This is a genomic window from Puia sp. (genome assembly GCF_036500295.1).
Taxonomy (GTDB): domain Bacteria; phylum Bacteroidota; class Bacteroidia; order Chitinophagales; family Chitinophagaceae; genus Puia.
In genome coordinates, this window is the sequence record NZ_DASYCH010000003.1 from 346,029 (window position 1) to 455,233 (window position 109,205).

Sequence of the window (109,205 nt, forward strand, 5' to 3'; positions counted from 1 at the left end):
AAAGTTTCGACAACCGCAGGGTATCGTTCAGACCTTGTTCCAATGCCAGGAAACGGCTGCTGAGCATCTGGTCACCGGGCCGGTTGACATAGTTGAAATTATAGATCGGGTTTTGGTTGCCGGTTGCCGTTGCAAACGGAACATCGAAATCCAGGGCATTGGAGTTGATGTAGTTGTTCCCGTTGAGTACGCTGGTGATCACACTCTTGGCCATTGCGGGATTCTTATTCGTGAGCATGATGGCGAATTTCAACAGCAGGGTATTGCCCACCCGGCTCCATTTGGCAAGATCGCCGCCATAGATGATATCATCCGCCTTCGGTTTCAGCACGCTGGGTTTGGCAAGATCGGCCAGGCCGCTCTGTACAAGATCGAAAAGACTCTGGATACCCTGTGCGGCATTACCCTGGTAGATATCTTCCACCTTGTCGAAGCGCGGATAGGTATACTTGTCCCCCTGTCCAGCCTGGGAATAAGGGATCTCGCCCCAGATATCCGTGAGCATGGAAAAGGCATAGGCCATTTCCAGCTTGGCGATGCCGGAATAAGCCGGGCTGGTGGCGGAGTCCATGTTGATCAGGGCGACGCAGTTGTTGATGCTGCCGCCATAAAGTTCACCGTTCCACTGATTGTCGAAGGCGCCGCTGAAGTTGTAGACATCATAGCCGAGTGTTTGGTTGGCTACGCCGGCGATCTGCTGCATCATGGCAGAAGTGGCCCGGTCGAGATCATTGCCATTGGCAAAGGCAATACCTATCTCCGTAGTAGGCAGCAGCGTCGTAGGAGGCACCTTTGTCGGTGAGTTGGGTGAAGTATTGACATCCAGATATTTTTTGCAGGAACTAAATGCTATTGCAGATGATAAAAGTATAAAGATCAATTGTCGCATGTTCGTGATTTTAAACGTTAAAAGGAAACTTTCAGACTCGCGCCCATGGTCCTTGCATTGGGGGTACCCTGCAGGTCCAGTCCGCGGATGTTGCCGGCGCCCTGGGTGTTAAGTTCCGGGTCGAAGAAAGTATTCGGCGAGATGTGGAACACGTTGTTGGCAAAGACGGAGAGCCGGACATAATTCAGCTTCAGGTTCTTGGTGATGCTGTTCGGCAGGTCGTAGCCAAGGGTAATGTCCTGTAAACGGAGAACGGTCGCGTCATAGACGTTGAATTCGCTTTGCAGGCCGCCAAGCGTTTGCCAATAGGTCTGCGCCGGGATCTGGATATTGTTCTGAACATATTTCCCGTTTGAGAGGATCTCGCCGGGCAGGATCCAGGGTTTTTCGCGGTCTTTGCCCGTTTCGACCCAGGCTCCCCTGGATTTATAGGAGGCTGCCGTGAACGACAATAGCTGTCCGCCCTTGATGAAGTTGAAGGTAAACCCAAGGGACAGCGTCTTATACTTGACTGTATTCGTAATGCCGAGAATGTAATTAGGATTCGGATTGGCGAGTATCTGGTTGGCGATGGTGGTCGCATATACGCCTGTTCCCGGATTGATCAGCCGGGCGCCTGTGGTGGAATCCCGGGGGATCAGACCGCCGACGATCACGCCATAGGGCTGGCCCACCTTGATCGAGGGGATCGAGCCGATAAAAGCACTCCCAGGGATGGAGAAACTGGTGATGCCGGGGAAGATACTGACCACCTTGTTGGTGTTCTTGGTGAAATTGCCGATGATATCCCAACGAACGTTCTTGGTGGAGATGGGTTCTATCGAAAGAGTAAGTTCTATTCCCTTATTCGTCATTTTGCCTGCATTCACGGTCTTTGTGGTAAACCCGGTGGAAGGAGGAATGCCGACCGAAAAGATCTGGCTGGTGCTGATCGTATTGTAGACTGTGGCATCCAACGTGGCGCGGTTGTTCCAGAAACCCAGGTTAGCCCCGACTTCGTAGTTGGTCACGAACTCCGGTGCCAGCGTGGCAGGGGCGATGGTCGAGCTGAGGGTGAAGCCTGCGATAGAACCATACGGGAAGCTGAAGTTGGCTACGTTATTACCATACCCACCTTTCACAAACGTATTATTCAGCAGATAAGGTGGCGCATCCGTACCGACCTTCGAGACGTTCGCCCGGATCTTTCCATAGGTGAGGATCGGATTGTTGATATGGAAGGCGTCCGTGAAAACGAAAGTGGCATTCACGGAAGGGTAGAAGAAGGTATTCTTACTCTTGGTCAATGTTGACGACTGATCGGCACGGGCCGTTGCCTCGAGGAATAGGAAGTTCTTCCAGCCGAGGGACAACTGACCATAGTAACCCAGCAGACGCTGTAAGGTAGTGCTCTCACCGGAGCCGATGGCGAAATTGCTACCGTTGTTTGCGTTATAAAATCCGGGAACGGCAAGGGCATCCGCCTGGACGGTCACCACCTGGAAACGCCGTTGGTTGATGTTCTGGCCGAGAACGCCGCTGATGGTGAAATCCTTGACCAGGAAGTCGTTCTTATGTGCGGTGATGATCAGGTCGCCGTTCAGCTCGCTGCGATAGATCGTACTTTCCAGATCCTGACCGGCGGGGACGCGGGCGCTGCTGATAGCGAAGATCTGCTTTCTGCGGTCGGTATAGGCATCGATACCCAGCCGGTAGCTGACGCTCAGCCAGGAATTGATATCGATTCCTGCGTTAACATTACCGATGATGCGATAAAGATTGCTCTTGAGTGGATTTTTATATGCATCGTAATAGGGATTGTCCTGACCGGTGATGGGCCAGTTGTTGGTCCCGTCGATATTTTGATAGGTGCCCAGTTTCCTGGTGGAAGTAAGGTCGATACTCCGGGACAGGCCTTCGACGACGGCCAGGGAACTTGCCCCGTTGCCATCCAGGATACCGGTCTGCAGCGTGTTGAAAAAAGTGGCGGAACCGCCCACTTTGATCTTGTTCCGGAAAACGGTATTGCCGGCGAATTTGACATTCGTCCGTCTTAAGGAAGTATTGGGCAGGATACCATTCTGGGTCACATAACCGCCTGATAAGATAAAATTCTGTTTGGCATCGCCCCCATTGATGCTAAGACTGTTGTCGGATATCGTCCCGGTCTGGAAGAAATCGTTGATGTTGTTGGGGTAGGCCCGGTAAGTAACTGGCGCACCGTTGACAAGAAGTCCGTTGGCTACGCTTGGGGTGGCGCCGAATTTAGGACCCCAGGAGTTCCCGGAAGCGGGGTTGTAGATGCCGGTGGAGCCCTGGCCGTAGAGGTTTTGCACCTTTGGCAGGCCTTCCGCATTTTGACGGCTATAGGCGGAGCTGGCTGTTATTTCGCTTCTTCCGTTTGCGGAGCCCTTCTTCGTAACGATGATGATCGCACCTGCGGCTGCCCTTGAACCATAAAGAACGGAGGCGGAGGGTCCTTTCAGGATGTTGATGGACTCGATGCTGTTCACGTCGATATCGAGTGCGCGGTTGGCGGGCTGCTGGTCACCCAGGGTACCGTTGGGACCGCCATTGGTCCTGTCCACATCATTGCTGATGGGAACGCCGTCAACCACGAACAGCGGCTGGTTGTTGCGGGTAAAAGAGGTAATGCCCCGGATATTGATGTTCACGGACGCGCCGGCGCCGCCGCTGGCTCCCGTGATGTTGACGCCGGCTACCTTGCCTTCCATGGCGCTGATCACGTTGACCTGTCCTTTGTCTGCGAGCTGGTCGGCTTTCAATTGCTGGGTGGCATAGCCAAGAGATCGCTTGTCGCGGGTGATGCCCAGGGAGGTCACCACCACTTCCGACAACGTGTTCTGTGCGGGATGCAGGCTGATGGTGATGGATGTCTGGTCACCGATCTCGACTTCCTTGCTGATCCAGCCTATTGCCGAGATCGTCAGCGTCTTTGATTTTGGCGGAACGGAAATGGTGAAAGAACCGTCGGGGCCCGAGCTGGTACCGGCACGGCTGCCTTTGATGGTAATACTGGCGCTGGGCACCGGTTTCCCGGTTTCGTCAGTGATCTTCCCGGTGAGCGTTTTGTTTTGAGCGATCGCATGCCCAAGCAGCAGCAGACAACTGCTCATGAGCAGGAGTAGGTTCCTCATGTTGTAAGTAGTTTTGGTTAAAAGATGAGAACCTAATATAGGGAAGAATTACATGAATAAATTCACATATATATTCAATACAAAATATCTTTATTTGATAATATCTGGCGGATGAGGGTATTTAATAAACGTTTTGGGGTATGCCGGCTTGTTTTATTGACAATTAACAATGTATTAACCAGATTAAAATAAAATTAAAAATCTACCAATATGGTCTACTAAAAAAAAGATTAGTGGTTTAGCAAATGAAGAGGCCCCCTGGTTACAGGGGGCCTCTATTGAAAAGGGTGATTTAGCTTATTTTAGCTTCTTCTGAAGGTTCTGATCGATCGCATCGAGGAACTCTTCGGTATAGAGGAAGTGTTTGCCATGTTCCACTTTATTGCCATGGACGCAGATGGCGAGATCCTTGGTCATGTGACCGCTTTCCACCGTTTCGACACAGACTGCTTCGAGTGCGTCGGCAAAATCGATCAGTTCCTTATTGTTGTCGAGTTTGCCGCGGAAAGCGAGGCCGCGGGTCCAGGCGAAGATGGAGGCGATGGGGTTGGTGGAGGTAGGCTTGCCGGCCTGGTGGTCCCGGTAGTGGCGGGTTACGGTGCCATGAGCCGCTTCGGCTTCCATGATCTTGCCGTCGGGGGTGACCAGTACGGAGGTCATCAGCCCCAGCGAGCCGAAGCCCTGGGCGATGGAGTCGCTTTGTACGTCGCCGTCGTAGTTTTTGCAGGCCCATACGAAATTGCCGTTCCATTTCAATGCGCTGGCTACCATGTCATCGATGAGGCGGTGTTCGTAGACGATGCCCGCATCCTGGAAGGCCTGTTTGAACTCCTGCTGATAGATATCTTCGAAGATATCCTTGAAGCGGCCGTCGTATTTTTTGAGGATCGTGTTCTTTGTGGACAGATATAAGGGCCATTTCTTGCTAAGCGCCATATTGAAACAGCTGCGCGCAAAGCCCTTGATGGACTCGTCGGTGTTGTACATGGACAGGGCCACGCCACCCCCTTTAAAATTGTACACCTCGAAGGTCTGAGGTGCGCTGCCGTCTTCGGGGGTAAAGGTCATGGTCAGTTTGCCCTTTCCTTTGATAACCGTATCGGTAGCCCGGTACTGGTCGCCAAAGGCATGACGGCCGACGATGATGGGGGCCGTCCAGTTGGTGACCAGCCGCGGAACGTTCTTCATTACGATCGGTTCGCGGAACACGGTCCCGTCCAGGATATTGCGGATGGTCCCGTTGGGGCTCTTCCACATTTGCTTCAGGCTGAATTCTTTTACCCGCGCTTCGTCGGGGGTGATGGTGGCGCATTTGATGCCCACCCCATATTGTTTGATGGCGTTGGCGGCATCGATCGTCACCTGATCGTCCGTCTTATCGCGGTATTCGACTCCCAGGTCATAGTATTTGATATCGATATCCAAATAAGGCAGGATCAGTTTGTCTTTGATGAATTTCCAGATGATCCGGGTCATTTCGTCCCCATCCAGCTCAACCACGGGGTTGGCGACTTTGATTTTTTTGGGCATATTTCTGCTATTTTTATCTCTAAAAGGAGAGCAAACCTACAGCAAAATGCCCAAATTATGCTCGAAACGTTAAGGAAATATGTGTCCGGCTACGTCGCGTTGACGGCCGCGGAGTTCAACCTTCTGGGCGAAAAGATCATCGTCCGCAGCTTTGACCGGCGGGAGCAACTGCTAGGGGTAGGGGAGACCGAGCGATACATGAACTTCGTGGTAAAGGGATTGGTCCGGATGTATTTTAGCAAGGGCAAGACGGAGCTGATCACCAATATTGCAAAGGAAGGAGAGCTGGTCAGCAGCAGCGCCTCTTTTTTATCGGCTACGCCTTCCCATTATGCCATCGAGACCCTGGAACCCACCACGCTGCTGTCGATCACCCGGGAAGACCTGGATGCGATCTATCAGCAGAGTGTGCGGATCGAGCGGCTGGGAAGACTGCTCACCACGCAATTCGTCATGCAAAAGGAAGAGTGGGAGCACGAATGCATGCGTCTCGACACGCGGGAACGTTTTACGCGTTTTGTGGAGCGGAACCCCGATCTGATCCGGCGTGTCCCACAAAAATATCTGGCCTCTTATCTGAACATGAAACCGGAAACCTTCAGCCGTCTGAAGAACATGCCGAGAAAGCGAAACTAACCAGCAAATGAGCAACTCCGCATCATCATATAAGGCAGCCCTCGAGGACCTGTACCGTTATTTCGCCCGCTTCACGCCGTTGTCGAAGCAGGAGTTCAACCAATTCCTGCCTTATATCGAGATCCGGGAGTTCGAGAAAAAGGCCATTGTGATCAATACGGGCGAGGTTGAACGCTATCTGAATGTTATCGCCTGGGGGCTGGCGCGAAAATACCTGCCGGTGCGTAACCGGGAGATCACCGTGCAACTGGCCTCGGAAGGTCATATCGTGCATGCCGATCTTTCTTTTCATTATCGTATTCCTTCGTCCTGCGTCATCGAGACGATCGAGCCGACGGTCTTCTTCTCCATCACCTATGAGAACCTGCAGGAGGCGTATGATCTCTTCCCCAAGGCCGAGCGGCTGGGGCGGCTGCTGCTCTCCGATCTTTTTGTCAAGAAGGACAGCCGCTATTTCGACCAGCTGCGGAAGAATACCCGGGAGCGGTTTCTCGACTATGTCCGCACGCATCCGCAAATGCTGCAACGGGTGCCGCAGAAATATATCGCCTCTTATCTCAATATCAAACCGGAGACCTTCAGCCGGCTGAAACACTTGATGCGGTCAGGAAGAAAAGCGCTATAGGTTGACCACCAGCACCGGTATCTTTAACTCGTGCCGCACCGCGTTTACCGTTTCGCCAAAGACGAGATCTTTCAGGCCCCGGTGTCCGTGGGAGCCGATCACCAGCATATCTGCCTGCTGTTCGCGGGCGATGCGGGCGATCTCGCGGCTGCGATGCCGGAACCCGAGGGCGGTGTGCGCCTGCAATCCTTTCTCCTGCAGGATCGCGCGATACTGATCAAGCCGTTCCTGATCCTTGCGGGTCTCATAGTCGTCGCTTTCTTTTCCGAGCAGGTGGGCCGAAACGCTTTCCACTACATGGATCAGCAGATAGCGCGCGGCGGCGCCGCCCTGGCCTGCCGCATAGGCCAGCAACTTCTCATCGTGTTCGCTAAAATCCAGGGCGATGGCGATATGCCGGAAGGCCGGAGGGGTCCAGTCCTGTAACGCGTCGGGCTGCGGATGAAGCTGGGGTGCTTTCCGGCGGACCTGCCGGGCGATCCATGGGTGCAGCCCGATATAACAAAGCAGCGCGCAGGCGCCCAGGCTGCCCAGGACGATCAGCACTTTCCAAAGCGTATGACCGGGGGCCGCCATAAAGGGTGTCGCCTCTTCCACCACCAGTTTGACATTGAGCCAGACCAGCAGTGAGGCGGCAGCCCATGCCAGCAGCTTGATAACGGGCTTGATGCTGAACTCGCCCATCGTTTTCCTGTCGCTGACGAAATGGATCAGCGGGATAACGGCAAAGCCCAGTTGCACACTGAGGAATACCTGGCTTAACACGAGCAGGTTGTCCACTTCTTTCTCACCGAACAGCACGATCACCACCACCGCGGGAATGATCGCCAGCATCCGGGTCAGCAGCCTCCGGACCCAAGGGTTGATCCGCAACTGGAGATAGCCTTCCATTACGATCTGGCCGGCAAGGGTTCCCGTGAGCGTAGAGCTCTGGCCGGAGGCGATCAGGGCGATGGCGAACAGCTTTGGCGCCAGTGAGGTGCCCAGCATGGGGAGAAGCCGGTAGGCCTCCTTGATGGAGGCTACATCCGTCCGGCCCGTACGGAAAAAAACGGTCGCGGCCAGGATCAGGATGGCGGCATTGACCAGAAAAGCGAGGTTCAGCGCTACGGCGCTATCTAAAAAATTGATCTTTAGTGCCCTTCGGACATGCTTCGCACCGGGCAGGATCTTTCTCGTCTGGACGAGCGCCGAGTGCAGATAGAGATTGTGCGGCATCACTGTCGCCCCGATGATACCGATGGCGATATACAGTGCTTCCTTGCCCTGCAGCCGGGGAACGAACCCGCTCAGGATATCGGCCGGCGCGGGGTGGGCCAGAAGGATCTCCACGAGGAACGAGCCGCCGACCACTGCGATCAGCCCGATGACAAAAGCTTCCATCCGCCGCATCCCCATCCGTTGAAGAAACAGCAGCAGGAAGGTATCGAGCACGGTGATAAATACGCCGTACACGAGGGGAAGACCTGTCAGCAGTTCGAGCCCGATGGCCATCCCCAGTACCTCGGCCAGGTCGCAGGCGGCGATGGCGATCTCCGCCAGTACATAGAGGGGGATGTTGATATAGGCCGGGTAGACTTCGCGGTTGGCCTGTGCCAGGTCCCGGCCGCGGACGATCCCCAGCCTCGCAGCCAGGTTCTGCAGGAGGATGGCCATCAGGTTGCTCATCAGCAGCACCCAGAGCAGTGAATAGCCGAAGCGGCTGCCGCCGGCCAGATCGGTGGCCCAGTTGCCTGGATCCATATATCCTACGCTGACCAGATAGGCCGGACCGAAGAAGACAAAAAGTTGCCGCCACCAGGGGCCTTTCCTGGTGGTCGTGTCGATACTGCCATGCACTTCGCTAAGACTGACGTCTTTCTGTTGGTGGTTGATCATCGGTTACCAAAACGTTTTTTGCCACCCTGGCGCTGAGCGTAACGGGGGAGCGGTTGCTCACCTTTACTTCCAGGGAGTCATCAAAAGGAAATTTTTTTCTTATCTCGAGCCGGGTGCCCAGCCGGATGTGATTATGCTGCAGGACCTCCAGCATCTCGGTGGTCTGACTGGCGATACCCGACACCTGCACCACTTTGTTGAGGGGCAGATCGGCGAGCGAGATCTGCCGGCGGACCTGCATGCGACCCTGGCTGTCCGGGATCGGGTCGCCATGGGGATCTGTCTCGGGGTGACCCAGGAAGGCATCCAGCCGGTCGATCAGCGCCCGGCTGCTGATATGTTCCAGTTCTTCGGCGATCTCATGTACCTCATCCCAGCCGAACTGCAATTTCTTCACGAGGAAATACTCCCAGAGCCGGTGCTTGCGGATCACCTGGACAGCGGTCTTGCGGCCTTCATTGTTCAGCTTGAAACCCCTGTACCGTTCGTAGAGCAGCAGCTTTTGTTCCTTTAGCTTCTTTAGCATGTCGGTGACGGATGCAGGCTTTGTGCCAAGGGCCGCTGCCAGGGCGTTGGTCGTGACGAGGCCCTGTTCCTGTTGCAGATGGAAGATGGCCTTGAGATAATTTTCTCTGCTGGCGGAATGCTTCATATTTGATTCGACTAAAATTAAATTTAGACAAATCTAAAATTAAAATTCGGAATTGCAAGGGATAATTTGGTTATTTTTACCGCGTAAACCTGGTTCGTGTATGTTCAAATACCTGTTGCTGATCGCATTATCAATGGTGATGATTTCGTGTAAGAGCAAGAAGGTTTCGCTGGCGACCAACGATGAAGAGGTGAGTATCGCTGATTTTCTGGAGTTCTTTCAGCCCATGAAACTGCCCTATCAGGTAGGGGACACGATCCTGAAGCGGAAGGAGCCGGAGTCTTCGGTGATCAATGCCAGGCTTTTTGCAAGATTCGTTCCGGACTCCATCATTACCCGCCTCTTTGGCAAGGAACAGCATCCCCATCTTTATGCCATCGGAAAGATCAGCGTCCCGGACGCGGAGAAATATGTTTTTGTAAAAGCAACGACGAGCCAGCGCAGGGCTTTGTACATCCTTTGCTTTGACAAGAAAGACCATTTTGCTGCCGCCCGGCCCGTTCTTTATTCGGACAATGAATCCGGGGTCAGCGGGCTGGCAACGCTGGATAATAAGTACACCCTTACGATCCTGCATCAGCGAAAGGGCTCCGATGGCCAGATCGTCTACCACAAGGATGCCTATATTTTCAACGGTGATGCGGGTCTCATGCTGATCCTCACCGAATCGAACGAGCAAAAAACAAAGGCGCCCCCCGTTTATAATCCCATCGACACCTTGCCGCGCAAACATAAGTTCTCGGGTGATTACGCGCAGGACAAGCGCAACATCGTCACCATCCGGGATGGGAAGGACGCTTCGCGTTTCCTGTTTTTCATCCATTTCGAGAAGAACGACGGCTCCTGCAAGGGGGAATTAAAAGGTGAGGCAAAATTCGTGGCCCCCGGCGTCGCACGGTATCGGGCATATTCCGACCCCTGTGCGATCGAATTCACCTTCATTCCCGAAGGTGTTTCCCTCAAGGAACAGGGTGGTTGCGGCGTGCACCGGGATATCAGATGCTTCTTCGAAGGGTATTTCGGGAAGCGAAAGACAAAAGAAAAACCCACCGACCATAAGCCGCATCGCAATTGATATCCTATTAATCCGTTATATTGCGTACATTTTACATATAGGAATGATTAACTGGTTTTGCTTATGAACTTTAAGAACTATGCGGTGCCATACACTGTCGATGAGCAGTATTCGAAAAAAGTAGCTTATTTCTCGATGGAGTTTGCTGTGCACCAGCCGTTGAAGATCTATAGCGGTGGCTTGGGATTTTTGGCGGGCTCGCATTTGCGTAGTGCGTATGAACTGCGGCAGAATATGATCAATATCGGTATCCTTTGGAAATATGGTTATTATGATCAGGCCCGCAATCTCGACCAGACCCTGCAGGTGACCTGGATGGAGAAACTATACAGCTTTCTGGAGGACACGGGCATCCGTTACCAGGTGACTATTCATGACCATCCCGTCTGGGTAAAGGTCTGGTATCTCAATCCGGAGACTTTCAAGAGCGCGCCGTTGTTTTTGTTGAGTACGGATGTGCCGGAGAACGACTATGTCTCGCAGACGATCACGCATCGATTATATGATGCAAATGTTGCAACCAAGGTAGCGCAGTTTATCTTACTGGGAGTAGGCGGGGCGAAACTTGTGGACGAACTCGGCTTCAACCCCGATCTCTACCATTTCAACGAGGCGCATGCCATCAGTGCCAGTTTCTATCTCTATCAGAAATACGACCGCAATATCGACGAGGTGCGCAAAAGGCTTGTCTTTACGACGCACACGCCGGAAGAGGCGGGCAACGAGAAACACGATATCTATCTCTGTCATAAGATGAGTTATTTCTGCGGCTTGTCCGTGGAGGAGGTAAAGAAACTGACGGGGCTGGATGACGACGCGTTCAATCATTCGCTTGTCGCGCTGCGGTTCGCGCATTTGGCCAATGGGGTCTCTCAATTGCATGGCACGGTTTCCCGCGCCATGTGGGGGAAGTACAAGGATGTTTGCCCCATCATCGCCATCACCAATGCCCAGAACTGGCGCTATTGGGCCGACAAAGAGCTTTATCGCAAGATGGAGGAGGGGAACGATTATTGGTGGGACGACCGCAAGAAATACATGAAGAAGCGGGCTTTTGAGCTGGTTGCCGACCAGACCGGGAAGGTCTTCGATCCAAACGTCTTTACCATCGTCTGGGCCCGGCGATTCGCGGGTTACAAGCGGGCCGGGCTTTTGGCGAGGGACATGGACCGGTTCAACAAGCTGATCAGTGATATCCGGCATCCCGTCCAGATCATCTGGGCCGGCAAGCCCTATCCCATGGACTATCCGGCGATCAACGAGTTCAACCACCTGGTCCATCTCAGCAAGAATTATAAGAATGTCGCCGTGCTTGTCGGGTATGAGCTGGCGTTGTCCAAGCGGATGAAACAGGCGGCAGACTGCTGGCTGAACAATCCGCGGGTTCCGCGCGAAGCGTCCGGCACCAGCGGGATGACGGCAGCGATGAACGGCGCCGTCAACTTTTCCACGGATGACGGCTGGATACCCGAATTCGTCAACCACGGCAACAATGGATTTGTGGTCCCCAAGGCGGACTATGGCAATATGCATGTGGAGGCGGTGGACGATTACGATCTGAACAAGCTGTACGAGATCCTCCTGAACGAGATCCTGCCTACCTATTACGACAACTATGACACCTGGAGGCAGATCGCGAAAAACGGCATGCGGGATGTCCGGTACCAGTTTGATGCCGGCCGGATGGCGCATGAATACTATGATCAGCTGTATAAATAACCGGTTTATGTAATTTTACGCGTGGTCGCATCCTGAGGGAGTACTATTCATCAAAACTCTTTCATATGCGACCACAGCCTTTTTTAGCCCTTTTATTTACCCTCTCCCTGTTCACCGCAAGAGCAGGCGAAGGAAAGCATGTCGTTTCTTCCACTCTCCGGTCGGTGACCGTCTACCGCAGCGGCGCGGAGCTGGTGCATACCGCCACTGTCCGCCTCGAACGCGGCGCCAACGAGCTGGTGGTCGGCGACCTCAGCAATGCGATCGATATCTCCAGCATCCGCATCGGCTGCACTTCCGGCGTATCGATCCTGTCGGTGACCTTTTCCACCGATCACCTCCAGCCGGAGACCGTCAGCCCCTTCATAAAAAAACTGCAGGACTCTATCGCCGGTATCAAAAAAGAACTCACGCGATTGGACGTGCTGACAAAATCCGCCAACGAGCTGCTTCAGCTGCTTGACGGCAACAAGAGCATCGGGAGTGCCGGCACGGGGGTCACCGTGGCCGAACTGTCGAAGATGATGGACTACTACAAGCAGAAAGAGGTGGAACTTCGAACCGAGCTCAGCGGTTATGCTGAGCGCTCACAGCAATTGAAGCAACTGGCCGACCGGCTCGACAGCCAGATAAAGGAGGACGAAAGGAAGAACACGGCTACGGCCGGCAGCCTGGTCCTGCAGGTGATGAGCCCGATGGCCGGCGCCTGCGATCTGACGGTCTCTTACCTTACGACGGCCGCTCACTGGGAACCTTCCTACGATCTCAAGGTGGATAACGACAAGGACCCGCTGCATATCTTCTACAAGGCCCGGGTTGTGCAGACTTCGGGCATCGACTGGAAGCAGGTAAAACTCAGCCTTTCCACCTCGCTGCCCTCACAGGGGGGCAATGCGCCGGTGCTGAAGACCCGCTTCCTGCAGTTTGTCGAGGCGATGGCCGGCAGTGCGGGATATCTTGCCGCGCCTTCGCCGGCGAACAATGCTTTTGAGAACAGGCTGGACTACAGGCTCAGCGGAGCGCAAATCCAGATTAGAGGACTTAATTCATTCAATAAGGCAGCCGATCCCCTGTATATCGTCAACGGCCGGGAGGTTACGAGTTCCGAGATCGCCAATCTTGATCCCAAAACGATCCAGAAGATCGACGTCCTGAAGGGCGCGGACGCCACTGCGGTCTATGGTTCGCGCGCGGCCGGAGGTGTGATCCTCATCACCCTGAAGGACGAACTGGGCGATTATGTATCGGTCAGCGATCGGACGATGGACGCCGTCTTCGACATCGATCTTCCTTACGACATACCCGGCAATGGAATGGAGCAGGGTGTCGTTTTAAAGGAATATCGCCTGCCCTGCGTGTACCAGTATTACGCCGCGCCGGGGGTTGACCGCGACACTTATCTCCTTGGGAAATTGACGGGCTGGGAAAAGCTGAACCTGTTGCCCGGGGAAGCCAGCATCATGGTGGAAGGAACGTATATCGGCAAATCGCGCATCGATCCGGGTTCGATCCAGGATACCCTCAACCTCACCCTGGGCCGGGATAAGCGGATCGTCGTCAGGAAAGAGAAAGTCGCGGATTTCAGCAGCGTAAAATTCCTGGGCTCAGACAAAAAGCAGGTGTTTACCTACGAGATCACTGTCCGCAACAACAAAAAAGAGAAAGCGCGGATGTTGCTGAAGGATCAGTACCCGATCTCATCGAACAAGGACATCGAGACGGCATTGCTGGAGAACGGCGGCGCATCGGTGAATAAGGACACCGGGATCCTCACGTGGGACCTCGAACTGGCACCGGGCGAAAGCCGTTCCTACCGCATTAGCTACAGTGTGAAATATCCAAAGGACAAGGATTTGAATATTAGATGAATATAAAAGAATACAAGGGTCTACTGGGACCCTTGTTTCCGTTAGTACACCCGTCAGTTTTACCGTTTATCCGATTTCCGTTGGGGCTGTGGGGCAGCTGTGCAAACTTTGCTGATTCAAACCCTCAAACAAAATGGACAACTCAACCTTGATCAGATGGGGTCTTGCCATCGGCATTCCCTTATTGTTTATCCTGCTTTACCGCATCATCCTCCGGGTCTTTTTCGGCCTGGTTATCGTGCCGGAAGACCGTATCGGCCTTGTGACCAAAAAGTTCGTGCTCTGGGGCAAACAGTCGCTGCCCGAGGGCAGGATCATCGCCACTGGCGGCGAAGCCGGCTTCCAGGCACAGACCCTGGCTCCCGGGGTCTACTTTGGAAAATGGTTCTGGCAATATGCGATCAATTTCCAACCGTTTACCATCATTCCGACGGGGAAGATCGGGCTGGTGCTGGCCCGCGACGGTGCCGAACTGGAGACGGGCGCTATCCTTGCGCGGAAGGTTCCCTGCGACGCCTTCCAGGATGCCGCTGCATTTCTGCAGAACGGCGGCCGGAAAGGGCGGCAGACCGCGATCATTACACCCGGTTCCTATCGTATCAACACTTTTCTTTTTGATGTGGAGATCACCGATATGGTGAGTGTACCCGACAATGCCGTGGGTATCGCGACGACGATGGAAGGTCAATCGCTGGGCGAAGGGCAGATCGCGGGCCGGCTCATCGGCGAACACAACAAGTTCCAGGACGCCGATCTTTTCCTTGCGAATGGCGGCTTTAAGGGCTTGCAGGAACAGGTCATCCTCGCCGGTTCGTATTTTCTGAACCCGTGGTTTGTAAAAGTGGATATGGTCAAGATGACCGAGATCCCGATCGGTTACGTAGGTGTCGTCATCTCCTTCGTGGGGGAAGAGGGGGCGGACCTCAGCGGCGTGGACTTCAAGCATGGGAATATCGTGTCCCGCGGTCACAAAGGTGTGTGGGCCGAACCGCTTGGGCCGGGTAAGTATCCGATCAACCCGTATATCCAGAAAACGGAACTGGTGCCCACCACCAACCTGGTGCTCAACTGGGCCAGTGCACGCAGTGAAGCGCATCAGCTGGATAAGAACCTATCGACGATCACGGTCCGAAGCAAGGACGGTTTCCCGTTTAACCTCGACGTGGCGCAGATCATCCATATCCCGACCACCGAGGCGCCGAAGGTGATCGCGCGTTTTGGGAATATGGTCAACCTGGTGAGCCAAGTGCTGGAGCCGACGATCGGTAACTATTTCCGCAACTCCGCACAGGACAGTGATGTCATTGCGTTCCTGGGTACCCGTAAGGAACGGCAGGAGTCGGCCAGGCTGCATATCGGCCGTGTCTTAGAGCAATACAATGTCATCGGCGTCGACACGCTGATCGGGGATATCGTTCCGCCGGACAGCCTGATGAAGACGTTGACCGACCGCAAGATCGCCGAAGAGCAAAAGGTAACCTATGAAACGCAGATGAAGGCGCAGGAGACGAGGCAGAGCCTCGAAAAGGAAACGGCTATTGCCGAGATCCAGAAGGAGATCGTAAAAGCCGATCAGGGGGTGCTTATCGCCGAACGCATTGCCGATGCTTCGGTGAAGAAGGCGACAGGTGACGCTAACAGCGTCCGCCTGCAGGCCACTGCGGAGGCCGACAGGCTCAAACTGCTGGCCGGCGGTGAGGCGGAGAAGACCCGTCTCCTGGCGAGGGCCGACGCGGAAAAGATCGAATGGCTGGCCAAAGCCGATGCGGAGAAGATCTCCCTTACCGGTAATGCGGAAGCCGAGAAGATCCTGGCTATCGGCAAGTCCTCTGCCGAATCGTATAAGCTGGCGGTGGAAGCGATGGGGGGCAATAATTTCACGCAGCTGAAAGTGATGGAGGCGATCGGCCAGCAACATATCCGTATCATGCCCGAGATACTGATCGGGGGCGGTGGCGAAGGCGGGAATGGTGCCATCCAGGGACTACTCGGTCTTCAGTTGCTGGAGCAGGTAAGAAAGAAGACGGATGAGAAGGACAATTAGGCACGGCGTGTTCCGGGCTAGCGCATGAAATAGCGGCGAAGCCAGCTCTGGGCTTCTTTCTCATCCAGCGCACAGATAGAACAGCTACTTGTAGAGTCGCCGGACGGATTCCCATCTTCCCAGTAAAAGGTTTTTGTGGAATTTGTCCGGCGATCTGTTACCCGGATGCCGGCGCTGTCGGGAGCGATCACCCAGCAGCAGCCGCCTGACTGCGGGATGCTGACGCGAAATGCTTTCCGGCCGGTGGATGCATCAGGGCCCAGCCATTGGAGTTCGGTATCCTGCTCGCTGCGGCCATGCGCATAACGGACATAGGCACGGTGATTCTCTTTTACCCAAAAGGAAAGGCTTTCATAAGTCTCGGTATCCGGTTTTCCAACAGACCAGGTAGCTACTTTGACATCCTGATCCAGCCTGCAAAGAAGGAGAACGGACACGAGCAGGAAGGGTTTGATCATGTCCCAAAATACGATATATTCGCCCATGTCCTGCTTTCGCACAATCGCTTTTTTGGGATGTTTTTTTGGGTTGATCCTCATCGGCTATGGTCAGTCGGGCGCTGTTCTTCCTCTGTCCGGTGTTCCTCATGATCTCGCGCGTCAGCGGGCTTCGATGGTGAAGGACATCCGCTATGATCTCATTTTTCAAGTATCCGCGGATAAGGAAAAACCTGTATCCGGCAACGAGACGCTTCACTTTACGCTGACGAGTCAGCCTGCATCCGCCCTTGCACTTGATTTCAAGGCTTCGCCGGATGCGGTGCAGTTGCTCCGCGTGAATGGCGAAGTCAAGCCGGTCCGGTTGGAGAATGAGCACCTGCTGATCCCTGCCGCATCGCTTCATGTGGGAAGCAATACGATCGAAGCGGCGTTTATTGCCGGCAATTCCGCGCTTAACCGAAACAGTGGGTTTCTCTATACCTTGCTGGTGCCGGACAAGGCCAGAACCCTCTTTCCCTGTTTTGACCAGCCTGATCTGAAGGCCGTCTATCAGCTGACGCTCGATGTTCCGGCGGACTGGACGGCGATCAGCAACGCGCCCCTGGCGGATCAGGTGCCCGGAGAGGCTTCCAGCCGGTTTCGGTTCAAGCCCTCCGACCGCCTCAGCACCTATCTGTTCTCCTTCGCGGCAGGTGAGTTCTCCAGCGTCACCCGAAATGTCGATGGGCGGCCCATGCGTTTTCTCTACCGGGAGACGGACAGCACGAAGATCCGGCTCAGCATCGACTCGATCTTTCGCATCGAAGGACAGGCGCTGCGGTTTCTGCAGGACTATACCGGAATCGAGTATCCTTTTCAGAAATTCGATTTCGTCGCCATCCCCGATTTTCAATTCGGCGGGATGGAACATGCCGGTGCGATCCAGTACAAGGCCAGCTCGCTTTTCCTGGATTCGGGTGCTACGCGTGAACAGCGTATCGGCAGAAGCAATCTCCTGTCTCACGAGACCGCGCATATGTGGTTTGGCGATCTGGTCACCATGTCCTGGTTCAACGATGTCTGGATGAAGGAGGTGTTTGCCAATTTTATGGCTGATAAGGTCAGTAGTGTTACCCTGCCCGACGGGAATTATGATCTCAAATTCCTGACCGATCACTATAGTGCGGCCTACAGCATCGACCGGACGGCAGGTGCACATCCGATCCGTCAGCAACTGGACAACCTCAACGAAGCGGGTTCCCTCTATGGCAATATCATCTATCATAAGGCGCCGATCGTCATGCGGCAGCTGGAGCGGGTGATGGGAGCGGATGCTTTTCGCGCGGGGCTGCGCGATTATCTGAAGGCCTATGCGGGCGGCAATGCGTCGTGGCCCGACCTCATCCGGATGCTGCAGCGTCATACCCGACTCGACCTGAAGGCCTGGAACGCCGTATGGGTCAATGGGGCCGGGCGTCCGCGAATCTCGTATACGTTGGACACCGCCAAGGGCCGGATCAGGGACCTTGTTCTCCGGCAAGCGGGGGAGGATGGCAGCGCCCGCGTCTGGCCGCAGGTGTTCGAGCTGGCGTTGGTCTACAGGGACCGGATCGAAAAGGTGACGGTAAATATGAAGCAACGCGAGGTCCATCTTACCGCTGAGTTAGGACAAAGGGCGGCGCCGGATTACATTTTGTTCAATTCGGATGGGGCGGGCTATGGTTTGTTTCCATTCGACACCCGGGGGCTTCGCTGGCTGGCCGGGGAGAAAAGCGGTCCCACGGCTCCTACGCCGCTGATGCGGGCAGCAGCCTATATCAATATGTATGAGATCCTGCTTACGGGCCACGAGATCTCGCTTCAGCAGTTTCTGCGGTTCGAGCCGATGGCGATCGCCCATGAGCCCGAGGAGCTGGATCTGAATATTCTGCTCGACCAGATGAATTCCATCTTTTGGCGTTTCACGCCGGCGGCGGCGCGGGATTCCGTTGCTCCGTGGCTGGAAGAGACGTGTTGGAGTGTGCTGCAAAATGCAAGCTCGGATAACATAAAGAAATTGCTTTTTCGCGCGTATGCCAATATTGCGCTAAGCCGGGAAGGGCAGCAACGGCTGTACGACATCTGGAAGCACCAGCAGCCGCCTCCGGGTGTAAAGCTCTCGGAAGACGACTATACCAGCCTTGCGGCGGGTTTGGCCCTGCGTGACTATCCCGGCTACCCGGCGATCCTCGAAGAACAGGGCAGCCGGATCCGGAATGGGGACCGGAAGTTGCGGTGGCGGTATCTGCAGCCGGCGCTTTCGAACGATACGGCGGTCCGGGACCGTTTTTTTTACAGCCTGAAAGCAGACACAGCCCGGCGAAAAGAGGCCTGGGTGCTCAGCGCCCTGGGTTATCTGCACCATCCCTTGCGTGTTGCTTATAGTGAGAAATACCTTGGCGCCACCCTCGACTGGCTTGAGGATATCCAGCGGACGAGTGATGTCTTCTTTCCGCAAAGCTGGTTACAGACGAGTTTCAGCTATTATCAAACCCCGACGGCCGCGGCGCTTGTGCGGCATTTCCTGCAAACCCATCCGGGGTATAATCCCAAATTGAAGGCAAAGATCCTCCAGGCTACCGACAACCTCTACCGTGCGGCCAGATTGGCGCGGTAGGCTCAAATCACGGAAGTGGGACGACTTTTTGGAAAAAAATCACGAAAGTGGGCTGACTTTTTGTAAATTTGATGCAAAAGTGGGATGACTTTTTGTCAAGTAGTTGATAATGAGGAGAAATCAATTTTCAGAATTGGAACGGTGGAAACAGTCGAGTCCCCGCAAGCCGCTGATCATTTGGGGGGCGAGGCAGGTGGGCAAGACCTGGTTGATGAAGGAGTTTGGCCGGACTCATTACCGGAAATGTGCGTATGTCAATCTCGAAAGTAATGCCGTTTTGCGCAGCCTGTTCACCACCGATTTTGACATCAGGCGGATACTCGCCGCCGTGCAGATAGAGACCGGTGTCCCGATCGACGCCGCGGACACCCTTGTTCTTTTTGATGAGATCCAGGAGGCGCCCGGAGCACTCACCTGTCTGAAATATTTTTATGAGAATGCGCCCGAATATCATGTCATCGCCGCCGGTTCTTTATTGGGCGTGGCGCTGATGGGCGGGACCTCCTTTCCCGTTGGCAAGGTTGCCTTTCTCGATCTCCGGCCGCTGGACTTCCCGGAATTCATCGAAGCGGTAGAGGGGGAGCCCCTGGCCGGGCTGCTGAGGGGCGGAGACTGGCCGTTGATCACGGGATTCAAAACCCGGTTCATCGATCTGTTGAAGCAGTATTACTTTGTCGGCGGGATGCCCGAGGCGGTGTATTCGTATGCGGAGCAGAGGGACTTTGGGGTCGTAAGGGAGATCCAGAAACGGATACTTGCCGGGTACGAACAGGATTTTGCGAAGCATCCCCCGAAGGAGATCGTGCCCCGGATCAGAATGCTCTGGCAATCGGTGCCGGCGCAACTCGCAAAGGAGAACAGAAAGTTCATCTATGGGCTGGTGAAGGAGGGGGCGAGAGCCCGGGAATATGAGCTTGCCCTGAATTGGCTGATCGACTGCGGTCTTCTTTATAAAGTGAATAATATCACAAAACCCGGGATACCGTTGAAGGCATACGAAGAGATGAACGCCTTCAAACTGTTCCTGGTGGATATCGGGTTGCTGGGGGCCATGGCCGATCTCGATGTCAAGACCCTGCTCGACGGCAACCTGCTGTTCGAAGAATTCAAGGGTGCGTTGACCGAGCAATTCGTCCTGCAGCAATTGATGGCGAAGAAGGATGCCGGCATCTTTTACTGGTCACCCGAAGGGGCGCGATCGTCGGTCGACTTTGTCGTACAGTATTGGGGAAAGGTGGTTCCCATCGAAGTAAAGGCCGCTGAGAACCTGCAGGCCAAGAGCCTGAAGGTTTATTATCAGAAATACAAGCCGACCCATTGCATCCGTACGTCGATGTCCGACTATCGCAAGGAAGAATGGATGACCAACCTGCCGCTTTATGCCATTGCGGGGTTGTTCGGCGAGATAAAATAATTTTTTACTGAGGCTTTATTGTGCTGTCGGCCGCGGCGCCTGCGGGCTTGACGATATCCAGCAACTCCACATCGAAGATGAGAGTCGAGCCCGGACCGATCATCGGTCCCGCCTGCTGATCGCCATAGGCGAGGTTGGACGGGATGAAAAGCTTCCACTTGCTGCCGACGGGCATGAGTTGCAGGGCTTCGGTCCAGCCGGGGATCACCCCATTGACGGCCAGTTCGATCGGTTGTCCTCTTTCGATGCTGCTGTCAAACACCCGGCCGTCGATCAGCGTACCATGATAATGCACCCGTACCTGGTCGGTGATGGCGGGCTTGGGGCCGGAGCCTTCTTTGATGACCGAATATTGCAAACCGCTGGGCAGGCTTACGACACCTGGTTTGTTCTTGTTTGCCGCGAGGAAGTCCAGGCCCAGTTTTTTGTTACCGGCGGACTTCTCGGACTTTGCCTTTTGCACGGAGCTCATGAGGCAGCTATTGGCCTGCTGTTCATCGAGCAGCGGCTTCGCGCCCTTGTTGACGTCATTTATGGCGCGGACGACGAGTGCCGTATTGATATTGGAAATGTTCTGCTGTTTGTAGAAGTTGGCCACGCTGACACCGATGGCGTAGCTAAGGGAATCCTGTGTCGTCCGGAGGGCAGCGTTGCTGACCATCTTTTTCTGCGCTTCGGTTTTCTGCGTCGCAGTTTTATGCGCAGCGGGGGCGGGCTTTGCGTTTTGTGCAAGACCCGCAACACCGGCAGAAAGACAGAGAGCCGAAGCAAAGATCGCTCTATACAATACCATATCGATTTTATTAAATATGAGAGGCAAAAATAGGGTTTATTGACCATATGCGGAGGGGCAATAAATCCCGGCGGACCGCGTTCCTTAACATTACTTTATAACAATTAGAGCCTACTTTTAAATCTGAAAAAAATATCCAATGATCAGAAAGCTTACTTCCCTCTTTGCCCTCGTTGTATTTTCTATTTCCATCGTAAATGCGCAAGGCCTGCTCGACAAGGCCAAAAATGCCCTCAAGGGTGGCGGAAAAGGCCTTAGCTCCGATGATATCGTGGCCGGCTTAAAGGACGCGCTAAACCATGGGACCCAGAAAAGCACGGACAAGCTATCGGCCGTCGACGGCTTCTTCAGAGATGCCGCCGTCAAGATCCTTCTGCCGCCGGAGGCGGCAAAGGTGGAAAAGACCTTACGCAGCGCCGGTTTTGGAAAGCAGGTGGATGAGGCGATCCTCAGCATCAACCGGGCCGCCGAAGACGCTGCCAAGTCCGCGGCGCCGATCTTTCTCAGTGCGATCAAGAACATGACCGTCTCCGATGGAGTAAGCATTCTGAAGGGGCCCGACACCGCCGCCACCAACTATTTACGGAAGACTACCTCGGCTCAGCTGACCGCCAAATTCCACCCCGTGATCGACAGCTCGCTGCAAAAGACGGGGGCTACCAAATATTGGAAACAGTTGTTCGACACCTATAACAAGATGCCGCTGGTGAGCAAGGTAAACAGCGATCTGCCCGCCTATGCAACGGCAAAGGCGCTGGACGGTGTATTCTACTATGTCGCCGTGGAAGAGAAGAATATCCGGACAAACCCGGCCGCACAGGTGGACGATCTGCTGAAGAAGGTATTTGGCAAATAGTAAAAAACTCTTTTATGCCAGGCCTGCCCATCGGGCGGGCTTTTTTTATATTTGTGGTTCATGCTAACGCTTTATCGGGACGCCTACAGCGGCCTTTCAAAAAATACCTGGCTTCTCTCGCTCGTGATGCTGGTCAATCGCAGCGGAACAATGGTGATCCCGTTTATGACCATTTACCTGACCCGGCCTTCCATGGGCTTTAGTATCGCGCAGGCGGGGGCCGTCATCGGCGTCGCCGGTTTGGGGTCGGTATGCGGCGGCTTCCTGGGCGGGCGGATGACCGATCGGTTCGGGTTCCATCGGGTACAAGTGGTGACGCTTGCCGGCGGCGGCATCCTGTTCCTCGTGTTGGGACAGATGCGCAGCTATCCGCTGATCTGCGGCTGTGTCTTCCTGTTAAACGTCGTGAATGACTCCTTCCGCCCCGCCAACTCGACGGCTATCGCCGCTTACAGCAAGGAGGAGAACCGGACCAGGAGCTATTCGCTCAACCGTCTGGCCATCAACCTGGGTTGGGCCCTCGGAGGCGCCGTCGGCGGGATACTGGCTTCGATCAACTATCACCTGCTGTTCTGGGTAGACGGCTGTACCAACCTGTTCGCCGCCGTCCTCATCAGCCGCTTCCTGGGAAGGGCGTCCGTTACCCCTCCTGCGGAGCAACAACGGGCCGCCACGGAACAGACCGCCTATCGGGACAAGGTCTATCTTTGGTTTATCGGCTGTACCATCCTGTTTGCATCCTCTTTTTTTCAACTGTTCTCCGTGTTGCCGGTGTATTATAAACGTACCCTGCACATGCCTGAATACATGATCGGGCTGCTGATGACGCTGAACGGACTCATCATCGCCGTCTTCGAGATGATCCTCGTCTTCCGGCTGGAGGGCCGGCGCGAGAACCTGCACTATATTTTTTATGGGGCCATGGTGGTGGGAGTCGCTTACCTGATGCTCAATATCCTGCCGCTGTCGGTGGCCGCGGCCTTCTTCTGCATGATCCTTATGACGCTGGGAGAGATCCTGGCCATGCCCTTTATGAACTCTTTCTGGGTATCCCGGACGACCCACGCGACGCGCGGACAATATGCGGGACTCTACACCATCGCCTGGTCCACCGCACAGGTGGTCGGACCTTCGGGTGGCGCGGAAATCGCGGATCATGTCGGGTTCCGCCCGCTCTGGTGGGTCGTGGGCGGCGTTTGCTTCCTGTCGGCGATCGGCTTCAGATGGCTGAAACAAAGCGGACCACAGGTCCGCTGGCCGAAGGCCAATCATTAGACGCGCAACCGGGATGGCCTAATTTCGGCGAAAGGCCACGCCCGGGGCACAAACCAATATGCGATGAGTGAGGAAAAATTACAGATGTTTCGCAACCGGCTGACAAAGGACATCCGTCATGTCGGCAAGCTGGCGCGCCGTCAGGAGGTCAGCTGCTACCGCATTTATGATCATGATCTGCCGGAATTTCCCTTCTGTATCGAACGCTACGAGGACATGCTCTATCTCGCCGAATATCAGCGACGGCATGGGATGACCGAAGACGAACACAACAGCTGGCTGGAGTCCTGTATCCCCACGATCAGCGAGATCCTGGAGGTGCCTGACGAACGCATCTATTACCGGGAGCGAAGGCGCAAGGGCGGGAGGCAGGATCAGTATGAGAAACTGGCCAGCGAACAGGAATTCTTTATCGCAAAAGAGGCCGGACTTTCTTTTCGCATCAATCTCACCGATTACCTGGACACCGGACTGTTCCTGGATCACCGGATCACGCGGGGGATGGTCCGCGACGAGGTAAAGGACAAACGGGTGCTGAACCTCTTCTGTTATACCGGCTCCTTTTCCGTTTATGCGGCGGCGGGCGGCGCATCGCAGGTGGATTCGGTCGATCTTTCCAAGACCTATCTTGCCTGGGCCGAGGCCAATATGCAGCTCAACTTCCCCGGTACGGCAGCCCACCGGTTCATCCATGCCGACGTCAAGCAATGGTTGGATGAAGCGCCGGCCGGTTACTATGATCTTGTCGTCATGGACCCGCCTACTTTCAGCAACAGTAAACGGATGAAGGATTTCCTGGATATCCAGAAAGATCATGCGGAACTGATCAATAAGACGCTGAGGGCGATGAAAGAAGGCGGGATCCTTTATTTCAGCACCAATTACCGGCGATTTCAATTAGAGCAGGAAAAAATAATGGCGGCGTCGGTAAAAGATATTACCAACGCCACCACTCCATTCGATTTCCAGGGAAAGCTGTTCCGCTGGTGTTATAAGATCGTTAAGTAAGCCTACCGGCTCATCGTGGGCAATGCGATATCCCGCTTTATCATTTCATTGCGGTCGGCCATTTCCCAGGCGGTGAAGAATACCAGACGCGCCCGCTTTTCCATGATGTCATAGTTGATCTTGTCGGGCGTATCGGTCGGTTGATGATAGTCCTTATGGATGCCGTCGAAATAAAAGATGATGGGCACGCCTTTCCGGGCAAAGTTGAAATGGTCGCTGCGATAGTAGATCATTTCCGGATCGGTAGGATCGTCGAATTTATAATCCAGCTCCAGCTTCGAGTATTTTTTATTGTTGCCTTCGCTGATGGGCTTCAGTTCGGTGGAAAGCTTGTCGCTGCCCACTACATAGACATAGTTTGTGGAATCGCCGATCTTCCGGTTGGGGTCGATGCGGCCGATCATATCAATGTTCAGGTCGGCCGTTGTCTTTTCAAGCGGGTAGATGGGATGTTCGGAATAGTATTGAGAGCCGAACAGACCTTTTTCTTCGCCGGAGTTGGCCAGGAACAGGATGCTGCGGCGGGGTCCTTTACCGGCTGCTTTTGCCTTTGCAAAGGCTTCTGCCAGTTCGAGGACGCTGACCGTGCCCGAGCCGTCATCGTCGGCGCCGTACCAGATCACGTTGCCGCGCTTGCCGAGGTGGTCATAGTGGGCGGAGATAACGAGGACCTGATCTTTCAGATCGGTGCCTTCGAGAAAACCAAGGACATCGCTGCTTTGAAGATGCAACGTGGTTTTTTTGACGCCCAGGTGGATGTTGGCCGGGTAGCTCTTCCCCCGGCTGCTGCCGTTTTGTACGGCCGCGAAGTCATTCTGTGCAATGGCTTTTGCCACGGTCTCCGTGATATAAAAGCTGTTCGGAAAGATGGCCCGTGGGAATTCCGTCATCGACATATTGCCTTTTGGCTCGCGGACATTGCGGGGGGCGTTGGCTTGCAGGATCAGGATGGCGACGGCGCCGTTCTTCTGCGCGGCTTCCTGCTTGGCGAAGGCAAATCTCCGTGCGGCTCTGCCGGAAGGCATTTGCATACCCTGGGGCAGGCCACCCAGCACCATAACGATCTTGCCTCTTACGTTGAGGTCCTTGTAGTCGTCGCGGGAGGAGTCGCTGATCCCGTATCCGGCGAATACCACATCTGCTGCGCCCATCTCGGCGGTATAGTCGCCGGTGACGGGTACAAAGAAATCGGTGTTAAAGGTAAAGGACTTGCCATTGACGGACAGCGCGGCAGATTCGAGTGAATCCTGGAAGACGGGATACTGCAGCTGGTAGTTGTCACCGTTACCCGGCTTGAGGCCGAGGTTGCGAAAATCGTTCTCTATATATGCGGCGGCTTTTCGCTGGCCTTCCGTCGCCGTTTCGCGGCCTTCAAAATCGGCGCTGGCAACGATGAAGAGATGTTTTTTCAGGTCATCCGCGGTGATGGTTTTGGCAAAAGGCCGGGGATCGGGGATCTTTTGGGCCTGGGCGGCGCCCGCAGCGCACACCGACAGCAATAGTAGAAGTTTTTTCATGGGGCCAAATATATGCGCTGCGCCCGTTACTTGCGCGCCTGCCGCCAATAAATGGATGAACGGTTGAATGAGCCTCCCCGTTACATCTCGCTCAGCTCCAGCCAGCGGAGTTCCTTGTCATCAAGCAACTGCCCGATCTCCCCGATCCGAATAGATAATTTTTGCAATTCGTCAAAAGAAGCGTCGCCGCCGTTCAGTTTTGCGGTGATCTCTTCTTTTTCCTTCGTCAAATGGGCTATTTCCTGCTCTAAAGTGTCAAATTCTCTTTTTTCTTTATAAGAGAGCTGGCGCTTTGCTGTCGCCGTTGCCGACGGAGTGGGGGCCGGTATTGCTTTGGGAGCGGGTTGTTCGTTGGGAAAGGCCGCATCCGGTGTGTTGTCCTTCTGCCAGTCGCGGTATTGGGAATAGTTGCCCGGGAAATCCCGGATGAGGCCATCGCCTTCGAGTACCAGCAGGTGGTCCACGAGGCGATCCATAAAATACCGGTCATGGGAGACGATCATCAGACAGCCCTGGTATTCGCTGAGAAAATTCTCAAGGATCGCCAGGGTAGGGAGGTCGAGGTCGTTGGTCGGTTCGTCCAGGATCAGGAAGTTGGGATTCCGGAAGAGGATGGACAGCAGGTGCAGCCGGCGTTTTTCGCCGCCGCTGAGTTTGGAGAGATAGGTGTATTGCTGTTCGGGCGGAAAGAGAAACAGGTTGAGGAATTGGGCGGCGCTGAGGGAGCCGCCGGCGGCCAGCGGGAAATGTTCGGCGATATTCTTGACGAATTCGATCACGCGCATGTCTTCTTTTACGACCAGCCCCTGCTGGGAATAGTTGCCGAAGATGACGGTTTCGCCGATATTGACCTTTCCGCTGTCGGGTGTATCGAGCCCCTGCAGGATATTGATGAACGTGGATTTGCCCACACCGTTGCGGCCGATGACGCCTACGCGCTCGCCGCGTTTGAAGGTATAGTCAAATCCTTTCAGGATCACTTTTTCGCCATAGCTTTTATACAGCTTTTTTAGTTCGGCCACTTTTCCGCCGAGACGGTTCATCTTCATCTGCAGCTCGACCTGGTTATCCTCGATCCGTTGTTTGGCCCTGGCTTCGACCACGTAAAAATTGTCCTGGCGGCTTTTGCTCTTGGTGGTACGGGCCTTTGGCTGTTTGCGCATCCATTCCAGCTCTTTGCGATAGGTATTGCGGGCTTTATCAATGCTGGCTGCGTCGTTTTCCAGCCGGGCAGCTTTTTTCTCGAGATAGTTCTCGTAGTCTCCCGTATAGACATGAAGACTGCTGCCATCCATTTCCCAGATCTCTTCGGTCACATTGTCGAGGAAATAGCGGTCGTGGGTGACGAGCAGCAGGGTGACTTTTTCCTGGTTGAGATAGTGTTCGAGCCATTCGACCATCTCCACGTCGAGATGGTTGGTGGGTTCGTCCATGATCAGCAGGACATGCTTGTGCTCGAAGCCGATATCGATCAGGGTCTTGGCGAGGGCCACCCTTTTGCGTTGACCGCCGGAGAGGGTGCCTGCGGGTTGCTGGAGGTGATGGATATTCAGCTTACCCAGTATCTGTTTGACCTTGGTGTCGAAGTCCCAGGCGTTGAGCTCGTCGAGCTGGACGATGGCGTCGGTGATGCGGTCGGCATCTTCGGCGTCGCTGGCCGCCTCATAGGCCTTGATGGCGCTGATGACGGGATGGTTGTGGTGGAAGATATTGTCGAGGATGGATTTGTCTTCGATAAAGACCGGCTCCTGCTCAAAAAGCGCCACGGTGACATCCTTATGGATCCAGACCGTGCCGTTTTCCGGGGTGTCTTTACCCGACAGGATGCGAAGGAGGGTGGATTTCCCGCTGCCGTTGCGGGCGACCAGGGCGATCTTGTCGCCTTCTTCGATATGGAATGTGATCTGCTGGAAAAGGGGTTTGACCCCATATGATTTGCTCAACCCTTCAACGGAAACATAATGCATCCGCAAATATACAACGAAAATAGACCGTCTCCAGCCAAAAGTAGACGGCCTATTTTCCTATAATGTCCGGTAAGGAAAGCTTACCGTGTGGGGGCCGAAAGGCCCCCTTTTGCCGCATAATGCGTATTAAGCTTTTACAAATTCCAGGTTGACATGAACCCGTACATCATCGCTGACGATCAGGCTGCCGGCTTCGGTGAGGCCATGCCAGGAGAGACCGAAATCCTTGCGGTTGATCTTGCCATTGACACTGATGCCCGCGCGGGTGTTGCCCCAGGGGTCCTTGATGACACCGCCGAATTCGGCATCGAGTTTGACGTTTTTGGTCACCCCGTGGATGGTCAGGTCGCCCCATAGTTCATAGGAACCGTCGTTATCCACATTCTCGTATTTGGTAGCGACGAATTTCAATTGGGCGAATTTCTCCGCGTCGAAGAAATCGGGACCTTTCAGATGCCCATCCCGTCCTTCATTTCCCGTGTTGACAGAGCCGATCTCCGCGGTGAAGCTCACCTTTGCCGTCATGAAGTCTTCGCCTTCCGTCTCAACGGCTGCGTCGAATTTTGTGAATTTTCCGCTGATGTTGGAGATCATCATATGTTTCACTTTGAATTCCACTTCCGAATGGGAGGGATCGAGTGTCCATTTAGTAGCCATAATATCTGATTTTTGAAGTTTTTAATAAACACAAAATTATGCTCAAAGGTTGTGTCTACCATTAACCTATATTAAGACTTCATGAAAAATGGTGCGCCGGTCACCAGCCGAAATAAAGCGTGACGTTGCCTACATCATGACAATAAAGGCCCTTTAAAGTTGCGGAACTGACGTTTTGCGTAAAGGCGATGCTAAAGCCGCCATGCGAGAGTACGCCGCCATAGGCAATGGAACCGACCCAATGGTTCAGCGTGGGGATGACGGGAGGCATGGGGTTGTACGCCGATTGTTGTTGTGGTGGCGGGCCGGACTGCGCCTGGGGAGAAGGGGAGGAGGAGGACTGTGGCGCGGGCAGCGGCTTGCCGGCTGCCTGTGTGTTGGGGTTGGTGGTGAAGATGCCGCCTTCGAGTAAGGCGTTGGTCAGATAGTATTGCAGTTGCGGTTTTGCAAAGGCGTAGATCTGCCAGCGTTTTCTCCCGTTGGCGTCACTGCCGGCGGCATATTGGCTGAAGAGTCCGTTGAAGTAAGGATTCATCTTCCCGATGAGGATCAGCGGATAAATGGCTGCACCGTTTTGCATCGTGCCGCCATAGACTTGTGCGCCGCCGATGATCCTGAGAACGGAACCGGCTTCGACCAGTTGTTTTTCACCGGTGATATTCAAATTCAGCAGAATAGCGTTGCCGAATTGCGTAGTCCAGCCCATGGGTTGCAGAAACCCGGTAAGATGGTGGACGAGGGACTGGGTCTGATGTGCCAGGGACAGCGGGCCCAACGCGCCCATCACGAGTTCTGTCTGCCAATCATATTTCTTCGTGGGGTTATAGGAGTACCGGGTATGTGTGGCGACGATGGCCCCGGAATAGGGATAGTCGTCAGGTTGGTAGTCGTTTTGGCTGATGTCGAGAGGCGTGTACATCAGCTGCATGATCCCCCAGCCATAAATGTCGATACTGCTGTCGCCGGCGCGGGGCGCCAGTTTGCCAAGCAGCCCATGCGGCCGGTGTGCGGGGATATAAAAAAGATCGAGCCGGGTGCCGTTTGTATAGGCATCATCCGTTGACCGGCCAAAAATGTTGATCCCGTCATTGTCTTCATATACCCGGAAGATGCGGGTAATACTATCTTTCCGGGCCGGTGCCGGAGACTGAGCCAGGGTCCGGGCCGACGGCAATATCGCCAGGCCCGCGAGGAATAGGGGAAATAGTAAAGATCGTTTCATGTCCCGTCGGTTTTGCCATTTTCGATACGATCGATGCGTTTTCCATACTATTGAATTTACTATACAAACAATTCGCCGAATGGTTGAGCTATTGGCTTACCCTGAACCGGTAATTCCCCGATCCAAGCTTTACCATTAGATAGCCTTTTTCGATGCCTTCGATCCGGACATCCTTTACGGTCGAAAGGTTATGTCCGCCTTCGGTGATCAACCCGCCTTCGGGCGCGGGGATGTAGACGGTCGATGTGGTATTGGCCGGGACCACGATGTCGACATGCAGGGTATCCTCTTCCAGCTGCCAATGACTGCTGAGTTTGCCATAACCGGTCTCGAGGTCGGCGGCGGCGGAACGGAGGCGACCGCCGGGATGCGGCCAGATCCGGCTATGGTGATAGCCGGGGTCGTCTTCATACGTGTCGATGCCTGCCACCACCCGGTACATCCAGTCGCCGATGGCGCCGTAGGCATAGTGGTTAAAGGAGTTCATTCCCGGGGTTTCGAAGGTACTGTCGGGCCGGATGCCGTCCCAGCGTTCCCAGATGGTGGTGGCCCCCATCTTGACCGGATAGAGCCAGGAAGGATAACTGTCCTGCAGCAGCAGGCGGTAAGCTACATCGGTTTGTTTAAACCGGCTGAGCACATGACAGAGATATGGCGTACCTAAAAAGCCCGTGGTCAGGTGGTAATTGTAATCCTGGATGTTCTTCACCAGCCGTTCGGCAGCCTGCTTACGCAGCGGTTCGGGCAGCATATCGAATTGAAGGGCCAGCACGTAGGCGGTTTGTGTTCCCGAGACGAGGCGTCCGGTGGGGGTCATGTATTCCCGCAGAAAGGCATCCTTGATCCGTTTGAGGAGCGCCGTGTATGTATCCACATCTTCACTCTTGCCCAGTACGCCCGCCGCGTTGATGAGCAGCTGCGTGGAGTTGGCATAAAAACACTGCGCGATAAGGTATTTGTCCGTTACGGCCGAACGGCCGTCGTTGTCATCAAAGGGCCGATAGAACAGCCAGTCCCCGAAATGAAACCCGGTGTTCCAGAGATCGTTGGGAGATTGTGCATGCATATATTCCACCCAGGCCTTCATGCTGGCGTACTGGTTTTCCAGCACCCGTTTGTCGCCATAGGCCAGGTAGAGATTCCAGGGAATGATAGTGGCCACATCGGCCCAGCCGGCGCTTGCCCCATCGCCGAGGACGTTGGGGATGACAAAGGGCACTGCTCCATTGGGGCGCTGATCAGCCGCGACATCCTTCAGCCATTTGGTGAAGAAATTATCCACCCCGCGATTGAAGGTGGCCGTGCGGGAGAAAACCTGTGCATCGCCCGTCCAGCCCAGTCGTTCGTCGCGTTGCGGACAATCGGTGGGTACGTCCAGGAAATTGCCCTGTTGCCCCCATTGGATATTGTGCTGCAGCTGATCGATCAGGGTATTCGAACAGGTGAACTCGCCCGTCTTCGGCATATCCGAATAGAGAACTACGGCGGTAAAGTCCGCGGGATCCACCGGGCCTGTCGATCCTTCCACCCGGATATAACGGAAACCATGAAACGTAAAGCGGGGTTCGAAGACCTCTTCTTCGCCGCCCTTCAGGATAAAGACGTCCTGGGCCTTCGCCCGGCGCAGGTTATCCGTATAGAAATTGCCTTCTTTATCCAGGACCTCGGCATGCGAGAGCCGGATGCTGTCGCCGGTGCGGCCTTTTATTTTTACGGTCACCCAGCCGGTGAGGTTCTGCCCGAAATCGATCACTTTCTCGCCTTTTGGCGTAGTCAGCAGCTTCGAACCGCGAATGGTCTCGTGCTTCGTCACCGGCTGATTGATGGTCGCGATGAGATTATCCTTTGGCGAGGCGGCTGTCTCGACGCCGCCCCAACTGCCGTCATTAAAGTCAGGCAGGCTCCAGTCTTTTTGTTCCTTGCGGTGATCGACGATCTCGCCGTCATAAAGTTCGGAATGCAGCACTTCGCCGAGGGAGGACTTCCAGCGGCCATCCGAGACAACGGTATCGGTGTGACCGTTCTTATACCGGATGACGAGCTGAAACAACAGGGACAGATCGCTGCCGTAGAAATTGTGTTGCTGCTCAAAGCCGATATAGCCGCGGTACCAGCCGCTGCCGAGCATGGCGCCGACGGCGTTCTTACCCGGATGGATCAGGCCGGTGACATCATAGGCCTGGTATTGGAGGCGCTTTTGATAAGAGGTCCAGCCGGGAGTAAGATAGGCGTCACCTACCCGGTGGCCGTTGAGTTGCGCTTCATACAATCCATGGGCGGTGATATAAGCTGTGGCGGAAGCGATTCCGTTGTTGGCGGTAAAAGCCGTTCGCAACAGCGGGCTTGGCTGGGAAGGTTCCTCTTTCCCTGCCGCCTGGATCCATTGGGCCTTCCAATCGGCGGGTGTGAGCAGGCCCATCTGCCAGGATGCCATCTTGCTCCATTCCGAGCTTCGGCCTTTATTGTCCCAGACTCTTACGCGCCAGAAATATTTCTTCCCGGCCTCCGGGGCGGGGCCGCCATAGTCGATGAACAGGGAATGATCGGAAGCCACTTTTCCCGAGTTCCAAACCGAGCCGCCGCCCGAGGGGCGATCGCTGACCTGGATCTCATAGGCTGTTTGCAATTCGTTGCGGTCGGGTGAGGACAATTGCCAGCTCAGACGGGGCAGTTTGCTGTCCACGCTGATGGGGTCCGGCAGATTCTCGGTCAGGAGATGCGATACGCTGACCTGCGACGAAGCGGAAAGGGCTGCAAGCAATAGGGTAGGCAATGCGAATATGATCTTCATGTCAAATGAAAATTGAACGACAAATAATTTTTATGATCACAGGATGGTCAGATTCTTGGCGCGATAGGACTGGAGCTCGGGGCTGTCGGGTGACAATTCGGTGATAAGATAATCTATTTCGTCGATGTCTGCAATCTTCATCGACATCGATGAGTTTAGTTTTTCCGAAATGGCGATAATGGCGACCTTTTCCGCCGCTTTTATCATGGCCTTTTTCACCTGTATCGTCTCCCAGTCGGAATCGGTGAGTCCGGCGCTGCTATCGATCGCATTGGTTCCCATCAGACAAAGATCGGCCCGGATGCCGGCGAGGTATTCAAACACTTCTCCGCTGACCGTCATTTGGCTATAGGTAGAGAGCTGTCCGCCGATCATGATCGTCTTGATCATCGGCTTGTCGAGGAGTTCGACCGCGGACAGGACATTTACGGTGATAAAGGTCGCCCGCAGGGTGTTGGGTATCTTCTTGATCCATTCGCGGACTGTCGTTCCGCCGCCGATCAGTACGATGATATCGTCCCTGAGCAGGGTCAGTGCTTTCTCGGCGATGATCAGCTTGCTGGATTGCGCATAGGTCTTCGCGTCATGTCCATAGTGATAGGCCGCCGACATGGCGCCTCCTTTGATGCGGATCAGCTGTCCTTCTTCGGCCAGTTCATTCACATCCCGCCGGATCGTATCCTCTGATACGTCGATCAGGTTCACCAGATCGTTATACATCAATCGCGTGTGAATATTCACTTGCTTCAGGATCAGACTTTTCCGATCTTTTTTTTGCAAGGCTACAGGCATGGAACTCGTGGGTTTTGGTTTGAACATGTCAGCTGGTGCCGCTTTCTTGGATGGATAAAGATAGAACATTGGCGGAGTTGTGTAGGGATAAATTGCAATTATTTGCAATTTTTGCACTGATTTGGCTACTATAGTCAAAGACCGACTTGATTAATACCCATTTCTGCAAATATTTTGCAATTATTTTTTTCATGACGCAAATTTTGCGGTATATTCGGTTCGTGGATTTGCAAAAATTGCAGATTCGGTTACCAAAACATAAAACAACTGCTCATGACAAAATTCCAACTGACCCTCCGGGGCAGCCTGCTGGGCTTCTGCTGGCTGCTTGTCTTCTACAGTCAGGCTCAGTCCTCCGATCGCCAGATCAGGGGTATCGTAAAAGGACCCGATGGCACGGGACTCGCCGGCGCCACTGTTGCACTTGCTTCCAATAAAAAAACTGCCACTGCCACCGACGCGATCGGTGCATTCACACTGAAGCTCCCTGCTTCATTGTCCGGCGTCCTGGAACTCGAGGTCAGTTCGATTGGATTCGAGACCCGCCGGGTGACGGTTCAGCGGGGACAGGCGGATATCGCGGTGGTGTTGGATAATAACAAATCGTCGCTGAACGAAGTGGTGGTAACGGCACTGGGGATCAACCGCGAGAAAAAATCGCTGGGTTATGCCGTGACGACGGTGAAAGGGGATGAATTCACCCAGGCCCGGGAAAATAATATTGCCAATGCGCTTTCGGGAAAGGTTGCCGGTGTCAATGCCGCGGGTCTTTCTACAGGTCCGGGCGGCTCCAGCCGCGTGACCATCCGTGGTAATGGCACGCTCGGTCCCGACAACCAGCCCTTGTATGTGGTCAACGGGATGCCGATCGACAACTCGGTTCCGGGCGGTGCGCCGACTGTCAATGGGACCACCAACAATATCGACCGTGGTGATGGGATCGCCGGGATCAACCCCGACGATATCGAGTCCATCAGTGTATTGAAAGGGGGGACGGCCGCCGCGCTTTATGGCAGCCGGGCCAGTAACGGGGTCATCCTCATCACGACCAAGAAGGGCCGTGCCCAGCGCGGGGTCGGCGTCGAATACAATTCCACCGCGACGCTGGAGAACGTGGCCGTCATTCCCGATTTTCAGTATACCTACGGCCAGGGATTGGATGGGGTCGAATCCACCGATCTCAGCAGTGCCCAGGCTTCGGGTCGTAAATCCTGGGGGGCGTTGATCGACGGCAACACCAACTACGTGGCCGTTGATGGACAGAAACACCCGTATACCGCCAAGAAGAACAACCTCCAGAACTTCTATCAGACGGGTTCCACCTTTACCAACAGCATCGCCTTCTCGGGCGGCAATGAGCAGACGGTCTACCGGTTCTCTGCAGCCGATCTCACCAGTAACGGCATCCTGCCGAAGACGAGCTATGACCGCAAGACCCTCAATCTTTCGCTGACCAGCAAACTGACCGACAGACTCTCCATCGATGCATTGGCGCAGTACAATCTGGAGACCGGCCACAACAGAACCGGCGCCGGCGACGCACTCGGGAATCCGAACTGGACACCGCTGGAGATCGCCAATACGGCCGATGTCCGCTGGCTGAAGCCCGGTTATGATGCAAGCGGTAACGAACAGATCTGGAATGATGCCTCCATCGCCTCCAACGGATATTTTGTCATCAATAAGTACCAGGAGAAGGATACCAAGAACCGCTTCATCGGCCAGGCTTCGGTTTCCTACGAGCTGCTCAAGAATCTCGTGATCAAGGGGACTGCCAGCGAGGACTTCTATAATTACAACTACTATAATATTCTGCCGACGGGTACGCTCTATGAGCCCAATGGGCAGTACGCGGGCATCAAGACCGATCTGTCCGAGTTCAACGGCCTTGTCACCGCGTCGTATAAAGGGAACCTGACAAAGGATATCGGGATCTCGGCCGTCGCGGGCGCCAATAGCCGTAAGAACCAGGAGAACCGGCTGACTCTGAGCGGACTTAACTTCACGATCCCCTATTTCTACAGCTTTATCAACCTCAGCTCACAGTCTACCATACCCTATTCTCCCCGGATCGGGACCAATTCCCTCTTTGGATCGGTAGACCTCGACTTCAAAGGCCTTTTCTTTCTCAACCTGGGTGGCAGGGAGGACTGGTTCTCCACGCTTAGCCTGAAGAACAATCATATTTTCTATCCCAGCGTCGGCGGCAGCTTTATCCTTTCGGATGCCGTCAAACTGCCGGATTTTGTCAACTACGCCAAGCTGCGTGGTTCCTGGGCCCAGGTGGGTGGGGGCGCCCCCGATCCGTATTCGATCAATCTTACGTATAGCAACGTGACCAGCACCGGGGCCACTTTGCAGAACGTGACACCCGACGTCAACGGCAACAACGTCATCACCAATCCCAATCTCAAGCCCTATACTTCCACGACCTATGAAGGCGGCCTTGAAATGCAAATGCTGAACAGCCGTCTGGGTATCGACTTCACCTACTACAACCGTCAGACGACGAACGATATCGTCAACACCGCCATCTCCACCACTTCCGGTTACAGCAATGTGATCCTCAACATCGGCGAACTGCGGAACAGCGGGATCGAATTACTCCTTACCGGCAAACCCGTCAAGACCACCAATTTCGGCTGGAATGTCAGCTATAATGTCGCTTACAACTCCAACAAAGTGGTACAACTGGCGCCGGGTCTTCCGCTGATCCAGATGGCCGCCAGCGTCAATTCCTGGGCGACGCTCGATCAGGTGGTCGGCAGGCCGTTCGGCACCATCCTCGGGACAAAGATGCAGCGGGATGCCAAGAGCGGGCAGATCATATACGACCGGACCACACATGTCCCCGTATCGACAACGGCTACCCAGGTGCTCGGCAACAGTGTCGCGCCCTATACGATGGGCCTGACCAATGAGTTCCGCTACAAGCGATTTAACCTGAGCATCCTGCTCGACGGAAAATTCGGGAATAAGATCTTTTCCATCTTCGAGCTGTATGCCACGCGTATGGGCAAGCTGAAGAGCACGCTGCCCGGTCGCGCCAGCGGGCTTGAGCTGAAAGGGGTCGACAAAGCGGGTGCGCCCTACGACACGGTCATCACCCAGGCCAACGGAGTATTGCGCAACTACTACGACAATAACAAGAGCTATTCCGAGTTGTTCCTGCATGACGGCAGCTTTATCAAGCTCCGTCAGGTGATCTTCTCCTATCAGTTGCCGATAAAAAATATCTCGACGTTGAAGATACAGTCGGCCAATATCTCTTTTGTCGCGCGCAACCTGTTCATCCTCTATCGCAAGACCCACAACTTCGATCCTGAGCAAAGCTTTACCAACAGCAACAACCAGGGCTTCGAATCCATCGGGCTTCCCCGCACCAGAACCTATGGGCTGAACCTTGCGGTGAAGTTCTAATAAAACCAAACATAATGAAAATGCAAAATATCAATAAAGGGATCCTTTTGGCAATGACGGCCGCAATTGTGTTGTCGTCCTGCGACAAAGGTTACAAGCAGCTGAACACGAACCCGGATGCGGTAAGCGCGCCGACTCCGCAATATGTCTTCACCCTGGCCGAATATTACGGCGCCGGCGCCGGTGGTCACTATGGCGCCAGCTCTTCCGATCTGCTGCTGGGGACCATGCAGTATACCACCAGCTATAACGACGTAGCCGGTTTTGGGTCCAAATACATTCAAAGCCAGGTGCAGGCGACGGCTTCTTCGTTCAGCGCCGCTTATCCGGACGAGATCAACCAGCTGAACATCGTCATGAAGGCGGTGAGATCGGATGCCTCCAGGATCAACCTGCTGTCCATCGCGAGGATCTGGCGGGCCTATTGCTATATGCGCCTGACCGATCTGTATGGGGACATCCCTTACTCCGATGCCGGTCTTGGATATGACTCCGCGGTTTATAAGCCTTCCTATGACCAGCAGTCGGCCATCTATCCGAGTCTGCTTGCCGAGCTGGATGCTGCTGCGCAAGGCCTCGACGCCACCAAGAGTTCGTATGGATCGGCCGATCTCCTCTATGGCGGCAACCCGGTCCAGTGGAAGAAGTTTGCGTATTCGCTGATGTTGCGGATGGGGATGCGGCTGACGAAGGTGGATATTGCCGCGGCACAGAGCTGGGTGACAAAGGCACTCGCGGGTGGTGTCATCACCCAGGATGCAGATATTGCCAAGATGAGCTATATCCCGACGGGACAGGACATCAACAAGAACCCGCAGATCCTGAATCTTTGGAACAGCGACTATATCGCACAGGATGGGCAGAAGAATACTGAGGGCGGGAAATACCAGGCCTCCTGGATCAGTTATCTGCAATCCACCAACGATCCCCGGCTGCCGATCATCTCCGTGGTCTGGGTCAACGGAAAGCCGGATACGACGGCTTCCAAGCAAAAGGGGATGGCGTCCAACATTCCCAACAAGCTGCCGGCCGATTTCGTCACCTACAGCGAACCCAATCCCGCGACTGTGCTTGGGCTGGGCTCGCCGAAACTTCTTTTCACGGCGGCAGAATCCTATTTCCTCATGACCGAAGCGGCCTTGCGCGGCTGGTATAGCGGCGCCACCGCGGCATCCCTTTACACCCTGGGTATCCAGGCGGCCATGCGGCACTGGTCCATTATTGCCGGCAGTGCGGGGACCATCGATCCGGCCGCGATCAATGCCTATATCGCCAACAACGTGCTGGTGCCGGGAACGCTCGATCAGCAGTTGAAGCAGATCTACACCCAATTCTGGGTGAGCATCTTCCCGAATGCGGATGAGGTATACAACAACTGGCGACGCACGGGATACCCGGCCCTGGTGCCTAACAACTACCCGACGAATGCTACGGGCGGACAGATATTCAGAAGATTTGAATATCCTATTTCCGAACAGAATCTGAATACGGACAACTACAATGCCGCTGTCAGCCGGCAGGGACCGGATAATCTCATGACGAGGATCTGGTGGGACAAACAATAATCGGATCCCATGGAAAACAAAACCACAGCAGAACAGATAAGCCGGCTGGGGCTGAGCCTGCCGCCGGCGCCCGCTCCCGTGGGGGTGTACAAGCCCTACCTTATCGAAGGCAAAACCCTCTATCTCTCCGGTCATGGACCTGTTCAAAGCGACCGCAGTCTGATCATCGGCCGTATCGGCCGCGAACTGGATATGGAACAGGGAAAACTTGCGGCCCGTCAGGTTGGGCTCACGATGCTTTCCACGATCGTCACGCATCTCGGGAGTCTGGACAGGATAAGGCGGGTGTTGAAGGTCTTTGGAATGGTCAACTGTACGCCGGAGTTCGAGCGGCATCCCTATGTGATCAATGGGTGCAGCGAGTTGTTTGCTTCGGTGTGGGGGAAGGATCATGGGATCGGAGTGCGCAGCGCCGTAGGGTTCGGATCGTTGCCCGACAATATCCCGGTGGAGATAGAGGCGGTGTTCATGTTACATTGACATTTTTTGTGGGGCGACCAAAAATTATTGTGTAGGTTTGAGTAGTGAAAAACAAGATCGAACTCGTTGCCTTTGGCGAACTGATGTTGCGGCTTCATGCCCGCCAGGACAGGCGATTCGCGCAAACCGACGGCTATGATGCCTATTATGCGGGGGCCGAGGCCAACGCCTGTGTACTGTTATCCCGTCTGGGGGTAGGGGTGGATTATGTCACCATCCTTCCGGACAATGATATTGCCAGGACGGGGGTGCGGCAGCTGCAGGGACAGGGGGTGGCGACGGATCACATCGTCTACCGGGGAGAGAAGCTCGGCGTTTATTTCACCGAGCAGGGCAACGGCATCCGGCCCACCCGGGTCATCTATGACCGGGACGGTTCTTCCTATGCCAGGACAGGGCCCGGGGTTGTCAACTGGGATGTCTGTCTCGACGGGGCATCCTGGTTCCATTGGAGCGGGATCGCCGCGGCGGTGTCCCAATCCGCGGCCGATGCCACTGCCGAGGCGCTGACCATCGCACGGAAGAAGGGGTTGCGCATCTCTGCCGATTTCAACTACCGGACCACCCTCTGGAAATACGGTAAGCATCCCCGTGAGGTCATGCCCGGGCTTTTACAGCACAGCAGCGTGGCGGTAGCCGATCTTGATTCGGCGGCTGTCTATTTTGGAATAGAGACGGACCCGGCGGCCTCCTTCGAGGACCGGTTCGGGGTATGCAGCGCGGCGCTACGGGAAAAGATCCCGGGGCTGGAGGTGCTGGGGATGAGCTTTCGCACGCCTCACGGCATCCAGCATGGCTATTTCGGCGCGCTTTTATACAAAGGCGAGTGTTATTTCTCCACCCGTCATGAACTGCCGTTTATCACCGATCAGATCGGCAGCGGCGATGCCTTCACGGCGGGAATGTTATATGGACTGATGCGCGGGCTTTCCCCGCAGCTGATCATCGAGCATGCCGCGGCCTGTGGGGCCCTGAAGCAAAGCATCGAAGGGGACTGGGCGCTTATCACACCCACGGAGGTGGAGCAATTTATCTTACACGGTTCGACGGGCCGTATCATCCGTTGATATTCGGAATCCCATTTTATGTTTATTATCGACGCACATTTGGACCTCAGCATGAATGCGATGGAGTGGAACCGCGATCTGCGGCTGCCGGTAACCGATATTCGCCGGCGGGAGGCAGGGCTTACCGACAAGCCCGACCGGGGGAAGGGAACGGTTTCACTACCCGAGCTTCGCAGGGGCGGCATCGGCCTGGTCGTTGCCACGCAGATTGCCCGTTTTGTCGGGCCCGGCAACTCGCTCTCCGGATGGCATTCACCCTGGCAGGCCTGGGCCCAGACCCAGGGACAGCTCGCCTGGTACAAGGCGATGGAAGCTGCCGGTGAAATGGTGATGGTCAAAGACCGTGCGTCGCTCGAAAAGCAGGCAGCGGCGTGGATGGAAGAGCGTGAGCCGCAAGGCGGGGAAGACCGCCGGCCTGTCGGCTATATCCTGAGTCTCGAGGGCGCCGATTCGATCGTCACGCCCGACTATCTGCAGCGGGCCTATGAATATGGGCTCAGGGCGGTAGGGCCGGCGCACTATGGTCCAGGCAGGTATGCCAACGGCACGGACAGCACCGGCGGTCTTAACGCGGAGGGGAAGATACTGCTGCGGGAGATGGAACGATTGGGGATCATCCTCGATGCCACGCATCTGTGCGACGATGCGTTCTGGGATGCGATGGACCTGTTTAACGGGAATATCTGGGCAAGCCATAACAACTGCCGCGCGCTGGTGGATCACAACCGGCAATTCAGTGATGAGATGATCCGGACGCTGATCGCCAAAGGTGCGGTCATCGGCGGCGCGCTCGATGCGTGGATGATGGTCCCCGGTTGGGTGAGGGGGACTTCTACGCCTGAGGGCACGGGCTGCAATCTGGAGAAGCTGATCGATCATGTCGATCGTATCTGCCAGTTGGCAGGGAACACCTGGCATGTCGGCATCGGAACCGATCTCGACGGCGCGTTTGGGAAGGAGCAGTGTCCCTATGACCTGGAAACTATTGCCGATCTGCAAAAACTACCCGATCTCTTCATCAGAAGGGGATACAGCCGGGAAGATATTGAGAACATCCTCCATGGCAACTGGCTTCGCTTCCTGCGCAATGCCTGGAAATAAACAGCCCTACTGTACCGGAGTCATCTTCAGACAAACCGGGGCGGGGATCTCGAGCTGCTTACCGGTGGGTGACAGCATGCCGGTCGTTGGATCGATCTTAAAGATGACCACATTCTTACCGGCCTGGTTGGCCGCCAGCAGCCAGTGACCCGTGGGGTCGATCATGAAATTGCGGGGCCATTTTCCCATCGTGGATTGAAATCCTTTTACGGTCAGCTTCCCCGTCGCGGGATCGATAGCATAGATAACGATGCTGTTGGCATCGCCACGATTGGAAGCATAAAGGAATTTTCCGTTGGGGGATATGTGGATGTCGGCGCTGCCGATATCACCCTTGAATCCATCAGGGAGGGAGGAGATATGCTGAATGGGAGTGAGCTTGCCGTTGCTGTAATGAAAGGCATCCACCGTCCCTGTCAACTCTTCGATGACATACGCATAGGGTTTGGTGGGATGGAAGGCGGTATGCCGGGGACCAACGCCGGGTCGAAGGCTGACGACGGAGTCGGTGGCGGGGTTAAGCGGTTGCCTGGCGGAGGCGGCGTTGAAGCGCAGTACGGAGAGCTTGTCGGTTCCGAGGTCGCAAACGACGAGATATTTTTCATCGGGCGAGAGGATGGTGGAATGGACATGGGCTTTCTCCTGCCGGCCTTTGTTAGCGCCGCTGCCGGTGTGTTGAAAGGTCTGGGCCGCGGGCTCGAGAGATCCGTTGGCTGTGATGGGCAGCGCGGAGAAATTCCCGCCGCTATAGTTGGCAACCACCGCCCATTTGCGGGAAGCATCGACGGAAACATAGCAGGGATCGGCGCCGCCGCTTGACTGTTTGTCGATAAAGGCCAGCTTTCCGGTCTTCTTATCAAAAGAAAAAGCGCTTACGCTGCCCGGTGTTGCTCCATGGGTCTCGCCGACGGCATAGACGAATTTTCCGCCGGGCGCGACAGCCAGGTAAGAAGGGTTGGTCGTGGCCATGGTGCTGACCGGTTTGGCCTCGCCTGTGGCTGCATTGAAGGTATAGACGTAGATCCCTTTGCTACCGGCGGCCGCGGGGCCTTCGGTGTAGGTGCCGACAAAAAGATAGTATTGCTGCGAAAAACCTGCGAAGGACAGCAGCAGGAGGGTGGTTGTGATAAGGAAACGCATCCGGTAGCTATTGATTTTGTTAGCGAAATGTTTCAACCGAAGATAAGCCAGATTGCGTACTTTTAATGATAAAACTATTTACATCATGCGCAAGATTCATTTTCTTCCCGCTGCGTTGCTCATCGGAATGGTTGCCTGCAACAATGCGGACAACAAGGCAGCGGCGGGTACGGACACGGCCAAATCAGCTACTGACACCGGGATGGTGATGGCCCACACCGATTCGACCCAGGCCGTCCCACCCTTACCCGCAGTTCCTGCAGGAGCAAAGGTTTTCTTCAAGAACCTCAAGAACGGTCAGACAGTTGCCTCGCCTCTAAAGATCGAGATGGGGATCGAAGGGCTGAAACTGGATACGGCCGGAGCGATCGTTTCCGGCAGCGGTCATCATCATCTGTTGATCGATGCGGGTGACTCGATTCCCGCCGGCCAGGTCGTGCCGAAGGACGCCACACATCTGCATTTTGGCAATGCTCAATCCGCCACCGAAGTGAAACTGGCTCCCGGAAAGCATGTGCTGACCCTGCAATTTGCCGACGGCATCCACCGGAGCTATGGCGGCAAGCTGGCAACGACGATAAACGTCACTGTAAAGTAAGATAAAGTCCCTCCGGGCATCTGAGCCCCCCGGCAGCGCCGGGGGGCTCCCTTTTTCCCCAACAGACAACCCGCGCAACGAAAAAGCCGTAAGTGTTGTCATGGAGGAGAAATCTCCTTATAGCTTGAGTCACAGCCTCAAAAAAATGAAATCAATGAGAAAGAGTTTGAAAATTCCGGGTTGTTCTATCCTTTGTTTAGCTGTTTTAGCATTTGCCTGGACCGGGTGTTCGAAAGCCGGTTCCTCGACGACCGTGAGTGCGGTTACGTACCTTTCGCTGATCCATGCCGCCCCCTACGCCGGGGCATCCACCGTTTACCTTAATGACACCCTGATCACCCAATCCACCGGAATCAGTACTGGGGCCTTTTCACCTAAATACGGCACTATCCGTCCAGGGTCCTATGCGGTAAAATTCAAAAAGGCAGGGGTTGACAGCCTGTTCGACCAACTGGGGGCTTCCAGCTATGATACGCTTAATTTCTATACGCTGCTGCTTTATAATGACGCGAATAAGGCTGCGCATGCGATGAAGATCTTCGACGACTACAGCGGCGTCGCCAACAGTGGTAGTTCCTACTACCGGTTCTTCCATCTGGCGCCGGATCTTCCGGCCGTAAATGTCTATTTTAATGGAACGAAGATGGAATTCAACCGGACCTCGGCCGACAATGCCATTTCCAGCGGACTGAATGCCTTTCAGCCGATCCAGCCGGGCTCTTATGTCGTTGCCGTGAAGGACGCCAGGACCGATAGCCTGATCGTGCAATCCCCCGGGATCAATATGATGTCCGGGAATCCCTTCACCATCTGGGTGACGGGTACAAAGGCACAGAACAATCTATCCATCAATGTTTTCCAGGCCCAGTATTAATTTAAGGTAGAGGATGAGGCCCCGCGGATTATTTCAATGATCCGGGGAGTATCTTATGTATTTTCTTGAACATGCTGATAAAGGCGCTGACCTTTTCGTAGCCCAGCCGGTAGGCTGTTTCCGTGACGGTGATCTTTTTCTCCAGGAGTAGCCGCTTGGCCAGTTCCATTTTCTTTTCCAGGTAGTACTCGTACATGGTCTTGCCATAGACGGCTTTGAAATGCCGTTTGAGGGTGGATTCGCTGAGGGCGAACTCCCGCGCCAATTGTTTTTGTGAGGGAAGCATGTCTTCAAGACTTTGGAGGAGGCGTTCTTCTACCTGGCGGATGGTTTGGACGTGCCAGGTTTTCAGCATCGCCGGGCGGTGGGGGTCGGCGGTTGGCCACCGGTTGATGGTGCCGGAAAGCAGGAGCAGCATTCGGGCGCGTAGCGAGAGCAGGTTTATCCGGGGTTCGTCCAGGCAGGCGACAATCTCCTTCAGCAGCCGTTCGTCAGCGGAGCGGAGTTTATCGGTGATCACGGAATGCGGGGAATCTATCAGAAACTGCTCAATGGCATGTATGCGTTCTTCCATTCCGGCGAGATTTTCCTGTAACCATTCCTGGGTCATCAGCAGCATAATGGAATGGGTGAGCGTGTCCTTTGGGAGGCGGACGGAGAACCTCGCGTTGTTGGAGGAAAGGTAGAGGCTATTGGCTTCGAGGGAAAGAACGGATTGCTGATCGGGCAGCGTGAGCTTCAGCGTTTCGGGCAGCAGGAGGAAGCCGAGAGAAATGATGGTCTCGCTATCCGGTTGACGGGGAAGCCGGATGATCTCCAGATCGTCATGGTAGGAAAAATGGGCATAGCGGACAAAAAGTCCTTCCTCCAGGGAAAGTCCCCGGATGACGCCTTCGCCCTCCTGCCGGGGCAATTGAAGCGTATGTTGGATCACCGGAACAGGCAGCTGTTTGGATAGGGCGATAAAGCCCGATTCGAGGTGGTCGTCCCTGACGATCAAATTTCGCATAGATAAGCACGGAACTAATAATTCCCACTTAGGTACGAGAAAATCCGGGATGCGGATTTTCTGCAGGACAGAATCACAGTTATTTGGTTACCAGCCGGAAGGCATGCCGCGCATCCCCATTCCTGGCCGGGGGCCACCTCCGCCGCCCCCGCCCCCTGCTCCGGGTGTAGCGTCGATGAATACTCCAACGCTGAAATTCTTTTTACCGGCTTTGGAGGCCCAGTCGGGACCCAGGATATTCTTTAGCGGGATGATCTCTTTTCGCCTTTGGGATCGAAATAGAGGGTCATGCCCGACCGCAGCATACGCAACTGCGCGGCTTCGTCGCCGGAAGAGACACAGACATAGAGATCCTTGTCATCATTGGTGACGTTGTATTGCATCGTGAATCCGCTATTGAGCCACCCTTTCCCGGTTGGAGAAGCAGCGAACATGGGAGGAATTTTACCCCTCAAATTAGCGCATAAATAAAGAGGGCCGGCGTCTGCCGGCCCTCTTTATTGTTATTAATTTGCTATTGCTTCTTCCGCGTAAGAGCTCACCGGTTCGCAGGTGCAGATCAGGTTGCGGTCACCGTGCGTGTTGTTCACGCGGGCGACGCTGGGCCAGAACTTGTTCTCGCGGACATACGGCAGCGGGAAGGCGGCCTGGTTCCGGGTGTAGGCATGTTTCCATTCCTCGGCGATGATGACCTGTTGTGTATGCGGGGCATTCTTCAGTGCGTTGTCGGTCTTGTCGGACTTTCCTTCTTCGATGGCGCGAATCTCTTCATAGATGCCGATCAGGGCGTCGCAGAAGCGATCGAGCTCGGCCTTGTCCTCGCTTTCCGTCGGTTCGATCATGATCGTACCGGGGACGGGGAAGCTGAGGGTAGGGGCGTGGAAGCCGTAGTCCATCAGGCGTTTGGCCACATCTTCGGCTTCGACGCCGGCGCTGGCCTTGAAGGGACGCAGGTCGACGATGAACTCATGGGCGCAGGTTCCGTTGGCTCCGCTGTAGAGGATCTTGTAATATTTTTCGAGCCTTGCCTTCATATAGTTGGCGTTGAGGATGGCGTATCGTGTGGCATTGGTGACGCCTTCCGCTCCGAGCATCTTGATATAGGCATAGCTGATCAGCAGGATGCTGGCGCTTCCAAAAGGTGCGGCCGATACGGCATGGCCCGAGGCGCCGGTTACTGCCTGGCCGTTGCCCGCTGCGCGGCGTTCAGCGTCGGTGCCGTGCACATGCGCCGGGAGATAGGGTTTCAGTTTTGCGGTGACGCAGATGGGACCCATGCCCGGGCCGCCGCCGCCATGAGGAATGGCAAAGGTCTTATGCAGGTTGAGGTGACAAACATCGGCGCCGATGTGTCCGGGGCTGGTGAGGCCGACCTGGGCGTTCATGTTGGCGCCGTCCATATAGACGAGACCGCCATTGTCATGGATCGTCTTGCAGATATCCCTGATGCTTTCTTCAAACACGCCATGGGTGGAAGGATAGGTAACCATCAGCCCGGCGAGTGTATCCTTGTATTGTGCCGCTTTCTCTTTCAGGTCGGTGACATCGATATGTCCTTCGTCATCGCTTTTTACCACGACGACCTTCATGCCGGCCATGATCGCGCTTGCTGGGTTGGTGCCGTGGGCGGAGATGGGGATCAGCATAACGTCGCGGTGCGATCCCTTATTGGCGTTATGATAGGCGCGAATCGTCAGCAGACCGGCATATTCGCCGTTGGCGCCGCTGTTCGGTTGCAGCGAGGTGGCCGCAAAACCGGTGATCTCGCTGAGCCATTGTTCGAGTTCGGTCAGGATCTGCCGGTAGCCTTTCCATTGATCAGCGGGCGCAAACGGATGCAAACCGCCAAACTCCGGCCAGCTGACGGGGATGAGTTCGGAGGCCGCGTTGAGCTTCATCGTACAGGACCCGAGGGAGATCATGGAGGTGTTGAGCGAAAGGTCTTTATTCTCGAGACTCCGCAGATAACGCATCATCTTTGTTTCGGAGTGATAGGTGTTGAATACCGGATGGGTCAGAAATTCCGATACCCGGGTAACCGCGGAGGGGATATTGGAGAGCCGGTCATCGACGTCGAAGGTTGCCGACACAAGCGACGTACCCGTCAGCTGGCCGAACACCGAAAGGATATTGATGACGTCTTCCTGGGTGGTCGTTTCGTCGAGGGTGATACTGACTGTTCCCGCGGGTGAATAGAAGAAATTGATGCCATGCGCATCCGCGGCGTCGCGCAGGGCGATGGGATCTTTTACTTTGAAATGGAGGGTATCGAAGTAGGATGTATTCAGGTTGGTAAAGCCCATCGCCTCCAGTTCGGCGGCGAGGGTGCGGGTCAGCAGGCTTACGCGTTTGGCGATGGCCGTGAGACCTTCCGCGCCATGGTAGACCGCATACATGGCCGACATGTTGGCCAGCAGCGCCTGCGCCGTGCAAATATTGGAGGTGGCTTTTTCGCGTTTGATATGCTGTTCGCGGGTCTGCAGCGCCATCCGCAGGGCGCGGTTGCCCTGGGCGTCGATGCTTACGCCGATTATCCGGCCCGGGATGCTGCGTTTAAAATCGTCTTTCGCCGTGAAGAAAGCGGCATGCGGCCCGCCAAAACCCATCGGAACGCCAAAACGCTGAGAAGAGCCTACGGCTACGTCCGCACCCAGTTCTCCCGGCGGGGTCAGCAGTGTGAGGGCGAGAAGATCGGTGGCCATGACCACGAAGGCGCCGGCGCCGTGCACCTGTTGGATGAATGCGCGATAATCGGGTATTGAACCATCGCTGGCCGGGTATTGAACGATGGCGCCGAAATAGGAAGAATCGATAGCGGCCTTCCGGAAATCGCCGACGACCAGCTCGATCCCAATGGGCTGTGCCCGGGTGAGGAGCAGGTCCTTCGTCTGGGCGAAGATGTTGCTGTCGACAAAGAATTTGGGGGTGGTGACGTGATCGTGATCCCTGTTCTTCAGGTTAAAGAACATGGTCATGGCTTCCGCGGCCGCGGTGCCTTCATCGAGCAGCGAAGCGTTTGCAAGGGGCAGGGCGGTCAGATCGGAGACCATGGTCTGGAAATTCAGCAGGCTCTCGAGGCGGCCCTGGGAGATCTCTGCCTGATAGGGGGTGTACTGGGTATACCAGCCCGGATTCTCGAAGACGTTGCGAAGGATCACGCTGGGTACGATGGTACCATAGTAGCCCTGACCGATATAGGATTTGTAAACTTTGTTGAGGCTGGCGATCTGCCGCAGGGTTCTGAGATAATCGTATTCGCTGATGGCGCCGGGGAGATCGAGGGGTTTCCTGCTGCGGATCGAGGCCGGGATGGTCCGGTCGATGAGTTCGTCCAGGGAGCCTATCCCAATGGTTTTCAGCATTCCAGAGGTTTCTTTTTCGTTGGGGCCAATATGGCGCCCGGCAAATTCATTCGCTTGCTGTTCGAATAGATTCATATAAGAGGTTGACCTTTTTTAGCTTTTTGAAAACAATGCGCAAAGGTACAACGATGCAAGGATAATTCATTGCAAATTGGCGAGCGGTGGGGAAGAGGTGAATAAATGAAAAATGGCCGTCCCTACTTTGACAAATTGGGACTGGCCATTTTTCTTAAAAACCCCTAAACCCTAAAAATTGAATGCTAAACTATTCGTGCGTAGGCATGAATGAATTGCACAACAAAAGTACCCCGCTAACCATTAAAAGCAGAGCAGAATATATTAAAAGGAAATTAAAATTGAGGATCGGTCCTAAATTCCAGATTTTCAATGGCTTCCGTCTCGCGTATTTGCTCGCTTGTCTGCCGGCTTCCGTCATGGCTCCAACCGGGAGGGCCGAAGAGATATTGCCATTTTTCCTTCCAGCCGATATCCTCCCTGGCGAGGTCCTTGCCGATGGCCTGCCATTCATGGAAGATTATCCCTGCGGGATCGGTCTTTTCGGCCGGCTTGGTGAGGCCATAGCGGGTGGGCTGGTATTCTTCCGGGGCCAGTTCGGGTTGGAAGGTGCCGAACAGCTGGTCCCAGATGATCAGGAACATGCCCATGTTCTTATCGAGATACCGGGGATTGGAGGCATGATGTACCCGGTGGTGGGATGGAGTGACGAGGATATATTCCAGCCAGCCCATCTTGCCGATCAGCTCGGTATGGACGAAGATGCCCCAGATCTGAGTGGCCGAATACATGAACACGATGTCCAACGGCTTGAAACCCAGCAGGGCAAGGGGGATGAAATAAACAAAACGGTAAAGTGGCTGGAATACGGAAGACCGGAAACCGACCGTAAAATTCATCTGTTCGGACGAGTGATGCGTCACATGCACCGCCCAAAAGAACCGGATCTCATGATCCCAGCGGTGCAGCCAGTAATAGAGGAAGTCCTCGGCCAGCAGGAGCAATAGCCAGTATGAGAAGACATTGCTGATGGACATCCAGTGGTGCTGATAGGCAAATTGCAGGACTACGAGGTAGATGCTGCGGAAAAGCAGATCGATGGCGCCATTGAGCAGCATCAGGTAGAGGTTGGAAAGGGTATCTTTCCAGGTGTATGCTTTCCGATGGCGATAATTGGTGAGCAGGAGCTCGAGACCGATGATCACGAGATATATCGGCGTACTTACCAGAATGAGTATTTGTTCCCGAAGGTTTTCCACGTTCTAAAATTAGTGCAAATAACGCACCTTTGCAGCTGTGTATTGTAAGGATGTTGTTAAGTACGTGCAAAACTCTATACATGAGCGATTTATTGAATAACTGGGAGAAAAAATCGAAAGATCGCCAGAAGGAATACAAACGGCTGCTCGAAAAAGCGGGGAAGCCGGCTGTGCGCAACCAGGTGTTGCAGCGGCTGCCCGAACTGCATGAGGAAGCCTTTCAGCGGATCGATTGTCTGCAATGCGCCAATTGCTGCAAAAATTATTCACCGCGGTTCAAGACCCCGGATATCAAACGCATCGCCAGGCATCTGAAAATAAAGGAAAGCGAACTGATCGAGCGTTATCTGCGGCTGGACGAGGACGGGGATTATGTTGTCCGGTCGACGCCCTGTCCCTTTCTTGGCGCGGACAACTATTGCGGCATCTACGAGGTGCGACCTTCCGACTGCGAACGCTTTCCGTACACCGATGAGGACGTCTTTGTCCGCCGGCCGGCGCTCACGCAAAAAAATTCCAGTTTTTGCCCGATCGTTTATTTTGTTTTGGAGCGGCTGATCACTTCCCTGCCGTGATCTCGTCGTAGGTGGCGCCGAGACCATTTGCCAGACCATCGCCCTGCCATTCGGTGACTCCGGGAATGGCTTTTTCTTTTACCAGATCGTCTTTGGACTTTCCGGCCCTGATCCAGCCGTTGACAAAGTCCAGCATCCGCGAGAGATAATCCTTCATGGCGCGCAGGTCGTCCTTGTTACCCGTGACTTTATCGGGGTCGAAGGCATGTCCAAACACAAATAAGGTATCGTTATCATATTTGGACAGCGCCTTGTCGAGGACCACGACCCAGTTGCCGACAGAGGCGCCGGCGCTGTTGTCGATAAAAGCGTAGTTGCGGTTGAACATCAGGTCGCCCATGTGGGCGATGTTGGCGTGCTCGAAATGGACGATGCTGTCGCCGTTGGTGTGGGCGGGGCCGAACCAGGCGGTGCGGATCCTTTCCTTGCCGATCTTGTAGTCCCAGCTGTCGGCATAGGTGATATCCGGGTATAGCTGTTTGTCTTCGTTCTTCCGGGTTACGGCGACCCGTTGCTGGTTGGCGAGGGAGTTGGCGTGAGCGGCGACATGCCCGACGATGCCTTTGAAGGCGATATTGCCCGCGGTGTGGTCGCCGTGGTGATGGGTGTTGATCAGCATCTCGAAGGGCTTCGCCGATTGTTTCTTCAGTTGGCCGATAAGGTGACCCGCCTGGTCGGGAAATTCCGCATCCACCACTACGATCCCCTCGGGGGAAAGCAGCCACGCGATGGTGCCTCCGCGTTCGTAGAAGATCCCGACATCATTGCGGAGCGGACGTATTTTCCAGGGGTCTTGCCGGCGGCCAGCCATGGAGGCGAGTAATTGCTGACCGGGGAGGGATAGCGCTCCCAGCGCAAGCGAGGATTGAGCCAGGAAGTTGCGACGTCTCATATGCAGGCAGTTTCGCTAAAGATAATCAATATTCCATTTTCCTGAGGCTTGGCGCTTTGAACCAGGTAGTGACCACGACGAGGATGGTCATACAGCCGCCAAAGACGACCGAAGGCACCACGCCCAGCAGCCGCGCCATCACGCCGCTTTCAAACTGTCCCAGCTCGTTGCTCGAATTGATGAACATGGAATTCACCGAGGATACCCGGCCGCGCATGTCGTCGGGGGTTTTCACCTGTACGATGGTGCCCCGGACGACGACGCTGATGCCGTCCAGCATGCCGGCGCACAAAAGGGCCAGGAAGGAGATCAGATAGGCTTTTGACAGTCCAAACACGATGATGCATAGGCCAAACCCGAATACAGCATACAGGAGAATGTAACCCTGTCTGCGGCGAAGCGGCCAGAGGGTCATGGCGATCATCATACAAATGGACCCGATATCGTCTGCCGCGTTGAGCCAGCCGAAGCCGATGGGACCTATCTTGAGGATATCGCGGGCATAGACCGGGATCATTGCTACCGCGCCTCCGAAAAGAACGGCGAAGAGGTCGAGCGCCAGGGCCCCAAGCACCTCTTTGGTGTGAAAGACGAAGCGGATCCCCTCTTTTATGCTGTCCCAGGTTTTTGTTTCTCTGGCCACCATGATCTGTTTTGGTGAGAGGCTGAATAAAAGGAACCAGGCTATAACGGCATAGCAGCCGACGACGCTGAAGCAGATGAGGTAGCTGGTATGGGCGATGAGGAATCCCGCGGTGGCATGCCCGAGCACCGAGGCAAAAAGAAAGGCGCTGGTGTTGACGGTGACCGCATTGGCGAGTTTTTCCTTTGGTACGATCTGGGCGACGATCGCCTGGAGCGCGGGACCGGCAAACGCGCGGATCACACCCGTGCAGAAAATGATCATATAGGTCAGCCACTGGACCCAGTGACTCCGGAGAGAAGCGACGAACGGGCCGAAGGAAAGCGCCAGCAGACCGGCGACGCAAAGCAGATAGAACGCAGTGGTTCGGAGCAGCAGGGCGCGTTTATCGCTTTTGTCGATGACATGGCCTGCGTACAGCGCCAGGCCGAAGGCGGGAAGGAATTCGGAGAGGCCGATGATCCCGATGGCCAGGGGATTATGCGTGATCTCGTAGATGCGCCAGCCGACGATGGTTGTCACCATTCGCAGGGCCATGACATAAAAAAAACGGGCGGTGATAAAGTTCCTGTATTCAGGAATGCGCAGAACATCCAGGGCGTTTAGTCTTCGGTCCTCCATTCGTATGTTAAGATACGCTAAGGTAAGACAAAATATTGTTGTCCGTCGTCACTATCGTTTTCCAGAGCGTCCAGGACCACCTTCAGGTGAGCCTCGTTACCCAGGAAATCGGCATTGCTCACATCGATGAAGAGGGTGCGGGTGTTGTGCTGCCGGATATACTGTGTATAGGTCTCCTGGATATTTATCAGGTAGTCGTCGGGGATAGCCTGTTCGTAGGAGCGGTTGCGTTTACGGATATTCGATTGCAGTTTGGTCACCGGGGCATGCAGGTAGATCAGGATCTCGGGCTGCACCAGTTGGGACTGCATGATCTCGAACAGGCCCTGGTAGAGCTTGTATTCCTGTTCGGGCAGGTTCACCCGTGCAAAAAGCAGGCATTTTGTAAAAAGATAGTCGGAGATGGTCAGCGACTGGAAGAGATCACCGGTGTAGACAAGCTCTTTCAGTTGTTTGTAGCGTTCCGCCATAAAGAAGAGCTCCAGCGGAAAAGCGTACTGGGCCGGGTTTTCATAGAATTTTGGGAGGAAAGGGTTGTCGGCGAACTGCTCCAGGATGAGCCGGGCATTATAATGCCGGGCGAGCAAATGCGCCAGGGTCGTTTTACCCGCCCCGATATTGCCTTCGATTGTTATAAAGTGGTACTTCATGTCTAAAGCTTTTTTACCGCCAGCGGGTCGGTGCAGTTGATCAGCAATTCCCGTACCGATACGCCGAGGACGGGATGGATATACTCGCCGGCAATCTCTGCCAGTGGCGCCAGGACGAAGCGGCGGTTTTGTATCTCCGGATGCGGGATCACCAGGCCGGGTTGACGGATGATCGCATCATTAAAAAAAAGTATATCTATATCGATGATCCTGGAGCCATATTTCTCTTTTCGCTGACGGCCCATCGTTTCTTCTACGGCCAGCAGGGTTTGGATCAACGAGGTCGCGTCGAGTCCGGTTTCCAGCAGCAGGGCCTGGTTGAGGAAATCGGCCTGATCCGTTTTTCCCCATGGCGCGGTCTCATAGAGGGATGACTGTTTACGGATAGTACCCGCAGCCGCCTGGATCTGCTCCCTTGCGGCGGTCATTGTTCCTATCCGGTCTTCTTCGTTGCCACCTATCAATAAATAGGAGATATTCATAGATTCCTTTACTTTCGGGGGCCCAAATATCTTTAATTTTGGGGATTAACAACTTCTCTGTTACATGCGAGGCTTTTTTAAAACATTTTTTGCGGCGCTGCTGGCCCTGCTGGTCTTTACCGTACTGGCGGTGTTCGTGCTGGTCGGCATCACCGGCAACCTGCTCACGCCGGGAAAACCGGCCATCGGCAGCAAAGCCGTGCTGGTCATCGATCTTGGTCAGACCTATAAGGAGCAGGCGCAGGACAACCCTTTATCCGATCTGGGCAGCGACGACCAATATGACGTACCCGGTCTGTATGATGTTATCCGCCTGCTGCATCATGCGAAACTGGACTCATCCATAAAGGGTATTTATCTCAAATGCAATAACGATCCCAACGGGTTTGCCACCAACGAAGAGTTGCGTGCGGCGATCGCCGAGTTCAAACAAAGTGGAAAATTCGTTTATGCGTATGGGGAAGGCATCACGCAGAAGGCTTACTATGTAGCCAGCGTTGCCGACAAGATCTACTGCAATCCCAAGGGTGAGGTCGAATGGAAGGGTTTTGCCACCGAAATGCTGTACCTGAAAGGGGCGCTGCAAAAGCTCGAGATCGAGCCGCAGATCTTTTATGCCGGGAAGTTCAAGAGTGCAACGGAGCCCTTGCGGGAAGACCATATGACCGATGCCAACCGGCTTCAACTGACGGAATTGCTTGGCGATTTTTACAATCGTCTTCTTTATACCACTTCCAGGGCCCGGGGCATCGATACCGCCGTGCTGCGCAAATGCGTCAACCAGAGTCTTATCCGCCGGCCGGCCGATGCGGTGGAGTACAAGCTGATCGATGGATTGCGCTATGACGATGAGGTCAAGAATGAGATCCGGTCGAAGCTGGGCGTCGATACACGTGCCTGGCTCAATTTCGTTCCGATCGGCAAATATGCCAAGGGGGTCGAGTTCAAAGCCACGGGGAGGGATAAGATCAGTCTTATCTATGCGGAAGGCGAGGTGGTGGACGGAAAGGGGGAGAAGGATGAGATCGGCTCGGACACCTATCGCTGGCTGATCCGCAGGGCGCGTTTCGATAAGGACGTAAAAGCCATCGTCGTTAGGGTCAACTCCGGCGGCGGCAGCTCGCTGGCCAGCGAGAATATCTGGCGGGAGATCAGCCTGGCGCGCAAGGAGAAACCGGTGGTTGTCAGTTATGGCGATGTAGCCGCCTCCGGTGCTTATTATCTTTCCTGCAATGCCGACAGTATCTTCGCGCTGCCCGGTACCATCACCGGTTCTATCGGGGTGTTCACGATCATCCCCAACCTGCAATCTTTTTTCAAGAACAAACTGGGCGTTACCTTTGACGGGGTTAAAACGGCGCCCGAGGCAGATATCCTCACCGCCACGCGGCCGCTCACCGCTTATGAGCGTGGGGTGGTGCAAAATGTCATCGATACCATCTATCACGATTTCAAGAGCCGGGTTGCCGATGGCCGGAAAAAAGACATCGGCTTCATCGACAGCATCGCGCAGGGGCGGGTATGGAGCGGAACTTCGGGGCTTTCATTGGGGCTTGTTGACCGGATCGGAACGCTGCAGGACGCCATCGACTGTGCGGCGCGGATGGCCAGTACGAAGGACTATCGCCTGGTGGAGTCACCCGAACCCCGGAGCTTTATCGACAGGCTGCTGGGCACCTATAAACACAATGTGAGCGTGCAGGCCGTGAAGAACGAGATCGGTGAGGACGGATATCGCACCTATTCCACCCTAAAGAAAGTGAAGAGTATGATCGGGGTTACCCAGACCAGGTTGCCTTTCGATCTGACCATTGAATAGCTTTGTATGGCAAATAACTATAACCAGCTTCGGGCAATGCTGGCGATCGCCCGGGGGAGTTTTAAGGGAATGTTGAGAAACCCTTCCGCCGTGGCCTTTGGTTTTGGTTTTCCTCTCGTGATCATCCTGGTGTTCGGCTCTATCGGCGGCGGAGGGCCGAAAGTATCCGTTGCATTGTCCAGGCAGGCGGACACCGCCAACCCCATCGTCAAAGGACTGGTGAAAACCACGCTGGTCACGTTATCCGACGATACCGACACGGCGTCGATCCGCAAGGATCTGGAAAGAGGCCGCATCGCGGCCCTCATCAGTGTGGATACGGCGACGACGGCTGCGGGCATCCCACAGTATATCGTTCACACGCAAACTTCTTCTGCCAGCGGGGACAAATATCCCATCCTGCAGCTGGCGCTTGCCCGGGTTTTCCAGATCGGGGTTGAACGGAACATGCCGCTGCAGTACAAGCCGATCGTCATCGACGAATTGCCAAAACTGCCCGGCCGGCAATATTCCATGATCGACTTTATCATCCCGGGAATGCTTGGCTTCTCCCTGTTGGGATCGGCCGTTTTTGGTGTGGCCTTTCTGTTCTTCGGCCTGAGGCAGCAGCTGGTGTTGAAGCGATACTATGCCACCCCGATCGGCAAACCTTATATCATTTTGGGCGAGGCCCTGGCCCGCGTGGTGTTTCAGATGATCACCGCTGTCGTGATCATCGTCATCGGGAAATTTGTCTATCATTTTACGCTCGTCCATGGCTGGGTGACGTTTTGGGAGATCATGTTCCTTAGCCTGGTCGGGCTCATCGTATTCATGGGGCTTGGCTTTATTATCAGCAGCGTGGCCCGAAGCGAAAGCACGATCCCGCCTGTCGCCAACCTCTTTACGCTCCCGCAGATGCTGCTGGGGGGTACTTTCTTTTCGACCGATGTCTTTCCGAAATGGCTCCAGAATATCTGTGAGATCCTGCCATTAAAACAACTCAACGATGCCATGCGCAACGTCTCCTTCGAAGGTGCGCATCTTACGGACTGCGGGAAACAGCTGGGGATCCTGGCCATCTGGGGTATCGTCACCTATGCCGTTGCGGTAAAGGTCTTCAAGTGGGAATAGGACGGGCTACAGGCGCCTGACAAACAATAGCCAACTATGCGATTCGTAAAATTCTTTTTCCTTGGGGCCGTGACCCTGTTTGCCGTGTTCACCGCGCTTTCTCTTTTGTTCCCTTCCCATCTGCGTGTATCGCGGGTGGTCAATGTGCCGGTCTCGCGGGAAAGGACGCTGGAAGCGATCGCCGAACTGCGCAGCTGGGGTCAGTGGAATCAGTTGATCCGGAATACTCAGCTGACGAATCTGCACTATTCTTCGCCCTCCACGGGGAAAGGGGCCTGGCTGTCTTCCGACCAGTTGGCGGTCCATGAGCTGGGAGCGGACAGCAATGGGGTCACCCTGCAATGGGATCTCAAGGGGGGCAAGCGTTATGCGGGCGGCATCGACCTGATGACCGTCAACCGGGACAGTCTTGCCGTTCAATGGTATTTCGACCTGGACTTTCGCTGGTATCCCTGGGAAAAGATGGGTGCCTTTGTCTATGACCGTAAACTGGGGCCTGCCATGGAAGAATCTTTGGACAGCCTGCGGCTGTTTTTGGAAAAATCCCGTTAACTTAGACTGGCGAAATCTGCGATCCTGCAGTACCCTAATCCCCAACGATCCTGTTCCGGCAACTGAGTCACTTAAAAAACCACCATATGCGAGTACGTAACGCTATTCTATGTTTGTTCGCCATCTTATTCAGTGCGACGATTTCCTACGCACAGCCATCGCATCCGAAAAGCCCGCACGACACCGTAAAGGGCAAGGACATTACGATCTATTACGGTCGTCCCTACAAGAAGGGCAGGGATATCTTTGGGGGATCGGTGGCTCCTTACGGCAAGACCTACCGTTGTGGCGCTGATGAGCCTACCATCGTCACCTTTAACAAGGATGTGACCTTTGGCGGCAAGGCGGTAAAGGCAGGTAAATATTCTTTCTTTGCGGTTCCCGAGAAGGACAAGTGGACGGTGATCCTCAACTCCAACACTACAATGTGGGGTACGGATCATGACAAGCATGCCGATCAGGATGTCGTAAAGGTGGATGTGCCTGTTAAAAATCTCAGTACGCCGGTGGAGCAGCTGACGATGACGGCAAAAGGCGGTGATATCACGCTGGCCTGGGACAAGGTAATGATCGCCGTACCTGTCAAGATGTAACCGCTTCGCCCGAATACTTTACAATGCAATGGACCAGGAACTCATACACCTGGTCCATTTCTTTTTCGGTGATACAATAAGGGGGCATGAAGTAGACGGTATTGCCCAGCGGCCGCAGATAGATACCCGTTGCGAGCGCTTCCCGGGTGATGGCCGGCCCGATGGCGTTGATGTATTCGTCGGGGCCGGTGCTGATCTCGAAGGCCAGTAAGGTACCCAGTGCGCGGGGATGACGAACGATGGGGTAGGGGCGGAGCGTTTCGAGAAAGGCCTGGTGCCGTGCCGTGATGCGCCGGATGCCCTCGCTGCATTCGGCGCGCAGCAACAGATCGAGACTGGCCAGGGCGGCGGTGCAGGCCAGCGGATTGGCGGTGAACGAGTGTCCGTGGAAAAGGGTCTTTCGTTTGTCGTCGCTGAGGAAGGCGTCGAAAATGCGTTCAGTCGTTGCCGTTACTCCCAGGGCCATTGTACCGCCGGTGAGCCCCTTGCTCAGACAGATGATATCGGCCTTGTGCCGCAGATATTCCCCCGCAAAGAGTTTCCCGGTGCGGCCGAAGCCCGTGAGCACCTCGTCGGCGATGCAAAGGATCCCCTCATCGGCGGCCGCGTCGAGCAGCCGGTCCAGCAGTGCGGCATCCATCATCCGCATCCCGCCTGCAGCCTGCAACAAGGGCTCATAGATGAAACCGGCGCATTCCCGGCCATGGGTCCGGAGGAAGGCGAGCAGTTGGGGGAGATTTTCGGAGGTGGGTGTATCGATAAACACGGGTTCGAAAAGATAGTCGCGGAAGGCGTCCGTGAACACGCTGCGTTCGCTGACGCTCATGGCGCCGAAGGTATCCCCATGATAGGAATGCCGGAATGCCAGGATCTTATTGCGTTGCGGAGCATTCCCGTCCTGCGAAACACCGCTTGCGCCTTGCGTTTCACCGGCTTTGTTACTCCAATACTGGATCACCATTTTGATCGCTACTTCCACCGCGGTAGAGCCGTTGTCGGAATAGAAGAAGCGGCTGAAATCTCCCGGCAGCAATGGCAGCAGCCGTTCGGCAAGGGTGACCGCGGGCTCGTGGGTGAACCCGGTGAAGATGACCTGTTCCAGACGCAGGGCCTGCTCGTATAATTTTTCGGCTATATAGGGGTGCGCATGTCCATGGATAGTGACCCACCAGCTGCTGATCGCGTCGATATAGGCATTGCCCTGATCGTCGAATAACAAGCTATCTTTGCCTTTTACGACCGGAATGGGTGGGTGGAAACCCTTATGCTGGGTATATGGATGCCAGATCACGCGGCTGTCCCGTTCTGTCAGTGAGGTCTTCATGGCCGCAAAGATAGGACGGGATGCAACGAACGAGCTGGTTTATTTGTCATCAAGCGAACATCGGAAAATGGATTATCATCAGCTGGTAAAAGACTGTCTTAGAGGGGATCCTGCCGCGCAAAAGCTCCTATACGAGCATTTCGCCGGACCGATGCTGGGGGTCTGTTATCGCTACACGAAATCCATGGTTGATGCAGAAGACGTCTTACAGGAAGGATTTATCATGGTTTTCAAGAACTTGCATCAATTCACCTTCACCGGGGAGCTAGGTGGCTGGATCCGCCGGATCATGATCAATACGGCCATCAACTATCTGAAAAAAAACAGCCGTTACCAGACCGATCTGTTATTCACCGAGGGGAGCCTTCACCCCGTGTCGGATGATGATCCGGAGGTCACGCTCAGCACCAAAGAGCTGGCCGAACTGATCAGGCAGCTGCCCCCCGGTTACCAGGCTATATTCAACCTGCATGCGATAGAAGGCTATAGTCACGTGGAGATAGGAAAGATATTAGGTATTAAAGAGGGGACTTCGCGGTCGCAATACGCGCGGGCCAGATCCCTGCTGATCAGCTGGATATACAAGTATTCGGCGGTAAACAAAAATGAATCGACCTATGTACGACCCTAAATTCGAAAAAGGAGTGCGGCAAAAGATGGAGGGATTGGAGTTCATCCCTTCGGAGACTGTGTGGGCGAACGTACAAAAAGCCGTTGCCAACCGGCACCGCCGGCGCACCGGGTTCTATTTCTGGCGTTTTGTCCTTTCGGGCGTGTTGTTGGCCGGCGCGGTTGCCGTGTTGTACTACGAGGCCAAACCTGTCGCCGATGGGGCGACGGTGAAGAAGGCCGGGGTATCCCCCGCTCCGGCGACGCCCGGGGCCGCATCTGTCCAGGGTTCTGCCGCGCACGCGACGTCACTGTCGCGGGGAACCGCTACAGTCTCGCCCGCACCAGCCGGAACGGCTGAATCCTCTGCCGCTGCCGGTCACCTGACTGCCGGCGCCCGTGGGGAAGGCAACGCGCGGCGTGCAGGAGGCGCATTCGATCCAACCGGCGCATTCCGCCCGGTCGGCGCACACAACCCCGCCGTCGCGCATAACCCGGCCGGCGCACATCATGCTACCGGCGCGCATAACTCAGCTGGTGCACACAACGGAACCGGTGAAAACGAATTTGCCGGCGCGGACGAACAACTGACCACAACGGCTTCGGGAGAGGCCGCTTCTGACGAAGCCGTCATCGCGCCCTATCTCTATATGCCCGGCCTGGCGCGGGGGCAGGGTAACGCGGCCGCTATCAAGGCAGCAAAGCTGTCTTCGAAATCGGCCCTCATTTCCCTCAGCACCATCCAAAAGACGAAAAGACCCTGGGAAGCTGGGTTTGTCGCGGGCGGGGGCCTCTCCCGGCTCAACCGGGTAAACCTCTCGAGCAACCGGAATCAGGCCCTTAGCGCCAGCCTCTACAATATCGCGAACGGTCCCACCTCATCGGGCAAGAATTATGTATCCGATGTCCGCCCGGATGTCTCTTTCATGGCGGGCATCTATCTGCAAAAAGGTCTTTCTAGCCGCTGGACACTCAATCTCGGGATGAACCTGCACTATTACTCCACCCGGATAACCATCGGTCAGCCAGTGAGTACGTATGTGCCGGTATCGGCCTCGCTTATCGCGTCGAGCCTCGCGCCCAGCGCGCAGTCGGCGACGGCCTATATCGCCGGCGACAAACAGAATTTCACCAACCACTACTATTTCCTCGAGTTGCCGGTTAATATTCAGTACCAGCTCAACAAGAGCCGTCTGCTGCCGCTGTTCGTCGAAGGCGGCTTTTCTCTTGCCCGCCTGATGGGTTCGGATGCGCTGTTTTACAACAGTCACTCTGGCGTTTATTACAAGGATCCCGCCGTGCTGCAGAAAACGCAGCTCAATGTATCCTCGGCCGTGATGATTGGTCTGCCTTTTCATGGTATCCGGATCCAGGCCGGGCCACAGGTGCAATACGGGTTGACGCCGCTGATCAACAACCATAGCCAGGGGGACCAGCATTTTCTCTACACCGGTATCAAGGTTGTGATCGTGCCGGGCAGGAAATAGCTCACTCTTCTTCCAGAAAACGAAGGTTGCGCCGCAGCCCGGCATAACGGGCGCGCTTGATCGCCGAATGACGGAAGATCTCCCTGAACCGCTCTTCGGTCAACTCTTCCCAGTCGGCGGTGCTGAAATTCAGGATGGCGGGTATCGGTGAGAACGAGATCTCCGCGGAGGCCCTGGAAAACCGGTTCCAGGGACATACGTCCTGACAGGTGTCGCAGCCGAACATCCAGTTCGCGAACTTTCCCTTCATTGCCTCCGGGATCAGCTGCTCTTTCAGTTCGATCGTAAAATAAGAGATGCATTTACTGCCGTCCACCACTTTATCCTCGCGGATGGCTTCCGTGGGACAGGCGTCTATACAGCGGCGGCAGGTGCCGCAATAGTCGCCGGCGAAGGGGGCATCGTATTCCAGTTCGAGATCGACGATCAGCGTTGCGATAAAAAAGAAAGACCCGGCCTGTTTGTTCAGCAGGTTGCCGTTCCTGCCTACCCAGCCAAGCCCGCTTCTTACGGCCCAGCTGCGTTCCAGAACGGGTGCGCTGTCGACGAATCCCCGCCCATCCACCTCCCCGATTGTTGCGCGCATCTTGCCCAGCAGCTCTTTTAGCTTACTTCTTATCACCTCATGATAGTCGTTTCCATACGCGTATTTGGACACCTGGGGGGCATCCTCCCGCTGGCGGACGGCCGGGTAATAATTCATCAGCAGGGTTATGACGCTACGTGCCCCGGGAACCAGGCGGGAGGGGTCGATCCGCAGATCGAAATGATTCTCCATGTATTGCATCGTCCCCTGCATCCCCTGTTGCAACCAGGCCTCCAACCTGCGCGCATCTTCGTCAAGGGGAACGGCCCGGGCGATGCCGCAGTGATGGAATCCCAGTTCCTGGGTCCATTGTTTGATCAGCCGCGTATTGTCTGTTTTCGTCAAATGTTATTTTTTTACCCCTCAGGAGCAGAAATATATAAGCAATTTAATTACTTTAGGGACGTTTTATCCCCTAACCTGACGTCTTATGATCGCCCTGAAACCGTTTAACCGTATTGCAGCGATTCTTTGCCTATGCCTTTTGAACCATCTTTGCCCCGCTCAGGGCAAAGCTAAGGATACATGGGGAAAGATCAGTTCCGCGGACTTCGAAACACCCGCCAATTCTCCCGTCATCGACAGCAACACCAGCGCCATCATCCTATCGGATTATGGGATCGCTAATTTTGTCGGTAATAAGAACGGATGGTTCTCCAATGTCTATAAACGACATACGCGGATAAAGATACTCAACAAAAAAGCCATTGGGCTGGCTTCTGTGAAGATCGAGTATTATTCGGCCGGGGACGACCCCGATAAGCTGTCGGATATTCAGGCCGTTGCCTATAACCTTGAGAATGGCCAGGTCGTGGCCACCCGGCTGGACTCGAAAGACATCTTCGAAGACCGTATCGACAAGGAATATTCATCGAAGAAATTCTCCATTCCCGGGGTCAAGGATGGCTCCATTATTGAATACACCTATAAGGTCACGTCGGAGCATCTCCACATTCCCTCCTGGGCCTTCCAATGGCAGGAATATCCCTGTCTGAACAGTGAGTTCCAGGTGGAGATCCCCCAGACCATGTATTATGTCTTTGTCCGCCAGGGCGTTCACCCCTTTGCGGTAGATAAGGGAAGTGATGGGAACCTTTCGTACCGGGTTTCGCGCAAGGTCGGAAGCGGCCTGGTAAGTACGGACGACGAAATGACGGTCTCCGCGAACACCGTCAAGCATGACTGGGTGATGAAGAATGTCCCGGCATTCGGTTCAGAAAGATATCTCAGCACTCCAGCCAACTATATCGACAAGATAGAGTTCCAGTTATCCAAGACCTACGACGGTCAGGACTATCACGACCAATCGAACAACTGGGCTACCGCCACTGAAAATCTCCTCAAGCGGGAGGATTTTGGCGGCTCGCTGGATGCCGATAATACCTGGCTGGATGCATCGATCGACAAGATCACGGCCGGCTCGACGAATACGCTGGAACAGGCCCGGGCCATCTACTACTACCTCAGCCAGCATTTTACCTGCACGGATCATTACGATCCCTATATCAAGACCAACCTTCATGATGCCGTTAAAAAGAACAGCGGCACCGTCGGGGACGTCAACCTGCTGCTCGTTTCGATGCTTCGCCGCAGGGGGATCAATGCCGATCCCGTCCTGCTGAGCACGCGGGAGTTTGGCTTCAACCTCGCGACCTATCCGATCCTCCAGCGATTGAACTATGTCATTGCGCGGGTGCGGATCGACGGCAAGACCTTCTATCTCGATGCCGCTTATCCCCAACTGGGTTTTGGGCAACTTGCCGGCAACTGCTATAACGGCCATGCACGGGTGATCAGCAAACAGGACTCCTGCTCTCTCTGGTTCTGGGCGGACTCGCTGAGGGAAGGCAAGGTAACCATGGTGCTTATCACGAGTTCGGATAAAGGCTTCGAAGGCGCCTGGCAATCCACGCTTGGCAAGGAGGAATCCTACGAGGTGCGCCGGAAGGTCGCCGAGCACGGCGAGGAAAGCTATTTCAAGAGCATACAAACCGCTTATGGCGATGATTGCGATATCAGCAACAGCGGCATCGATTCGCTGGAACGACCGGAAGACCCCGTCAAGGTACACTATGACTTTGTGGTGAAGGAATCTTCCGGCGCGGGGATACTCTATTTCAACCCCGTGATGGGTGATGGCTGGCACGAGAACCCATTCAAGGCCGCCGACCGGAAATATCCCGTGGAGATGCCCTATTCCATGGACGAGACCTATGTTTTTTCCATGCAGATACCGGCGGGCTATGCCGTCGAAGAGCTGCCCAAATCCACGAAAGTGGCCTTCAATGGCGACCAGGGCTATTTCGAGTATCTTGTTGGACAGAGTGGCGAGATGCTCCAGCTTCGCTGCCGGGTCAAGCTGAACCGGGCCACGTTCCAACCGGAGGATTATAGTCCCCTGCGGGAATTTTTTGGCTATATCGTCAAAAAGGAGAATGAACAGATCGTTCTGAAGAAGAAGTAGTGCCGAAGCAGAAACAACCCCTGATCAATTATAACTCCAAACCTAACCCATGACCATTCAAAACAGGTGCCTCCTTGCCTTTCTTGTTCTTTTTCTCTTTTCCAGCGCCGTCCAGGCGCAGGAGAAGATAGGGAAGATCCCCGTAAAATTCGGGAAAGTAACCCCCGAAGATTTTAACGTCAACGTTGAATCGCTGGACTCTTCGGCCGATGCCGCTGTCATTGCCGACTTCGGCACCACCTCTTTCGAAGGCGATAGCCGGGGTTGGTTTACGCTGCTGTTCAAACGCTCCAAACGGATCAAGATTATCAAACGTGCGGGCTTCGATGCGGCCACCGTCTCTATTCCGCTTTATGTCAGCGGTAACTCCATCGAAAAGATAGAGGGGCTCCGGGCCGTGACCTACAACCTCGAGAACGGCAAGGTCGTCGAGACCCGGCTGGAAGATAAATCCATCTTTACCGACAAGTTGAGCAAACATTTCGTGGTGAAGAAATTCACCTTCCCTGCGTTGAAAGAAGGGTCCATCATCGAATTCACCTATACGCAGTCCTCGCCTTTTCTTTTCAATCTCCAGCCATGGACCTTCCAGGGCAAGTATCCGTGTCTGTGGAGTGAATACCAGGTCGAGATGCCCGCTTTCTTCGAGTACGTGACTCTTACCCACGGCTTTCTGCCGATGAATTCCAGCATCATGGACACCCGGCACACCAATTTTAACATGATTCTGCCCGGCGGCGCCGAACGGGATGAACGCTTCACCTATGATGATGACGTGGTCACCCGGCGCTGGGTCATCCGGAGTATCCCGGCGATGAAGGAAGAACCCTTCACCACCACCATCGACAACTATCTTTCCCGCATCGAGTTCCAGCTCCGCAGCTACAATTTCCGCAATGTGCCTTCAAAAGATATCATGGGCAATTGGTACAGCGCAAGCGAATCCTTATTGAAAGACGAGGACTTCGGCGCCGATCTGGCCAAGAGTAATTCCTGGCTGGACGATAGCCTCCGGGCGATCACCAAAGGAGCAGGCGATAACCGGCAAAAAGCGGAAAAGATCTATGACTGGGTAAGGGATAATTTTACCTGTACCAGCCATGGCTCGCTGTATACTTCCAATCCGATCAGGACCACCTTCAAGAACCGGAACGGCAACGAGGCCGACCTGAACCTGCTGCTGACGGCGATGTTACATCACGAGAAGATCAATGCCGATCCGGTGATCCTCAGTACGCGCGACAACGGTTTCGCGAGTGAGATATATCCCCTGATGACCCGGTTCAATTATGTGGTCACCAGGGTCAGGGTCGATTCCTCCCGGCTTTACCTGGATGCGAGTGAGCCCTGGCTTGCCTTTGGCAAGCTGCCCCAGAGATGTTACAACGGATATTCCCGGGTGATCAACGAGGAACGGCCCTCCTATACCATTCTCGACCCCGATTCGCTGACGGAGACCAAGATCACTCTTACCTTCATCTCGCGGGGGGGAAAGGGTGGGCTCGTGGCGCATGTGCAATCGACCCCTGGCTTTAACGAAGCCTGTGTCGTCAGGGAGAAGGTCCGGGCGGATGGCGAGCAGGCATTTATGAAAAAGATCCAGACGAGCTACTCCAGCGAAATGGCACCCTCCAACCTGGAGATCGATTCGCTGAAGCAACCCGAACAGCCTTTGCAGATTGCCTATGATGTCAACATCACCCCGGACGCGGGTTCGGAACTCTTCTATTTCAACCCCCTGTTGGCGGAGGGCTATAAGGAGAACCCGTTCAAGGCAGCCGAAAGAAAATATCCCGTTGAAATGCCCTTTAGCATGGATGAGATGTATTCGCTGACCATGGAGATCCCCGAAGGCTATACGGTCGACGAGATACCCAAATCGGCAAAAGTGGTTTTTAACGATACCGAAGGATATTTCGAATACCTGATCGTAAAAGGGGCGGATAATGTTCAGATGCGAAGCCGGATCAAACTGAAGAAGGCCACATTTAAACCGGAGGATTACAGTTCACTGCGCGATTTCTTTGCCTATATCGTAAAAAAGCAAAGCGAGCAGATTGTGTTCAAAAAGAAAAAATAAGTATGAAGCATATAATCGTTATCCTGTTTGGCTGTCTGGTCTTCAGAGCAGGCCGTGCACAGGACAAATTGCCGGTAAGGTTTGGGATCGTGACGACCCAGGATTTCGATATCGGGAAGACCGATTCGACGACTGGCGCCATCATTATTGCAGAGTATGGGGAGAGCTCCTTTAGTAGTGATATCAAGGGTAATTTTATAATCACGTTTACCCATTCGTGCCGGATGAGGATAATAAAGCGTTCGGCGTTCGACGCCGCTACGGTTGCCATCCCGCTTTTTATGACTTCCAGCGCACAGGAACATATAGAAAAATTGAAGGCCTCCACCTATAATCTGGAGAATGGCAAGGTTGTCGAGACCCGGCTGGAAGATAAAGAGGTGTTTACGGATAAATTGAGCAAGGAATACCTTCGGAAAAAATTTGCCTTCCCGGCCCTGAAAGAGGGTTCTATCGTGGAATACACCTATAAGCAGGTGTCACCCTTTATCTTTAATCTGCAACCATGGACCTTTCAGCGACAATATCCCTGCCTGTGGAGCGAATATCAGCTTGGGGTTCCGGACATGCTTCAATATGTCACCTTAAGCTATGGGTTCCTTCCTTTCGATATCAACACCACCGAAACCATGCATTCACCCTTCAATTACATGGCACCCAATTCTCTCCACCAGGAGAGATCTCAGACCATCTGGGGTCAGGTAACCACCCATCGCTGGGTAATGAAGAACGTACCTGCGCTGAAACCGGAACCTTTTACCACTTCACCGGTAAATTATCAGTCCAGGCTTGAATTCCAGTTGGCACGCTATAGCCCGCGTAGCGGTGGCGGTACCAATTTCATCGATAGTTGGGACAACGTAGGAAAGGAGTTGATGAAATCCGGGGAGTTTGGCGAAGGTCTCGACAAGGACAACAGGTGGATGGATGAGGACCTGAAGAAAGTAACGGCAGGTGCTGCCAATGATGTCGAAAGAGCACAAATGATCTATACGTATGTACGGGATAATTTTACCTGTACCGCGCATAACAAATTGTTGCTGACCAATCCGCTTAGCGTCATCTATAAGAACCGGAACGGTAGCGAAGCGGAGATCAACCTTCTGCTGGCAGCGATGCTTCGCCATGTTAATATCGCGGCCGACCCTGTTATCCTGAGCACAAGAAGCAACGGGGTTGTCAATTCGGTGTATCCTTCGCTGAAACGGTTTAACTATGTGGTAATCCGCATCGGAAACGACGACGTCAAATATTTTTTAGATGCCAGTGAGCCCTGGCTAAGCTTTGGCAAACTGCCCGAACGCTGTTACAACGGATATGCCCGGGTGTTGAACGGCACGGATCCCGAGCCCGTCAACTTTGACCCGGACTCTGTAAGGGAAACAAAGATCACGATGGTGATCCTGAACAGGGACAAGGACGGTTTGACAGGGCATCTGCAATCGACCCCCGGTTTTTATGAAGCCTGTGCCGACCGGGAAAAGATCAGGAAGACGGGACGGGAAGAGTTTATAAAGGCCATTGCGGCACTATACCCGGAAAAGACGACTCCCAGCGATTTCGAGATCGATTCCGTCCAACATCCCGAAGACCCTTTGCAGGTGGCTTATGATCTACATGTATCGATCGATAACCATGCGGATATCCTCTATTTTAATCCGATGATGGCCGATGGGATGAAGGAGAACCCCTTTGGTGCCGCTGACCGGAGATTTCCCGTAGAAATGCCGGGCACCACCGATCAGGTGTATACCCTGAGCATGGATATCCCGGAAGGCTATCAAGTCACGGAGGTGCCGCAATCTACAAAGGTCGTTTTCAAGGAAGGGAAAGGCTCGTACGAATATGTTATGGTCCCGGGAGAGAACAATATCCAGTTCCGCAGCCGGATCAGGCTCGATCAGGCGGCCTTCGATCCCGGAGACTACGATAAGCTGCGCGATTTCTTTGGTTATATCGTAAAAAAGCAAAGCGAGCAGATCGTCTTCAAAAAGAAAAAATAAGTATGAAAATAAACCATTTCCTAATCGTCGCAGGCCTGTTGCTCACCACAGCGGTTGCCCGGGCGGGTGATAAGCCGGACTACGCGGTCAGCAACATCCCGGCCGAACTCCTGAAGAATGCCAATGCGGTTGTGCGTTGGGATGAGACGCGTTTCGAACTGACGGATATCGACCGGGCCAGGGAGATCCACCGGTATGCGATCACGATCCTGAACGAGCGGGGGGATGACCAGGCCGAATTTGCCGAATCCTACGATAAGCTCCATTCCATCGAGTCGGTGGAAGGAACCCTTTACGATGCGTCAGGCAAAAAGGTGCGAAGCCTGAAGAAAAGCGATCTTTCCGACTACAGTGGGTCGGGCGGCGGAAATCTGATCGTCGACGACCGGATCAAGGCGCATAATTTCTACTGCAAGATCTATCCTTACACGGTGGAATACCAGGTGGAGATAAAGTACTATTATACGATGTTCTTTCCTCGCTGGGTGCCGTTGAAGGATGAGCATGTCGCGGTGCAGGACAGCCGGATCGTCGTCATCTGTCCGGCGGAATATAAATTCCGGTACAAGGTTTTCAACTATACCCGCGAGCCGGTGGTGCAAACGGAAAAATCCACTACCAGCTACACCTGGACCCTTAACAACACTCCTGCCGTCGAAGAGGAATATGCCTCCCCGAGCTGGGCGGAGATGACGCCTACGGTCTTTCTGGGCCCGGATCAGTTTGCGGTGGAAGGGTATAAGGGCAATATGCAAAGCTGGCAGGATTTCGGAAAATTCGTGTATGCCTTAAAACAGGGCAAGGATGTTCTTCCCGACGCCGTCCGCCAGAAAGTGCACGAACTGGCCGATTCGGTACAGGATGTCCATGAAAAGATCCGCCGCCTGTATGAGTTCATGCAGGCCAACACCCATTATATCAGTATCCAGCTGGGCATCGGCGGCTGGCAGCCCTTTGACGCAAAATATGTGGCCGAAAAGAAATACGGGGATTGCAAGGCGCTTTCCAACTATATGTATTCGCTGTTGAAAGAGGCCGGGATCCCATCCTGCTACACGCTGGTGTCGGCGGGCGCGGGAGGCCATCATATGGTAGCGGATTTCCCTTCCTCGCAATTTAACCATGCCATTCTTTGCGTACCGCTGAAAGCCGATACCGTTTGGCTGGAATGCACCAGCCAGACCTTGCCGGCAGGCTATCTCAGCGGGTTCACGTCGGACCGGTATGTGTTGGTGGTGAATGAGGACGGCGGGAAGCTGGTACGTACTCCCAAGTACAAATTGAGCGATAACCTGGAGTCGCGCAGGACGATGGCCACGATCGATGCGGAAGGCAATCTCTCTGCGGTGATCAATACCAACTACCAGGCCGAGCAGATGGACGACCTGGAAGAAATGGTCACCTCGCTCTCCAAGGAAAAGTTGATGAAGATCCTGAAGTCGGAGTTGGACCTGCCCACCTATGACATCCGCAAATTCGATTATCGGGAAGTGAAATCGGCGATGCCGCACATTTATGAGAACCTGGACCTTGTCGCGCCCAATTATGCGCAGGTCAGCGGAAAGCGGCTTTTTGTGGCGCCTAATATCATCACTCGCTGGACGCGCCGGCTGGCCACGGAGGAGAACCGGAAATTCGATATCGTCCTCGATTATGAGTACCACGATGTGGATACCTGTGAGATCAGCCTGCCGGCGGGCTATCAGTCGGAATCCGTTCCTGCAGATGTGGACATCCGCACCAACTTCGGGCACTATCAGTGTACTGTAAAAGTCCAGGCCGATAAGCTGATCTACTATCGCAGTCTTGAAAAATATAGCGGCCGGTGGCCTGCAAAAACCTATGGCGACATGATGAAATTCTATGACCAGCTGTACAAATCCGATCATGCGCGGGTCGTGCTCGTGAAGAAGGAGTAGTGCCGGCTACTGGCACCCGCCGCCCACCGCTTCGCCGACCAGGTTGACCAGGCTTTGGTAGATGGGTTTCTTTTCAATAGCAGCGGCAGGTTTTTCCGTGATCAGGATCGCGGCATATCCCCGGCATTTGTCCAGGAAGGGGGCCGTTCCCAGCAGGTTGGGACAGCCAAGGATCGCACTGCCGCCCGTGCTGTTGGTCCCGCTGATATAGTTGCCGAGCCCAAATCTCACGCCGGTGAGCTCCCTGGGGAGATATTTGATCGGGAGTTCGGCGAGCTGTGACGTCTCCAGTTGTTCCACCGCCTTTTCGCTCAGAATGCGCTTGCCCTCGAACGTTCCCTTGTTGAGGAGCATCGTCAGGAAATTGATATAGTCGTTTGCCGTGGACTGGGCGCCGCCGGAGGGATTGGTGGCCCCGCCGTCCTGGTTGGCGAAGTTGGTGCCCCGCATCTTCAGCGGACCGGTTATCCGTTCGCGGATCAGCCGTTCGAAGGATTTTTTCGAAACGACTTCCAGCACTCGCGCGACGATATTGGGCCCCAGGTTGCTATAAAAGAACTCCGTGCCGGGATTGGTGGCGATATCGTGCTTGTTGGCGTAGGTATTGACCATGTCCTCCAGCGTCTCGAATTTTTGTTTGGCCAGCACGCTTGTCACACTCTGATCCGTCTTGATGCCTGTCGTATGCGTAAGACAGTTGCGGATCGTGATATATCCCTTCATGTATTTTCCAAACAGCGGAATATATTGGGTGACCTTGTCGTCCAGCGAGAGCTTTCCCTCGTCCACAAAGGTCATGACCAGGGCGGCGGTCATCCAGTTGGCCGCGCCGGCGATCGGGGCCGGGCTCTTGGCCGTAAAATCCTGGTTGGCCTGCTTTTGATAGATAACCTTTCCGTCCTTCACCACCAACATCACATACCCCCCGCCAAAGGCCTTTTGGTTTTGCTTAAGTAGCTGATCGACAGCATCAAAAGATGATTGAGAAAAGCCATGCAGACAGATTAACAGGATAAGCGTGAACAAACTGAATCGCCGGCAGTTTAGTGGGGATTTGTATGACATAATAGCTGGATTGAGGTCGTGGTTTGGATTTTGCAACACAAGTTTACTATTTATTAATTAAAAAGGGAAACCATATAAATCTATGAACCTGAATAATTTCACAATCAAAGCCCAGGAGGCGATCGCAAGATCCCAGCAACTGGCTTTCGACGGTTCAAACCCAACCATAGATACGGATCATCTTCTGAAGGCGTTGCTCAAGGAAGAGGATTCCCTGGTGGAGTTTCTGCTGAAGAAGAATAATGTGAACGTGGCTTTTGTAGAAAGCAAACTGGACGAGATGCTACAGAAACTCCCGAAGGTAAGTGGTGGAGAACCCGCACAGGCCATCAGCCGGGATATGAACAATGTAATCCTTCGCGCTGGCAGCGATCTGAAGCAATTTGGCGATGAGTTTGTCAGCGTTGAACATCTTCTGATGGGAATGGTCCAGGGGAACGACAATACGGCCAAACTGCTGAAAGACGCCGGACTAACGGAAAAGGGGCTGGTCACCGCGATCAAGGATCTGCGGAAGGGCTCCACGGTCGACAGCCAGACGACGCAGGCCACTTTCAATGCCCTGAACAAATATGCCAAGGACCTTAATGAACTGGCCCGTCAGGGTAAGCTCGACCCGGTGATCGGGCGGGATGAAGAGATCAGAAGGACGCTGCATATCCTGTCGCGCCGCAGCAAGAACAATCCCATCCTCGTCGGGGAACCCGGGGTGGGTAAGACCGCAATTGCCGAGGGCCTTGCGCATCGGATCGTAAACGGCGATGTGCCGGAGAACCTGCGCTCGAAGATTATCTATGCCCTCGATTTGGGCCAGCTGATCGCCGGCGCCAAGTACAAGGGTGAATTTGAAGAGAGATTGAAAAGTGTGATAAAAGAAGTCGCCGGCAGTGATGGGGAGATCGTGCTTTTTATCGATGAGATCCATACGCTGGTCGGCGCGGGTGGCGGTGAGGGGGCAATGGATGCCGCCAATATCCTGAAGCCGGCCCTGGCGCGCGGGGAACTGCGGGCCATCGGTGCGACCACGTTGAATGAATACCAGAAATTTTTTGAGAAGGATAAGGCGCTGGAACGCCGTTTCCAGAAAATTTTGATCGACGAACCGAGTGTCGACGATGCGATCTCGATCCTTCGGGGATTGAAGGATCGCTATGAGACCCACCATCACGTGCGGATCAAGGATGAGGCGATCATCGCCGCCGTGGAATTGTCACACCGGTATATAACCGACCGGTTCCTGCCCGACAAGGCCATCGACCTGATCGATGAAAGCGCCGCCAAGCTCCGGCTGGAGATGAACTCCATGCCCGAGGAACTGGACCGGCTGGAACGGTCTATCCGGCAGCTGGAGATCGAACGCGAGGCTATCAAGCGCGAAAAGGACGAGGAAAAATTGCGTGAGCTGAGTGCCGAGATCGGCAATCTCAGTGTGGAGCGGGATACGTTAATGGCCAAGTGGAAACAGGAGAAAGAACTGGTGGAAAAGGTACAGAATGCCAAGGCGGCCATCGAGAATCTCAAATTAGCCGCCGAGAGGGCCGAACGGGAAGGGCAATATGGCCAGGTAGCGGAGATCCGTTACGGAAAGATCAAGGAGCAGGAGAAGATCATCGACGATTATTCGGGAAGACTGGCCGGCATCAGTGCCAATTCCCGGCTGATGAAGGAGGAAGTGGATGCGGAAGATATCGCCGAAGCCGTCGCCAAGGCGACCGGTATCCCCGTCTCGAAAATGTTGCAAAGCGAAAAGGAGAAGCTGCTCAACCTGGAAGACGAACTGCACAAGCGGGTAGTGGGCCAGGATGAGGCGATAACGGCGGTTGCCGATGCGATCCGGCGGAGCCGGGCTGGTCTGCAGGACCCGAAACGGCCGATCGGATCGTTTATCTTTCTGGGTACGACCGGTGTCGGTAAGACCGAACTGGCCAAGGCCCTGGCGGAATACCTCTTTGATGACGAAGGCATGATTACCCGGATCGACATGAGCGAATACCAGGAGAAACATGCGGTGAGCCGGTTGGTCGGCGCCCCTCCCGGCTATGTCGGTTATGACGAAGGCGGCCAGCTGACCGAAGCCGTCCGGCGCAAACCCTATTCCGTCGTCCTGCTGGATGAGATCGAAAAGGCCCACCCGGATGTCTTCAATATCCTGCTGCAGGTGCTGGATGACGGCCGGTTGACCGATAACAAGGGCAGGGTTGTCAACTTCAAGAATACGATCATCATTATGACCAGCAATATGGGCAGCCAGATCATCCAGGCCAACTTCGAGAATGTGACCGAAAGGAGCCGCGAAGAGGTGATGGACAAGACCAGGCTGGAAGTGACCGACCTGCTCCGGCAGACCATCCGGCCCGAGTTTCTCAACCGGATCGATGAGACTATCCTGTTCCAACCCCTGTTGAAGGGTGAAATAAGGGGAATCATCCGGATCCAGCTGGACGGCCTGCGTCGCCTGGTGGCGAAAAACGGGATCAACCTGCAGTTCAGCGACTATGCGATCGATTACCTGGCGGAGAACGGGTTCGACCCGCAGTTCGGCGCCCGGCCGTTGAAGCGGCTGATCCAGAAGGAGATTGTTAACCAGTTGAGTAAGAAGATATTGGCCGGTGATGTCGATCGGACTTCGCCCGTGCTGGTAGATGTTTTTGACGGGGTAGTGGTCTTCCGGAACGAGCATCCGCATGCGGAAAGTCCGGCCTGGCATAAATAAACATAAATAAATGTCATTATGGCCGAACCAATCGATCAGTGGGCTGTTAAGATAAAATAATGAAAGCAAAAGACGTAGTTGAGATCATTCCTACGAAGGATGTTTTCGTGGGTGATCCAAAAGCCCCCGTAACCCTAATGGAATACGGGGATTATGAAAGTGAGGCCTGTGCCAAGGTTAATGAGGTGATTGGGAAGCTCCTGGAGCATTATGAGGGAAAATTGAGGTTCAATTTCCGGCATTTTCCGCTCACCAAGATCCATCAGCATGCCATGAAGGCGGCCGAAGCGTCGTTGGGGGCCGCCCAGGAAGGCAAGTTCTGGGAGATGCACAATACGCTGTTTGCGCATCGGCGCCGTTTGGGTGCGATCAGCCTCCGGGAATATGCGAAAGACTGTGGAGTCGTGAACAAGAAATTCCTGGATAACCTGGTCAATTCAACGTATGGCTGGCAGGTGAGGAGCGATCTGCTGGAGGGACTCAACAAAGGGGTGCGGGATGTTCCGGCCTTCTTTATCAATGGAGTCCTTTTCACCGGGAAACCAACCTTTGAGAATCTCCGCAAGGGGATCGAGGAAGCCCTGAAACAAAAAAGGAAACGAGCATAGGATAAGGTTTAAAAAAAAGCCCCGCAGCCGCGGGGCTTTTTTTTATATTCGGGTAATGATCAGGTTCAAGACGAAGATATTACAGTTCAAGGAGCGGATGGGCGAGAAGACCGGCTGGTCCTATATCAAGGTACCTGCGAAGCTGGCCCAGCAACTAAAGCCGGACAACAAGAAATCCTTTCGGGTAAAGGGGATGCTGGATGATCATCCAATCGGCGGGATGGCGCTGATCCCGATGGGCGAGGGAGATTTTATCCTCGCGTTGAAGGCGTCGATCCGTAAGGCGATCCGTAAGCAGGCCGGCGACACCCTCGAAGTGCAGTTCGAAGTGGATAAGAAGGAGATCGTCCCGCCCAAGGAACTGCTCGAATGCCTGTCCGATGAGCCCGGGGCACAGAAGGTCTTCAGGGCCCTGCCCAAATCCCATCAGAACTGGTATGGCAATTGGGTCAAAGGTGCGAAAACGGAGGGAACACGCACCCGGCGGATCGCGCATATCGTGGATGCCCTGTTGAAGGGAATGGACTTTACCCAGATGATGCGGGCTTATGGCGAGAAGACCAAGGCGTTGAAAGATGACCGGTAGACCGCTCGCGGTGCGCCTGGCCGGTAGGCCGCCCATCGGCCGCCCGGCATTGCCAAAACGGTATGGTTTTTTCCGTTTTGGAATGGTTTGGCCGGGAGCCGTTTGCGGTCTTTCCGGCGCGTAAGGGGAGCCAATGCCCTGGCACCAAGGGTTTGGAGCAGCGGCTCCGCGTTAGGATTTATCGGGTACATTTTTTGCCTGTGGGGCCCGCTATGGACCCAAGCCATTCAAAAAAGATCTCCACCGCAGGGCTTCTCATCACATTAGGTATCATTTTCGGCGATATTGGTACTTCTCCCCTCTATACTTTTCAGACGATCCTGCTGGAAGGCGGAAAGATCACGGAAGAATTGGTCCTGGGCGCCATCTCCTGTGTTTTCTGGACGCTGACCCTGCAAACCACCTTCAAATATGTTTTCATCACCCTCCGGGCCGATAATAAAGGAGAGGGTGGAGTATTCTCCCTCTATGCGCTGGTGCGCCGTTATGGAAAAAGATTGGTCTTTCCGGCCATCATCGGGGCGGGCACGTTGCTGGCAGACGGGATCATCACCCCGCCGATCTCCGTCACTTCGGCCATCGAAGGGTTGAACCTTGTCCCCGGTTTCGAGCATGTTATCGTTCCGGGTAACAACCTGGTCGTCGAGGTCGTGCTGGTGATCCTGCTGCTGCTCTTCGTTTTCCAGCGATTCGGCACCAAGGTGGTGGGCGGTTCCTTCGGGCCCATCATGTTCGTGTGGTTCAGCATGCTGGCCATCCTGGGGATCAACCAGCTTATTCAACACCCGCTGGTGTTAAGGGCGCTCAGCCCGCATTATGGGCTGGAATTGCTGATCCGTCATCCCAGGGGCTTCTGGTTGCTGGGGGCCGTTTTTCTTTGTACGACGGGGGCGGAAGCCCTGTACAGCGATCTGGGTCACTGCGGGCGGAAGAACATCCAGGTGTCCTGGATCTTTGTGAAATGCTGCCTCGTGCTGAACTATCTCGGTCAGGGCGCATGGGTGCTGCTGCAGCATAAGGACGGCCTGGGTGGCGTCAACCCCTTCTTTATGATCGTTCCGCACTGGTTCCTCATCCCCAGCGTGTTCATCGCCACCGCGGCTTCGATCATCGCCAGCCAGGCATTGATCAGCGGGAGCTTTACCCTGATCAACGAAGCCATCAGCCTCAATTTCTGGCCCAAGGTGACCGTCAAATTCCCGACGGATATTCGCGGACAGATCTATATCCCCAGTATCAACTGGATCCTGTGTCTCGGCTGTTTTCTTGTCGTGCTGTATTTTCGAACGGTGGAGGCCATGACGGCCGCCTATGGGTTCTCGATCACGGTGGCGATGCTGATGACGACGATCCTGATGTATCAGTTCCTCCGGCGGAAAAAGCATTTGCCGTTGTGGGTAGTCATCCCCATCGTCGTCGTCTTTATCAGCGTGGAGGGTTCGTTCTTTGTCGCCAACGCGGTGAAGATCGTGAAGCGGCTTTTCTTCCTGGTCTTTGAGTTCGGGCTCATCTTCACCATGTATATCTGGTACAATGCCCGGAAGATAAACAACCGCTTCCTGAATTTTATCGATCTGAAGGAACATCTCCCGTTGCTGGAAGCACTTAGCAAGGATGAGTCCGTTCCGAAATTCTCCTCCCATCTTATCTACCTGACCAAGGCCAACCGCGCGAACCAGATCGAAGAGAAGGTGCTTTATTCCATCTTCAGCCATAATCCAAAACGGGCGGATGTGTACTGGTTCGTGCATATCGAGCGAACCGACGAACCCTATACGATGGAATACGGCGTGGAAGAACTGATGAACGACAAGGTCATCCGTGTCGAGTTCCGGCTGGGCTTCCGCGTACAGCAGCGTGTCAGCCTGATGTTCCGCAAGGTGGTCATGGAGATGATCTGCAATAAGGAGCTGGATATCGTCAGCCGTTATCCTTCGCTGAAGAAACATAATATCGCCGAAGATTTCAGATTCGTCATCCTGGAGAAATTTCTCTCCTATGACAACGAGTTTTCGGTGCGCGACGGTTTTATCCTCAACAGCTATTTCAGCCTGAAAAAGCTGGCGCTGGCCGAAGAAAAGGCGTTTGGCCTGGACTCCAGTGAGACCCTTGTCGAAAAGCTGCCGTTAGTGGTGGCTCCGGTGACGAAGATCAATCTCCACCGGGCTTATTATAGGATACACCATTGATGCGTACCTCATGGAAATGGATATTGCGGGCTTCTGTTGTGACGATGGCCTTACCCGAAGTGATCTCCACATTGTCAAAGTAAATGGCGCTTACCGGCATCTGCGGCAGACCCGTGATCGAAATAGCGGTGGCCGCGCCCTGGCAGCGAATACGGCTGAGATGAAAGTCCCGGAACTCGGGTGTTTTGTCGGTGGGGTGATCGTTCTTTCGGGTGGCGCCCGCGGGCACATCCTCATAGTAGGTGTCGAACAGCACCGCCTCGCGAACGATATCCCGCATTGCGATATCCTGGATAAAGATATCGTGCGCCAATCCGCCGCGACCCATATTGCTTTTGAACCGCAGACCGACATCGGTGCCGATGAAGTGACAGTCGGCCACGTAGATATTGCGCATGCCGCCATCGGTGTTGCTGCCGATGACGAAGCCGCCATGGGCCCGGTAAACGGTGCAGCCTGCCACGATGATATCCTCGAGCGCCGGACCGTCGGGCGACGCGCCGCTTGACTTCATGCAGATGCCGTCATCCCCGGCATTTACCGTGCAGGCATATATGATGACGCGCTTGCAGGCGCTGATATCGATGCCGTCACCGTTCTGAGCCCACCAGTCATTGAGAATATGAGCGTGGTCAAGTGTGATATCGGTACAATGGCTGGGATAGAAAACGAATTTGGGGGAATTGCGGAGTGTGACACCCTCGATGCGGATGCCGTGGCAATTGCTGAAGGCCACCATGTAGGGGCGATGTGAATCGTTCTCCATGCATTCGCGGCCTGGCCACCAGATCTGACCATCGGGGCTGAGGACCCCGCCGGAACGGAGTAACTCCTGCCATTGGGCATCCGTCATTTTGCTTTTCTTTACCGGGCGCCAGCTTTCTCCGGCCCCATCCATCACTCCTTCGCCCGTGATGGCGATATTTTCCTGCCCATTGGAGTACACGGGTGAGGCGATGGCGCCTTTGTTGCCGATGGTCGGATATAACGTGTGGTCGGAACTGAACTGCACCAGGGCATCCTTCTTCAGGAGAAGGTCGACATTGCTGAGCAATTCGATCGGTCCCGTCAGCCACCGGCCGGCCGGAACGACGACGGAGCCGCCTCCTGCCGCCGAGCAGGCTTTTATCGCCTGTTGGAATGCGGCGGTGTTCAGCGTTTTCCCATTTCCGATAGCCCCATAGTTTGTGATCAAAAACTCCCGCTGAGGAAAGGCCACCTGTGCCACCTTAGGACTGGCGAAAGGGGTGTGGGTGAGATACCAGGAAAGATCGTGCGGAGGTTCCTGTGCAAGCGTGGTCTGCGTATAGCCGGTTATGGGGGTTGCGCCCAGGAGCATGCCGGCAAGTACGATCGGTTTGAATCGAAGCATAGACGTCCAAATTAACCTATTGCCGCCTCCGGTAAAAAATTAGTTACGGAAACGTTCCCGGGAACCTTTATCTTTGGCTGAGATGCGCGCGGGCCGTGGCTTTTATCCCTTCTTCATAGGAGGTAGGGTGGAAACCATAGGCTTTTTCAAACTTCGACGAATCGAACAGGTAGTCGAACTGATATTGATACAGCATCTCGTACAGTTCTTTTGTCGTTACGTCAAAAACCCCACCCAGCCGGACCATCCACCCCGGCAAGATCTTGTAACGGTTATCCTTACCCAGCTCTGTGGCTACCCTTTTAATAAATTCCGCTCCCGTAAGGGCGGGTGCGGCCGTCGGCAGATGCCAGACCTGGTTCCAGGAGTTGTCGTCCAGTGCCAGCAACGCCAGTGCTTTCGCTGCATCCGGCGTATAGGTAAAGGAGTGGGCAACTCCGGCGTTCGCCATCCATTGCGCCGCCTGACCCTTCAACAATCTTTGAAAGACGAGTATATCGGGTACGCTTGTCCTGCCGGTGCCCGGACCATAAAAATCGGCCGCGCGGGCGATGGTGGCCGTGAGATTGCCCTTGCGCACCTCGCTCATCAGCCGGGTGGCGATCCGGGCCCGCAGGTCGCCCTTGCGGCTGGAAGGATCATAGGGGGTATCCTCGGTCATCGGCCCATCGACCTTACCGTACATATAAACATTATCGAAGAAGATGAGCTTTGCTCCGGCGGCCTTACAGGCTTCTATCTGGTTGTCCATGATCATTGGCCACTGTTGCCGCCAGAGAGAATAGTCGTACTTGAGCCCGATGCAACAATAGACTACGGACGAACCGCTGATGGCCTGCAGTGCCTGGTCGGGTTGGGTAATGTCGGCTGCGACGCTTGTGGCGCCGGGTCTTTCGATGGGGCGGCGGGATACAAGCCGAACGGGAATGCCGCGGGTGGTAAGTTCGGTTGTCAGGATATCGGCGATAGCGCCACCTGCGCCAAGGATGGTATGGATCGACATGGATAACGAATTTTTGTATAAAGATAACCCGGTATAGGTTTTTTTAAACGGGCTTTTTGCACAAAATATTGTTATATAGATGTTTACATAGATATGAGGTTAAGATTTGATTAAACGTTTGTTTAATTCAAACGTTTGTTTAACTTTGGGCCCGCAATTAACAGATGCAGAACTGCTTTTCTATTGTATAAATAGGGGTATTTCCATCAACGGCCGGGAGCATCCGGTGAAAACTAACGAATTTTGCCATCGCGATCACCTTACCATTCATATTATATGAAGCGAATACTCATCAGCAGTGGATTTAGTTTTCTTGTTCTTTTCGCGAACGCTCAAACAGGTGTTAAGAGAGCTCCGGATACCTTGTCCGACGCGACCTTGCAGGCTTGCGTACAATTTGCCCTTAAACATTACCCGCTGGTCCAGCAGGCCCTGTTGGATGAACAGATCACCGACCGGCAGATCAAGAGCAAGCTGGCAGACTGGTATCCGCAGGTCGATCTCAACGCAAACTATCAGAATAATTTTCAGCTGCCCGCGGTGGCTTTTGCGGGGCAGACCGTAAGAAGCGGCACGTACAACACCTCGACGGTGGGTTTCGCGCTAACGCAAAATCTTTTCACGCGGGACGTGTTGTTGGCGGCGAGGACGAAGGGTGACGTCATGAACAGTGTCCGGCAGACGACGGTGAGCGACAAGATCGATGTGACGGTGAATGTCAGCAAGGCCTTTTATGATGTCCTGCTCACCGAGAAGCAGATCGATGTCCTTGCCGATGACATCGTCCGGCTGGAGCGCAACTACAAGGATGCCTATAATCAATATCGCGGCGGGCTCGTCGATAAGACCGACTACAAACGCGCCACGATCTCGCTCAATAATAGCATGGCCGAGAAAAAGACCGACGAGGAGGCACTCAAGGCCAAGTATGCGGCCCTGAAGCAACTGATGGGTTATACCGCGCCCGACTCGCTGCATCTCGTCTATGACAGCGCCCAGATGGAATCCGAGGTCTATATCGATACGCTGACGCCGATGGACTATTCCAAACGCATCGAGTATCAGCAATTGATGACTCAGAAACGACTGCAACAGGCTGATGTAAAATACCAGAAATGGGCCTATTTCCCCACGGTGACGGCGGGTGCGGGGTATAATCTGAACTATCTGAACAGCAGGTTCGGTCCGTTATATAAGGACAATTTCCCCAATTCTTACGCCGGATTGCAGGTAGCCTTCCCCATCTTCCAGGGGACGAAGCGGCAGCAGAATATCCGGATCGCGGAACTGCAGCTTACCCGGATCGACTGGGACATGATCAACCTGCAAACCGCGATCAGCACGCAATATACCGAGGCGATGGCCATCTATAAAAGCAATTTGAACAACTATCATGTGCTGCGCGAGAACCTCGATCTGGCGCGGGATGTCTTCAACACCATCGAGCTGCAATACCGTTCGGGTGTGAAGGCCTATCTCGAACTGATCACCGCCGAAACCGACCTGCGAACGGCGCAGGTAAACTACAGCAATGCCCTCTACCTGGTGTTGAGCAGCAAGCTGGATGTACAAAAAGCGTTGGGCATCATAACTTATTAATTATACAGGATAAATCACCTATTTATATGAGAAATAGCTTACAATGGATTGGTTTTATGTCGGTCGTCCTTTCGCTGGGCCTTGCATCCTGCGGTGACAGCAAGCCCACGGGGCCGCAGGCGCCTCCACCGGCTACGGTGGATGTCTATACCGTGGCGCCGGGCAATGCCACGTATTTTGAATCCTACCCCGGGACGGCCACCCCGCTGAACCAGGTGGATATCAAGCCGCAGGTCGCCGGCAATATCATCGGCATCTATTTCAAGGATGGGCAGGAAGTGAAGCGCGGGCAGAAACTATACGAGATCGATCAGCAACAATATAAGGCCGCCGTCGAGGCTGCCGTCGCCAACCTGAACGTCGCCAAGGCCAATCTGGCCAAGTCGCAGCAGGATGCCGATCGTTACGAGGATCTGGCCAAGCAGGACGCCATCGCCAAACAGGTGCTGGATCATCAGCGTGCCGATCTGGAATCGTCCAAGCGCCAGGTGGACGCCGCACAGGCCAATGTCGCCAGCGTCGAGACCAACCTGAAATACTCCGTGATCAATGCTCCTTTCAACGGGACCATCGGTATTTCGCAGGTGAAGGTCGGTACATCGGTCTATCCGCAGACGCTGCTCAACTCGGTGAGCACCGATGACCCGATGGCCGTCGACATTGCCATCGATCAGGCGGAGATCCCCAAATTCACGCATTATTTCGGTCAGGGCTCGAAGCCAAAGGATTCGATCTTTACCGCAGTATTGCCCGATGGGTCGATCTATGCCTATCCGGGGTCACTTTATTTATTAGACAGGTCGGTCGATCCCACTACGGGAACCCTGAAGGCAAGGATCACGTTCGCCAATCCGAAGAATGAGCTGAAGGCCGGGCTGACGACCAATATCCGGGTAAAACACGATGCCGGCGACAGTAGCCTGCTGATCCCTTACAAGGCGGTCGTCGAAACCCTGGGTGAATATTTCGTATTCGTGGTGGAGAACGGGCATGCTCTGCAGCGCAAGGTCACGCTGGGAACCAAGATCACGGATAAGATCGTCATCAGAAACGGGCTGAAAGCCGGTGACCAGGTGGTCATCAATGGAGTACAGAAACTCCGCGACAGCAGTGCGGTTGCCGTAGGCGCGCCAAAAGCGCCCGCAGGCAGCGCCGGAAAATAGATAGCGAATGGAACCAACTCAAAAATAACTCGGAATGAAGTCTTCAAACGTATTTCTCAGGAGGTCGGTAACGGCCATAGTGATCTCGCTGGTGATCCTGCTGGTGGGAACCCTGGCCATCCTGAACATGCCGGTCAGCCAATATCCCGATATCACGCCGCCAACGGTACAGATCACCAGTAACTTCACCGGCGCCGATGCTCAGACGGTCGAACAGACGACGACCACCGCGATCGAGACCCAGGTCAATGGGGTCCCCGGGATCGCTTATATGCAAAGTAACAGCGCCAACAACGGGAACTCCCAGATCACCGCGACCCTCAATATCGGCGCCGACCCCAATATCGTTGCCCTCGATATCCAAAACCGCGTGGGCATCGCGACCCCCACCTTGCCGCAACAGGTACAGCGGCTGGGGATCACCACCCTGAAACGTAACCCGGCGATTCTGATGCTGGTGGCGATCTATTCGCCCAAACACACTCATAGCGTTCCTTTCATGGATAACTATGCCAATATCTATTTGCGGGACGTACTGCTGCGGTCGCCGGGGGTAGGGGATGTGTTCAGCCGTGCCGATAACTTCAGTATGCGGGTCTGGCTGAAGACCGATAAACTGGCGCAGCTGGGACTGACGGTGAATGATGTCCAGAACGCCATCAACGAGCAGAACCTTCAGGTTGCCGCGGGTTCGGTCGGCGCACCGCCGCAGAACTCCTCCTCCGCTTTTGAGTTTACCGTCTTTACCAATAGCCGGCTGACCACCGAACAGCAGTTCGGCGACATCGTTATCCGGAGCAATCCCAAAGACAACTCCATCGTCTACCTGAAAGATATTGCCCGGGTCCAACTGGGCAAGGTGAGCTACACCGCCAACTCCTTTGTGGATGGGAACCGGGCTTCCTATCTCCTCGTGTACCAGGCGCCGGGCAGCAATGCGCTTGCTACGGCCGAAGGGGTGTACAAAGCCCTCGTGGACGCAAAAAAATATTTTCCGGCGGATGTGGAATATACAGTCCCCTTCGAATCGGTGTCGGTTGTAAAAGTGTCTATCGATGATGTAGTGCACACCTTGCTGATCGCGTTGGGACTGGTGACGTTGGTCGTGTTCATCTTCCTGCAGAACTGGCGGTCCACGCTGATCCCGGTCCTGGCTATCCCGGTGGCGATCATCGGTACCTTTATCTTTTTCATTCCGCTCGGCTTTACGATCAACACCCTGACGATGTTCGGCTTCGTGCTCGCCATCGGGATCGTGGTGGATGACGCCATCGTGGTGGTGGAAGCGGTACAACACTATATCGATACGGAACATCTTTCGCCAAAAGAGGCTACCGCCCGGGCTATCGCGGATATCTCCGGTCCGGTTATCGCCATCGCGCTGATCCTTGCGGCGGTGTTCGTGCCGGTTGGTTTTATCCCCGGGATCGTCGGCCGGCTGTACCAGCAGTTTGCCATCACCATCGCGATCTCGGTGCTGATCTCGGCTTTTGTGGCCCTCTCGCTGACGCCTGCCCTCTGTATGCTGCTGCTGAAAGAGCATCATGTCGGTAAGGAGGCCAAAGGGCTCGATAAGGTATTTTTCAAGTTCAACCAATGGTTCGACCGCTTCAGCCTTCGCTACACCCTCGGGGTAAAAGGCTGGATCAAACGTGCTCCATTGGTGATCGTGCTGCTCGCCTGTATCTGTGTGGGCGACTATTTCCTGTTCAAGAACAAGCCGACGGGCTTTATCCCCACCGAGGACGATGGTCGCGTCTATATCTCCTTTGAGATCCCCGAGGCCGGTTCCACCACGCGGGCGATCGCGGTCCTGGACAGCATTCAGCATATGGCGCAAACCGTTCCCGGCGTTCTGCACACCGCGGCCCTGGGTGGATTGAACATCCTGACCTTTGGTTCCAAATCCAATGCGGGTAGTATTTTCGTCCAGTTCAAACCCTGGGATCAGCGGGAGAAGAAAAGCGAGCAGCTGTATGGCATCATCGCCGAAATGCAGAAGCGCTTCTCGAAGATAAAGGAAGCCCGGATCGTCGTTATCCCGCCCCCGGCGATCCCCGGCCTGGGTAATGCCGGCGGTTTCAGTATCCAGATCGAGCAACGACAGTCGAACGATGACATCAAGACCTTCGAGCGAGTCGTGAACCAATTCGTCGCCGAGGCGAATAAGCAGCCGGAGATCGGCAGCGCCTTCACCTTCTTCGGCGCGCACACGCCGGGCTACCAGGTGGATGTCGATCGCGACAAAGCCAAAAAGCTGGGGCTCAACCTGGCCGATGTCTATAACACGATGCAGATGTATATGGGCAGCACTTATATCAACCAGTTGACCATCTATGGCCGTAACTTCTATGTCGTGGCGCAGGCGGATACCAATTTCCGCACCGATATCAGAAGCTTCGACAAATATTATGTGAAGAACAATACGGGGCAGATGATCCCGCTGAGCACCATCATCAGTTTCCACTCGACGGAAAGCGCGCCGCTGATCTCGCACTTCAATATCTATCGCAGCGCCGAGGTCGACGGGGGCGCCAAGCCCGGCTTTAGCAGCGGTCAGGCCATCGAGGCCCTGCAACGGGTGGCGGCCAAGACGCTGCCGGAAGGCTATGGCTATGACTGGTCGGGTCTGAGCCTGCAGGAGATCAAGTCGGGGAACAGCGCGGCCTATATTTTCGCGCTATCCATCGTCTTTGTGTTTCTCTTCCTGGCGGCCTTGTACGAGAGCTGGGCGGTGCCCTTCTCGGTTCTGCTGGCGGTTCCCATTGGGGTATTTGGAGCCATCCTGACCCTGACCTTTAAAACCGCGCTGACCAATAACGTCTATGCACAGATCGGTTTGATCACCCTGATCGGGTTGTCCGCAAAGAACGCCATCCTGATCGTGGAGTTTGCCAAAGAACGCGTCGATCGCGGCATGGGTGTCGTCCCGGCAACCCTGGACGCGGTGCGGCTACGGCTTCGCCCGATCCTCATGACCTCCATCGCCTTCCTGCTCGGGGTACTACCCCTGGCGGTGGCCTCCGGGGCTTCCTCGGTGGCGAGAAATACCATCGGCTGGACGGTATTGGGTGGGATGTTTGCCGCTACCTCGCTGGCAATCTTTATCGTGCCGGTGTTGTTCGTGGTGATCACCCGGCTCACCTATGGAAAGAAGAAATTGGAAGATCTTAGGAATCAAGAATACAAGCTGGCAGAGTAAGCGATCGGCTATGACTAACAGCATAAGCTCACCCTTGCGGGGTGGGCTTATTTGTTTTATTCGGAGCGCAGACTGTTGATCGGGTTGGCATTTGCTGCCCGGATGGCCCGGAAGCTTACCGTCACCAGCGTGATCAGCATGGCCAGCATTCCGGCCAGGAAAAACACCCACCACCCGATGGTAATGCGGTAGGCGAAGTCCTGCAGCCATTTGTTCATCCCCCACCATGCCAGGGGAGCGGCAATCCCGAAGGCCAGGCCCACCAGCCGGAGGAAATCCTTTGACAGGAGGGCGACCACGCTGGCGGTATTGGCGCCGAGGACCTTTCGGATGCCGATCTCTTTTGTCCGCTGTTCGGCGGTAAAGGTGGCCAGGCCAAAGAGCCCGAGACAGGCCACGAAAATGGTCAGCCCGGCGAAGATGCCGAGGATGTGCGCGATATTCTGTTCGGCCTTGTAGGTATCCTGAAATCGTTCATCCAAAAAGCTAAAGGAAAAGGGCATCCGGGCCTTTTGGTCCGCCCACCGCTTTTGCAGGGTGGCGATGAGACCGGCGACATCTTTTGTCTTTGTCCGGATGATCAGCGAGCTGTTGTCATTCCCGCCAAGGGTCATCACCAGCGGGGTGATCATTTCCCGCAGGCTGCGGAAATGGAAGTCCTTTACGACGCCGATGACATGATAGACGGTCGCCGGGCGATCGGTGTTAGGTTCGGTGATCGTATGGCCGACGGCTTTGTCGTCCCAGCCGAAATTGCGGGCGGCCGTCTCGTTGATGACCATCGCTGCGCTGTCGGCCCCGAAGTCCCGGGAGAAGTTGCGGCCCCATTTCATTTCCATCCCCATGGTCGGAATATACCGGTCGTCCACCTGGTAACGCAGGGTATTGGCGAATTTATCACTGTGATTATCGGCATAGACGAGGAAGTTGTTGCCGTAGGAGGGACCGGCCGGCAGATAGCCCGAAGCCGTGACGCTGACGACCCGGGGATCCTGCGCCAGTTGTTGCCGGAACCAGGTCTGGGCGTCTCCCAGTGCCCAGGTATCCTGCACGATCAGCACCTGGTCGCGGTCATACCCCAATTTCTTATGCTGGATATAGGAAAGCTGCCGGTAGACGATGGCTGTACCGATGATCAGGCTGATCGAGATAAAAAACTGGAAGACGACCAGGCTGCTGCGCAGACCCGAGCTTCCCCGGCCGGACTTGAATAGGCCCTTTAGCACCGCGACCGGCCGGAAGGCGGAAAGAAAGAAGGCGGGATAGGCCCCGGCCAGCAATCCGGTCCCGATCGTAAACGCCAGCAGCACCGGCAGCAACCAGGGGAGGGCATCCCAGCCCAGGGCCAGATCTTGTCCGGCCAGCCGGCTGAAGGCGGGAAGACTAAGCCATACGAGTCCCAGGGCAATGACCATCGCCGCGGTCGTCAGCAACAGGGACTCGACCAGAAACTGGCTGACCAGCTGCCCGCGCATCGAACCCAGGACTTTACGAATGCCCACCTCTTTGGCCCGCTTCGTGGCGCCCGCCGTGCTCAGGTTCATAAAATTGATACAGGCAATCAGCAGCATAAAGACCGCTACCGCCCCGAGGATATAGACATACCGGATATCCCCCGGCGCTGAAATATCATTGGTAAAGTCGGAACGCAGGTGAATATCGACCAGGCGTTGAAGCGAAAACCCGATCTCGTTGCCATTGGCGCGAAACTGGGCGAGGGTGACGCCCATTCCTTTTTGCAGCTGAGGACCGATATATTTCTCCACCATCCCCGGAAGCTTTGCCTGCAGGGTCTTTATGTTATAGCCTTCGGGGAGCAGCAGGTAAGTAAAAAAGTTGGAGCTCATCCAGCTGGTTGACGTTGCCTCGGGGAGGCTGGACATGGATGCAAAACAATCGAAATGGAAATGCGAGTTCCCGGGAACTCCGTCGATGACTCCCGTCACGGTGAGGGCATGGTGGTCATCCGTAAAATCCAGCACCTTACCGATGGGGTTCTCGTTGCCGAAATATTTCTGCGCCACCGCCCGGGTGATCACGATGGTATAGGGTTGCACCAGCGCCGTGTTCGGATCGCCCTTTATGAGGGGGAGGGTAAAGACCCGGAAGAAGTTGGAGTCGACGAAAGCCAGCGCATCTTCCCGGAAGCTCCTGGTCCCATAGCTGATCCGGTGGATACCGACGGATTGCAGCCGGGTCGCTTCCAGGACTTCCGGAAAATCCTTCTTCATCGTCGCCGCGACGGGCGGCATCACGTTCGCCTCTTTTATCTCATGACCGTTCATATGCCCGCCGAAGATCACCCGGACGATCCGGTCGGCCTTGACGTTGTAACGGTCATAACTCCATTCATGCCGGATAAAGAGCAGGATCAGTAAACAGGTGGCGATGCCGATGGCAAGACCCAAAACATGGATGAGTGAAATGGCTTTATTCCGCCAGAGATTTCGGGCGGCGACTGTGAAGGACTTGTTGAACATGCGGATTGGTTTCTGCCTTGGACGTTCCTAATGCGATCCCGGTTTCAGGAGATGCCGGATTTTTATTGCTGACAGAATGACGGCTGCTATACTGGCGACCGGTCTCGCCGGGAGGGTAGGGAAGAGGTTGCCTGGGGTAGGGTTCGGCGGGTCGATCCATTCCTTTTTGTTTTCGTATTTTTATTGAGGTAGGATTTTCGTTTGCCAAAAGGTTTGGGTTTCCGGCCGTGGAACACCGAAAAATGGCCAAAAATAGCCTACTAAATAGGGTAGTAATTTTACAAACCAATTAACTAATTGTATTTTAATTAATTATAGTTGTTTATTTGCAATTTATATATAGAATAAGATGGCTGCTTTTTGCATTAAATGGCGCAAATCGCTAAAATAGAACAAAATTGTTTTAATTAGATTGAATAAATGAACTTAATAACTGACATACAATACTTTCCATCTGTTATCTTCTACAAAAATTCGTATAACTTTTCACATATCACTATAGAGCAATGTGAAACCTGGCAAAAAATGAGTTTTCGCAATCGCTGCCAGATCGCTGGTGCGGAAGGGGTCATTAACCTCAGCATCCCGCTGGTCAATGGAAGGGATCAAAAGGCCCTTATACGGGATGTCAGAATTGCAGGTTCCTTGCCCTGGCAAGCGCAGCATTGGAAGACGATCGTTTCCTGTTATAACCGTTCGCCCTGGTTCGCGTATTATCGCGATGAGTTGGAACAGCTGTACCGGAAGCCGGCCAACTATCTTTTGGATTGGAACTGGGACTGTCTGGAGTGGTCGTTCCGGGTGCTTGGGATGACCCGGAGTCTCAGCCGGACGCCGTCGTATAAAGTGGAATATACCCCGGCGGAGGGGGTCGATCAGCGGGGGATGCTGATGCCAAAGGACCGCGAAAAATGGGGTGCCGGAACGCCCCGATATCATCAGGTCTTTGAAGAGCGCACGGGTTTTTTGCCGGGATTATCGATCCTCGACCTGGTCTTTTGCGAAGGGAAGAATGGGATCAGATATATACAGTCGTAAGCCGGCGGGTGGCTTTTTTAAGCCGGAGGTGGAGTTGATCCATCTTGTGGAGATAATCCCGCTGGATGATTATCTGCTGGTTTAGCAATTTTTTTAGCTCCACCTGCGTGGTATTAGCCTGCACCCGGGTCCGGGCTTCCTGCCGGCGGAGGAGCTCGAGCTGGACCGCGAGTTCCTTTTGCAGTCTGACCACCTGGGTTCTTATCTCTCTCTCGGTGGCTTCTTCTACCCACGCGAGTTTATCTTCCGGGCGGAGGGTATCGATATTTTGGAAGGAAAAGCTTGAATTGGGCACGAAGACCAGGTTTTCCATCGGCGGGATATCGGGGGCCTGTTCGGGGGCGTCATCATCGTCGTCGGCTGTACCGAGGGAGTTATCCCGGGGCGGGGCCGGTTTGATGGTGACCGTAAGGGCGGCAGGTTGGGTCAGCAGATCGGTAACCAGGGGTCTGTCTTCGATGCCGGCGGACCGATCGCCTGATCCGGCGTCAGGCCCCGACCGGGTATTGATGCCGGCTACCGAGCCCAGCATCCGGACTTCCGTCAGGGCCGGGTTATCGGCGGGGGGTGGGCCGTCGGTGCCGGTGGCCGGTGTTTTCCGGTGGCTCCGATAGAGCGCCCCGGCTATTTCTTTTTGCGAAGCCGGTTCCGTCCGGGCGGGCCGGGTATGTTCGGGCGCACCCGTATTGATAATCGGGATAAAGACCATTTCCCCGATGAGCGGAGCGGCGGCTTGGGGGGTCCGGGCCGCTGTCGGTTTCGGGTGCTTTCCAGCCGGCGGGGACGACAGACTGAGAATGGCGATAGCGGCGGTCAGGAATAAGAAGATAAAGGGCCGGACGCCGGGGCGGTGATCGGTCCGTTTTTGCTGGAGGATCTTTCTTGCCCGATGGAGCAACAGCTGGTCATCGCCTTCGCCGGTAGCTGCCAGGGCCAGGCGGCTCTGCCGGTGCTGCCGCGCGAGAGAAAGGAGGGCGGAGACATAGGCATGGGGATCATAGCGGAATTGGAGTACTTCGTCATCGCAGCAATGTTCCCGTTCGCGTTGCAACTGCCGGATCAGCATCCGGCAAAATGGGTTGAAGAAAAAGAGCAGGCCGATGACCGTCACGCCCAGATTGAGCAGGTAATCCTTTCGCCGGATATGGGCCAGTTCGTGGATCACTATCGCTTCCACCTGCTCCGGGCTAAGATTGGTGAGCATTGCCGCGGGCAGAAGGATCACGGGTTTTAGCGATCCGAGGGTCAGCGGGACGTCCACCAGGGTAGAGCGCCAGGCGCTTACCATGGGGCGAATGCCCATCCGCCGGCTGGTCGACTCGACAAAGATCCGCAGCTCCGCCGGGATCTTCGAAAGTCCTTTGCGGGCAAGCCGGCGGGTATAAAGATATTGATGGGAATAGCGGAGGAGCAGCACACCCAATACGAGGAGATAGAGCGAGGAGCACCAGGGGAGGATCAGTGTGATCAGCCGGTTGCCGGTTCCCCAGGCGCCGGTGTTGAGGACTTCCCAGCCGGCGGAGCGCCCGAATCCCCATCCCGCATCATCAAAAAAATAGGCGCCCGTAAACGTGAGCACCGATCCCAATGCGCCAAAGGCCAGCAGGCTTAAGGCGAGGCCATGGCGGAAACGCGAAGGCGACTGGTGGAAGATGTTCACTACCAGAAGGTAGGCGAGCCAGAGCAACCCCATTTGCCAAAGACTATTCACCAATGTCCAGCCCAGCGCCTGCAGTAAAGCGGATTGGGTCAAAAGATGCATGCCTATTGTTTTTTCAAATTATTCAACAGCTGTTGGATCTCTTCCAATTCGGCGGCCGAGGCCTTGTGATTGCCGAGTGCCTGGAGCACCAGTTCGGTGGAGGAGCCCCCGAAGAGACTATTGATCATCTTGCCCAGAAGATGCTGCTGGGTCTTTTCCTTGCTGACCGATGGCTTGTAGATATGGGTCTTGAAGGTGTCATCCCGGCTGACCAGTCCTTTTTCATACATGATCTGCATCAGCTTGAGCGTCGTGGTATAACCTGCTTCCTTGGTCTTGAGTAGTATTTCATGCACTTCCCTTACGCTCGCTTTGTCCCGTTCCCAAAGAACCTGCAGGATCTCGAGCTCACTTTCCGTTGGTTTTATTGTCTTCGTCGACATGTGTTGGAGATTTGGAATTCAATTTACGATATATTTCGTAAATGTAAGGTTAAAATGGCTGATTAGACCTTTTTTGCGCATGCGTATGTTTCCCCCGACGCATGGCACAAAAAAAAGCCCCGATGTGGAAACACCGGGACTTTGGTATTTGGATCTGATTAGTGTCGAGTTGTAAAGATAATCCCTGGATCGGGATTTAATAAGAAATCTTTAATTTTTTTTTGTTAATGCCATGTTGCTGCAGACTGGACTTTTGGCGCCGCAACTCTGACCACGGCCTGCTTCTCCGTCTTCGTGGCCCGGTGGCTCGCGCCGGTATCCCGGGTATGGAAGAGAGTGGCAAGAGTGGGAGCGATGACCAGAGAAACGATGGACATCAGTTTGATCAAAATGTTCATCGAGGGACCGGAGGTATCCTTGAACGGATCGCCTACCGTATCGCCTGTGACGGAAGCCTTGTGGGGATCGGATTTCTTATAGTGGATCTCGCCGTTGATCTCCACCCCTTTCTCAAATGATTTCTTGGCATTGTCCCAGGCGCCGCCGGCGTTGTTCTGGAAGATGCCCATCAGTACGCCGCAGACGGTAGCGCCGGCCAGGAAGCCGCCAAGTGCTTCGGGGCCCAGCAGGAAGCCGATGATCAGCGGGAAGAGGATGGCGATCGCGCCGGGCAGGATCATTTTCTTGATCGAAGCCTGTGTGGAGATCGCAACACATTTATCATATTCGGGTTTACCCGTTCCTTCCATGATACCGGGGATTGTCCGGAACTGACGTCTTACTTCTTCGACCATCGCCATGGCTGCTTCTCCAACGGCCTGGATCGCCAGTGAAGAGAAGATAAAGGGGATCATGCCGCCTACGAAGAGGCTGGCCAGGACCTTTGCCTTATAGATATCGATCCCTTCGATGCCGGCTACGCCGACAAATGCAGCGAAGAGGGCGAGGGCGGTAAGTGCCGCGGAAGCGATGGCAAAGCCTTTACCGGTGGCAGCCGTCGTGTTCCCCACGGCGTCGAGCACGTCAGTCTTTTCGCGGACGTCCTTGGGGAGTTCGCTCATTTCGGCGATGCCGCCGGCGTTGTCGGCAATGGGTCCGAAGGCGTCGATGGCCAGTTGCATGGCGGTAGTAGCCATCATCCCGGCGGCGGCGATGGCCACGCCGTAGAGACCGGCACAGGCAAAGGAGCCCCAGATCCCGCCCGCCAGCACGAGAGTCGGCAGGAAGGTGGATTGCATTCCGACGGCCAAACCGCCGATGACGTTTGTGGCGTGACCGGTACCCGATTGGCGGATGATGCTCAGCACGGGGGGCTTACCCATGGCCGTATAATATTCGGTGATGATGCTCATCAGCGTACCGACTACGAGACCGACGCCGATGGCTCCCAGCACACCCCATTTGGTGAACTCGGTGCCACGGAGGGTCATAGTCTCGGGCAGGAGATAATTGACGAGTCCGATACAGGCGAGGGCCGTCAGGATGATCGAACCCCAGTTACCCATGTTGAGGGCTTTCTGGACGGTACGCGTATTGACCTCGGCCGAATTGCTGATGCGGACGAAGAGCGTTCCGATCATGCTGAAGATGATACCAGTCCCGGCGATGAGCATGGGCAGAAGGATCGGGGACATCCCGCCGAAATTGTCGGCGGCCACCGTTTCCTGACCCAGTACCATCGTGGCGAGAACGGTAGCGACATAGCTGCCGAACAGGTCGGCGCCCATCCCGGCTACGTCGCCCACATTATCACCGACATTGTCGGCAATCGTCGCGGGATTGCGGGGATCATCCTCGGGGATGCCGGCTTCTACCTTCCCGACGAGATCGGCTCCGACATCGGCTGCCTTTGTATAGATACCGCCGCCGACACGCGCGAAAAGCGCGATGGACTCAGCGCCGAGGGAGAAACCGGTGAGCACCTCGATGGTGCGTCTCATTTCCTCGGAGTTGACCCCGGCCTCCGGGGCGAAGATGGCTTTTAATATAATGAAGAGACCGCCGAGCCCCATGACTGCCAGACCGGCGACGCCAAAACCCATCGCGGAACCGCCGTTGAAGGACACCTTCAGCGCCTGGCTGAGGCTTGTGCGTGCAGCTTGTGCGGTGCGAACATTAGCCTTTGTGGCGCTGCGCATGCCGATATAACCGGCAGTGGCGCTAAGGACGGCGCCGATAACAAAAGCAACGGCAATGGCCCAGTGCGAATTGGGATTGGACACGCCCATTACGGCCAATAAAATGGCAGCGATAATAACGAAGTAGGAGAGGATCTTCCATTCTGCTTTTAGAAAGGCCATGGCGCCTTCTGCGATGTGGGTACTGATCTCCTGCATCCGGGCATTACCGGGATCCTGCTTTGAAACCCAGGCAAACTTTATAAAAGTGTAAAGAAGACCAACGGCGCCCAGCACGGGAACTGCGTAAATCAATTTGTCCATAAGTTTAGTCCTTAAACAGCATTTTCATCCCGGCAATCGTTTACTTATTGCGGATGGCTTAAGGGACGGCAAAAATAGGGGGAAAATGTCAAATATTATGTATAATGAAAAATCCTTTCACTTCCGTTGGAAGGATTTTTTATTCCGGTTTTCTCCCCTGGTGGAATTCGGGGTCCCGGGTTTTGTCAGCTATATAATAAACTAATTTCCATTGTATTATATATCTTTGATGGACTTATTTTAATTGAAGTGGAAGCAAAAGCTGGCGAGCGCAGACAACCCAACGGACAAACGCCTCGTCTTGCTGAATAACGCCGGGGGACCATGCGCACAGACAAACTGCTTATTATTGTTTTGCTTATCGGGGGTATGCTGGCTGCTGTTCAGGAAGCGGATGCGCAAGGCTGCACGGTCGACGGCCAGAACCCGGCTACTGCTTTCCCGGTTTGCGGGACCTCCGTTTTTAGTCAGAAGAGCGTGCCGGTATGCGGAAACGGAATTGTGCCGTCACCTACCTGCGTTGTCAGTAATCGAATTTCCTATTCGGCACTGAATCCTTTTTGGTACAAATTCACCTGCTTCGAATCGGGCACCCTGGGCTTCCTGATCAGCCCCAATGATTCCCAGGACGACTATGACTGGCAACTCTATGACGTCACCGGCCGGTCCCTTAATGCCGTGTTCACGGACGCGACCATGGTAGTGGCTTCCAATTGGTCGGGCATCACGGGAATCACCGGCACTTCGGCGACGGCAACCGCCATGTTCGAATGTGCATCGACAAGCATCCCCGCTACGGGGCCACCGAAATTCAGTAAGTTGCCAACCCTGATCAAAGGTCATAACTACCTGCTCCTTGTGAGTCACTTTAGCGGCGGAGATCAGAGCGGCTATCAGTTGTCCTTCAATGGCGGCACGGCCAGTATCACCGATTCGACGCCGCCCGCGATCAAATCGGCGAGCCCCATCTGCGATGGAACGCGCATCCGGATCGCCCTGAACAAAAATATGCAGTGCAGCACCCTTGCCGCGGACGGCAGCGATTTCACGTTGTCGCCGTCCCCGGCCGGCATAAGGATCGAGGGGGCTTATGCGGTCAACTGCAGCGGCTTCGAGCTGGATACCCTGGTCGTCGTCACGAACGGGCCGCTGCCCGCGGGCGACTACTCGGTCGTGGTGAATCAGGGAACGGATGGAAATTCGATCCTCGACATCTGCGGCACGCCGATCCCTGTCGGCCAGTCGGTCTCCTTTCATATGGTTCCCCCCGGACCGACGCCGCTGGACAGCATCGTCCCCGTCGGTTGCGCTCCCGATGTGCTGCAACTGGTGTTTCCGAAGAAGATCAATTGCTCGACCATCGCCGGCGATGGCTCTGACTTTACCGTGCTGGGGAGCACACTGGTGACGGTAGTCGGCGCTTATGGCGAGTGCGACACCGCCAATCTGAGCTATCGGGTCCTGGTAAAGCTTTCCGCGCCGCTGCTGAATGCCGGCAACTACCGCATCTACCTGGCACCGGGCAGCGACGGCAATACACTTGTTGACGAGTGCGGCTTCACAAGCCCTGCGGGCAGCCTGCCCTTCACCACCGGCGACACGGTCTCGGCGGATCTGCTCACCGATCAGGTCCTGCTGGGGTGTAAGACGGACACTATTGTCTATCACTACCCATCTGTCAACGGTGTCAACCAATGGCAATGGATCTTTGACGGCGCCGATACCAGTCTTTTGCAGGACCCGCCCACACGTCTCTATCCCGTCTTTGATACAAAGAACGTCCGGCTCGTTGTATCCAACGGCTACTGCACGGATACCGCGAATCTCTCGCCCATCCTGGGTAATGCCATCGACGCCGGACTGGAGGTCCCCGACATCCTTTGTCCGAAGGACTACGCCGCCTATCTCAATAAAAGCACCGGGACACTGGATTCCTGGAACTGGGATTTTGGCGACGGCGCCACCTTTAGCGGCGAGACCCCACCCGAACATCTTTACCCGCTGACCGGCATTGAAACGAAGTATACCGTTACCCTTGTCGTGGGTAATACGCTCGGCTGTTATGATACGGCCGCACAGCAGATCGATGTTTTGCGCAGTTGCTATATCGCCGTTCCGAATGCCTTCACCCCAAATGGTGATGGGCTGAATGATTTTCTCTATCCCCTGAATGCCTATAAGGCCGATAACCTGAGCTTTAAGGTCTTTAACCGGTTTGGTCAAATGGTTTTCGAGTCGCATGAGTGGACGCAGAAATGGGATGGAACCCTGAACGGTCATGCGGAACCCACGGGGACTTATGTGTGGATGCTCGATTATGTGGACCGCGATACGGGAAAACATATTTTTCAGAAAGGGACAGCGCTGTTGATACGATAAAAGAAAATGGCCCCCACGTTGTTACGGTGGGGGCCATTTTAATTTTTGTAGAAGAACCTGTAAGCCTGAAAAAAACTAAGAATAAAAACCTAAAACCTTTAACTATTGATGGCCGTCAACACGTTGGAAGGTAATATTTTGATTGAACCGATATTCTGAAAGAGCTGTCTGACTACTATGATACGAATCAGGTGCCAAATCCTAACCTATTGATAACAAAAGGGGTGTATTTTGCCGCAAAGCTTTGATCTTCCCGGGTTGGGAAAAAAATTCCTGTGGAAGGAATAAAGCGGGAAAATCGCACAATTAAACGGGCTTCGTACACGTTTAAAAATGGGAAGCGGGCCTGTGTCCGCGACCAACAAATCCAATATTCTCTAAAAAAACTGAGGCAATCCCTATGACCCCGTACATACAGAACAATCAGAATTACCTGGCTGAGGAATTCCGTCGTTTTGAAAATTATCTTCTCCAGGAAAGTCGTATCGCCCTTCTAAAGATCCAAAGCTGGCAGTTCGCTATGAAAACCCCCGAAGTGGGTGCTCACTATCAGCAGGAAGCCACGGATATGGTAAAGAAGTCCCTTTTGAGTTTCGTTCCCAACAGTTTTGTCCTCAGCGAAGAGGGATATTATTTCAAGCCGATATTCAACTAATCGTTGCTTGCTATGTCATAAAAAAGGCCGTCTGCATCAAAAAGTAGACGGCCTTTTTATCTTATGTCCGGCAAGGGCTTCGCCCGGCCGGGAAAAAGAGGCCGCGAGGCCTCTTTTATTTTTATCCTTTTGTCGGATCATAGCATTCACGCAGTTCTTTTTCCGTATAGGCCAGGCCATGTTGTTTAAGTACATCTTCCGGCACGCCATTCCATTGATTGGGAACGTTCCCTATATAACCGACATCCTTCACCCCCATCTCCGAAGTATAGAACCCCGTCGCGGTAAGATTGCGCATCAGGTTGAAGAACGACACTCCCTGGGCCATTTCCGGTTTTGCTTTTTTGGGAAAGGCGATGGCATCGACCATCTCCATCTGCTGAGGGTGCTCACAGTCCTTGAATGCCTTTCCATATCGGTTGAGACATTGCAGGTCGAGCCAGCGCAAACCGCCGCGCATCGGAGTCTGATGTTCGGGCTTTTCCTTTACGATGTATTCGACAAATGCGGGCACGCCGGCATCGGATGCGCTGCCGCTTACCTCGTCTTTCGGGATGATGATATCGCCGAGGATCGTAATGGTCGCCAGCTCATCGGGTGTGAAGAAGGTTTTCGCAAGCACATCCTTCTCGTGTTCCATCTCTTCCTTCATCCGGTTGATAGTGGTGGCGGGACCATTTTTGTCGGCGGGTGTTTGTTCGGGCGCCTTCTTCTCTTCGGTATTGCAGGCTTCGACCAGCACCCCGGTGGATACGGTCCCGACGATCAGCGCCTTTATAGATTTTCTTCTGTCCATGACTTATCCGTTTTGGCCTTGAGGCCGGATTAGATATTTTGCTTTTTCATTTCGTCGACGAGGTGTTCGCTGGCGCGCAGCGAGAGCGCCAGGATGGTCCACGTGATGTTCTTGTCGGCCTGGGAAACAAAGGGACCGCCATCCATGCAGAACAGGTTCTTGCATTCATGTGCCTGTTGCCATTTATTCAGCGGCGCCGTTTTGGGATCGTTACCCATCCGGACGCTGCCGGCTTCGTGGATGATATTTCCGGGTGCATGCAAGCCCCAATTGTTATGCGGGCCGTCATCATGACCCCATACCTGAACCGCACCCATGGCATCCAATATCTGGCCAAAGGTTTGTTTCATGTGCTTGGCCTGGTTGATCTCGTATTCGGAATGGCTGGTATTGAACCGGAGGACGGGGATCCCGTATTTGTCGACCATCTGGGGATCGATCTCGCAGTAGTTCTCGATGCGGGCGACGGCTTCACCGCGGCCGGCCATCCCTACATGCGATCCGAAGAAATAGCGATAGTCCTCCTTTAGCGAAGCGCCGTAACCACCGGCTTCCTTCACCTTTCCTTTCACTTTGAATGCTCCGTTCAGCTTCTCGATCCCCCAGGAAAAACCATAGAGGGGCATGCCGAAGCCGCCACCGAACTCGATATGATAACCACGCGGGAAATCCAGTTTCTTGTTGTCGAGCCACCAGGGAGCATAAACATGCATTCCCCCGACTCCGTCCTCATTGTATCGTTTGCGGTCGAACAGCTCGGGGATGACCCCGCCCATATCTGCGCCGGTAGAGTCATGCAGATATTTGCCGACGATATTGCTGCCGTTGGCCAGGCCGTTGGGATGGCGGGTTGATTTCGAGTTGAGCAACAGCCTCGCGCTTTCGCAGGCGCTGGCCGCCAGGATCACGGTTCTGCCGCTGACCTGGTATTCCTGCATATCTTCTTTATTAATATAGGATACGCCGGTAGCGAGGCCTTCCTTGTCGGTCAGTACTTCGCGGGCCATGGCATTGGTGACAAGATCGACATTGCCGGTCTTCAGGGCGGGGATCACCAGCGCGGAGGAGGAGGAGAAGTCACCGTACACTTTGCAACTGCGGCCGCATTGGGCACAGAAGAAACACTGGTTTCTTCCCGGGCCGAGATCCGGCGTTACTTTGGTCAGGATCGAAAGCCGGGAGGGGATGACGGGTACGCCGACACTCCCTGCTGCTTTCTTGATCATCAGTTCATGCAGCCGTGGCTTTGGCGGAGGAAGGAAAAAACCGTCGGGGTCATTTTCCAAACCTTCGTTCGTGCCGAACACGCCGAGCAGCTTATCGATCTTATCATAATAGGGCTTGACATCCTCGTAGCCGATGGGCCAGTCGTCGCCCAGGCCATCGATGCTGCGCCGTTTAAAATCCTTTGGTCCGAACCGGAGGGAGATGCGTCCCCAGTGGTTGGTACGACCGCCAAGCATCCGGGCGCGCCACCATTCCCAGGGGATGGTTCCGGGCTTACCCGTTTGGGTATAGGGTTCGCCTTCCACTTCCCAACCCCAGTAGCAACCGTCAAAGTCGCCAAAGGGCCTGAATTTGGTACTCGCGCCGCGACGCGGAGATTCCCAGGGATTCTTCAATTGATTACTGTCGGTCTTTGGATCGAACATCGGACCTGCTTCGAGCAGACATACTTTGAGTCCTGCATTGGCAAGCACATAGGCAGCCATACCGCCGCCGGCACCCGAGCCTACGATTACGGCATCGTATTTCTTGGGTTGTTTTTTGATCTGGAGGTCTCCCATCTTTTTCTTGGGTGGTTGAAGTGAAGTTAAAGGGTAAATTTAACGGTTTAGCAAAACAGCAAACAAAAAATATTTTAGGCGGCAGCCATGCTGTTACTTCCTGTCAGCGGCTGTTTTGTCCCGGATGGCTTTGAATTCGGAGCCGGGTTTCCATTGCGGCCATTCATGATCATAGCCTAGCCGGCGGCCGATCTCATAGATCGCTTCCACATCCTGCAAACCTCCATCCAGGTTCCAGGTGGCGGCATCGTATTCATCGGCGGGCTGATGATAGCGCTGTGCGGTGTACTCATCATGTTTTTGTTTGCCGTAGGCCGTTCCTTTTGTCAGATCATCGACCCCGCCGTCCGCCGTAATGGAGGGAACTCCGGCACGGGCAAAGTTGAAATGATCCGACCGGAAATAATGTCCGGCTTCGGGATGGTCTTCCGGCGCGACATACCGGCCGGCTTTCTTTACTTCTTCGGCCAGGTAATCTTCGAGATCGGATTGGCCTTTGCCGCTATAAGTGATATCCTTTGTAGGCCCATACGTGTTGAGGACGTCGATGTTCAGATTGGCGACAGTGGTCGCAAGGGGATAGATGGGATGCTGGGCATACCAGGCGGAGCCGAGCAGGCCCTGTTCTTCGGCCGTCACCGAGAGGAAGAGGATCGTGCGTTCGGGTTTTTCCGGCAACGCCTTGAACGCCCGGGCTATCTGCAGTAAAGCGGCGGTGCCGCTGGCGTTGTCTGCGGCGCCGTTGTAAATGGAATCACCCTTTGCGTCGGGCTTGCCGATGCCCAGATGGTCCCAGTGCGCGGAGAAGACGACATATTCATGGGGGTATTTGCTGCCGGTGATCTTTGCGATGACATTATGCGATTGATTATAGACTTCCTTTGCATGAACGGCGCCCGACAGTTTCACGTCCAGCGGCATGGCCTTGAAACCGGAATGTTGGGCCAGTTTCAGCAGGCCGCTATCCTTCCCCGCCGCGGCCAGCAACTTCATCGCTGCCGGTTCGGTGATCCAACCCTGGAGGGTCAGCTGGTAGGCCGGAGCGTTTCGCGTGTCGAGGTGAAGCTTGACACCGCCGTTGGACGACTGTACGACGCTGAAAGGGTAGGAGGCCGCGGCGGTGTTGTGGATGATCAGACAGGCGCTGGCGCCCTGACGGGCGGCTTCTTCATACTTATAGGTCCAGCGGCCATAATAGGTCATCGTATGGCCTTTGAAGAGCGTCGAATCATAAAAGCCCGGATCGTTCACCATGACGACGACGGTCTTTCCTTTGACGTTCAGTCCCGCATAGTCGTTCCAGTTATATTCCGGGGCGACGATGCCGAAGCCGGCGAAAACCACATCGTTTCCGTTCAGGACATTTGCGGTGTCGGGTCTTTCCGTCCAGCAAACAAAGTCCGTCATATTCTGCAGGGAGACCGTGGTCTTCGGTGAGCGGAAGGCCAGCGTGGAGGGAGCCGAAGGGCTGATCTCCACCATGGGCACGTCCTGGGTATAGCTGTTGCCGTTGCCGGGTTCGAGTCCAAGGCCGGTGTAGGACCCGACGAGATATTCGATGGTTTTCGTTTCTCCGGGCGTGAAGGGACGGCGGCCCTGGAACTCATCGGAGGCAAGGGTCTTGATGGCGGTGGCGAGACTGTCCTTGTTGAAGCTAGAGAGACCGGCATCCCCGGTGGATGCGGATTTATCACCGGAATTACAGGCGAGAAACACGCAGGGTAGACTGAGGATGCAGGCGCGAAGCGCAAATCTTATCATAAGCGGTATTTCCCTAAAATTAGGGGATTCCGGCTTATGATCGGCCTGGGGCCGCGGTGCCGTTATTTCGTCATCAACCAGTTGATCGCGGCGGCCCTGGCCGGGTCCTGGCCCGGGGCGGGGATGTTGCCGGCGGCGACCAGCTTGTCGGGCTGGATGCTGCCCTCACAGATGGTGCCGGTCCGGTCGGCCTCCTGGCAGACGCTGAGCACCAGCATCGATCTGTCGGACAGGGAATAGGTGGCGTTGGCCGTGGTAAGCCCAGCCGTCGGCTCGCCCATCAGACAGGTTTGTTCCCTGCCGCGGAAGGCGAGGGCGACGATCTCGCCGGCGCTGACCGTTCGCCGGCCGGTGAGTACGACGATCGAAGGATGCTCGTGGCGTGGGTGGTAGCCGGTGTGGCTGACCCGGCAGCGGACATGGCGGCCCTGGATGGCCGAGCCGTCCCGATAGGAGATGGGAATGCGCTCACCCGATGCGACGAAGTAACCGTATACCCCGTCACCCAGCAGTGGGCCGAGACCGGTGAGCATGGGCCAGCAGTTGCCCCCGGAGTTTTTGCGGAGATCGATGATCCAGCGGGATATCCCCCGCGTATCGAGCCGGGCGATCACGTGTTGGAGACTGTCGGCGATGCGTTGGCAGATGAGCGAATCATCCGTGCTCACCCAGGGGATGGTCAGATACCCGATACTGTCCTGCAACCATTCCCCCCTGATCTCCCCCACCAGCTGAGAGAGATCGGACGGTGCGTCGGCATCTTCGTCCCCGATATAGCGGGCCGCCTTGTCGGGTGGCATGACGAAGCTGTGATGTTCGTTCAATTCCTTGAAGCACCAGCTGATGGAAGCATAGGCGTCCTCGCAGTTGCCGGCGTTGCGCAGCTGCTCGCGGGCCTTTGTCGTCAGATCGGGCCAGGACACCCGGTCCCTCCGGTAATAGGTTTTTTGCATAAATCCGAGGACTTCATCCAGCAGCTTTTCGGCCTTCTGCATGCAGGGTCTCGGGAGGCTGTCGTTTGCGACCCCTTCGCGGGCGGCCAGTACACAACAAAGGAGAAGTAAGAGGGAAAAGGATCTGGTCATGGGCGGTCGGCGTTGGATCTTCCGTAAGATAGTGAAAAGAGAAATTTCCATAATTTATTTGGCGCCCGCTGCAAAAAAAATTACATTCGTTCAGAACATTACGTTAGTTCCTGCTACACTAAAATCACCACCATCATGGGCTACTCCCGCAGAACCTTCCTTAAAAACAGCGCCCTGGCCGTGGCCGCAGCCGGCTTTCTCCCAGGGGAATCATTTGCCGCCGCATTTAAAAGTGGAATGGTCGGCGTTCAGTTGTATTCCGTTCGTGACGCCATGGCCAAAGACCCGTCCGGCAGTCTGAAGAAGCTGGCCGATATGGGTTATAAATATGTGGAACATGCCGGCTACAAGAGCGGGAAGTTCTATGGATATGCGCCTGCAGCCTTCAAAACCCTGCTCGACGGATATGGGCTGAAGATGCATAGCGGGCATACCCGTCTCGACCCGCGCGACTATGACTCGGCAAAGAAGGATTTTTCCGATGAATGGAAGAAACTGGTGGAAGATGCGGCTGTCGCAGGTCAGAAATATGTCATCAGCCCGTGGATCGATGAAAGCGTACGCAAAAGCTATGACGACCTGATGCGGTTTATCGAGCTGTTCGGAAAAGCCGGCGAACTCTGCAAAAGCCATGGGATGAAATTCGGCTATCATAACCACGACTTCGAATTCAACACCGTCCTCAATAACCAGAAGGTATTCGATATCATCATGAAGAATACCGATCCGGCGCTGGTGGTCCAGCAGCTGGATATGGGCAACCTCTATAACGGCGGCGCCATCGCCATTGCCATCGTGATGCAATATCCCGATCGCTTCGAGCTGATGCACGTCAAGGATGAGATCAAGGCCACCCAGGGAAATGAGAAGTACGAGAGCACCATCCTCGGCCAGGGCATCGTCAATACCAAGCAGGTTTGCGATGTGGGCCGGAAACACGGCACGAGATACTTTATCATCGAGCAGGAGTCCTACCAGGGCAAGGACCCCTTCGATTCCTGCAAGGAAGACCTGGATATCATGAAGAAATGGGGCTATTGATAGCTAAAACCCGTTTTCAGGTTCCCGACGTATACATCGAAATCTCCCGGTTCGGTGACCGTTTTTAATTGCGCGTTCACGAAGGCCAGATCGTTCCGGTCGAGCGTAAAGCTTACCGACTGCGACTCGCCTGCTTTCAGGAAGATCTTTTTGAAGGCTCGCAGCCGCCGCATATTGGGTGTGATGCTCGCATAATGTTGCCGTGTATATAGTTCAACGGTATGTTTGCCGTCCCGGCGACCACTATTCTTCACCGTTATACTAACCGTCAGTCTTCCGGCACCGCTGAAAGAAGGGGCACTCACATGAAGAGCGCTGTATTCGAATCGTGTATAGCTGAGGCCCCAGCCAAAGGGGAACAGCGGCCGGTAGCCGTCCATTGTCATATCGGAGTTGAAGATCTCGCGGATGTCTTCCGTGGGTTTCCGGTCATAGAGCACCATCTCGCCCATGCTGCACGGATAGCTGAAGGGCAGCCGGCCGTCGGGGTTATAGGCGCCCGAGAGGATGTCGCTGATCGCTTCGGCGGATTTTCGCCCGCTCCAATAGGTCATCAGGATGCCCTTTGCCAGCGGGGCGATATCGGTGATCAACCGGGGCCTTCCTTCCGTCAGCACATAGATCATGGGCTTGCCGGTCGAGGCGGCGGCGCGGGCAAGGGCTTTCTGCTCGTCGGGCAGTGCGAGATCGCCGATGGTGCCCGGGCTCTCGGCATAGGCATTTTCCCCAAGGCAGAGGACGATGACGTCGGCTTTGCCGGCGGCGGCTTTCAGGATCGTCGTATCGTAGTTGGCGGGACTGATGAAGCCGGCCTCGGCCGTGGTGCGTACATTGTCGGCGCCGAACCGGTCTTTCAGCGCATCGTAAATGGTCTTGCTGCCGGTGGGATACCATTGTTCTTCCTTGCCCTGCCAGGTATAGCTCCAGCAGCCGTTGAGGGCGCTGATGCTGCGGGCCGCGGGACCGGCCACCAGGATATGGGCGCCGGGGTGTAACGGCAGAAGATCGTCGTCGTTTTTCAAAAGGGTCATTGCCTCATGGGCGGCCTGCAGGGCCAGCTGCTGGTATTCGGGCCGGCCGAAATTGGCGGCAGCGGCGCGTTCGGGGTAGGGATTGTCAAAGAGCCCCAACTTTGCCTTTAACGTAAGGATACGCCGGACGGCATCGTCGATGCGGCTGAGCGGCACCTCGCCTTTTTGCACGGCTTCCCTGAGCAGGACAAAGAAGGAGAAATCGCTGGGGACCATGCTCATATCGATACCGGCATTGATGGCCATCACCACCGCGGCCCGGGGGGTGGGTGCGACGTTGTGGCGGGTATGCAGCCGGATGATGTCTTCCCAGTCGGTGACGATCACGCCCTGAAAGCCCAGTTCCTTGCGAAGGACGTCGGTGAGGAGGTATTTGTCGGCATGCACCGGCGTGCCGTTGATCTCGGCGGAGTTGACCATCAGGGTGGAGGCCCCGGCTTTCACGGCCGCGCGAAACTGCGGCAGGTAATATTCCCGCATCTCGATCTCGGGGAGATAAATGGGCGTCCGGTCTTTTCCCGTGCGGGAGTCGGAATACGCCAGATAATGTTTCATACAACTGGCGACCGCGGTAGGATTCTTCAGTCCGTCCTCTTCATAGGCCCTGATCGCCGTTACGCCCATGGTCCTGCCAATATAGACGTCCTCGCCATAGGTCTCCGGAAAGCGGGACCAGAGGGGCTGGCGTCCGCAGTCCAGCACCGGCGCAAAATTCCAGCGAACACCGGAAGCCCGTAATTCTTTTGCAGTCACCTTCGCCGCTCCCGCAACCAGCCCGGGATTGCGGGCCGCCGCCATGGCGATATTCTGGGGGAACAGCGTCGCTTCCAGGGTATAGGTCTGGCCGTGGATGCCGTCGAGTCCATAGATGACCGGGATCTTCAGGCGGCTCTTTTTCGCCTCGTCCTGGATCCTGGTCTGCACCGTCCGCCACTGCTCCGCGGTGAGGGCGTGGTTGGTGACGTTTAGAATGGAACCCACCTTATATTCGATAATGGCCTTCGTCAGTGCGGCAGGATCGAGAACTCCATCCTGCGGTGTCGAGACGACGCCGAGGGTGACCTGGGTCATCTGACCGATCTTTTCATCGATCGTCATCTGCCGGAGCAGGGTTTCCACTTTCTGGCGGTCGGCGGGAGTCTGCGCGACGGCGGCCTGCGCCAGGAAAAGAAGGGTGGCGACAAGGAGGGGGTGTTTTTGCATGGTGAGATAAAGATACTTATTTATCACTCCAGCCCTTGCAGTTCCCTGAGGTAGTCGTACTGGAGGTCCTCGTGCAGCCCTTCGATGACCCCACGTACCTTTTTCAGCTGGCCCCGGTAGAGGTTGACCAGCACCGGGCTATCATTATAGGGGATACCGCTGCGCTTCAACTTGTGGAGAAAATACGTGATTAATTCGACCTCCGCCTGCGGGGAGGCGGTATAGCGAATCTGTTTGGCCGTGATCCGCAACACTTTCCGCAGGCTTTTTTTCGTCAGGTAGAGATTGGGCTTCGGCAGCCCGGCAAATTCGTCGTCGATCTCTTTTTTGATGGAAGCGATATAGGCAGCTTCGTCCGCCGCTTCGAAAAGCAGGTAGGTAAGCAGTTCTTTATTGTCCTTTTTGAATTTGCCCAGGCGAAGACAAAGTTCCGCCAGCCGGGTAGGGGGGAGGGATTGTAATTCCTGTTTGATCTCGTTGATGGTCGCTGCTTTCATGGCCCCAAGTTATCAAGGATTTCCTTCCTTTCATGTAAAATCCCTTTCTTTCCCCACCGGGCGGCCTACCTTTATCCCGCCCTATCAAAATAGGGTAATGAAGCGGGCGCATGAAGCGAAATAATATCTGGACATCCATTGCCTTATGGGTTGGCCTCTATCTGATCTGGATCACCGTGTTCCGGGATCATGTCTTCACCGTCACCCGGACCCTGACGGTACAGTTCTGCTACCTGCTGTTTGTCGCGGCCAACTACTATGCGCAGATCCGCTATGCGATCCCGCGACTGCTCAACCAAAAAAAATACCTTGCCTTCGCGCTTTTCCTGCCTGCCGGCATCGCGGTGACCGCGCTGTTGCGGACCCCGCTGGCGATCTGGCTGCAGGAACACTACTTCCGGCCCGGATTCCCGGGCCCCGACGCAATAGCGGTATTTCGCGACAGCTTCCTGAATATCTTCATCTGGGTCATCTTCCTGGTAGCCATCCGCCTGGTCATCGAGAAAATCTGGTTCCGGCAATATGTCGATAACATGGAGAAAGAACGCATCCAAAATGAATTGGATTTTCTCAAGGCTCAGTTCAACCCGCATTTTCTGTTCAACTCGATCAACTCGATCTACGGCCATATCGACCGGAAGAACGGGAAGGCCCGGAACATGCTGCTCAGCTTTTCGGAGATGCTGCGCTATCAGCTGTACGAGTGCGACGTAGACAAGATCGTCATCGAGAAGGAGATCCAGTATATCCGCAATTATGTCGCCCTCCAGCAGGAGCGGAAGGAGGACAACCTGGAAGTGGTGGTGGATATCCCGGATGACGTCCGGGGATTTACCATCGCGCCGCTATTGCTGATCACGTTTGTAGAAAACGCCTTCAAATATGTCAGCGGTTATGACGACCGGGAGAACAAGGTCCAGATCGCCCTCTATCGCGAAGACGAGCAGATGGTCTTCCGGGCCTACAACACCTGCGACGAAGGCATGGTGCGGCTGGCGATCGAAAAAGGCGGTATCGGTATCGCCAATGCGCGGCGGCGGCTCGATCTGCAATATCCCAACCGGCATCAGCTGGAGATAACGAATGGCGGAGAATCCTTTGAGGTTTGTTTACGCTTAAATATAAAGCCCCATGTTGATGAAAGCCGTTATAGTCGATGACGAGCCGGTGGCCCGGAAGGTGATCAAGGAATATCTCGAGGACATTGCGTGGCTCGAGCTGGCGGGGGTAGCGGAGAACCCGTTGAAGGCGGATCTGCTGCTCAGCGAATCACCCGTCGATCTTTTGTTCCTCGACATCAATATGCCGAAGCTCAGCGGTATCGAGTTCCTGCGGGCTTCCGCGGGACGGCCTAATCAGCCGATGGTGATCATCACCACTGCCTATGCGGAATATGCGCTTGACGGCTTCGAGCTGGATGTGGTGGACTATCTCGTAAAGCCATTCTCGTTCGAACGGTTTCTCCGGGCCTGCAACAAGGCCCGGAGCAAATATGGGGAACGTTTTCCGGCCGGAAAAGCCGCCGGGAAAGAGGACAGGCCCGATCATTTCTTTGTCAAATGCGACGGCAGCCTGGAGAAGGTGTTGTACGAAGAGCTGGAATATGTCGAGGCGCTGACCAACTATATCGTGCTGCATACCGTCACGCGGCAGCTGATCGTTTATCTTACACTAAAAGGCGTCCTCGCCCACCTTCCCGTGGACCAGTTTGTGAAGGTGCACAAATCTTTTATCGTCAACAAGGCCCGGATCAGAAGCATCCGCGGGAACGTGCTGCAGCTGGGCGCCGCGGAGATCCCTGTCAGCCAGCATTTTTTCGAGGCGGCGATGCAGGAGATCCTGAAGGACCGGGTCCTCAAAAGGGATTGAGATGCTGGAAGCATCTCGTCCGAAGGACAGACATTGGCGCTTTGCCGGCCATGCACTAAATTTGATTGGTGCGTGGCTGGCATATACTAACATTCGTTAGTTTGTGTTATCTTCGCGCCTAAACATCAAAGCAACCATGAACAAAGAAGTGGTCATTGTCGCGGCCGTCCGAACGCCGATCGGCAGTTTTGGCGGCGCATTGAAAGAAATGTCCGCGCCCCGGCTCGGGGCTATCGCTATCCGCGGCGCCTTGCAAAAGGCAGGTGTCGCGCCCGAACTGGTACAGGAAGTATTGATGGGCTGTGTCCTGCAGGGTAATCTTGGGCAGGCGCCGGCAAGACAGGCGGCCAGGGGAGCCGGGCTGCCCGATGAAGTGATCTGTACGACGGTGAATAAAGTTTGCGCCAGTGGTATGAAGTCTGTCGCCGTTGCGGCACAGGGCATTACGCTGGGAGATATCGATATTGCGGTAGCCGGCGGGATGGAAAGCATGAGCAACGTGCCCTTCTATGTCGGGGACCTGCGCTGGGGAAACAAATACGGTAACACTTCGCTGGTCGACGGGCTGGCGAAGGATGGACTGAGTGATGCGTATGATGGCCAGGCGATGGGGAATGCCGGTGATCTTTGCGCGTCGACCTGTGGCATCAGCCGGGAAGAGCAGGATGCGTTTGCGATCTCCAGCTACCGGCGCAGCCAGGCGGCCTGGTCGGAAGGACGCTTTGCCGAGGAGGTGGTGCCGGTGGAGATCCCGCAGCGCAAGGGCGATGCGATCACCGTCGCAAAAGACGAAGAGCCCTACAATGTCAAATTCGAAAAGATACCCGAACTGAAGCCGGCCTTTCAAAAGAACGGAACGGTGACGGCTGCCAATGCCTCCACGCTGAATGACGGTGCGGCCGCGCTGGTGCTGATGAGTCGGGAGAAAGCCGACCAACTGGGGATAAGGCCACTGGCCCGTATCCTGTCTTATGCCGACGCGGAGCAGGCGCCGGAATGGTTCACGACGACTCCGGCTATTGCCGTGCCGAAGGCGGTAGCCAAGGCCGGGCTAAAGATGGAAGATATCGCCTACTGGGAAGTGAACGAAGCGTTCTCTGTGGTTGCTATCGAGAATGCGCGGCGGATGAAGGTGGATGCGGCTAAGGTGAACGTCAACGGCGGCGCCGTTTCGATCGGTCACCCGCTGGGCGCGAGCGGCGCGAGGATCCTCGTGACCCTGCTGCATGTCCTGCGGCAAAATAAGGCGAGATATGGGGCGGCGGGGATCTGTAATGGCGGCGGCGGAGCCTCGGCCATGGTGATCGAGAACTTACAGGTATGATCAACTGCACATCGATGATAAGGAAGAGGCAGCCGGGAGGCTGCCTCTTTTATTTTATCCGCGCATGAAGCCGCTCCATTTCCTCGCGCAGGGATTTTATCTCCTGCAGGACATAGGACAGGCGGTCGTCTTTTTCCCTGACATGCGGAGAGGGCTCCTGCGAATGATCGTAGGGAGCGGTGCCCGTGGCAGTGGGCCGGTGGCTCATCGTCGATTCGGCAATATCCACCTTGACAAGGACATCCAGCGGGATATCAAAAAAATTGCTAATTACAAGCAGCTCATCCAGGTTGGGCTCGCTGATCCCGTTCTCCCAATTGCCGATCGTCGTCTGGCCCTTTTTTATCAGCGATGCGATCTCCGACTGGGTTTTAGACATTTGCTTGCGCAGGTACCGCAGGTTCTTTCCTAAATAATGCATAGCAATAAAGATAGAGTTCTAAAAAATTTA

Annotated in this window: 81 protein-coding genes (1 of these 81 only partly in view); 43 read left to right on the forward strand and 38 right to left on the reverse strand. The window is 54.9% G+C overall.

Translation table 11 applies throughout. The features are described 5' to 3' along the window. From VGM48_RS02105 to VGM48_RS02115, 3 genes are all read right to left on the reverse strand, one after another. A protein-coding gene (locus VGM48_RS02105; RefSeq protein WP_331576054.1) for a SusD/RagB family nutrient-binding outer membrane lipoprotein crosses the window boundary here: on the reverse strand, positions 1–889 show its 5' portion. The gene continues 557 nt to the left of window position 1, outside the view; 889 of the gene's 1,446 nt are visible here — the first part of the coding sequence; its start codon is at positions 887–889; the stop codon falls past the left edge of the window. Positions 890–906: 17 nt separating this feature from the next. Continuing rightward, positions 907–4,026 (reverse strand): SusC/RagA family TonB-linked outer membrane protein, encoded by a 3,120-nt coding sequence (locus VGM48_RS02110; RefSeq protein WP_331576055.1) that lies wholly within the window; start codon positions 4,024–4,026, stop codon positions 907–909. Between the two features lie 297 nt (positions 4,027–4,323). Next, on the reverse strand, positions 4,324–5,556 hold the full coding sequence (locus VGM48_RS02115; protein ID WP_331576056.1) for an isocitrate dehydrogenase (NADP(+)): 1,233 nt from the start codon (positions 5,554–5,556) through the stop codon (positions 4,324–4,326). Between the two features lie 57 nt (positions 5,557–5,613). Here VGM48_RS02115 and VGM48_RS02120 point away from each other — a divergent pair, with 57 nt between their 5' ends. Both VGM48_RS02120 and VGM48_RS02125 read left to right on the forward strand, forming a co-directional pair. After that, positions 5,614–6,192 (forward strand): Crp/Fnr family transcriptional regulator, encoded by a 579-nt coding sequence (locus VGM48_RS02120; RefSeq protein WP_331576057.1) that lies wholly within the window; start codon positions 5,614–5,616, stop codon positions 6,190–6,192. A 7-nt stretch (positions 6,193–6,199) separates the two neighbouring features. Beyond that, on the forward strand, positions 6,200–6,817 hold the full coding sequence (locus tag VGM48_RS02125; RefSeq protein WP_331576058.1) for a Crp/Fnr family transcriptional regulator: 618 nt from the start codon (positions 6,200–6,202) through the stop codon (positions 6,815–6,817). Here VGM48_RS02125 and VGM48_RS02130 read toward each other — a convergent pair. Together VGM48_RS02130 and VGM48_RS02135 are read right to left on the reverse strand one after the other, a co-directional pair. Beyond that, positions 6,812–8,695 carry an Nramp family divalent metal transporter gene (locus VGM48_RS02130; RefSeq protein ID WP_331576059.1) on the reverse strand — a complete coding sequence of 628 codons (1,884 nt, stop codon included), beginning with the start codon at positions 8,693–8,695 and terminating at the stop codon, positions 6,812–6,814. The two genes, VGM48_RS02125 and VGM48_RS02130, sit on opposite strands and share 6 nt — an antisense overlap. After that, positions 8,661–9,347 (reverse strand): metal-dependent transcriptional regulator, encoded by a 687-nt coding sequence (locus VGM48_RS02135; RefSeq protein WP_331576060.1) that lies wholly within the window; start codon positions 9,345–9,347, stop codon positions 8,661–8,663. The genes VGM48_RS02130 and VGM48_RS02135 overlap by 35 nt, the downstream gene beginning before the upstream one ends. 100 nt (positions 9,348–9,447) lie before the next feature. Between VGM48_RS02135 and VGM48_RS02140 the strand changes: the two genes are divergently transcribed. The 4 genes from VGM48_RS02140 to VGM48_RS02155 all read left to right on the forward strand — a co-directional run bounded on the left by VGM48_RS02140 (position 9,448) and on the right by VGM48_RS02155 (position 16,053). Continuing rightward, positions 9,448–10,422, forward strand: coding sequence for a hypothetical protein (locus tag VGM48_RS02140; RefSeq protein WP_331576061.1), 975 nt, complete (start codon positions 9,448–9,450; stop codon positions 10,420–10,422). Positions 10,423–10,485: 63 nt separating this feature from the next. Beyond that, positions 10,486–12,141 carry an alpha-glucan family phosphorylase gene (gene glgP / locus VGM48_RS02145; RefSeq protein WP_331576062.1) on the forward strand — a complete coding sequence of 552 codons (1,656 nt, stop codon included), beginning with the start codon at positions 10,486–10,488 and terminating at the stop codon, positions 12,139–12,141. A gap of 65 nt (positions 12,142–12,206) precedes the next feature. Beyond that, complete coding sequence (locus VGM48_RS02150) at positions 12,207–14,009, forward strand: DUF4139 domain-containing protein (protein ID WP_331576063.1); 1,803 nt, start codon at positions 12,207–12,209, stop codon at positions 14,007–14,009. A 133-nt stretch (positions 14,010–14,142) separates the two neighbouring features. Further along, entirely contained in the window at positions 14,143–16,053 is a 1,911-nt protein-coding gene (locus VGM48_RS02155; RefSeq protein ID WP_331576064.1) for an SPFH domain-containing protein, read from the forward strand. Between the two features lie 17 nt (positions 16,054–16,070). Here the strand turns inward: VGM48_RS02155 and VGM48_RS02160 are convergent, their stop codons facing one another. Beyond that, on the reverse strand, positions 16,071–16,553 hold the full coding sequence (locus VGM48_RS02160) for a hypothetical protein (RefSeq protein ID WP_331576065.1): 483 nt from the start codon (positions 16,551–16,553) through the stop codon (positions 16,071–16,073). On the opposite strand from VGM48_RS02160, the gene VGM48_RS02165 reads away from it, so the two are divergent. Both VGM48_RS02165 and VGM48_RS02170 read left to right on the forward strand, forming a co-directional pair. Then, on the forward strand, positions 16,537–19,128 hold the full coding sequence (locus VGM48_RS02165) for a M1 family aminopeptidase (RefSeq protein WP_331576066.1): 2,592 nt from the start codon (positions 16,537–16,539) through the stop codon (positions 19,126–19,128). The two genes, VGM48_RS02160 and VGM48_RS02165, sit on opposite strands and share 17 nt — an antisense overlap. A gap of 133 nt (positions 19,129–19,261) precedes the next feature. Continuing rightward, entirely contained in the window at positions 19,262–20,542 is a 1,281-nt protein-coding gene (locus tag VGM48_RS02170) for an ATP-binding protein (RefSeq protein ID WP_331576067.1), read from the forward strand. A gap of 4 nt (positions 20,543–20,546) precedes the next feature. Here VGM48_RS02170 and VGM48_RS02175 read toward each other — a convergent pair whose 3' ends face one another. Further along, positions 20,547–21,335 (reverse strand): FKBP-type peptidyl-prolyl cis-trans isomerase, encoded by a 789-nt coding sequence (locus VGM48_RS02175; protein WP_331576068.1) that lies wholly within the window; start codon positions 21,333–21,335, stop codon positions 20,547–20,549. A 139-nt stretch (positions 21,336–21,474) separates the two neighbouring features. Here VGM48_RS02175 and VGM48_RS02180 point away from each other — a divergent pair, with 139 nt between their 5' ends. From VGM48_RS02180 to VGM48_RS02190, 3 genes are all read left to right on the forward strand, one after another. Then, positions 21,475–22,191 (forward strand): DUF4197 domain-containing protein, encoded by a 717-nt coding sequence (locus tag VGM48_RS02180; protein ID WP_331576069.1) that lies wholly within the window; start codon positions 21,475–21,477, stop codon positions 22,189–22,191. Between the two features lie 60 nt (positions 22,192–22,251). Further along, a complete protein-coding gene (locus VGM48_RS02185) occupies positions 22,252–23,466 on the forward strand; it encodes an MFS transporter (RefSeq protein ID WP_331576070.1) in 1,215 nt (404 codons plus the stop codon). A 63-nt stretch (positions 23,467–23,529) separates the two neighbouring features. Beyond that, complete coding sequence (locus VGM48_RS02190) at positions 23,530–24,474, forward strand: class I SAM-dependent methyltransferase (RefSeq protein ID WP_331576071.1); 945 nt, start codon at positions 23,530–23,532, stop codon at positions 24,472–24,474. 2 nt (positions 24,475–24,476) lie between these two features. Here the strand turns inward: VGM48_RS02190 and VGM48_RS02195 are convergent, their stop codons facing one another. From VGM48_RS02195 to VGM48_RS02220, 6 genes are all read right to left on the reverse strand, one after another. Beyond that, positions 24,477–25,991 carry a M28 family peptidase gene (locus tag VGM48_RS02195; RefSeq protein ID WP_331576072.1) on the reverse strand — a complete coding sequence of 505 codons (1,515 nt, stop codon included), beginning with the start codon at positions 25,989–25,991 and terminating at the stop codon, positions 24,477–24,479. An 80-nt stretch (positions 25,992–26,071) separates the two neighbouring features. Further along, entirely contained in the window at positions 26,072–27,958 is a 1,887-nt protein-coding gene (locus VGM48_RS02200) for an ABC-F family ATP-binding cassette domain-containing protein (RefSeq protein WP_331576073.1), read from the reverse strand. Positions 27,959–28,084: 126 nt separating this feature from the next. Continuing rightward, the gene (locus VGM48_RS02205; RefSeq protein WP_331576074.1) at positions 28,085–28,615 is read right to left on the reverse strand and encodes a YceI family protein; all 531 of its coding nucleotides are present in this window, start codon (positions 28,613–28,615) and stop codon (positions 28,085–28,087) included. A gap of 100 nt (positions 28,616–28,715) precedes the next feature. Next, positions 28,716–29,837, reverse strand: a complete 1,122-nt coding sequence (locus VGM48_RS02210; protein ID WP_331576075.1) for a lipid A-modifier LpxR family protein — start codon at positions 29,835–29,837, stop codon at positions 28,716–28,718. Between the two features lie 88 nt (positions 29,838–29,925). Continuing rightward, positions 29,926–32,628, reverse strand: coding sequence for a family 78 glycoside hydrolase catalytic domain (locus VGM48_RS02215; RefSeq protein WP_331576076.1), 2,703 nt, complete (start codon positions 32,626–32,628; stop codon positions 29,926–29,928). Positions 32,629–32,664: 36 nt separating this feature from the next. Next, entirely contained in the window at positions 32,665–33,420 is a 756-nt protein-coding gene (locus tag VGM48_RS02220) for a DeoR/GlpR family DNA-binding transcription regulator (protein WP_331576077.1), read from the reverse strand. Positions 33,421–33,693: 273 nt separating this feature from the next. Between VGM48_RS02220 and VGM48_RS02225 the strand changes: the two genes are divergently transcribed. Genes VGM48_RS02225 through VGM48_RS02245 form a run of 5 tightly spaced genes read left to right on the forward strand, consistent with a single transcriptional unit; the run spans position 33,694 to position 41,053 of the window. Further along, positions 33,694–36,840 (forward strand): SusC/RagA family TonB-linked outer membrane protein, encoded by a 3,147-nt coding sequence (locus VGM48_RS02225; RefSeq protein ID WP_331576078.1) that lies wholly within the window; start codon positions 33,694–33,696, stop codon positions 36,838–36,840. A 14-nt stretch (positions 36,841–36,854) separates the two neighbouring features. Next, positions 36,855–38,405, forward strand: a complete 1,551-nt coding sequence (locus tag VGM48_RS02230; protein ID WP_331576079.1) for a SusD/RagB family nutrient-binding outer membrane lipoprotein — start codon at positions 36,855–36,857, stop codon at positions 38,403–38,405. A gap of 9 nt (positions 38,406–38,414) precedes the next feature. Continuing rightward, a complete protein-coding gene (locus VGM48_RS02235) occupies positions 38,415–38,885 on the forward strand; it encodes a RidA family protein (protein WP_331576080.1) in 471 nt (156 codons plus the stop codon). 44 nt (positions 38,886–38,929) lie between these two features. Beyond that, positions 38,930–39,952: a sugar kinase gene (locus VGM48_RS02240; protein ID WP_331576081.1), complete on the forward strand. Its 1,023-nt coding sequence runs from the start codon at positions 38,930–38,932 to the stop codon at positions 39,950–39,952. A gap of 18 nt (positions 39,953–39,970) precedes the next feature. Beyond that, positions 39,971–41,053, forward strand: coding sequence for a dipeptidase (locus tag VGM48_RS02245; RefSeq protein ID WP_331576082.1), 1,083 nt, complete (start codon positions 39,971–39,973; stop codon positions 41,051–41,053). 6 nt (positions 41,054–41,059) lie between these two features. Here VGM48_RS02245 and VGM48_RS02250 read toward each other — a convergent pair whose 3' ends face one another. Next, positions 41,060–42,193 carry a lactonase family protein gene (locus tag VGM48_RS02250; protein ID WP_331576083.1) on the reverse strand — a complete coding sequence of 378 codons (1,134 nt, stop codon included), beginning with the start codon at positions 42,191–42,193 and terminating at the stop codon, positions 41,060–41,062. Between the two features lie 85 nt (positions 42,194–42,278). Here VGM48_RS02250 and VGM48_RS02255 point away from each other — a divergent pair, with 85 nt between their 5' ends. Together VGM48_RS02255 and VGM48_RS02260 are read left to right on the forward strand one after the other, a co-directional pair. Continuing rightward, entirely contained in the window at positions 42,279–42,791 is a 513-nt protein-coding gene (locus tag VGM48_RS02255) for a DUF4399 domain-containing protein (RefSeq protein ID WP_331576084.1), read from the forward strand. 154 nt (positions 42,792–42,945) lie between these two features. Continuing rightward, a complete protein-coding gene (locus VGM48_RS02260) occupies positions 42,946–43,665 on the forward strand; it encodes a DUF4397 domain-containing protein (protein ID WP_331576085.1) in 720 nt (239 codons plus the stop codon). 28 nt (positions 43,666–43,693) lie between these two features. Here VGM48_RS02260 and VGM48_RS02265 read toward each other — a convergent pair whose 3' ends face one another. The 4 genes from VGM48_RS02265 to VGM48_RS02280 all read right to left on the reverse strand — a co-directional run bounded on the left by VGM48_RS02265 (position 43,694) and on the right by VGM48_RS02280 (position 49,310). Next, positions 43,694–44,674 (reverse strand): AraC family transcriptional regulator, encoded by a 981-nt coding sequence (locus VGM48_RS02265; RefSeq protein WP_331576086.1) that lies wholly within the window; start codon positions 44,672–44,674, stop codon positions 43,694–43,696. A 242-nt stretch (positions 44,675–44,916) separates the two neighbouring features. Further along, positions 44,917–45,108, reverse strand: a complete 192-nt coding sequence (locus tag VGM48_RS02270; RefSeq protein ID WP_331576087.1) for a hypothetical protein — start codon at positions 45,106–45,108, stop codon at positions 44,917–44,919. 72 nt (positions 45,109–45,180) lie between these two features. Next, a complete protein-coding gene (gene gcvP / locus VGM48_RS02275) occupies positions 45,181–48,111 on the reverse strand; it encodes an aminomethyl-transferring glycine dehydrogenase (protein ID WP_331576088.1) in 2,931 nt (976 codons plus the stop codon). Positions 48,112–48,386: 275 nt separating this feature from the next. Next, positions 48,387–49,310 (reverse strand): sterol desaturase family protein, encoded by a 924-nt coding sequence (locus tag VGM48_RS02280; RefSeq protein WP_331576089.1) that lies wholly within the window; start codon positions 49,308–49,310, stop codon positions 48,387–48,389. 80 nt (positions 49,311–49,390) lie between these two features. On the opposite strand from VGM48_RS02280, the gene VGM48_RS02285 reads away from it, so the two are divergent. Continuing rightward, positions 49,391–49,885 carry a YkgJ family cysteine cluster protein gene (locus VGM48_RS02285; protein ID WP_331576090.1) on the forward strand — a complete coding sequence of 165 codons (495 nt, stop codon included), beginning with the start codon at positions 49,391–49,393 and terminating at the stop codon, positions 49,883–49,885. Here VGM48_RS02285 and VGM48_RS02290 read toward each other — a convergent pair. Genes VGM48_RS02290 through folK form a run of 4 tightly spaced genes read right to left on the reverse strand, consistent with a single transcriptional unit; the run spans position 49,869 to position 53,173 of the window. Continuing rightward, entirely contained in the window at positions 49,869–50,777 is a 909-nt protein-coding gene (locus VGM48_RS02290; RefSeq protein ID WP_331576091.1) for an MBL fold metallo-hydrolase, read from the reverse strand. The genes VGM48_RS02285 and VGM48_RS02290 overlap by 17 nt on opposite strands. Before the next feature lie 25 nt (positions 50,778–50,802). Beyond that, positions 50,803–52,041 (reverse strand): MFS transporter, encoded by a 1,239-nt coding sequence (locus tag VGM48_RS02295; protein ID WP_331576092.1) that lies wholly within the window; start codon positions 52,039–52,041, stop codon positions 50,803–50,805. Positions 52,042–52,058: 17 nt separating this feature from the next. Further along, positions 52,059–52,691, reverse strand: coding sequence for a deoxynucleoside kinase (locus VGM48_RS02300; protein WP_331576093.1), 633 nt, complete (start codon positions 52,689–52,691; stop codon positions 52,059–52,061). Positions 52,692–52,693: 2 nt separating this feature from the next. Further along, positions 52,694–53,173, reverse strand: a complete 480-nt coding sequence (gene folK, locus VGM48_RS02305; RefSeq protein WP_331576094.1) for a 2-amino-4-hydroxy-6-hydroxymethyldihydropteridine diphosphokinase — start codon at positions 53,171–53,173, stop codon at positions 52,694–52,696. Between the two features lie 64 nt (positions 53,174–53,237). Here folK and sppA point away from each other — a divergent pair, with 64 nt between their 5' ends. The 4 genes from sppA (at position 53,238) to VGM48_RS02325 (ending at position 57,250) form a co-directional block, all read left to right on the forward strand. Continuing rightward, the gene (sppA, locus tag VGM48_RS02310; protein WP_331576095.1) at positions 53,238–54,992 is read left to right on the forward strand and encodes a signal peptide peptidase SppA; all 1,755 of its coding nucleotides are present in this window, start codon (positions 53,238–53,240) and stop codon (positions 54,990–54,992) included. A 6-nt stretch (positions 54,993–54,998) separates the two neighbouring features. Then, positions 54,999–56,105: an ABC transporter permease gene (locus tag VGM48_RS02315; RefSeq protein WP_331576096.1), complete on the forward strand. Its 1,107-nt coding sequence runs from the start codon at positions 54,999–55,001 to the stop codon at positions 56,103–56,105. Positions 56,106–56,141: 36 nt separating this feature from the next. Continuing rightward, positions 56,142–56,657, forward strand: coding sequence for a hypothetical protein (locus VGM48_RS02320; RefSeq protein WP_331576097.1), 516 nt, complete (start codon positions 56,142–56,144; stop codon positions 56,655–56,657). An 86-nt stretch (positions 56,658–56,743) separates the two neighbouring features. Next, on the forward strand, positions 56,744–57,250 hold the full coding sequence (locus VGM48_RS02325) for a DUF2911 domain-containing protein (RefSeq protein WP_331576098.1): 507 nt from the start codon (positions 56,744–56,746) through the stop codon (positions 57,248–57,250). Here VGM48_RS02325 and bioA read toward each other — a convergent pair. Next, positions 57,240–58,574 carry an adenosylmethionine--8-amino-7-oxononanoate transaminase gene (gene bioA, locus VGM48_RS02330; RefSeq protein WP_331576099.1) on the reverse strand — a complete coding sequence of 445 codons (1,335 nt, stop codon included), beginning with the start codon at positions 58,572–58,574 and terminating at the stop codon, positions 57,240–57,242. The two genes, VGM48_RS02325 and bioA, sit on opposite strands and share 11 nt — an antisense overlap. A 67-nt stretch (positions 58,575–58,641) precedes the next feature. Here bioA and VGM48_RS02335 point away from each other — a divergent pair, with 67 nt between their 5' ends. Continuing rightward, positions 58,642–59,205, forward strand: a complete 564-nt coding sequence (locus VGM48_RS02335; protein ID WP_331576100.1) for an RNA polymerase sigma factor — start codon at positions 58,642–58,644, stop codon at positions 59,203–59,205. Next, a complete protein-coding gene (locus tag VGM48_RS02340; protein ID WP_331576101.1) occupies positions 59,192–60,670 on the forward strand; it encodes an outer membrane beta-barrel protein in 1,479 nt (492 codons plus the stop codon). Before VGM48_RS02335 ends, VGM48_RS02340 begins: the two co-directional genes overlap by 14 nt. Position 60,671: 1 nt before the next feature. On the opposite strand, the gene queG is transcribed toward VGM48_RS02340, so the two are convergent. Next, on the reverse strand, positions 60,672–61,601 hold the full coding sequence (gene queG, locus VGM48_RS02345; protein WP_331576102.1) for a tRNA epoxyqueuosine(34) reductase QueG: 930 nt from the start codon (positions 61,599–61,601) through the stop codon (positions 60,672–60,674). Between the two features lie 139 nt (positions 61,602–61,740). Here queG and VGM48_RS02350 point away from each other — a divergent pair, with 139 nt between their 5' ends. The 4 genes from VGM48_RS02350 to VGM48_RS02365 are packed head-to-tail and all read left to right on the forward strand — an operon-like array spanning position 61,741 to position 69,722. Beyond that, positions 61,741–63,720, forward strand: a complete 1,980-nt coding sequence (locus VGM48_RS02350; protein ID WP_331576103.1) for a DUF3857 domain-containing protein — start codon at positions 61,741–61,743, stop codon at positions 63,718–63,720. A 49-nt stretch (positions 63,721–63,769) separates the two neighbouring features. Beyond that, entirely contained in the window at positions 63,770–65,800 is a 2,031-nt protein-coding gene (locus VGM48_RS02355; protein WP_331576104.1) for a DUF3858 domain-containing protein, read from the forward strand. Between the two features lie 2 nt (positions 65,801–65,802). After that, positions 65,803–67,803 carry a transglutaminase domain-containing protein gene (locus VGM48_RS02360; protein ID WP_331576105.1) on the forward strand — a complete coding sequence of 667 codons (2,001 nt, stop codon included), beginning with the start codon at positions 65,803–65,805 and terminating at the stop codon, positions 67,801–67,803. 2 nt (positions 67,804–67,805) lie between these two features. Beyond that, on the forward strand, positions 67,806–69,722 hold the full coding sequence (locus VGM48_RS02365) for a DUF3857 domain-containing transglutaminase family protein (RefSeq protein ID WP_331576106.1): 1,917 nt from the start codon (positions 67,806–67,808) through the stop codon (positions 69,720–69,722). A 6-nt stretch (positions 69,723–69,728) separates the two neighbouring features. On the opposite strand, the gene VGM48_RS02370 is transcribed toward VGM48_RS02365, so the two are convergent. Continuing rightward, positions 69,729–70,787 (reverse strand): serine hydrolase, encoded by a 1,059-nt coding sequence (locus tag VGM48_RS02370; protein ID WP_331576107.1) that lies wholly within the window; start codon positions 70,785–70,787, stop codon positions 69,729–69,731. Between the two features lie 82 nt (positions 70,788–70,869). Between VGM48_RS02370 and clpB the strand changes: the two genes are divergently transcribed. The 4 genes from clpB to VGM48_RS02390 all read left to right on the forward strand — a co-directional run bounded on the left by clpB (position 70,870) and on the right by VGM48_RS02390 (position 76,883). After that, positions 70,870–73,500, forward strand: coding sequence for an ATP-dependent chaperone ClpB (gene clpB, locus VGM48_RS02375; RefSeq protein WP_331576108.1), 2,631 nt, complete (start codon positions 70,870–70,872; stop codon positions 73,498–73,500). 59 nt (positions 73,501–73,559) lie between these two features. After that, a complete protein-coding gene (locus tag VGM48_RS02380) occupies positions 73,560–74,108 on the forward strand; it encodes a DsbA family protein (RefSeq protein ID WP_331576109.1) in 549 nt (182 codons plus the stop codon). Positions 74,109–74,163: 55 nt separating this feature from the next. Continuing rightward, positions 74,164–74,694 (forward strand): YdeI/OmpD-associated family protein, encoded by a 531-nt coding sequence (locus VGM48_RS02385; protein WP_331576110.1) that lies wholly within the window; start codon positions 74,164–74,166, stop codon positions 74,692–74,694. A gap of 212 nt (positions 74,695–74,906) precedes the next feature. Next, positions 74,907–76,883 carry a KUP/HAK/KT family potassium transporter gene (locus VGM48_RS02390; protein WP_331576111.1) on the forward strand — a complete coding sequence of 659 codons (1,977 nt, stop codon included), beginning with the start codon at positions 74,907–74,909 and terminating at the stop codon, positions 76,881–76,883. Here the strand turns inward: VGM48_RS02390 and VGM48_RS02395 are convergent. Continuing rightward, positions 76,846–78,255, reverse strand: a complete 1,410-nt coding sequence (locus VGM48_RS02395; protein ID WP_331576112.1) for a glycoside hydrolase family 28 protein — start codon at positions 78,253–78,255, stop codon at positions 76,846–76,848. The genes VGM48_RS02390 and VGM48_RS02395 overlap by 38 nt on opposite strands. 67 nt (positions 78,256–78,322) lie before the next feature. Beyond that, positions 78,323–79,258 carry an NAD-dependent epimerase/dehydratase family protein gene (locus VGM48_RS02400; protein WP_331576113.1) on the reverse strand — a complete coding sequence of 312 codons (936 nt, stop codon included), beginning with the start codon at positions 79,256–79,258 and terminating at the stop codon, positions 78,323–78,325. 276 nt (positions 79,259–79,534) lie between these two features. Here VGM48_RS02400 and VGM48_RS02405 point away from each other — a divergent pair, with 276 nt between their 5' ends. From VGM48_RS02405 to VGM48_RS02415, 3 genes are read left to right on the forward strand one after another with little or no spacing between them, the layout of a single operon-like run. Next, a complete protein-coding gene (locus tag VGM48_RS02405) occupies positions 79,535–80,857 on the forward strand; it encodes a TolC family protein (RefSeq protein WP_331576114.1) in 1,323 nt (440 codons plus the stop codon). Between the two features lie 26 nt (positions 80,858–80,883). Beyond that, the gene (locus tag VGM48_RS02410; RefSeq protein WP_331576115.1) at positions 80,884–82,020 is read left to right on the forward strand and encodes an efflux RND transporter periplasmic adaptor subunit; all 1,137 of its coding nucleotides are present in this window, start codon (positions 80,884–80,886) and stop codon (positions 82,018–82,020) included. A 34-nt stretch (positions 82,021–82,054) separates the two neighbouring features. Further along, entirely contained in the window at positions 82,055–85,222 is a 3,168-nt protein-coding gene (locus VGM48_RS02415) for an efflux RND transporter permease subunit (protein WP_331576116.1), read from the forward strand. A gap of 56 nt (positions 85,223–85,278) precedes the next feature. On the opposite strand, the gene VGM48_RS02420 is transcribed toward VGM48_RS02415, so the two are convergent. Then, positions 85,279–87,702, reverse strand: coding sequence for an ABC transporter permease (locus VGM48_RS02420; protein WP_331576117.1), 2,424 nt, complete (start codon positions 87,700–87,702; stop codon positions 85,279–85,281). Between the two features lie 420 nt (positions 87,703–88,122). On the opposite strand from VGM48_RS02420, the gene VGM48_RS02425 reads away from it, so the two are divergent. Next, positions 88,123–88,740 (forward strand): WbqC family protein, encoded by a 618-nt coding sequence (locus VGM48_RS02425; protein WP_331576118.1) that lies wholly within the window; start codon positions 88,123–88,125, stop codon positions 88,738–88,740. On the opposite strand, the gene VGM48_RS02430 is transcribed toward VGM48_RS02425, so the two are convergent. The 3 genes from VGM48_RS02430 to VGM48_RS02440 form a co-directional block, all read right to left on the reverse strand. Continuing rightward, the gene (locus VGM48_RS02430; protein ID WP_331576119.1) at positions 88,721–90,502 is read right to left on the reverse strand and encodes a M56 family metallopeptidase; all 1,782 of its coding nucleotides are present in this window, start codon (positions 90,500–90,502) and stop codon (positions 88,721–88,723) included. The genes VGM48_RS02425 and VGM48_RS02430 overlap by 20 nt on opposite strands. Before the next feature lie 2 nt (positions 90,503–90,504). Beyond that, positions 90,505–90,885: a BlaI/MecI/CopY family transcriptional regulator gene (locus VGM48_RS02435; protein ID WP_331576120.1), complete on the reverse strand. Its 381-nt coding sequence runs from the start codon at positions 90,883–90,885 to the stop codon at positions 90,505–90,507. Positions 90,886–91,109: 224 nt separating this feature from the next. Continuing rightward, complete coding sequence (locus VGM48_RS02440; RefSeq protein ID WP_331576121.1) at positions 91,110–93,326, reverse strand: sodium-translocating pyrophosphatase; 2,217 nt, start codon at positions 93,324–93,326, stop codon at positions 91,110–91,112. A gap of 324 nt (positions 93,327–93,650) precedes the next feature. Between VGM48_RS02440 and VGM48_RS02445 the strand changes: the two genes are divergently transcribed. Beyond that, positions 93,651–95,705 carry a gliding motility-associated C-terminal domain-containing protein gene (locus tag VGM48_RS02445; protein WP_331576122.1) on the forward strand — a complete coding sequence of 685 codons (2,055 nt, stop codon included), beginning with the start codon at positions 93,651–93,653 and terminating at the stop codon, positions 95,703–95,705. Between the two features lie 400 nt (positions 95,706–96,105). Next, positions 96,106–96,360, forward strand: coding sequence for a hypothetical protein (locus VGM48_RS02450; RefSeq protein WP_188928772.1), 255 nt, complete (start codon positions 96,106–96,108; stop codon positions 96,358–96,360). Between the two features lie 121 nt (positions 96,361–96,481). Here VGM48_RS02450 and VGM48_RS02455 read toward each other — a convergent pair whose 3' ends face one another. The 4 genes from VGM48_RS02455 to VGM48_RS02470 all read right to left on the reverse strand — a co-directional run bounded on the left by VGM48_RS02455 (position 96,482) and on the right by VGM48_RS02470 (position 101,789). Next, entirely contained in the window at positions 96,482–97,156 is a 675-nt protein-coding gene (locus tag VGM48_RS02455) for a gluconate 2-dehydrogenase subunit 3 family protein (protein WP_331576123.1), read from the reverse strand. A 29-nt stretch (positions 97,157–97,185) separates the two neighbouring features. Continuing rightward, entirely contained in the window at positions 97,186–98,943 is a 1,758-nt protein-coding gene (locus VGM48_RS02460) for a GMC family oxidoreductase (RefSeq protein WP_331576124.1), read from the reverse strand. 93 nt (positions 98,944–99,036) lie between these two features. After that, positions 99,037–100,704 (reverse strand): M28 family metallopeptidase, encoded by a 1,668-nt coding sequence (locus tag VGM48_RS02465; protein ID WP_331576125.1) that lies wholly within the window; start codon positions 100,702–100,704, stop codon positions 99,037–99,039. Positions 100,705–100,766: 62 nt separating this feature from the next. Further along, complete coding sequence (locus VGM48_RS02470) at positions 100,767–101,789, reverse strand: S41 family peptidase (RefSeq protein ID WP_331576126.1); 1,023 nt, start codon at positions 101,787–101,789, stop codon at positions 100,767–100,769. 135 nt (positions 101,790–101,924) lie between these two features. Between VGM48_RS02470 and VGM48_RS02475 the strand changes: the two genes are divergently transcribed. Then, positions 101,925–102,830, forward strand: coding sequence for a TIM barrel protein (locus VGM48_RS02475; RefSeq protein WP_331576127.1), 906 nt, complete (start codon positions 101,925–101,927; stop codon positions 102,828–102,830). Here VGM48_RS02475 and VGM48_RS02480 read toward each other — a convergent pair. Beyond that, entirely contained in the window at positions 102,824–105,064 is a 2,241-nt protein-coding gene (locus tag VGM48_RS02480) for a glycoside hydrolase family 3 N-terminal domain-containing protein (RefSeq protein WP_331576128.1), read from the reverse strand. The two genes, VGM48_RS02475 and VGM48_RS02480, sit on opposite strands and share 7 nt — an antisense overlap. Positions 105,065–105,087: 23 nt before the next feature. Beyond that, a complete protein-coding gene (locus VGM48_RS02485) occupies positions 105,088–105,561 on the reverse strand; it encodes a hypothetical protein (protein ID WP_331576129.1) in 474 nt (157 codons plus the stop codon). A gap of 110 nt (positions 105,562–105,671) precedes the next feature. Here VGM48_RS02485 and VGM48_RS02490 point away from each other — a divergent pair, with 110 nt between their 5' ends. The 3 genes from VGM48_RS02490 (at position 105,672) to VGM48_RS02500 (ending at position 108,754) form a co-directional block, all read left to right on the forward strand. Continuing rightward, entirely contained in the window at positions 105,672–106,721 is a 1,050-nt protein-coding gene (locus VGM48_RS02490) for a sensor histidine kinase (RefSeq protein WP_331576130.1), read from the forward strand. Beyond that, positions 106,699–107,430: a LytTR family DNA-binding domain-containing protein gene (locus VGM48_RS02495; RefSeq protein ID WP_331576131.1), complete on the forward strand. Its 732-nt coding sequence runs from the start codon at positions 106,699–106,701 to the stop codon at positions 107,428–107,430. The genes VGM48_RS02490 and VGM48_RS02495 overlap by 23 nt, the downstream gene beginning before the upstream one ends. Before the next feature lie 136 nt (positions 107,431–107,566). Continuing rightward, the gene (locus VGM48_RS02500; RefSeq protein ID WP_331576132.1) at positions 107,567–108,754 is read left to right on the forward strand and encodes an acetyl-CoA C-acyltransferase; all 1,188 of its coding nucleotides are present in this window, start codon (positions 107,567–107,569) and stop codon (positions 108,752–108,754) included. A gap of 49 nt (positions 108,755–108,803) precedes the next feature. Here the strand turns inward: VGM48_RS02500 and VGM48_RS02505 are convergent, their stop codons facing one another. Beyond that, positions 108,804–109,175 carry a helix-turn-helix transcriptional regulator gene (locus tag VGM48_RS02505; RefSeq protein ID WP_331576133.1) on the reverse strand — a complete coding sequence of 124 codons (372 nt, stop codon included), beginning with the start codon at positions 109,173–109,175 and terminating at the stop codon, positions 108,804–108,806. Between the last annotated feature and the right edge of the window lie 30 nt (positions 109,176–109,205).

Excerpts from the sequence above, each read along its gene's own strand:
- VGM48_RS02110 (WP_331576055.1), bottom strand. The coding sequence starts at position 4,026 with ATGAGGAACCTACTCCTGCTCATGAGCAGTTGTCTGCTGCTGCTTGGG.
- VGM48_RS02115 (WP_331576056.1), bottom strand. The coding sequence starts at position 5,556 with ATGCCCAAAAAAATCAAAGTCGCCAACCCCGTGGTTGAGCTGGATGGG.
- VGM48_RS02120 (WP_331576057.1), top strand. The coding sequence starts at position 5,614 with ATGCTCGAAACGTTAAGGAAATATGTGTCCGGCTACGTCGCGTTGACG.
- VGM48_RS02125 (WP_331576058.1), top strand. The coding sequence starts at position 6,200 with ATGAGCAACTCCGCATCATCATATAAGGCAGCCCTCGAGGACCTGTAC.
- VGM48_RS02130 (WP_331576059.1), bottom strand. The coding sequence starts at position 8,695 with ATGATCAACCACCAACAGAAAGACGTCAGTCTTAGCGAAGTGCATGGC.
- VGM48_RS02135 (WP_331576060.1), bottom strand. The coding sequence starts at position 9,347 with ATGAAGCATTCCGCCAGCAGAGAAAATTATCTCAAGGCCATCTTCCAT.
- VGM48_RS02140 (WP_331576061.1), top strand. The coding sequence starts at position 9,448 with ATGTTCAAATACCTGTTGCTGATCGCATTATCAATGGTGATGATTTCG.
- glgP (WP_331576062.1), top strand. The coding sequence starts at position 10,486 with ATGAACTTTAAGAACTATGCGGTGCCATACACTGTCGATGAGCAGTAT.
- VGM48_RS02150 (WP_331576063.1), top strand. The coding sequence starts at position 12,207 with ATGCGACCACAGCCTTTTTTAGCCCTTTTATTTACCCTCTCCCTGTTC.
- VGM48_RS02155 (WP_331576064.1), top strand. The coding sequence starts at position 14,143 with ATGGACAACTCAACCTTGATCAGATGGGGTCTTGCCATCGGCATTCCC.
- VGM48_RS02165 (WP_331576066.1), top strand. The coding sequence starts at position 16,537 with ATGTCCTGCTTTCGCACAATCGCTTTTTTGGGATGTTTTTTTGGGTTG.
- VGM48_RS02175 (WP_331576068.1), bottom strand. The coding sequence starts at position 21,335 with ATGGTATTGTATAGAGCGATCTTTGCTTCGGCTCTCTGTCTTTCTGCC.
- VGM48_RS02180 (WP_331576069.1), top strand. The coding sequence starts at position 21,475 with ATGATCAGAAAGCTTACTTCCCTCTTTGCCCTCGTTGTATTTTCTATT.
- VGM48_RS02185 (WP_331576070.1), top strand. The coding sequence starts at position 22,252 with ATGCTAACGCTTTATCGGGACGCCTACAGCGGCCTTTCAAAAAATACC.
- VGM48_RS02190 (WP_331576071.1), top strand. The coding sequence starts at position 23,530 with ATGAGTGAGGAAAAATTACAGATGTTTCGCAACCGGCTGACAAAGGAC.
- VGM48_RS02195 (WP_331576072.1), bottom strand. The coding sequence starts at position 25,991 with ATGAAAAAACTTCTACTATTGCTGTCGGTGTGCGCTGCGGGCGCCGCC.
- VGM48_RS02200 (WP_331576073.1), bottom strand. The coding sequence starts at position 27,958 with ATGCATTATGTTTCCGTTGAAGGGTTGAGCAAATCATATGGGGTCAAA.
- VGM48_RS02205 (WP_331576074.1), bottom strand. The coding sequence starts at position 28,615 with ATGGCTACTAAATGGACACTCGATCCCTCCCATTCGGAAGTGGAATTC.
- VGM48_RS02210 (WP_331576075.1), bottom strand. The coding sequence starts at position 29,837 with ATGAAACGATCTTTACTATTTCCCCTATTCCTCGCGGGCCTGGCGATA.
- VGM48_RS02215 (WP_331576076.1), bottom strand. The coding sequence starts at position 32,628 with ATGAAGATCATATTCGCATTGCCTACCCTATTGCTTGCAGCCCTTTCC.
- VGM48_RS02220 (WP_331576077.1), bottom strand. The coding sequence starts at position 33,420 with ATGCCTGTAGCCTTGCAAAAAAAAGATCGGAAAAGTCTGATCCTGAAG.
- VGM48_RS02225 (WP_331576078.1), top strand. The coding sequence starts at position 33,694 with ATGACAAAATTCCAACTGACCCTCCGGGGCAGCCTGCTGGGCTTCTGC.
- VGM48_RS02230 (WP_331576079.1), top strand. The coding sequence starts at position 36,855 with ATGAAAATGCAAAATATCAATAAAGGGATCCTTTTGGCAATGACGGCC.
- VGM48_RS02235 (WP_331576080.1), top strand. The coding sequence starts at position 38,415 with ATGGAAAACAAAACCACAGCAGAACAGATAAGCCGGCTGGGGCTGAGC.
- VGM48_RS02245 (WP_331576082.1), top strand. The coding sequence starts at position 39,971 with ATGTTTATTATCGACGCACATTTGGACCTCAGCATGAATGCGATGGAG.
- VGM48_RS02250 (WP_331576083.1), bottom strand. The coding sequence starts at position 42,193 with ATGCGTTTCCTTATCACAACCACCCTCCTGCTGCTGTCCTTCGCAGGT.
- VGM48_RS02255 (WP_331576084.1), top strand. The coding sequence starts at position 42,279 with ATGCGCAAGATTCATTTTCTTCCCGCTGCGTTGCTCATCGGAATGGTT.
- VGM48_RS02260 (WP_331576085.1), top strand. The coding sequence starts at position 42,946 with ATGAGAAAGAGTTTGAAAATTCCGGGTTGTTCTATCCTTTGTTTAGCT.
- VGM48_RS02265 (WP_331576086.1), bottom strand. The coding sequence starts at position 44,674 with ATGCGAAATTTGATCGTCAGGGACGACCACCTCGAATCGGGCTTTATC.
- VGM48_RS02270 (WP_331576087.1), bottom strand. The coding sequence starts at position 45,108 with ATGTTCGCTGCTTCTCCAACCGGGAAAGGGTGGCTCAATAGCGGATTC.
- gcvP (WP_331576088.1), bottom strand. The coding sequence starts at position 48,111 with ATGAATCTATTCGAACAGCAAGCGAATGAATTTGCCGGGCGCCATATT.
- VGM48_RS02285 (WP_331576090.1), top strand. The coding sequence starts at position 49,391 with ATGAGCGATTTATTGAATAACTGGGAGAAAAAATCGAAAGATCGCCAG.
- VGM48_RS02290 (WP_331576091.1), bottom strand. The coding sequence starts at position 50,777 with ATGAGACGTCGCAACTTCCTGGCTCAATCCTCGCTTGCGCTGGGAGCG.
- VGM48_RS02295 (WP_331576092.1), bottom strand. The coding sequence starts at position 52,041 with ATGGAGGACCGAAGACTAAACGCCCTGGATGTTCTGCGCATTCCTGAA.
- VGM48_RS02300 (WP_331576093.1), bottom strand. The coding sequence starts at position 52,691 with ATGAAGTACCACTTTATAACAATCGAAGGCAATATCGGGGCGGGTAAA.
- folK (WP_331576094.1), bottom strand. The coding sequence starts at position 53,173 with ATGAATATCTCCTATTTATTGATAGGTGGCAACGAAGAAGACCGGATA.
- sppA (WP_331576095.1), top strand. The coding sequence starts at position 53,238 with ATGCGAGGCTTTTTTAAAACATTTTTTGCGGCGCTGCTGGCCCTGCTG.
- VGM48_RS02315 (WP_331576096.1), top strand. The coding sequence starts at position 54,999 with ATGGCAAATAACTATAACCAGCTTCGGGCAATGCTGGCGATCGCCCGG.
- VGM48_RS02320 (WP_331576097.1), top strand. The coding sequence starts at position 56,142 with ATGCGATTCGTAAAATTCTTTTTCCTTGGGGCCGTGACCCTGTTTGCC.
- VGM48_RS02325 (WP_331576098.1), top strand. The coding sequence starts at position 56,744 with ATGCGAGTACGTAACGCTATTCTATGTTTGTTCGCCATCTTATTCAGT.
- bioA (WP_331576099.1), bottom strand. The coding sequence starts at position 58,574 with ATGAAGACCTCACTGACAGAACGGGACAGCCGCGTGATCTGGCATCCA.
- VGM48_RS02335 (WP_331576100.1), top strand. The coding sequence starts at position 58,642 with ATGGATTATCATCAGCTGGTAAAAGACTGTCTTAGAGGGGATCCTGCC.
- VGM48_RS02340 (WP_331576101.1), top strand. The coding sequence starts at position 59,192 with ATGTACGACCCTAAATTCGAAAAAGGAGTGCGGCAAAAGATGGAGGGA.
- VGM48_RS02355 (WP_331576104.1), top strand. The coding sequence starts at position 63,770 with ATGACCATTCAAAACAGGTGCCTCCTTGCCTTTCTTGTTCTTTTTCTC.
- VGM48_RS02360 (WP_331576105.1), top strand. The coding sequence starts at position 65,803 with ATGAAGCATATAATCGTTATCCTGTTTGGCTGTCTGGTCTTCAGAGCA.
- VGM48_RS02365 (WP_331576106.1), top strand. The coding sequence starts at position 67,806 with ATGAAAATAAACCATTTCCTAATCGTCGCAGGCCTGTTGCTCACCACA.
- VGM48_RS02370 (WP_331576107.1), bottom strand. The coding sequence starts at position 70,787 with ATGTCATACAAATCCCCACTAAACTGCCGGCGATTCAGTTTGTTCACG.
- clpB (WP_331576108.1), top strand. The coding sequence starts at position 70,870 with ATGAACCTGAATAATTTCACAATCAAAGCCCAGGAGGCGATCGCAAGA.
- VGM48_RS02380 (WP_331576109.1), top strand. The coding sequence starts at position 73,560 with ATGAAAGCAAAAGACGTAGTTGAGATCATTCCTACGAAGGATGTTTTC.
- VGM48_RS02385 (WP_331576110.1), top strand. The coding sequence starts at position 74,164 with ATGATCAGGTTCAAGACGAAGATATTACAGTTCAAGGAGCGGATGGGC.
- VGM48_RS02390 (WP_331576111.1), top strand. The coding sequence starts at position 74,907 with ATGGACCCAAGCCATTCAAAAAAGATCTCCACCGCAGGGCTTCTCATC.
- VGM48_RS02395 (WP_331576112.1), bottom strand. The coding sequence starts at position 78,255 with ATGCTTCGATTCAAACCGATCGTACTTGCCGGCATGCTCCTGGGCGCA.
- VGM48_RS02400 (WP_331576113.1), bottom strand. The coding sequence starts at position 79,258 with ATGTCGATCCATACCATCCTTGGCGCAGGTGGCGCTATCGCCGATATC.
- VGM48_RS02405 (WP_331576114.1), top strand. The coding sequence starts at position 79,535 with ATGAAGCGAATACTCATCAGCAGTGGATTTAGTTTTCTTGTTCTTTTC.
- VGM48_RS02410 (WP_331576115.1), top strand. The coding sequence starts at position 80,884 with ATGAGAAATAGCTTACAATGGATTGGTTTTATGTCGGTCGTCCTTTCG.
- VGM48_RS02415 (WP_331576116.1), top strand. The coding sequence starts at position 82,055 with ATGAAGTCTTCAAACGTATTTCTCAGGAGGTCGGTAACGGCCATAGTG.
- VGM48_RS02420 (WP_331576117.1), bottom strand. The coding sequence starts at position 87,702 with ATGTTCAACAAGTCCTTCACAGTCGCCGCCCGAAATCTCTGGCGGAAT.
- VGM48_RS02425 (WP_331576118.1), top strand. The coding sequence starts at position 88,123 with ATGAACTTAATAACTGACATACAATACTTTCCATCTGTTATCTTCTAC.
- VGM48_RS02430 (WP_331576119.1), bottom strand. The coding sequence starts at position 90,502 with ATGCATCTTTTGACCCAATCCGCTTTACTGCAGGCGCTGGGCTGGACA.
- VGM48_RS02435 (WP_331576120.1), bottom strand. The coding sequence starts at position 90,885 with ATGTCGACGAAGACAATAAAACCAACGGAAAGTGAGCTCGAGATCCTG.
- VGM48_RS02440 (WP_331576121.1), bottom strand. The coding sequence starts at position 93,326 with ATGGACAAATTGATTTACGCAGTTCCCGTGCTGGGCGCCGTTGGTCTT.
- VGM48_RS02445 (WP_331576122.1), top strand. The coding sequence starts at position 93,651 with ATGCGCACAGACAAACTGCTTATTATTGTTTTGCTTATCGGGGGTATG.
- VGM48_RS02450 (WP_188928772.1), top strand. The coding sequence starts at position 96,106 with ATGACCCCGTACATACAGAACAATCAGAATTACCTGGCTGAGGAATTC.
- VGM48_RS02455 (WP_331576123.1), bottom strand. The coding sequence starts at position 97,156 with ATGGACAGAAGAAAATCTATAAAGGCGCTGATCGTCGGGACCGTATCC.
- VGM48_RS02460 (WP_331576124.1), bottom strand. The coding sequence starts at position 98,943 with ATGGGAGACCTCCAGATCAAAAAACAACCCAAGAAATACGATGCCGTA.
- VGM48_RS02465 (WP_331576125.1), bottom strand. The coding sequence starts at position 100,704 with ATGATAAGATTTGCGCTTCGCGCCTGCATCCTCAGTCTACCCTGCGTG.
- VGM48_RS02470 (WP_331576126.1), bottom strand. The coding sequence starts at position 101,789 with ATGACCAGATCCTTTTCCCTCTTACTTCTCCTTTGTTGTGTACTGGCC.
- VGM48_RS02475 (WP_331576127.1), top strand. The coding sequence starts at position 101,925 with ATGGGCTACTCCCGCAGAACCTTCCTTAAAAACAGCGCCCTGGCCGTG.
- VGM48_RS02480 (WP_331576128.1), bottom strand. The coding sequence starts at position 105,064 with ATGCAAAAACACCCCCTCCTTGTCGCCACCCTTCTTTTCCTGGCGCAG.
- VGM48_RS02485 (WP_331576129.1), bottom strand. The coding sequence starts at position 105,561 with ATGAAAGCAGCGACCATCAACGAGATCAAACAGGAATTACAATCCCTC.
- VGM48_RS02490 (WP_331576130.1), top strand. The coding sequence starts at position 105,672 with ATGAAGCGAAATAATATCTGGACATCCATTGCCTTATGGGTTGGCCTC.
- VGM48_RS02495 (WP_331576131.1), top strand. The coding sequence starts at position 106,699 with ATGAAAGCCGTTATAGTCGATGACGAGCCGGTGGCCCGGAAGGTGATC.
- VGM48_RS02500 (WP_331576132.1), top strand. The coding sequence starts at position 107,567 with ATGAACAAAGAAGTGGTCATTGTCGCGGCCGTCCGAACGCCGATCGGC.
- VGM48_RS02505 (WP_331576133.1), bottom strand. The coding sequence starts at position 109,175 with ATGCATTATTTAGGAAAGAACCTGCGGTACCTGCGCAAGCAAATGTCT.